Origin of the sequence: Aureimonas phyllosphaerae, from assembly GCF_047943035.1 — a bacterium.
Lineage (GTDB): Bacteria > Pseudomonadota > Alphaproteobacteria > Rhizobiales > Rhizobiaceae > Aureimonas > Aureimonas phyllosphaerae.
On sequence record NZ_CP181348.1, the window covers coordinates 111,255 to 225,196 of the forward strand.

At 68.2% G+C, this 113,942-nt stretch carries 100 protein-coding genes, 1 tRNA gene and 2 pseudogenes (2 of these 103 cut by a window edge); 63 read left to right on the forward strand and 40 right to left on the reverse strand.

From position 1 onward, the window contains the following. The 3 genes in view from yidC to rpmH are tightly spaced (at most 41 nt apart) and all read right to left on the reverse strand, a layout consistent with a single transcriptional unit that may run on beyond the window. Positions 1-1,361, reverse strand: the 5' portion of a protein-coding gene (gene yidC / locus ACLNGM_RS00530) for a membrane protein insertase YidC (protein ID WP_416356739.1). Its footprint begins 445 nt before the window's first position; 1,361 of the gene's 1,806 nt are visible here — the first part of the coding sequence; it begins with the start codon at positions 1,359-1,361; the stop codon falls past the left edge of the window. A 6-nt stretch (positions 1,362-1,367) separates the two neighbouring features. Beyond that, the gene (gene rnpA, locus ACLNGM_RS00535; protein ID WP_416358526.1) at positions 1,368-1,718 is read right to left on the reverse strand and encodes a ribonuclease P protein component; all 351 of its coding nucleotides are present in this window, start codon (positions 1,716-1,718) and stop codon (positions 1,368-1,370) included. Positions 1,719-1,759: 41 nt separating this feature from the next. Continuing rightward, positions 1,760-1,894, reverse strand: a complete 135-nt coding sequence (gene rpmH / locus ACLNGM_RS00540) for a 50S ribosomal protein L34 (protein WP_026501365.1) — start codon at positions 1,892-1,894, stop codon at positions 1,760-1,762. Positions 1,895-2,212: 318 nt separating this feature from the next. Here rpmH and ACLNGM_RS00545 point away from each other — a divergent pair, with 318 nt between their 5' ends. The 4 genes from ACLNGM_RS00545 (at position 2,213) to ACLNGM_RS00560 (ending at position 6,512) form a co-directional block, all read left to right on the forward strand. Next, positions 2,213-3,673 carry an ATP-binding protein gene (locus ACLNGM_RS00545; protein WP_416356740.1) on the forward strand — a complete coding sequence of 487 codons (1,461 nt, stop codon included), beginning with the start codon at positions 2,213-2,215 and terminating at the stop codon, positions 3,671-3,673. 134 nt (positions 3,674-3,807) lie between these two features. Next, positions 3,808-3,884 (forward strand) — tRNA-Arg (locus ACLNGM_RS00550). A 182-nt stretch (positions 3,885-4,066) separates the two neighbouring features. Further along, a protein-coding gene (locus ACLNGM_RS00555) for an IS3 family transposase (protein ID WP_416356741.1) occupies positions 4,067-5,166 on the forward strand; the annotation gives its coding sequence in 2 pieces (ribosomal slippage) (positions 4,067-4,328 and positions 4,328-5,166; 1,101 coding nt in all). Between the two features lie 677 nt (positions 5,167-5,843). Further along, positions 5,844-6,512: a permease gene (locus ACLNGM_RS00560; protein ID WP_416356742.1), complete on the forward strand. Its 669-nt coding sequence runs from the start codon at positions 5,844-5,846 to the stop codon at positions 6,510-6,512. 21 nt (positions 6,513-6,533) lie between these two features. On the opposite strand, the gene ACLNGM_RS00565 is transcribed toward ACLNGM_RS00560, so the two are convergent. From ACLNGM_RS00565 to ACLNGM_RS00575, 3 genes are all read right to left on the reverse strand, one after another. Beyond that, positions 6,534-7,160, reverse strand: a complete 627-nt coding sequence (locus tag ACLNGM_RS00565; RefSeq protein WP_416356743.1) for a CPBP family intramembrane glutamic endopeptidase — start codon at positions 7,158-7,160, stop codon at positions 6,534-6,536. Between the two features lie 139 nt (positions 7,161-7,299). Then, on the reverse strand, positions 7,300-8,952 hold the full coding sequence (locus ACLNGM_RS00570) for a Na/Pi cotransporter family protein (protein ID WP_416356744.1): 1,653 nt from the start codon (positions 8,950-8,952) through the stop codon (positions 7,300-7,302). 391 nt (positions 8,953-9,343) lie between these two features. After that, positions 9,344-10,402, reverse strand: coding sequence for a LacI family DNA-binding transcriptional regulator (locus tag ACLNGM_RS00575; protein WP_416356745.1), 1,059 nt, complete (start codon positions 10,400-10,402; stop codon positions 9,344-9,346). Between the two features lie 108 nt (positions 10,403-10,510). Between ACLNGM_RS00575 and ACLNGM_RS00580 the strand changes: the two genes are divergently transcribed. The 6 genes from ACLNGM_RS00580 to ACLNGM_RS00605 all read left to right on the forward strand — a co-directional run bounded on the left by ACLNGM_RS00580 (position 10,511) and on the right by ACLNGM_RS00605 (position 16,817). After that, entirely contained in the window at positions 10,511-11,536 is a 1,026-nt protein-coding gene (locus ACLNGM_RS00580) for an ABC transporter substrate-binding protein (RefSeq protein ID WP_416356746.1), read from the forward strand. A 62-nt stretch (positions 11,537-11,598) separates the two neighbouring features. Continuing rightward, entirely contained in the window at positions 11,599-13,839 is a 2,241-nt protein-coding gene (locus ACLNGM_RS00585) for an ABC transporter permease (RefSeq protein ID WP_416356747.1), read from the forward strand. Further along, entirely contained in the window at positions 13,836-14,903 is a 1,068-nt protein-coding gene (locus tag ACLNGM_RS00590; RefSeq protein WP_416356748.1) for an ABC transporter ATP-binding protein, read from the forward strand. The genes ACLNGM_RS00585 and ACLNGM_RS00590 overlap by 4 nt, the downstream gene beginning before the upstream one ends. An 8-nt stretch (positions 14,904-14,911) precedes the next feature. Continuing rightward, on the forward strand, positions 14,912-15,727 hold the full coding sequence (locus ACLNGM_RS00595; RefSeq protein WP_416356749.1) for an inositol monophosphatase family protein: 816 nt from the start codon (positions 14,912-14,914) through the stop codon (positions 15,725-15,727). Between the two features lie 28 nt (positions 15,728-15,755). Beyond that, positions 15,756-16,328 carry a histidine phosphatase family protein gene (locus ACLNGM_RS00600; RefSeq protein WP_090966623.1) on the forward strand — a complete coding sequence of 191 codons (573 nt, stop codon included), beginning with the start codon at positions 15,756-15,758 and terminating at the stop codon, positions 16,326-16,328. Between the two features lie 9 nt (positions 16,329-16,337). Further along, positions 16,338-16,817 carry an NUDIX hydrolase gene (locus ACLNGM_RS00605; RefSeq protein WP_416356750.1) on the forward strand — a complete coding sequence of 160 codons (480 nt, stop codon included), beginning with the start codon at positions 16,338-16,340 and terminating at the stop codon, positions 16,815-16,817. 484 nt (positions 16,818-17,301) lie between these two features. Here ACLNGM_RS00605 and ACLNGM_RS00610 read toward each other — a convergent pair whose 3' ends face one another. Continuing rightward, positions 17,302-17,550 (reverse strand): hypothetical protein, encoded by a 249-nt coding sequence (locus ACLNGM_RS00610; protein ID WP_416356751.1) that lies wholly within the window; start codon positions 17,548-17,550, stop codon positions 17,302-17,304. Between the two features lie 280 nt (positions 17,551-17,830). Between ACLNGM_RS00610 and ACLNGM_RS00615 the strand changes: the two genes are divergently transcribed. From ACLNGM_RS00615 to ACLNGM_RS00710, 20 genes are all read left to right on the forward strand, one after another. After that, positions 17,831-19,357, forward strand: a complete 1,527-nt coding sequence (locus ACLNGM_RS00615) for an FAD-dependent oxidoreductase (RefSeq protein ID WP_416356752.1) — start codon at positions 17,831-17,833, stop codon at positions 19,355-19,357. Next, entirely contained in the window at positions 19,354-19,692 is a 339-nt protein-coding gene (locus ACLNGM_RS00620; protein ID WP_416356753.1) for a 4Fe-4S dicluster-binding protein, read from the forward strand. The genes ACLNGM_RS00615 and ACLNGM_RS00620 overlap by 4 nt, the downstream gene beginning before the upstream one ends. A 32-nt stretch (positions 19,693-19,724) precedes the next feature. Further along, the gene (locus tag ACLNGM_RS00625; RefSeq protein WP_416356754.1) at positions 19,725-20,783 is read left to right on the forward strand and encodes an ABC transporter substrate-binding protein; all 1,059 of its coding nucleotides are present in this window, start codon (positions 19,725-19,727) and stop codon (positions 20,781-20,783) included. Positions 20,784-20,793: 10 nt separating this feature from the next. Further along, complete coding sequence (locus tag ACLNGM_RS00630; protein WP_416356755.1) at positions 20,794-21,639, forward strand: ABC transporter permease; 846 nt, start codon at positions 20,794-20,796, stop codon at positions 21,637-21,639. Beyond that, a complete protein-coding gene (locus ACLNGM_RS00635) occupies positions 21,632-22,423 on the forward strand; it encodes an ABC transporter permease (protein ID WP_416356756.1) in 792 nt (263 codons plus the stop codon). Before ACLNGM_RS00630 ends, ACLNGM_RS00635 begins: the two co-directional genes overlap by 8 nt. Further along, positions 22,420-23,169, forward strand: coding sequence for an ABC transporter ATP-binding protein (locus tag ACLNGM_RS00640; RefSeq protein ID WP_416356757.1), 750 nt, complete (start codon positions 22,420-22,422; stop codon positions 23,167-23,169). The genes ACLNGM_RS00635 and ACLNGM_RS00640 overlap by 4 nt, the downstream gene beginning before the upstream one ends. A gap of 299 nt (positions 23,170-23,468) precedes the next feature. After that, a complete protein-coding gene (locus tag ACLNGM_RS00645) occupies positions 23,469-25,109 on the forward strand; it encodes a TIGR04028 family ABC transporter substrate-binding protein (protein ID WP_416356758.1) in 1,641 nt (546 codons plus the stop codon). After that, positions 25,106-26,053 carry an ABC transporter permease gene (locus tag ACLNGM_RS00650; RefSeq protein WP_416356759.1) on the forward strand — a complete coding sequence of 316 codons (948 nt, stop codon included), beginning with the start codon at positions 25,106-25,108 and terminating at the stop codon, positions 26,051-26,053. The genes ACLNGM_RS00645 and ACLNGM_RS00650 overlap by 4 nt, the downstream gene beginning before the upstream one ends. Continuing rightward, positions 26,050-26,913: an ABC transporter permease gene (locus ACLNGM_RS00655; protein ID WP_416356760.1), complete on the forward strand. Its 864-nt coding sequence runs from the start codon at positions 26,050-26,052 to the stop codon at positions 26,911-26,913. Before ACLNGM_RS00650 ends, ACLNGM_RS00655 begins: the two co-directional genes overlap by 4 nt. After that, on the forward strand, positions 26,910-28,520 hold the full coding sequence (locus ACLNGM_RS00660) for a dipeptide ABC transporter ATP-binding protein (RefSeq protein WP_416356761.1): 1,611 nt from the start codon (positions 26,910-26,912) through the stop codon (positions 28,518-28,520). The genes ACLNGM_RS00655 and ACLNGM_RS00660 overlap by 4 nt, the downstream gene beginning before the upstream one ends. Then, on the forward strand, positions 28,517-29,539 hold the full coding sequence (locus tag ACLNGM_RS00665) for a putative FMN-dependent luciferase-like monooxygenase (protein WP_416356762.1): 1,023 nt from the start codon (positions 28,517-28,519) through the stop codon (positions 29,537-29,539). Before ACLNGM_RS00660 ends, ACLNGM_RS00665 begins: the two co-directional genes overlap by 4 nt. 22 nt (positions 29,540-29,561) lie before the next feature. Continuing rightward, positions 29,562-30,161, forward strand: a complete 600-nt coding sequence (locus ACLNGM_RS00670) for a CMD domain protein (RefSeq protein WP_416356763.1) — start codon at positions 29,562-29,564, stop codon at positions 30,159-30,161. Continuing rightward, the gene (locus ACLNGM_RS00675) at positions 30,158-30,793 is read left to right on the forward strand and encodes an alkylhydroperoxidase domain protein (RefSeq protein ID WP_416356764.1); all 636 of its coding nucleotides are present in this window, start codon (positions 30,158-30,160) and stop codon (positions 30,791-30,793) included. Before ACLNGM_RS00670 ends, ACLNGM_RS00675 begins: the two co-directional genes overlap by 4 nt. 176 nt (positions 30,794-30,969) lie before the next feature. Beyond that, positions 30,970-31,557, forward strand: a complete 588-nt coding sequence (locus ACLNGM_RS00680) for a thioredoxin family protein (protein ID WP_416356765.1) — start codon at positions 30,970-30,972, stop codon at positions 31,555-31,557. 26 nt (positions 31,558-31,583) lie between these two features. Further along, complete coding sequence (locus ACLNGM_RS00685) at positions 31,584-33,218, forward strand: FAD-binding protein (protein ID WP_416356766.1); 1,635 nt, start codon at positions 31,584-31,586, stop codon at positions 33,216-33,218. Continuing rightward, positions 33,215-33,544, forward strand: coding sequence for a 4Fe-4S binding protein (locus ACLNGM_RS00690; RefSeq protein WP_416356767.1), 330 nt, complete (start codon positions 33,215-33,217; stop codon positions 33,542-33,544). Before ACLNGM_RS00685 ends, ACLNGM_RS00690 begins: the two co-directional genes overlap by 4 nt. A 19-nt stretch (positions 33,545-33,563) precedes the next feature. Then, positions 33,564-34,400: an ABC transporter ATP-binding protein gene (locus ACLNGM_RS00695; RefSeq protein WP_416356768.1), complete on the forward strand. Its 837-nt coding sequence runs from the start codon at positions 33,564-33,566 to the stop codon at positions 34,398-34,400. Positions 34,401-34,414: 14 nt separating this feature from the next. Then, a complete protein-coding gene (locus tag ACLNGM_RS00700) occupies positions 34,415-35,269 on the forward strand; it encodes an ABC transporter permease (protein ID WP_416356769.1) in 855 nt (284 codons plus the stop codon). Positions 35,270-35,370: 101 nt separating this feature from the next. Further along, complete coding sequence (locus ACLNGM_RS00705; RefSeq protein ID WP_416356770.1) at positions 35,371-36,399, forward strand: aliphatic sulfonate ABC transporter substrate-binding protein; 1,029 nt, start codon at positions 35,371-35,373, stop codon at positions 36,397-36,399. An 86-nt stretch (positions 36,400-36,485) separates the two neighbouring features. Beyond that, on the forward strand, positions 36,486-37,937 hold the full coding sequence (locus tag ACLNGM_RS00710) for an MFS transporter (protein ID WP_416356771.1): 1,452 nt from the start codon (positions 36,486-36,488) through the stop codon (positions 37,935-37,937). Positions 37,938-37,958: 21 nt separating this feature from the next. Here the strand turns inward: ACLNGM_RS00710 and ACLNGM_RS00715 are convergent, their stop codons facing one another. Beyond that, on the reverse strand, positions 37,959-39,299 hold the full coding sequence (locus ACLNGM_RS00715; protein WP_416356772.1) for an LLM class flavin-dependent oxidoreductase: 1,341 nt from the start codon (positions 39,297-39,299) through the stop codon (positions 37,959-37,961). A 352-nt stretch (positions 39,300-39,651) separates the two neighbouring features. Between ACLNGM_RS00715 and ACLNGM_RS00720 the strand changes: the two genes are divergently transcribed. From ACLNGM_RS00720 to ACLNGM_RS00730, 3 genes are read left to right on the forward strand one after another with little or no spacing between them, the layout of a single operon-like run. Further along, positions 39,652-40,620 (forward strand): aliphatic sulfonate ABC transporter substrate-binding protein, encoded by a 969-nt coding sequence (locus ACLNGM_RS00720; RefSeq protein ID WP_416356773.1) that lies wholly within the window; start codon positions 39,652-39,654, stop codon positions 40,618-40,620. A gap of 11 nt (positions 40,621-40,631) precedes the next feature. Further along, positions 40,632-41,468 carry an ABC transporter permease gene (locus ACLNGM_RS00725; RefSeq protein ID WP_416356774.1) on the forward strand — a complete coding sequence of 279 codons (837 nt, stop codon included), beginning with the start codon at positions 40,632-40,634 and terminating at the stop codon, positions 41,466-41,468. Beyond that, complete coding sequence (locus tag ACLNGM_RS00730) at positions 41,458-42,222, forward strand: ABC transporter ATP-binding protein (protein WP_416356775.1); 765 nt, start codon at positions 41,458-41,460, stop codon at positions 42,220-42,222. Before ACLNGM_RS00725 ends, ACLNGM_RS00730 begins: the two co-directional genes overlap by 11 nt. 92 nt (positions 42,223-42,314) lie before the next feature. Here ACLNGM_RS00730 and ACLNGM_RS00735 read toward each other — a convergent pair whose 3' ends face one another. Next, positions 42,315-42,587, reverse strand: coding sequence for a hypothetical protein (locus ACLNGM_RS00735; RefSeq protein WP_416356776.1), 273 nt, complete (start codon positions 42,585-42,587; stop codon positions 42,315-42,317). 88 nt (positions 42,588-42,675) lie between these two features. On the opposite strand from ACLNGM_RS00735, the gene ACLNGM_RS00740 reads away from it, so the two are divergent. Further along, positions 42,676-43,347, forward strand: a complete 672-nt coding sequence (locus ACLNGM_RS00740) for a LysE family translocator (RefSeq protein ID WP_416356777.1) — start codon at positions 42,676-42,678, stop codon at positions 43,345-43,347. Positions 43,348-43,817: 470 nt separating this feature from the next. Here ACLNGM_RS00740 and ACLNGM_RS00745 read toward each other — a convergent pair whose 3' ends face one another. From ACLNGM_RS00745 to tauA, 3 genes are all read right to left on the reverse strand, one after another. Then, the gene (locus ACLNGM_RS00745; protein ID WP_416356778.1) at positions 43,818-44,675 is read right to left on the reverse strand and encodes an ABC transporter permease subunit; all 858 of its coding nucleotides are present in this window, start codon (positions 44,673-44,675) and stop codon (positions 43,818-43,820) included. Further along, positions 44,672-45,460 carry a taurine ABC transporter ATP-binding protein gene (locus ACLNGM_RS00750; protein WP_294645641.1) on the reverse strand — a complete coding sequence of 263 codons (789 nt, stop codon included), beginning with the start codon at positions 45,458-45,460 and terminating at the stop codon, positions 44,672-44,674. The genes ACLNGM_RS00745 and ACLNGM_RS00750 overlap by 4 nt, the downstream gene beginning before the upstream one ends. Positions 45,461-45,540: 80 nt before the next feature. Continuing rightward, positions 45,541-46,512: a taurine ABC transporter substrate-binding protein gene (tauA, locus tag ACLNGM_RS00755; protein WP_416358527.1), complete on the reverse strand. Its 972-nt coding sequence runs from the start codon at positions 46,510-46,512 to the stop codon at positions 45,541-45,543. A 306-nt stretch (positions 46,513-46,818) separates the two neighbouring features. Here tauA and ssuD (ACLNGM_RS00760) point away from each other — a divergent pair, with 306 nt between their 5' ends. Further along, positions 46,819-47,988, forward strand: coding sequence for an FMNH2-dependent alkanesulfonate monooxygenase (gene ssuD, locus ACLNGM_RS00760; protein WP_416356779.1), 1,170 nt, complete (start codon positions 46,819-46,821; stop codon positions 47,986-47,988). A gap of 18 nt (positions 47,989-48,006) precedes the next feature. Here the strand turns inward: ssuD (ACLNGM_RS00760) and epsC are convergent, their stop codons facing one another. Together epsC and ACLNGM_RS00770 are read right to left on the reverse strand one after the other, a co-directional pair. Next, the gene (epsC, locus tag ACLNGM_RS00765; protein ID WP_416356780.1) at positions 48,007-48,873 is read right to left on the reverse strand and encodes a serine O-acetyltransferase EpsC; all 867 of its coding nucleotides are present in this window, start codon (positions 48,871-48,873) and stop codon (positions 48,007-48,009) included. Between the two features lie 37 nt (positions 48,874-48,910). After that, entirely contained in the window at positions 48,911-49,969 is a 1,059-nt protein-coding gene (locus ACLNGM_RS00770; protein WP_416356781.1) for an LLM class flavin-dependent oxidoreductase, read from the reverse strand. Positions 49,970-50,380: 411 nt separating this feature from the next. On the opposite strand from ACLNGM_RS00770, the gene ACLNGM_RS00775 reads away from it, so the two are divergent. From ACLNGM_RS00775 to ACLNGM_RS00785, 3 genes are read left to right on the forward strand one after another with little or no spacing between them, the layout of a single operon-like run. Beyond that, positions 50,381-51,202, forward strand: a complete 822-nt coding sequence (locus ACLNGM_RS00775; RefSeq protein ID WP_416356782.1) for an ABC transporter ATP-binding protein — start codon at positions 50,381-50,383, stop codon at positions 51,200-51,202. Further along, on the forward strand, positions 51,195-52,013 hold the full coding sequence (locus ACLNGM_RS00780; RefSeq protein WP_416356783.1) for an ABC transporter permease: 819 nt from the start codon (positions 51,195-51,197) through the stop codon (positions 52,011-52,013). The genes ACLNGM_RS00775 and ACLNGM_RS00780 overlap by 8 nt, the downstream gene beginning before the upstream one ends. A gap of 57 nt (positions 52,014-52,070) precedes the next feature. Beyond that, entirely contained in the window at positions 52,071-53,108 is a 1,038-nt protein-coding gene (locus ACLNGM_RS00785) for an ABC transporter substrate-binding protein (protein ID WP_416356784.1), read from the forward strand. 394 nt (positions 53,109-53,502) lie between these two features. Here ACLNGM_RS00785 and ACLNGM_RS00790 read toward each other — a convergent pair whose 3' ends face one another. From ACLNGM_RS00790 to ACLNGM_RS00820, 7 genes and pseudogenes are all read right to left on the reverse strand, one after another. Further along, positions 53,503-54,933: an FAD/NAD(P)-binding protein gene (locus tag ACLNGM_RS00790; RefSeq protein WP_416356785.1), complete on the reverse strand. Its 1,431-nt coding sequence runs from the start codon at positions 54,931-54,933 to the stop codon at positions 53,503-53,505. Beyond that, on the reverse strand, positions 54,930-56,102 hold the full coding sequence (ssuD, locus tag ACLNGM_RS00795) for an FMNH2-dependent alkanesulfonate monooxygenase (RefSeq protein WP_416356786.1): 1,173 nt from the start codon (positions 56,100-56,102) through the stop codon (positions 54,930-54,932). Before ssuD (ACLNGM_RS00795) ends, ACLNGM_RS00790 begins: the two co-directional genes overlap by 4 nt. Positions 56,103-56,136: 34 nt before the next feature. Next, a complete protein-coding gene (locus ACLNGM_RS00800) occupies positions 56,137-56,682 on the reverse strand; it encodes a flavin reductase family protein (protein ID WP_416356787.1) in 546 nt (181 codons plus the stop codon). After that, positions 56,682-58,094 carry an LLM class flavin-dependent oxidoreductase gene (locus ACLNGM_RS00805; protein ID WP_416356788.1) on the reverse strand — a complete coding sequence of 471 codons (1,413 nt, stop codon included), beginning with the start codon at positions 58,092-58,094 and terminating at the stop codon, positions 56,682-56,684. The genes ACLNGM_RS00800 and ACLNGM_RS00805 overlap by 1 nt, the downstream gene beginning before the upstream one ends. 154 nt (positions 58,095-58,248) lie before the next feature. Beyond that, positions 58,249-58,902: a methionine ABC transporter permease gene (locus tag ACLNGM_RS00810; protein WP_416356789.1), complete on the reverse strand. Its 654-nt coding sequence runs from the start codon at positions 58,900-58,902 to the stop codon at positions 58,249-58,251. Further along, positions 58,895-60,025: a methionine ABC transporter ATP-binding protein gene (locus tag ACLNGM_RS00815; RefSeq protein WP_416356790.1), complete on the reverse strand. Its 1,131-nt coding sequence runs from the start codon at positions 60,023-60,025 to the stop codon at positions 58,895-58,897. The genes ACLNGM_RS00810 and ACLNGM_RS00815 overlap by 8 nt, the downstream gene beginning before the upstream one ends. 48 nt (positions 60,026-60,073) lie before the next feature. Further along, a pseudogene (locus ACLNGM_RS00820) lies at positions 60,074-60,877 on the reverse strand (MetQ/NlpA family ABC transporter substrate-binding protein). 498 nt (positions 60,878-61,375) lie between these two features. On the opposite strand from ACLNGM_RS00820, the gene msuE reads away from it, so the two are divergent. The 10 genes from msuE (at position 61,376) to ACLNGM_RS00870 (ending at position 70,265) form a co-directional block, all read left to right on the forward strand. Further along, positions 61,376-61,954, forward strand: a complete 579-nt coding sequence (gene msuE, locus ACLNGM_RS00825; protein WP_416356791.1) for an FMN reductase — start codon at positions 61,376-61,378, stop codon at positions 61,952-61,954. 28 nt (positions 61,955-61,982) lie between these two features. Then, on the forward strand, positions 61,983-63,089 hold the full coding sequence (gene sfnG, locus ACLNGM_RS00830) for a dimethylsulfone monooxygenase SfnG (protein WP_416356792.1): 1,107 nt from the start codon (positions 61,983-61,985) through the stop codon (positions 63,087-63,089). 56 nt (positions 63,090-63,145) lie between these two features. Next, the gene (locus tag ACLNGM_RS00835; RefSeq protein WP_416356793.1) at positions 63,146-64,021 is read left to right on the forward strand and encodes an ABC transporter ATP-binding protein; all 876 of its coding nucleotides are present in this window, start codon (positions 63,146-63,148) and stop codon (positions 64,019-64,021) included. Further along, positions 64,021-64,920 carry a branched-chain amino acid ABC transporter permease gene (locus ACLNGM_RS00840; protein ID WP_416356794.1) on the forward strand — a complete coding sequence of 300 codons (900 nt, stop codon included), beginning with the start codon at positions 64,021-64,023 and terminating at the stop codon, positions 64,918-64,920. Before ACLNGM_RS00835 ends, ACLNGM_RS00840 begins: the two co-directional genes overlap by 1 nt. Before the next feature lie 2 nt (positions 64,921-64,922). Beyond that, positions 64,923-65,972 (forward strand): branched-chain amino acid ABC transporter permease, encoded by a 1,050-nt coding sequence (locus tag ACLNGM_RS00845; protein WP_416356795.1) that lies wholly within the window; start codon positions 64,923-64,925, stop codon positions 65,970-65,972. A 72-nt stretch (positions 65,973-66,044) separates the two neighbouring features. Then, positions 66,045-67,412 (forward strand): ABC transporter substrate-binding protein, encoded by a 1,368-nt coding sequence (locus ACLNGM_RS00850; protein ID WP_416356796.1) that lies wholly within the window; start codon positions 66,045-66,047, stop codon positions 67,410-67,412. A gap of 66 nt (positions 67,413-67,478) precedes the next feature. Next, positions 67,479-68,261, forward strand: coding sequence for an ABC transporter ATP-binding protein (locus ACLNGM_RS00855; protein ID WP_416356797.1), 783 nt, complete (start codon positions 67,479-67,481; stop codon positions 68,259-68,261). A gap of 24 nt (positions 68,262-68,285) precedes the next feature. Then, positions 68,286-69,533: an SfnB family sulfur acquisition oxidoreductase gene (locus ACLNGM_RS00860; RefSeq protein WP_416356798.1), complete on the forward strand. Its 1,248-nt coding sequence runs from the start codon at positions 68,286-68,288 to the stop codon at positions 69,531-69,533. Positions 69,534-69,559: 26 nt separating this feature from the next. Beyond that, positions 69,560-69,769, forward strand: a complete 210-nt coding sequence (locus tag ACLNGM_RS00865) for a dodecin (protein ID WP_055888766.1) — start codon at positions 69,560-69,562, stop codon at positions 69,767-69,769. A 43-nt stretch (positions 69,770-69,812) separates the two neighbouring features. Next, positions 69,813-70,265: a 6,7-dimethyl-8-ribityllumazine synthase gene (locus ACLNGM_RS00870; RefSeq protein ID WP_090965365.1), complete on the forward strand. Its 453-nt coding sequence runs from the start codon at positions 69,813-69,815 to the stop codon at positions 70,263-70,265. Positions 70,266-70,273: 8 nt separating this feature from the next. Here the strand turns inward: ACLNGM_RS00870 and ACLNGM_RS00875 are convergent, their stop codons facing one another. Genes ACLNGM_RS00875 through ACLNGM_RS00885 form a run of 3 tightly spaced genes read right to left on the reverse strand, consistent with a single transcriptional unit; the run spans position 70,274 to position 75,575 of the window. Beyond that, positions 70,274-73,396 (reverse strand): efflux RND transporter permease subunit, encoded by a 3,123-nt coding sequence (locus ACLNGM_RS00875; RefSeq protein ID WP_416356799.1) that lies wholly within the window; start codon positions 73,394-73,396, stop codon positions 70,274-70,276. Continuing rightward, on the reverse strand, positions 73,393-74,472 hold the full coding sequence (locus tag ACLNGM_RS00880; RefSeq protein ID WP_416356800.1) for an efflux RND transporter periplasmic adaptor subunit: 1,080 nt from the start codon (positions 74,470-74,472) through the stop codon (positions 73,393-73,395). Before ACLNGM_RS00880 ends, ACLNGM_RS00875 begins: the two co-directional genes overlap by 4 nt. Then, positions 74,469-75,575 (reverse strand): efflux RND transporter periplasmic adaptor subunit, encoded by a 1,107-nt coding sequence (locus ACLNGM_RS00885; protein ID WP_416356801.1) that lies wholly within the window; start codon positions 75,573-75,575, stop codon positions 74,469-74,471. The genes ACLNGM_RS00880 and ACLNGM_RS00885 overlap by 4 nt, the downstream gene beginning before the upstream one ends. A 356-nt stretch (positions 75,576-75,931) precedes the next feature. On the opposite strand from ACLNGM_RS00885, the gene ACLNGM_RS00890 reads away from it, so the two are divergent. Then, positions 75,932-76,633, forward strand: coding sequence for a TetR/AcrR family transcriptional regulator (locus ACLNGM_RS00890; protein ID WP_416356802.1), 702 nt, complete (start codon positions 75,932-75,934; stop codon positions 76,631-76,633). A gap of 57 nt (positions 76,634-76,690) precedes the next feature. On the opposite strand, the gene ACLNGM_RS00895 is transcribed toward ACLNGM_RS00890, so the two are convergent. Further along, positions 76,691-76,891 (reverse strand): hypothetical protein, encoded by a 201-nt coding sequence (locus tag ACLNGM_RS00895; protein ID WP_416356803.1) that lies wholly within the window; start codon positions 76,889-76,891, stop codon positions 76,691-76,693. Positions 76,892-77,135: 244 nt separating this feature from the next. Between ACLNGM_RS00895 and ACLNGM_RS00900 the strand changes: the two genes are divergently transcribed. Together ACLNGM_RS00900 and ACLNGM_RS00905 are read left to right on the forward strand one after the other, a co-directional pair. Further along, complete coding sequence (locus tag ACLNGM_RS00900) at positions 77,136-79,121, forward strand: methyl-accepting chemotaxis protein (protein WP_416356804.1); 1,986 nt, start codon at positions 77,136-77,138, stop codon at positions 79,119-79,121. 516 nt (positions 79,122-79,637) lie between these two features. Then, complete coding sequence (locus ACLNGM_RS00905; protein WP_416356805.1) at positions 79,638-81,104, forward strand: calcium-binding protein; 1,467 nt, start codon at positions 79,638-79,640, stop codon at positions 81,102-81,104. Positions 81,105-81,296: 192 nt separating this feature from the next. Here the strand turns inward: ACLNGM_RS00905 and ACLNGM_RS00910 are convergent, their stop codons facing one another. From ACLNGM_RS00910 to ACLNGM_RS00960, 11 genes are all read right to left on the reverse strand, one after another. Continuing rightward, positions 81,297-83,537: a methyl-accepting chemotaxis protein gene (locus ACLNGM_RS00910; protein WP_416356806.1), complete on the reverse strand. Its 2,241-nt coding sequence runs from the start codon at positions 83,535-83,537 to the stop codon at positions 81,297-81,299. A gap of 288 nt (positions 83,538-83,825) precedes the next feature. Then, positions 83,826-84,899 (reverse strand): ABC transporter ATP-binding protein, encoded by a 1,074-nt coding sequence (locus tag ACLNGM_RS00915; RefSeq protein WP_090965725.1) that lies wholly within the window; start codon positions 84,897-84,899, stop codon positions 83,826-83,828. Next, positions 84,886-85,665, reverse strand: a complete 780-nt coding sequence (locus tag ACLNGM_RS00920; protein WP_244546072.1) for an ABC transporter permease — start codon at positions 85,663-85,665, stop codon at positions 84,886-84,888. The genes ACLNGM_RS00915 and ACLNGM_RS00920 overlap by 14 nt, the downstream gene beginning before the upstream one ends. Before the next feature lie 13 nt (positions 85,666-85,678). Beyond that, complete coding sequence (locus ACLNGM_RS00925; protein ID WP_416358528.1) at positions 85,679-86,515, reverse strand: ABC transporter permease; 837 nt, start codon at positions 86,513-86,515, stop codon at positions 85,679-85,681. A gap of 79 nt (positions 86,516-86,594) precedes the next feature. Further along, the gene (locus ACLNGM_RS00930) at positions 86,595-87,635 is read right to left on the reverse strand and encodes an ABC transporter substrate-binding protein (protein WP_416358529.1); all 1,041 of its coding nucleotides are present in this window, start codon (positions 87,633-87,635) and stop codon (positions 86,595-86,597) included. 165 nt (positions 87,636-87,800) lie between these two features. Further along, a complete protein-coding gene (locus ACLNGM_RS00935; protein WP_416356807.1) occupies positions 87,801-89,114 on the reverse strand; it encodes an MFS transporter in 1,314 nt (437 codons plus the stop codon). Between the two features lie 171 nt (positions 89,115-89,285). After that, positions 89,286-90,314 carry a leucyl aminopeptidase gene (locus ACLNGM_RS00940; RefSeq protein WP_416356808.1) on the reverse strand — a complete coding sequence of 343 codons (1,029 nt, stop codon included), beginning with the start codon at positions 90,312-90,314 and terminating at the stop codon, positions 89,286-89,288. A 34-nt stretch (positions 90,315-90,348) separates the two neighbouring features. Beyond that, positions 90,349-91,008, reverse strand: coding sequence for an N-carbamoylsarcosine amidohydrolase (locus ACLNGM_RS00945; RefSeq protein WP_416356809.1), 660 nt, complete (start codon positions 91,006-91,008; stop codon positions 90,349-90,351). Positions 91,009-91,019: 11 nt separating this feature from the next. Then, entirely contained in the window at positions 91,020-91,775 is a 756-nt protein-coding gene (locus ACLNGM_RS00950) for an Asp/Glu racemase (RefSeq protein WP_090965717.1), read from the reverse strand. A gap of 3 nt (positions 91,776-91,778) precedes the next feature. Next, positions 91,779-92,594 (reverse strand): alpha/beta fold hydrolase, encoded by an 816-nt coding sequence (locus tag ACLNGM_RS00955; protein ID WP_416356810.1) that lies wholly within the window; start codon positions 92,592-92,594, stop codon positions 91,779-91,781. Continuing rightward, complete coding sequence (locus ACLNGM_RS00960; protein WP_416356811.1) at positions 92,591-93,745, reverse strand: FAD-dependent monooxygenase; 1,155 nt, start codon at positions 93,743-93,745, stop codon at positions 92,591-92,593. Before ACLNGM_RS00960 ends, ACLNGM_RS00955 begins: the two co-directional genes overlap by 4 nt. 369 nt (positions 93,746-94,114) lie before the next feature. On the opposite strand from ACLNGM_RS00960, the gene ACLNGM_RS00965 reads away from it, so the two are divergent. From ACLNGM_RS00965 to ACLNGM_RS00985, 5 genes are read left to right on the forward strand one after another with little or no spacing between them, the layout of a single operon-like run. Then, positions 94,115-94,585, forward strand: a complete 471-nt coding sequence (locus ACLNGM_RS00965; RefSeq protein ID WP_090965711.1) for a MarR family winged helix-turn-helix transcriptional regulator — start codon at positions 94,115-94,117, stop codon at positions 94,583-94,585. A 34-nt stretch (positions 94,586-94,619) separates the two neighbouring features. Continuing rightward, on the forward strand, positions 94,620-95,111 hold the full coding sequence (locus ACLNGM_RS00970) for a (2Fe-2S)-binding protein (protein WP_416356812.1): 492 nt from the start codon (positions 94,620-94,622) through the stop codon (positions 95,109-95,111). Further along, positions 95,108-98,599 (forward strand): molybdopterin cofactor-binding domain-containing protein, encoded by a 3,492-nt coding sequence (locus ACLNGM_RS00975; protein ID WP_416356813.1) that lies wholly within the window; start codon positions 95,108-95,110, stop codon positions 98,597-98,599. The genes ACLNGM_RS00970 and ACLNGM_RS00975 overlap by 4 nt, the downstream gene beginning before the upstream one ends. A 24-nt stretch (positions 98,600-98,623) precedes the next feature. Further along, positions 98,624-100,855: an amylo-alpha-1,6-glucosidase gene (locus ACLNGM_RS00980; protein ID WP_416356814.1), complete on the forward strand. Its 2,232-nt coding sequence runs from the start codon at positions 98,624-98,626 to the stop codon at positions 100,853-100,855. Further along, positions 100,852-103,515, forward strand: a complete 2,664-nt coding sequence (locus ACLNGM_RS00985) for a hypothetical protein (protein WP_416356815.1) — start codon at positions 100,852-100,854, stop codon at positions 103,513-103,515. The genes ACLNGM_RS00980 and ACLNGM_RS00985 overlap by 4 nt, the downstream gene beginning before the upstream one ends. Before the next feature lie 42 nt (positions 103,516-103,557). Here the strand turns inward: ACLNGM_RS00985 and ACLNGM_RS00990 are convergent, their stop codons facing one another. After that, positions 103,558-103,956 carry an ester cyclase gene (locus tag ACLNGM_RS00990; protein WP_416356816.1) on the reverse strand — a complete coding sequence of 133 codons (399 nt, stop codon included), beginning with the start codon at positions 103,954-103,956 and terminating at the stop codon, positions 103,558-103,560. A 184-nt stretch (positions 103,957-104,140) separates the two neighbouring features. Here ACLNGM_RS00990 and ACLNGM_RS00995 point away from each other — a divergent pair, with 184 nt between their 5' ends. Together ACLNGM_RS00995 and ACLNGM_RS01000 are read left to right on the forward strand one after the other, a co-directional pair. After that, a complete protein-coding gene (locus ACLNGM_RS00995) occupies positions 104,141-105,007 on the forward strand; it encodes an AraC family ligand binding domain-containing protein (RefSeq protein WP_416356817.1) in 867 nt (288 codons plus the stop codon). 101 nt (positions 105,008-105,108) lie between these two features. Beyond that, complete coding sequence (locus ACLNGM_RS01000; RefSeq protein WP_416356818.1) at positions 105,109-105,984, forward strand: DMT family transporter; 876 nt, start codon at positions 105,109-105,111, stop codon at positions 105,982-105,984. Positions 105,985-106,013: 29 nt separating this feature from the next. Here ACLNGM_RS01000 and ACLNGM_RS01005 read toward each other — a convergent pair whose 3' ends face one another. From ACLNGM_RS01005 to ACLNGM_RS01015, 3 genes and pseudogenes are all read right to left on the reverse strand, one after another. Continuing rightward, on the reverse strand, positions 106,014-106,727 hold the full coding sequence (locus tag ACLNGM_RS01005) for an SDR family oxidoreductase (protein ID WP_416356819.1): 714 nt from the start codon (positions 106,725-106,727) through the stop codon (positions 106,014-106,016). Positions 106,728-106,846: 119 nt separating this feature from the next. Then, a pseudogene (locus ACLNGM_RS01010) lies at positions 106,847-107,050 on the reverse strand (amidase); the annotation flags it as partial. A gap of 242 nt (positions 107,051-107,292) precedes the next feature. Beyond that, complete coding sequence (locus ACLNGM_RS01015; RefSeq protein WP_416356820.1) at positions 107,293-107,967, reverse strand: GntR family transcriptional regulator; 675 nt, start codon at positions 107,965-107,967, stop codon at positions 107,293-107,295. A 92-nt stretch (positions 107,968-108,059) separates the two neighbouring features. Between ACLNGM_RS01015 and ACLNGM_RS01020 the strand changes: the two genes are divergently transcribed. The 5 genes from ACLNGM_RS01020 to ACLNGM_RS01040 all read left to right on the forward strand — a co-directional run. Then, a complete protein-coding gene (locus ACLNGM_RS01020; protein ID WP_416356821.1) occupies positions 108,060-108,710 on the forward strand; it encodes a GntR family transcriptional regulator in 651 nt (216 codons plus the stop codon). Between the two features lie 103 nt (positions 108,711-108,813). After that, positions 108,814-109,641, forward strand: coding sequence for an ABC transporter substrate-binding protein (locus ACLNGM_RS01025; protein WP_416356822.1), 828 nt, complete (start codon positions 108,814-108,816; stop codon positions 109,639-109,641). A gap of 52 nt (positions 109,642-109,693) precedes the next feature. Then, positions 109,694-110,386 (forward strand): amino acid ABC transporter permease, encoded by a 693-nt coding sequence (locus ACLNGM_RS01030; RefSeq protein WP_416356823.1) that lies wholly within the window; start codon positions 109,694-109,696, stop codon positions 110,384-110,386. A gap of 26 nt (positions 110,387-110,412) precedes the next feature. Then, on the forward strand, positions 110,413-111,309 hold the full coding sequence (gene dapA, locus ACLNGM_RS01035) for a 4-hydroxy-tetrahydrodipicolinate synthase (protein ID WP_416356824.1): 897 nt from the start codon (positions 110,413-110,415) through the stop codon (positions 111,307-111,309). Position 111,310: 1 nt separating this feature from the next. Then, on the forward strand, positions 111,311-113,942 hold the 5' portion of the coding sequence (locus tag ACLNGM_RS01040) for an FAD-dependent oxidoreductase (protein WP_416356825.1). 278 nt of this gene lie beyond the right edge of the window; only the first 2,632 of its 2,910 coding nucleotides appear in the window; the start codon lies at positions 111,311-111,313; its stop codon lies off the right edge, out of view.

Sequence of the window (113,942 nt, forward strand, 5' to 3'; positions counted from 1 at the left end):
ACCGGCCAGCAGCCCGCCGCCGGGTTGATCTTCTCCTCCTTGTAGATCCGCATCATCTCCTGCTGCTGCTTCACCCGGTCGTCGGCGAATTTCTCGCGGAGCTCCGTGATCTTCGGCTGCACGGCCTTCATGCGCGCCATCGAGCGGTAGGACTTCGAGGCGAGCGGGAAGAACAGGATCTTGAGCGACACGGTGACCAGGATGATCGCGATGCCGAAATTGCCCGTGAAGCGGTAGAGCCAGTCGATGTAGTGGAACATCGGCTCGGTGATGAAATAGAACCAGCCCCAGTCGATCAGCTGCCCGAAATGGGCGATGCCGAGATTCTCCTCGTAGCCGTTGATCGTGTCGACGACCTTGGCGCCGGCAAAGGCGCGCGTCGTGGTGTCGAGCGTCGAGCCCGGCTGGATCGTGATCGGGTCGGCAAGATAGTCCGACTGGTAGAAGGCGCGCCCGTCCGCCGAATAGCGGAAGTTCGGCTGGAACGTGCCGATGCCGGCGGCGGGCACGAGCGCCGTCGCCCAGTACTTGTCGGTGATGCCGATCCAGCCGACCGGGGTCTTGGCCGGCGAGACGCGGCCGTCCTCCTCGATGTTCTTGTAGGTGACCTCCTGGAGGCCGTCCTCGCCGAGATGGCCGATGAGGCCCTCGAAGATCACGAAGGCGGCGGCATGCTCGGGCTTGGAGAAGCGCACCGACCGCCCGTAGGGCGAGAGGGTCACCGCGGCGGCGCCGTCGTTGCGCACGCTGTCCTCGACCGTGAACATGGACTGCGCGTCGACCGAGATGCGGCGCGTGAAGGTCACGCCAGCCTCGTTGGACGCCGTCAGCGTGACGGGCGTCTGCGGCGTCAGGGTCTGGCTGCCCTCGGCCTGCCACAGCGTGCCGGGACCCGGCAGCGCGCCGGCGCCCTGCCCGGAGTAGCCGAACTCCATGAAATAGGCGTTGGAGCCGATCGTCTCGGGCGACAGGAGCACGATCGTCGGCGAGCTGTCGTCGACCGTCTCGTGGTAGTTCTTGAGGCGGAGGTCGTCGAGCCGCGCGCCCTGGAGATTGATCGAGCCCGACAGCGATGGCGTGTCGATGGCGATGCGCGGGGAGGCGGCGAGCGCGGCCTCTCGGGTCTGGCCGTCCACGGCCGGCGTCTGCGTCGTCGGCACGACGCTCTCGCGCCCGGCGGGCGACACCGCCCCTTCCTGGGGCGTGCCTGCGGGCGTGGTCGGCGTCTGGAGGGTCGCCTGGGCGCTTTGCGTTGCGAGCCGCTCGGCTTCCATGCGCGGGTTGATGACGAGGAACTGCCACCCGACCAGAACGGCGATCGACAACGCCATGGCGATCAGGAAATTGCGGCTGTTTTCCATGGAAGGTCAGATCCCCGGAGGAGGCGTTGCGGGCGCCGGCCTGTGCGCCTGCACCTTGGCGACGCGCCTCGATAGCTCGCCCGTGAGCGTCTCGAACGGCAGGGTGAGAAGCTCGCGGCGGGCGACGATCACATAGTCGAAGCCGGCGGCCATGTCAGCCCCGCACACGGTGCGGATGGCCTCACGAAGACGTCGGCGGATGCGGTTGCGCTCCACCGCGTTTCCGACCTTACGCGTCACGGTGAGGCCGTAGCGGGCCGCGCCGCCATCGGCACGGTCCAGCGCCTCGATCAAAAAGAAAGGGCCGTTCAAGCGACGGCCCCGTCTCGCGGCCAGAAACTCGGCGCGCGTCGTCAGTCTGGAGATCGCGGGTCCGCTGGAGCCGGAAGGCCTCGGCGTCAAGCCGACAGGCGCTTGCGACCGCGCGCGCGGCGGGCCGCGATGACCTTGCGGCCGCCGGTGGTGGCCATGCGGGCGCGGAAGCCGTGGCGGCGCTTGCGGACGAGCTTGGAGGGCTGGTAGGTGCGCTTCATGGTCGTATCCCGCAGTGGACCTGCGGACCTCTTGATCTTCTATGGGTTCAAATCGAACGTCGAACGCACGAAAGATCCGCATGGGCAAGCCCCATCCGACCCGGCATCCGTCTGTGGGCGCGCTTATAAGGAGGAAGCGGGGAACAAGTCAATCGCCCCCGCCCCGATCGAGGCGGCCACGGGCCATTCCGTTAGCCATCCGGGCGCTCGAATGCGTCTCCATGCCCTTTCGGGATGACCCGGGCGCGCCGATCCCCTAGGCTTGGCTCACGTTTCCCTTATCTGCGACGCCAGCCCGCAGAGGGCGTCGGAACCTTGATGACACCAGCTCCCAACGAAGCGAAGCCGAGGGAGGACACGCGTCCCCGCTTTACGAGGCGCCTGTCGACCCGGCTGTTCGCCCTGACGGTGGTCGCCGTGATGGGGGCCGAGGTGCTGGTTTTCGTGCCCTCGATCGCACGCTTCCGGCTCGACTGGCTGCAGTCCAAGCTCGAGACCGTCTCGGTCGCCACCCTGATGGCGGACTTTGCCGAGGGCGGGCTTCTCCTGTCGCCCGATCAGGAGAGCGAGCTTCTCCATGCGCTCGATGCGCGCCTGATCGCCATCCGTCGTCCCGGCTCGACGCAGCTTCTCGCCCGCGTGCCCGACCTCGCCGGCGTCGACGAGCAGGTGGACCTTTCGAAGGAAAGCCGCGTCGATTCGGTGCTCGCCGCGTTCGACACGCTCCTCAGCCACCGCCCGCGCACGATCCGCCTCGTCGGCCCGATCGGCGACGGCACGATGAGCGGCGAGATCGTCTTCGACGAGGTACCGCTGCGCCGCGCGATGCTCGTCAACTCGCGCAACATCCTCCTCCTGTCGCTCGGGATCGCAAGCTTCGCCGGGCTCCTCGTCTTCGGCGCGATCAGCCTATTCCTCCTCCGCCCGATCCGCGCCCTGACGCGCGCGCTGGTGCGCTTTGGCGCCGATCCGGAGGATCCGTCGTTGATTCTCAAGCCGAGCGGGCGCAGCGACGAGCTCGGCATCGCCGAGCGGGAGCTGGCCGGGATGCAGGGCGTTCTGGCCGACACGCTGCGCCAGCAGCGGCGCCTCGCCGACCTCGGCCTCGCCGTCTCCAAGATCAACCACGACCTGCGCAACATTCTCGCCTCGGCGCAGCTGATCTCAGACCGCCTCGCCGACGTGCCGGACGCACAGGTCCAGCGCTTCACCCCGGTCCTCATTCGCAGCCTCGACCGCGCGCTGCACTACACGCAGTCGGTGCTCGCCTACGGCCGAGCGGCCGAGAGCCGACCGGTGCGCCGGCTGACGCTCCTTCACCGTCTCGTGGAGGACGTGTTCGAGACCCAGCTGGTGACGCCGGAACAGGGCATCGAACTCGTCAACGGCGTGGATCCCGCGCTGGAAGCCGACCTCGACCCGGAACAGTTCTTCCGTGCCCTCTCCAACCTCGTGCGCAATTCGGTCCAGGCGCTCGAGGGCGAGACCGGCGAGGCGATCGTACGCCGCATCGCGGTGCGCACCGAGGCGCCCGGCGGGGGGCTCCTGCGCCTCGTCATCGAGGATACGGGACCTGGCCTCGGCCCCGCCGCGCGCGACCATCTCTTCCAGGCCTTCCGCGGCTCGACGCGTGCGGGCGGCACGGGCCTTGGCCTGGCGATCGTCGCCGAGATCGTGAAGGCGCACGGCGGCCAGATCCGCCTGACCGCCTCCGCGGCGCCCGGTGCCCGCTTCGAGATCGACCTCCCCGCCGCCCTCCCCGTCTCGCCCGGCGCCTGATCCTCCAGGCTCCACGCCCTTCGAACGGGTATCGAAAACATTCATCGCGCCCCGGCCACGGAATCGCTTGCAATCCCTCCGGGACTTGGCTAGTTACCCCTCACGAACGGCCGAGGCCTAGCCCGACGTTCCAGGCGCCCGTAGCTCAGCTGGATAGAGCACCAGACTACGAATCTGGGGGTCAGAGGTTCGAATCCTTTCGGGCGCGCCATTTCGCTTTCACCGCATAAAACACCCGCTAAAGCCTTGAACGGTAAGGCCAGATCATCGGTTCTAAAGCCCTCGCCGCGACGGTAACGAAGCTTATTCGCGGTGACGTGCCTCCTGAAAAACGGACCGTTTTGAGCTGGAATTTTCCACTTATGATCCCGTGAGCGGGACGAGGAGAATTCCATGAAGAAGTCGAAGTTCACCGAGGCGCAGGTCGCGTTCGTCCTGAAGCAGGCTGACGAGGGAACGGCGATTGCGGAGGTCTGCCGGAAGGCCGGGATCTCGGAGGCGACGTTCTACAACTGGCGCAAGCGGTACGGCGGGATGATGCCGTCCGAGGTGAGGAAGCTGCGCCAGATCGAGGAGGAGAACGCCAAGCTGAAGCGGCTCGTCGCGGACCTGTCTCTGGACAAGGCCATGCTGCAGGCTGTGCTTTCAAAAAAGCTCTGAGGCCTGCTCGCCGACGCCAGTTGGTGGACGAGGTTCGAGCGTCCTGGAAGGTGTCGATCAGACGGGCCTGCTCGGCCCTGAAGGTCGGGCGCTCGCTCTACACCTACAAGTCCCGGCGCGGCGATCAGGCCGATCTGAAGACCCGAATCCAAGAGATCACGCGGACGCGGGTGCGATATGGGTACCGTCGTGTCCACGTGCTGCTACGACGGGAAGGATGGGCCGTGAACCCGAAGCGGATCTACCGTCTTTACAAGGAGATGGACCTGCAGCTTCGGAACAAGGTGCCGAAGCGGCGCGTGAAGGCCAAGCTGCGGGACGACCGGACGGTGGCGACCCATGTGAACCAGACATGGGCGATGGACTTCGTTCACGACCAGCTCGCAACGGGCCGCAAGCTGCGCATCCTGACGGTCGTCGACACCTTCTCGCGGTTCTCACCGGCGATCGATCCGCGCTTCAGCTACCGTGGCGAGGATGTGGTCCGGGCGCTGGAGCGCATCTGTGGCGAGGTTGGCTACCCCAAGGCCATCCGGGTCGACCAGGGATCGGAGTTCATCTCGCGAGACCTCGATCTCTGGGCGTATCAGAAAGACGTCGTTCTCGACTTCTCGCGGCCCGGCAAGCCGACCGACAACGCGTTCATCGAAAGCTTCAACGGGAAGTTCCGAGCTGAGTGCCTGAACACCCACTGGTTCATGAGCCTTGACGACGCGAAGGCCAAGATGGAGGCTTGGCGTAGAGACTACAACGAAGTCCGCCCTCACAGCTCGATCGGCCACAAGACCCCGATCGAGATGATGAAACGCTCGGAAGGCAGCCCGCCCGCCTGAGCAATCACCCCCGGAAATACTCCAGCCGGGCGGTCCAAAAACAGGGGGCACGTCAAGATCACGACAGGACTCTCGCTCCCGCTGGATGAAAAACGGGGGTCACGTCAATCCGTCCGTCGCGGCTGGCCTTGCGAAGGGCGACCTGACGCTTCACGGCTGGTTCTTCGATATCGCCAAAGGCTCAGTCGAGGTATACGACAGCAAGGCGGGTCAGTTCGTGCCGATGTCGGAGTCCGATCCCTTGCCGGTGGCCGTGTCGGGGCGGGATCGATCGCATGCCGCACCTGCGAGGATCCCAAACTAGGGAAGCGATAATCGGCGTCGGATTCGAAAAGAGTGAGGGCAGCGGCTCTCCCGGCGTGTCGGGTGCGATAGCTGAAGTCTTCGACGCCGAACCGCCGTCCTGAACGCTGTAACTCTGCGATCGCTTGAACAGGATCGCTGCGGTAGCGTCGGCTTGTGCCTATACGCGTCGCGAAGCTGCCCGACTAGTTCCACCCGATCGCGCCAATCGGCGGCTTGGAAGCGGACGACCCAAAGCGATCGGGCGGCTATCAACTTAACGTCGCCCTTCGCGCAGGGGGCAACGTGTCCGAAGAGCAGACATAGCCAGCATGAGTTCCGGATCGTAGGGTTGTGGCAAGGAGCTTCCTCCCGGCGCCGACGGAGACCCACGCATGGACCTCATGAACCTCCTGAAGTCCGTCGAGGAGTTGCTCTACGAACTCGTCTCCTGGCTCCTGTTCTACCCCCTGACGCTCTGGAAATGCATCCGTCATCCGATCCGCATGATGGCCTATGCCGAAGCCGAACTCGGCTCCGACGCCAAGGTCCGCTACTCCGCCGCCATCAGCCCGCCGATCTTCCTGTTCCTGACCCTGCTCATCGCTCACCTTATTGACCTGCGGTTCGGCCTGCCGATGCGCGAACTGACGGGCGCCATGGCCGATCCACGCAACCTCCTTCTGTTCCGGGCGGCGCTCTTCAGCCTGTTCCCGCTGATGATGGCGGTGCAAGGGATCCGCAGGCTCGGGCAGCCGCTCACCCGCGAGACGTTGCGCCCCGCCTTCTTTAGCCAGTGCTACGCGGCGGCGCCCTTCGCCCTGGCGTTCGATCTCGCGATGACCAGCGCGCGCTACGCCAATCCTACGGCCTGGACCGTCTCGAGTGTTCTGTTCGGTGGGGGGCTCGTCTGGTACGTCGCCGTAGAGACACAGTGGTTCGTGCTGCATGCGGGCGTCGGCCTAGTCGAGGCACTGGCTCGTGTGATCGCCACAATCTTCGTCGGCGCCGTGCTCTTCGTCCTCATCGCGCTGGTCATGGCGTCCTTCATCGCGCCCGCCTGACGCAGGTCACCGCTCGCCGGATCAGGTGCCGGTCGGCAGGTGACTTCCAGCATATCCGACGGCGAAGATCGACCAGTCGTTGAGGATATGCGCTCCGGACAAGACCCACAGGCTCCCGGTGCGCAGGTAGGCTGCGGTCAGCACCAGCCGTGCCGTGCCGATGACGGCGAAGCACTGGACCACGTTCCAGTCGTAGGTCGGAAGATGCATGGCCGAGAAGAGGAGCGTCGAGACCGCGATACCCATCGCAAGGCCACCGCGCCGGCCGATGCACATCCTCGCCGTGCAGAACCATGTGACAGCCAGAAGCGGCAGGACCGTCACGACCTCTTCCCCAACCAGTTGGATGGAGGTCCGCACGAGAAAGATACTAACGGCAAGGGCGTTGGCGTTCGCTAGAACGTCGCCGACACGGTTCGGCTCCAGCGGCGCGAACGGTCGCATGGCCAAGGCCACCGCCAACGAGGCCATCAGGGTGGCGATGCCGAACAGGAGGGATAGGCCGAACGCTCGAACTCCGTATCCGCGGAGCAGGCGCCCGACCTTGCCACCGGACACGACATGAAGCGTGACGAGCGGGATCGCTGTGAAGGCCAGTGCCCAGACGACGGAGAGGATGCCGTCGAAGACGCGTGGCGGTGCCAGCAAAAGGACCGCGAAGCCGACAGCGACAGAAACGAGCAGGAGGACCCAGCCGCTTGTTGATTCACACGAATTGGAAAGCGGACGCTCGGATTGATCGGCCTAGCGATCCTCAGCAACACTACGACGCGCACCCTACGGTTTCTCATGCCCTCGGCTGAAGGCGGCTGGAGCGCAGATCCCCGGATAGCTCGAGCAGGCCGTACGCGGTCGCAGCGATGTGGGATTCGATGCGCTTGAGGTCTCGCGTGATGTCGAGTTGCATCGAGCTCGCGTCGATCCGCTCGCGTCGGCCCCCACGCATATGAATGACATGCCGCTGTGTGGTGGCTCTTTCGAGTTCGCGAAACCCCTCCTTCTCAACCACCAGCCGGTGCGCCGCCTCCACATCCCCGGACATAAAGACGGCAACTGCGAGCTGGAGGTGATCAAGGAGGCGCGTATGCATGTCGTCGATCTGCCGTCTGGCATCCTCTGGTAACTCGATGCCGGATCGAATCCGTTTGGCGGCATTGTCCATCAAGCTGCGATCGATGATGTCGCCGATGTGCTCAAGGTTGATGGCCAAGGCCAGCGTATCAGATAAGCGGCGCGCGTCGGCGTCGCCGAGCGGCTCCCGACCGATGAGGCCGAGATAGTTCTGGATCGCGGCGAACAGCCTATCGAGGATGTCGTCCATTTTTCGCGTTGCGGCGATCTTCTCGTGGTCGTCCTCGTGGAATGCCTGCTGGGAGGCCCGCAGCATTCGATCGATGACGTCGGCCATGCGCAAGGTCTCACGCCCAGCATTGGCGAGCGCGACCGATGGGATGGACACGGCAGCTTCGTCGAGATAGCGCGGCGTGCCGGGATCTCTTGCCGCGGCCCGAGCAGGGAAGAGGTTCTTGAGCCGATGCGCCATTTGCGGCAGAGGGGCGATGAAGATGAGCCCCATACCCACGTTGAAGGCGACGTGGAAGTTCGCTGCGGCGCGCGCCGGCGAAGCATCGAGCGACAGCATGGCCTCGCTCAGTGGTCCGAGGAACGGCAGGGCAAGAGCACAACCGACGAGGCGGTTGATCAGATTGCCGAAGGGCAGCTGCATTCGTACGGGATCGCCGCCGAGGCTGGAGATCAGCGGATTGAAGGCGCTGCCGAGATTGGCACCGAGGACCATTGTGAGCGCTGCCTCGGGAGCAATCACCCCTGTGCCTGCGAGCGACATGATGAACAGCATCGCGGCGACGCTTGAGTGAGCAGCCCAAGCCAGTCCCGCGGCCAAAAGCATGGTCAGCAGCGGGTCGGCTGTGACGGACCGAAGAAGGTCACTGAGCGCTTGTGATTGCTCCAGAGGTTCCATGGTGGCGATGAGCAGATGAAGCGCAAGGAGGATCAGACCGAGGCCGATCAATGCCGAGCCGGCGTCGCGCACCGCCGAGGTGCGGCCGGAGCGGTAAGCGAGGCAGCCAGCCAGAAACAGCGCCGGGAAGATTCCGGTGATATCGAAAGAGACAAGCTGGACGATCAGCGTCGTGCCGATGTTGGCGCCGAGCATCACGGCCAGTCCAGGCATCAGGTCCACGACGCCGCCCGCGGTGAATGCGGTGACCATCATCGCCGTGGCCGTGCTGCTTTGAAGAAGAGCGGTCACGCCGATCCCGGTCAGCAACGCACGGCCTCGGTTTTGCAGACCGATGTGCAGGACCCGGGTCAGCCGACTGCCGAGTGCGCGCCGCACCCCGGTCGTCACCATGTGAATGCCGTAGAGGAGAAGGCCGATCTGGCCGGAAAGGCTGATCAGGATCTGCGTGGCGGACATGCGACACTCCTGCCTGGATCGGATGCTTCCCGGACCCAGACTGCACGAAGAAGCCTGCGCCTGACTGTCATAAAGCGCAAGCCGTGCGCTTTTAGCTGGCTTGCTTCAAGGAATTGCAGCTCGGTTCCTGTTGCGATTGTCAGCAGCGCGTTTGCGGACACGTAGCGTTCAGGTATAGCCCCTCCGGATCAGGCCTTCTCAAGCTCGTCGGTTCGATATTGTCCGCTTCCGCTTTGAGCATCCAGGTTTAGCGAACGACTTGCTTCGGCCCCATGCGCTGATACAGCGGACGTTCAAGTGCGATACAGCAGCGATTGACATAAGTTCTCCCTTTGCAGGCGCCGGCGTATTGACCCGAGGATCCCGCTGCTAGGCCGGAGAGAGAGATCGGTTACACGGCCCTTGCGACCGACGACCGCCACACGAGCGGTGCCTCGAACACGCGATCCGCCGGCTCCTCGACCAACCTGTCCGCGACGATCCGTACGGTCCAGTCGGTAATGTCGACCACGGGTTGCGCGAAGGTCGTGAGATCGTAGGACGCCCACCCAGCCTGCTCGATATCGTCGAACCCGATGACCCCAACCTCGTCCGGGACGCGGCGACGGAAGCGGTGGCGGACGGCGTCCATCACGCCGCAGGCCAAAAGGTCGGTGACGGCAAAGACGGCATCAGGCGGCTCATCGGATGAGAACAGCGCCGTCCCCCCTTGCAGCCCGCTCTCGTACGCCGTCGCGCCGCCTTCCCACACCGTAACATCTGCCCCAGCTTCCATGGCGACGGCGATGAAGCACTCTCGTCGGGCGAGAAGGCTCGGGGTTCCGATCCCCGAGGTGACGAGGGCAAGGCGCTTATAACCGGCGCGAAGGAAGAGGGTCGCGGCCGTTCGGGCAGCGCGGGCGTTATCGACCGCGAGATTGACGGTGCCGGGCAGGTGATCGTTCCGGTTGAGAAGCACGAGGCGCTGACCGCTGTCGAGGCAGCTTTGGGCGATCGAGCGATAGGGTGTGCCGGACAGCACGACGGTCGCGTCGGCACGGTAGTTCAGGGTCTGGCGCAGCGCCCCCTCGACATTGCCGGAAGTCCTGCCCGCGTTCAGAACCATCACGACCTTGCCCGCCTCCTGAAGCGATCGCGACAGGTTTTCGAGCAGTCGCGACAGGTATGGCGTCTGGATGTCGGCAACGATAAGGCAGACGATCCCCGTCTGTTGGCGCATGAGCCCGCGTGCCAGATGGTTCACATGGTAGCCTAGTTCGGCCGCGGCAGCCTCGACCTTGGCGCGCGTGTCCGGAGAGATGCTGGCCCCTGGCGTGAACGCGCGGGATACGGCGGACCGCGAAACGCCGGCAAGGCGCGCGACCTCCTGGGCGCTGGCGAAAGCGGGCCCCGTCCCCGGACTGCGCGTCGTCTTGCTCAGAACCCCGATCTCCCTTGCATGGCCGTGCATCGGTTTGATGCATCACATTGGCACCACGATGCCCGGTTGACAATCGACGGTGTCCGGTTGAGCTTGCACAGCAGTGCAACGCTCATCACGATGCTGGGAGGCTCGATCATGCGCACCAAACTTCTCGTCACGACCATCCTGTTTGGCGCCATGGCTGCGGTCCTGCCTGCCCGCGCGGCGGGTACGCTCAACCTTGTTTGCGCCGCCGACGTCAAATGGTGCGAGCTGATGGAACGGGAGTTCGAAGCCAGCCACGACATCGACGTGAACATGGTCCGCATGAGCTCCGGCGAGGCGTACGCACGCCTGCGGGCCGAGGCCCGCAACCCGAAGACCGACGTCTGGTGGGCCGGCACGGGCGATCCGCACCTGCAGGCGGCCGACGACAACCTGACGCTGGAATACAAGTCGCCGATGCTGGACCAGTTGCAGCCTTGGGCGCAACGCCAGGCCGAAGTGTCCGGCTACAAGACGGTGGGCGTCTATTCCGGTGCGCTCGGTTGGGGCTACAACACGCAGATCCTGGAAAAGAAGGGTCTGGCTACGCCGGCCTGCTGGAAGGACCTGACGGACGCTAAGTACAAGGGCGAGATCCAGATCGCCAATCCCAACTCCTCGGGCACGGCCTACACCGCCCTCGCCACGCTGGTGCAACTGATGGGCGAGGACGAGGCCTTCGCCTATCAGAAGGCGCTGAACGCCAACGTCACCCAGTACACGAAGTCGGGTTCGGCCCCAGTGAAGGCGGCGGCGCGCGGCGAGACCGGCATCGGCATCGTCTTCATGCACGACGCCGTCGCCGTGACCAAGCAGGGCTTTCCCGTGAAGACCGTGGCGCCCTGCGAGGGCACCGGGTTCGAGGTCGGCTCGATGTCGATCGTCAAGGGTGCCAAGAACCTCGAGAACGCCAAGGTCTTCTACGACTGGGCGCTGTCGCCCGAGGTCCAGTCGAAGGCCGTTGAGGCCGACAGCTTCCAGCTGCCGTCGAACAAGGGCGCGACCGTGCCGCCCGAGGCGCCCAATCTCGATGACATCAAGCTCATCGACTACGACTTCGCCAAGTACGGCAACGCCGAGACGCGCAAGGCGCTGCTCGAGCGCTGGGACCGCGAGATCGGTGCCGCCGCCAACTGATCCGGCATCGGCGGGCGCCGCCTCGACGCCCGCCGTCCTCCAGTCCTCGGGAGATCCAGCCGATGGATTCGCGCGCGCGCCGGCTCGACGGTGCCTTGGCCCTTGCTTTCGTCGCCTTTGCCCTTCTACCCTGGTACGGCATTGAAGGCGGCCTCTGGTCGCTCGGGTGGCTCGGTGCATGGCCCCTCTCCCCGGACGCCGCTCCGGGCCTCCTGCAGATCGGCCTGCGCTCGGCGCTCTGGCTCCTGCCGCTCGCTGCGCTCGTCGCCGCGGCCATCGCCCTTCGCTTCGTGCCCTCCGGCGAGCGGCGCGGGCGCTGGCTGTCGGCCGTCGGCGGCATCGGCCTCGCCTTTCTCGTCTCGGAAGGTCTGGCGATCGGCTACGGCGGCTGGAACTGGAGCGGCTGGGAGAGCCTCTTCGGTGCGCTGGACGACGGCCAGCCGCCGTTCGGCCTCGGCGCCTTCGCGCTGGCGCTCGCCTTCCTCCTCTTTCTCTCGTTCGGCCTTGCCGAGCGCGGGCGCCTGCGCGGCGACGCCTTCGTGCTGTCGGCCATCGCGCTCGTCGTCGCGCTCGTCACCGCCTTCGTGCTCTATCCGCTGGCGAGCCTCTTCGCGGGCGCCTTCCAGGCGATCGACGGCTCGTTCGACGCGACGAGCTTCCTCGCCAACATCCAGGACCCGTCGATCTGGTCGCTTGCCTGCCTAACGGGCACCGGCAGTTGCGGCCTCGCCTGGCGCACGGTGACGCTCGCGATCTGCACGGGCCTCGGCACGACGATCCTCGGACTCGCCTTCGCGCTCGTCGCCACGCGCACGGCCTTTCCCTTCAAGCGCCTGCTGCGCCTCCTGACGATCCTGCCCATCATCACGCCACCCTTCGTCATCGGTCTCGCCCTCATCCTCCTGTTCGGGCGCTCGGGTGTCGTCACGCAGGGGATCCTGACCCTGACGGGCCTTGACGGCGGCCGCTGGCTCTACGGCCTGCCCGGCATCTGGATCGCGCAGATGCTGAGCTTCACGCCGATCGCCTTCATGGTGCTGATCGGCGTGATGGACGGCATCAGCCCGGCGATGGAGGAAGCGGCGCAGACCATGCGGGCGAACCGCTGGCGGACATTCTGGACCGTCACCTTTCCCTTGATGCGCCCCGGCCTCGCCAACGCCTTCCTCGTCGGCTTCATCGAGAGCATGGCCGATTTCGGTAATCCGCTGGTGCTCGGCGGCAGCCATGGCGTTTTGTCGACCGAGATCTTCTTTGCCGTGGTCGGCGCGCAGAACGACCCTGCCCGCGCGGCCGTGCTCGCGCTCGTCCTTCTCGGCTTCACCCTGTCGGCCTTCTTTCTTCAGCGCCTATGGCTTCGCGGGCGCAGCTACACGACCGTGACCGGCAAGGGGGATTCGGGACGCCACGCGCCGCTCGATCGCAGGTTGCGCGCCGTGGTGGTGACCGTCGTATTGGTCTGGGTGCTCTTCACGCTGACCGTCTATGCGATGATCATCGCCGGCAGCTTCGTGCGCACGCTCGGTCTCGACAACACGCTGACGCTCGACCACTACGCCAAGGCTTTTTCGGTCTCGGCTGGGGACGCCGGCCTTCTGTGGACCGGTGTCGCCTGGGATTCGTTCTGGACCACGATGGAGATCGCCCTCATCGCCGCGCCCCTCACAGCGCTGGTCGGCCTCCTTTCGGCCTATCTCCTGGTTCGGCAGCACTTTGCCGGCCGGGAGGCGCTGGAGTTCGTGCTGATGCTCTCCTTCGCCATTCCCGGAACGGTGATCGGCGTATCCTACGTCCTCGCCTTCAACCTGCCGCCGATTGAAATGACGGGCACCGCGCTGATCCTCGTGATCTGCTTCGTCTTCCGCAACATGCCGGTGGGCGTGCGCGGCGGCATCGCGGCCATGAGCCAGCTCGACCGCAGCCTCGACGAGGCCTCACTGACGCTCGGCGCCAATTCGTTCACGACGCTGCGGCGGGTCGTGCTGCCGCTGCTCAAGCCCGCCATCGTCGCGGCGCTCGTCTACTCGTTCGTGCGCTCAATCACCTCGATCAGCGCCGTCATCTTCCTCGTCAGCGCCCAGTACAACATGGCGACCTCATACATCGTCGGCCTCACCGAGAACGGCGAGTACGGCGTCGCCATCGCCTATTCCACCGTGCTGATCGTCGTCATGATCTGCGTGATCGCGCTGTTCCAACTTGCGGTGGGCAAGCGCACGCTGCGGCGCGAGACCCGCAACGCCGCACCGGCCGCCGCCGCACCGACGACCGCCGCCACGCTTTCGCAGGAGACGCCCGCATGACCCAAGCCCCTGTGCAAAAAGGGTCCGTCCGCTTCGACGCCGTCGAGAAGCGCTTCGGATCGGTGGTCGCCATCCGCTCGCTGAGCTTCGACATCGAGCCAAGCACGCTGGTCACGCTGCTCGGCCCCTCCGGCTGCGGAAAGACCACGACACTGCGCATGCTGGCGGGCCTCGAGCAGCCGACGGCGGGGCGCATCCTGATCGGCGGGCGCGACGTCACCAACCTGCCCGCCAACGAGCGCGACGTCTCGATGGTGTTCCAGTCCTACGCCCTCTTCCCGCACATGACCGTCGGCGAGAACGTCGCCTACGGCCTGCGCTCGGGCGGCAGCTCCAAGCGCGAGGCGATGGAACGGGGAAAGGACGGCCTGGCCCTCGTCGGCCTCGAAGGCTTTGCCGAGCGCCTGCCGAGCGAACTGTCCGGCGGCCAGCAGCAGCGCGTGGCGGTGGCCCGCGCGCTCGTTCTCGAACCCCAGGTCCTGCTTCTCGACGAGCCGCTGTCCAATCTCGACGCGCGGCTGCGCCGCCACGTGCGCACCGAGATCCGGGAGCTTCAGCAACGCCTCGGCTTCACAGCCGTCTACGTGACGCACGACCAGGAGGAGGCGCTGGCGGTCTCCGACCGCATCGTCGTCATGCAGGCCGGCGAGATCGCGCAGGCGGGCACGCCGCGCGAGCTTTACGAGACACCGGCCTCCTCCTTCATCGCCGATTTCATCGGCGAGGCGAACGTCGTTCCTTGCGAGGTCGCAAGGCGCGCGGACGGCGGGCTGGAAGCCAGGCTCGGCGGCCTGCGCCATCCGATCCGGATGCCGACGGCGCGTGAAGGCGCCGCCAAGCTCGCGATCCGCCCCAATGCCATCACGCTGGGCGAGCCCGGCCCCGATCGCCTGGACGGGCGCGTCACGAGCGCCGCCTATCTCGGCGACCACATCGAATACGAGGTCGAGACGGCACACGGCCGCCTCTTCGTCGTCGACTCCGCCATCGAGAACGTGCGCCCCGTTGCCAGCGATATCGGCATCGGCCTGCACGAGCGCGGCGTCGCCCTGATCCCTGCCTGAGAGAAACCATGTCCGACACGATCGAACACTCCGACACCACTGTCGCTGATCGCCAGATGTTGGCCGAAGCCATCGCCCGAGAGGGCGGGCGTATCGCCCTCGCCTATTTCCGCGATCGTTCCCGCTTGACGATCGACCAGAAGACGAGCGGGCAGGACGTCGTCTCCATCGCCGACAAGGAGGTGGAGACGCTCCTGCGCGAGCGGATCGCGGCAAGCTTTCCCGATGACGGCCTGCTGGGCGAGGAGTACGGCTTGCAAGAGGGCACCTCCGGCTTCCGATGGGTGATGGACCCGATCGACGGCACCAGCCCCTTTGTGTTCGGCATCCCCGCCTGGTGCGTCTCGATCGCGATCATGCGGGGCGATGCGATCGTGGCCGGCGTCATCTACGCGCCGACCACCGACGAGCTCTATTCCGCGCGTCGCGGCGGCGGCGCGACGCTCAACGGGCAGCCCATCCATGTTTCGAGCGAGGCGACGCTCCAGTCCGGCGTCCTCGGCCTCGGCGCCAATCACCGTATTCCCAGCCGGGTCGTCTCCGGCGTCGTCCAGCAACTTCTCGACGAAGGCGGCATGTTCATCCGCAACGGATCCGGCGCGCTGATGATGGCCTATGTGGCCGCGGGCCGTCTGGCGGCCTATTGGGAGCCACACATGAATGCCTGGGACTGCTACGCAGGCTACGTGCTGATCAAGGAAGCTGGCGGCTGGATCGTGGATCCGTCAGGGTGGAGCAGCATGAGCGCGGGCGGAGCGGTGATCGTGGGTTCGCCTGGCACGAAAGCGGACCTCCTGCGGATCGTCGGAGCGAACGCCGCCTGAACGGTCGTCCCATCGCTGAGCCTTCGCCATGGCATCGCTGCTGTTTGTCACCCATCCTGAAGTCGTCGTCGATCCGGCGGTGCCGATCGAACGCTGGCAGTTGAGCCATAAGGGCATCGAGCGGATACGAGCGTTCTCGCGTTCGTCAGTGTGCGCCGACGTTCGCACGGTGTGGGCCAGCGGCGAGACGAAGGCGATCGAAGCGGCTGGTATCTTGGCCGGGGCTCTGGGTCTCGGCATCCAGGTCTCGAAAGATCTCGGCGAGAACGACCGGAGCGCGACCGGCTTTCTCCCGCCGGCTGAGTTCGAAGCGGTCGCCGACGCCTTCTTCGCGAATCCGAACACCAGCATCCATGGTTGGGAGCGGGCGATCGATGCGCAGACGCGCGTCCGGCAGGCGGTGCTTCGAATCCTGGCCCAGCATGGAGAAGGTGACGTGGCAGTGGTTTCCCATGGAGCCGTCGGCACGCTGCTGTTCTGCGCGCTTTCGGGCCATGCCATATCGAGAACCTTCGATCAGCCCTCCCAGGGACATTGGTGGAAGGCCGTCCTGCCGAGCCTTCGGCCGACGAGCGGCTGGGCTCCGATCGCACCCCGCTGAAGCTTGAGGATGGCTTCGATCGCTATCGAGTCCGACCGCCGCGCCTATCAGGTCGCGGCCATGCCCATTCGTATGAACGAAGAGCGCCGCGCGGAAATTTGCCTGGTGACGTCGCGGAGTACGGGACGCTGGATCATTCCAAAGGGATGGCCCATGAAGGGGCTGCCCGACCCGGAGGCCGCGAGGATCGAGGCGAAGGAGGAAGCCGGGGTCGTCGGGATCGCCTTCCCTGACGACGTAGGTTCCTACACGTACTGGCGTCGAACCCGCATCGACTTCCGGCTCACTCGGGTGGATGTCTATGCGCTAAAGGTAAAGCGGCAGAAGAAGCGTTGGAAGGAGCGGGATCAGCGCACGGTCAGATGGGTGTCCTTGCTCGAAGCAGCTGATTTGGTCCTCGAGCCGGAACTCAGCACGCTTATGCTGAACCTTCCGGCGAATGTGACGGCTTGCGATTTCCTGGGAATCAAGGCGAGCATCAAGTTCTGACTACCGGTGTCGGAGCGGTCGTTCTGCAATGTCTGCTTTGCGAGGACTGCTTCTCGAAAGCGGACAGGCAGGAAACCACCCGGTCGCGCCGGTCGGCGCCAAGGAACTGGACCCCGAAAGCCGACGATCCGCTACCGACCCTACTACGTCATTGGAGCCGTATCTTTGATCCCTCAAAAGCGGACATGTTACTCGCCGCAGATTCCTACCGTGGCGCCGTCTTGACGCGCGAACCACATCCGCAGCACGCCGACGACGCAGGAGAATGCAATACTGAGGGAACTGGCGGAGCTATAGCCGACCGCTCTTGCAACTTTTTGACGTTCCAGCCCCGCATCATGTTCCGGGCTATGTCCATTCGCATTCGCCAGCAGATCGATGGTAAGGGCACGAAGGAGGCCCGGCGGGGCAGCATTATGAGACGATGCTCCAGCTACCGCTCCAAAACCATCCCCCAGACCGGCCTCTCGTCCTGCGCCTCGCTTCAGACGAGCTTCACTAAGGTGACGATGCGCTTCAGGTCACGGATGTGGATGAGGTCGGGGAGGAACGACAGGAGGATCCCTGCATTCTTTGGATCGAACGCAGAGCCGCCGCTCAGCATGCACACGCTCGCCGGTCCGTCGGGATCGCCGTGCCTCGTCTCGTCGTCCAGCTTGGAGACGACGAACTGAATTCCGGGAGCCCCACTGTCGAGGCTCACATGGCGAAGGCGCGTGAGGGTTGCGCGCAAACGAATTCGGTCTCGCCGAATTTGACGGGTGCCCGCCCACAGACGGAAAGAAGCCCCAAACTAGTCGCTCTGTTGAAAGACTGGGAAAGCATTTGCAAGAAAGGGTCGCAACCAAAGAATTGAAAGACACGTCAACGACATATGCCTGTCGCTCCGTCAATTCGGGCTTCCTCACCTGAACTAGAAATCCCTTCCCCTCCGATGGAGCAAAACAGGAACCGCATTCCTCGCCGCTTTGTCTATCGAAGAAATAGACTGTTGGTATTCGAGGGGAAATGCCGTGGCGGATCAGGTCGACGTTCTGGTGATAGGTGGTGGACCGGCGGGGTGCTGGGCCGCATTGACGGCGCTCGAGGCGGGCGCCTCGGTAATGCTGGTGGAGAAGGGTTACGTCGGCACTGGCGGAGCGACCGCCTCGGGCAACACAACCATCATTCACACCGCACGCGGCACCGCTGAGCGCCGCATGTCCGTCGAGCAGCGCGTACGACTTGGACAGGGGCTTGCGGACGCCGAGTTCATCGAACGGGTCCTTGACCGCACGAAGGAGAACCTCGACCGGCTGGCCGGCTGGGGTTACCCCTTTCCGTCCTACGAGGACGGCCGACCCTATCGCGGCATGTTGCGGGGCGTAGACTACCTGCGCTTCATGCGCCAACGCCTGATCAAGGGCGGTGCCGGTCTTCGTGACCAGAGTCCAGCCGACGGGCTTCTCGTTTCCGACGGTGTCGTTTCCGGAGCGACGGGCTACGACCGTCGGACGGGCGAGCGCTGGAAGGTCCGGGCAGGCGCTGTCGTGATCGCGACGGGGGGGTGTGCCTTCCTCAGCGGGGCGCTCGGCACGAACAACCTGACGGGCGACGGCTACCTGATCGGGGCGGAGGTCGGGGCGCACCTCTCAGGCATGGAGTTCTCCTCCCAGTACGGGATTTCGCCGGTCAACTCCGGCGTGACCAAGGGCGTCGTCTACTTCTGGGCGACCTTCTCCGACGCGTCAGGCCGTCAGCTCGATGTCGCCGGCAACCGCCATGGCATCGCGCGGCATCTGTTGGACGGTCCGGTCTACGCCATCCTGGACAAGGCCTCGCCGCGCCTGCGGGAGGGCTTCCGGAAGGGCCAGCCCAACATCTTCGTGCCGTTCGACCGCATGGGCATCGACCCGTTCACCCAGCGCTTCGAGGTCACGATGCGCCACGAGGGCACGGTGCGCGGCACCGGCGGGCTGCTGGCCGGGGACTGCGGGCAAACGACCGTTCCGGGCCTCTATGCGGTCGGAGACGCGAGCTCGCGCGAGCGCATGTCTGGCGCGGTGAGCGGCGGCGGCGGTCCGAACTCCAGCTTTGCCATGGCAACGGGTTCCTGGGCCGGTGAGGCAGCCTCGGCGTTCGCCTCCGGACTCGGCCTCCGGAAGCATTCCCGGGCTGCTGCGCCGGCCCACGACGGCGACAGGGCCGCGAACGGGGACGCCACGCATGTGATCGCAGCGGTCAAGGACCGGATGCAGCCGCTCGAGCGAGGCTTCTTCCGCGACGAAGCAAGCCTGACGCAGAGCGCCGCGACCTTCGAGGCGCTCTGGCGCGACCGTTCCTGGCGGGCCGACGGACGTGCCCGGGAAGCCGAGGCCCTCTTGGCGACAGCCCGTTGGGCGACGGCGGCCGCGCTCGCCCGGAGGGAAAGCCGCGGGCTCCAGCGTCGGACTGACTTTCCCGACGCTGACGCGCGTGGCCCCCGCAGCCTCCGCGCCGGCGGCATCGAGGCCGCCTGGGTATCTGAAACGCCGGAGACAGAACGGAGGCTGGCGTCATGATCGAGCTCGTCAGCCAGGACCGCTGCATCCAGTGCGACATCTGCGTCGCCGCCTGCCCCGACAACGTCTTCGACGCGGTGCCGGACGCCCCGCCCGTGATCGCCCGGCAGGACGACTGCCAGACCTGCTTCCTTTGCGAGCTCTACTGCCCGGCCGACGCCCTCTACGTCTCGCCGCTGACCTACGAGCGTGATGAGGTCTCCGAGGCCGATCTGGCCGCGCGCGGAGTGCTTGGCAGCTTCCGCCGAGAGATGGGTTGGAAGAACGCCAAGCCCCGCGGCACGCGCGACGACCTCAGCTATCGCATCTTCGAAGCCGGCACGATCGTGCCGTGACCCCGCTTCCCTTGTTCCGAAGGATTGAATCCATGCGCCGCATCCTCTCGAGTTTCGTGCTCGCAGCCCTTCTCTCGACCTCCCTCCACGCGGTTGCCTCCGCCGAGGACCTGCCGCAGGTGATCCGCCTCGGCGATGTTGGCTTCGGTTTCGGCACGCCCTTCGGCGTCGGGCTCCAGACGATCGCCGACGCCAAGGGGTTCGTCGCGGACGAGTTCAAGGGCACGCCCGTCAAGCTCGAATGGACCTACTTCACCGGGACCGGGCCGGCGATCAATGAGGCGCTGTCGAACGGCCAACTCGACTTCGCCTCCTATGGCGCGGTGCCCAACATCATCGGTAAGGCCCGCGGCCTGCCGACCCGGATCCTCGCCTCCTACGGCGGCACGACGATCTTCGGCGTCTCGCGTCCGGACCTTGACATCAAGGGCGTCGCCGACCTCAAAGGGCGCAAGGTCGCCATCCAGAAGGCGACGATCATCCACTGGGGGCTGATTTCCGCGTTGAAAGCGGAAGGACTGTCCGAAAAGGACGTGACGATCGTCGATCTGAAGAACGCCGACCAGCTCGCCGCGTTGAGCGCCGGCAGCGTCGATGCCGCCTTCGGCGCGGATTTCCTCCTGCCTCTCGAGGCCAAGGGCTTGGCCAAGGTCTTCTACAAGTCCTCCGACCAGGGCGCGTCCGGCGACGGCTTCGGGGCCTTCCTTGGCACGCAGGACTTCATCGACACATACCCGGAAGCGACCCAGAAGGTCGTCAACGGCCTCGTGCGGGCGGCCGAATGGCTCGGGCACGAGGAGAACCGCGAGGAAGCCTTTCAGATCTGGAGCCGGGCGGGAACGCCGGTCGAGATCATTCGCAAGGCCAACGAGGGGACGGCGCTGCGTGCCAAGTACGATCCGCGCCTCGACGACCTGTTCCGGGCTCGCTACCGGAGCGGTATCGCCTTCGATCGCGAGCAGAAGCTGATCCGTGCGGACGTCGACCTCGACGCATGGGTGGAGTCCCGTTTCCTCGACGCGTCGCTTGCCTCGCTCGATCTCCAGGGCACCTGGCCCGAGCGTGCGGCACCCGCCGCCCTTCAGAACTGAGCCGCCGGGCATGACCCTCCAGATCGAGGCGGCGCCCGGCGTTCGCCGTCGCGAGCCAGGTCGGGCCGGGCTGTGGCGGGCGGCAGGGCTGCTGCCGGTCCCGGCCATCCACTGGGCGCTGACGCTCCTCGGTCCGCTGGCGATCCTCGGGCTCTGGCAGGGGGCGTTCGACCTCGGGCTCATGTCGGCGCAGGTCCTGCCGCCCCCCTCCATGGTGTGGGCAACCCTCGTCGACCTCGCGCGGACGGGCGACCTGTCCGCCAACCTCGCGCTTTCGGCACGTCGCATTCTCTTCGGGCTGGCGATCGGGGCGCCGCTGGGTCTTGCCTTCGGCTTGGCGCTCGCCCGCTCGCGGACACTCGAGGACTATGTCGGACCGACGTTCCGGGCCCTCGCCGCCGTCCCCTCGCTCGGCTGGATCCCGCTTCTGATCCTTGTCCTTGGCATCGAGGAATCCTTGAAGATCGTGATCCTCGCCAAGGCCTGCTTCGTCCCGATCGCGATCGCCGCCATCGAGGGTGGGCGAGCCGTCCCGCACGAGCTTTCGGAGGCGGCCGACGTCATGCGCCTCCGGCCGATGACGCGGTTCCGCCGCCTGACCCTCCCGGCGGCCATGCCGTTCCTGTTCCGCGGACTGCGTCTGTCCGTTGGACAAGCCTTCGTCTCGCTCGTCGTGGTTGAGATGCTCGCCGGCACGGACGGCATCGGCTACCTCATGGTGTGGGGGCGGACCCTGTTCCAGCTCGACCTCGTGATCGCGGGGATGATCGTGGTCGGCGTGACGGGTTTCATCCTCGAACTCCTCCTGCGCCGCACGGAGCGGGGGGTCGCGCGCAGGTATGGTGCCGATGTCTGACATCCTGAGCCCCTCCACCGGCCGAACCTCGCTTCGACGCCTGCGGGGCGCCGCCGTTCCGGCCGCGTTCCTGCTCGCATGGGCAGGTCTGGCGGCGTCCGGCGCCCTCTCTGGCCCGTTGGCAGTCTCGCCTTTCGAGGTCGCGGCGGCCCCGTTCACCGATTCTGACGGTCGACAAGTCTGGCTGGGTCTTGCGGAAAGCCTCGTGCGGGTGGCGATCGGTGGGCTGCTGGGCGGGTTGCTGGGGTTCGCCGTCGGGGCCGCCTGCGGTCTCTCCCGTCTTGCGGAACGCTCGCTCTCGCCCTCGCTTCATGCGTCGCGACAGGTCGCGCTCTTCGCCTGGATCCCGCTCCTGACCGCCTGGTTCGGCAACGGCGAGGCGACCAAGATCGCGTTCACGAGCCTCTCCTGTTTCTTCCCGATCTTCCTCGCGACCGAGCGTGGCATGCACGACGTGGGTCCCCGTCTCGCGGAGGTTGGACAAACTCTCGCGCTGCGCCGTCGGACGCGCTTCCTCAAGCTTGTCCTGCCGTCGGCCCTTCCCTCCATCCGCCTCGGCGTCGAGGTGGCTCTGATCTCGGCCTGGATCGGCACGGTCGGGGCTGAGTACGCGATCGGCAACGGGCGCGGCGTCGGCAGCTTCCTTGCCAGCGCGCGCGACCAGTTCCGCATGGATCTCGTCGCCGTAGGCGTGATCATTCTAGCCGGGGTGGGCGTCGCGCTTCATGCGTTGTCACGCGCCACCTTCGGTTACCTGTTCCCTTGGCTGAAGAACCGCCCATGAACTCGCTTGAACTGCGCGGCGTCGCGAAGGACTACAGCGTGGACGGCGTGCCCGTTCCGGTGCTGCGCGGCGTCGACCTCACCGTCGGAGCGGGCGAGATCGTCGCGATCCTCGGTGCGTCGGGGTGTGGCAAGTCCACCCTCCTGCGGCTGATCGCGGGCCTCGACCGCGACTATGCAGGAAGCGTGCGAGCGGAGGGTCGCGAGGTGACCGGACCGGACACCGACCGCGGCCTCGTGTTCCAAGACCATCGACTGTTTCCCTGGCTCACGGCCGCCGAGAACGTGGATCTCGCTCTCGACAGCCTCTGTCTGGACGCTGCGGCGCGGCAAGAGCGGGTTCGGCACCACCTCGATCTCGTCGGCCTCTCGGACTTCGCGCGGGCCTATCCGCGACAGCTCTCGGGCGGCATGGCGCAGCGAGCGGCGATCGCTCGCGCGCTCGTAACCGAGCCGCGCATCATCCTGATGGACGAGCCGTTCGGAGCGCTCGATTCCTTCCTGCGCATGCGCCTCCAGGAGGAGCTGCTCCGCATCTGGGAGCGCCGCGGCGTCTCGATCGTCATCGTCACGCATGACATCGAAGAGGCCCTGTTCCTGGCAGACCGGGTCGTCGTCATGGATGCGCGGCCCGGACGGGTCGTCGAGACGCTGAGCGTCGACGAGTTCCGCCCGCGCGATCGCAACGGCTCCGGTCTGGTCGAACTGAAGCGCTACCTGCTGTCGCTCCTCGCCGCGAAGCACTGAGGCCGCCCGTCGCCCCTGCGGCATACGAAGTCGAAACGCCCGTGCCCTTGGGGGAAGCGCCCACTTGAAGAGCGTGTTCGGATACGGAACGCGGGCCCACCGAGCGCGATCGGTCACAAACGGCATGGCGACCCGCGCCACCCGAACCAAGGGCCGGAAACGGGAAAACTCTTTCCGCCTCACGGTCGCAAGACAGCACAACTTCCCTTCTCATTCTATAAAATCAGTAGACATTATCATCGAGCCGGCCAGCGGTGAGCGCGGCCTTGCGACACGTTCCGATCCGAAGGAGTTCCATCATGATTCGAAGCCACCTCCCCGTCTTGACCCGCCGCGGCTTCGGCATGATGGCGATGGCCCTCGCACTGGGCTCGTCGACAGCCTTCGCGCAAGGCGCGCCGAAGGCCGGGGGCATGCTCGTTTATCTCGAGCAGCAGCCCCACACGGTGCTCTACCCGCCAGCCGGCGGCTTTTACCCAAACGGCGGCATCCTCAACCAGATCACCGACAAGCTGACCTACCAGAACCCGCAGACGCTGGAGATCGAACCCTGGATCGCGGAACGGTGGGAGATAAACGCCGACTCGACTGAGTACACGTTCCATCTGCGGCCGGGCGTGACCTTCTCCGACGGTACGCCGCTCGACGCCGCCGCGGTGGCTCTGAACTTCGACACGTTCGGCCTCGGCAACAAGGAGCGCAACTTCCCGGTCTCGGAGGTCGTCAACAACTACGAGCGCTCCGAGGTGCTCGATCCGCTGACCGTTCGCTTCCACTTCAAGGCGCCGAGCCCGGGCTTCCTCCAAGGCACGTCCGTGATCGGCTCCGGCCTCGTCGCGCCGGAAACGCTGAAGCGCAACTTCGCCGAGCTCGGCGACGCGCGGCTGATCGTCGGCTCCGGGCCCTTCGTCGTGGAGAGCGAGACGCTTGGCACCGAACTGAACCTGAAGGCTCGCGAGGACTACAACTGGGGGCCTGCCAAGCTCGCGCACCAGGGCCGCCCCTATCTCGACGGCATCCGCTACGTGATCGTGCCCGAGGACGGCGTGCGCATCGGCGCCCTCACTTCCGGCCAGGGCGACGTCGTGCGCCAGATCCAGGCCTATGATGAGGACGGACTAACCTCGCAGGGGTTCACCATCGCCGCGCCGTCAACACGCGGCGTCAACAATTCCATCGTCTTCCGGCCCGACAACCCGCTCGTGGCCGACGTGAAGGTTCGCCAAGCACTCCTGCACGGCACCGACACCAAGGCCATCGTCCAGACGCTGTTTTCCAAGAACTACCCCGTCGCGACGTCGGTGATCGCGTCGAGCGCGCTCGGCTATGTCGACCTTTCCGACAGGCTCGGCTTCGACGCAGCAAGGGCGGGCAGCCTCCTCGACGAGGCCGGCTGGACGGTCGGCCCGTCGGGCTTGCGCGAGAAGGACGGGGAGCGGCTGGAACTGACCGCCTACGAATCCTTGCCGCAGCCGCAGAACAAGGCAGCGCTCCAGCTCGTCGCCCAGCAATGGGCCACGCTCGGCGTCAAGCTGAACGTTTTGGGTGGCGACGCGGGCTCGGCGGTCGCCGACAATCTCGACCCGGCCAAGACCCCCGTCTCGCCCGCGATGGTCGGGCGCGCCGACCCGGATGTGCTGAAGAGCCAGTACTATCCCAAGAACCGCAACGTCCTCCTCCAGACGGGCGGCGTCAGCGACAAGGTGAAGAGCTTCCGCGACGACAAGTTGAATGGCCTGCTCGAAGGGATCACCGCCGAGACCGATCCGGAAAAGCGCCTCGCGCTTGCCGAGGACGTCCAGCGCTACGTCGTGGACCAAGCCTATGCCATCCCGATCTTCGAGGAGCCGCAGGTCTACGGTGCGGCGCCGTACGTGAAGGGCCTCGCCTTCGAGGCCGTCGGCCGGCCGAGCTTCTACAGCGTCTGGCTCGACAAATGAGGGGCCGGCTCGTCCTCGGCCGCCTGGCACAGGCGGGCTTCGTCCTTTGGGCGGCCTTCACGGTCTCCTTCGTGCTCCTCCAGCTTATGCCGGGCGATGCGGTGCTGATCCGCTTCGTCGGCGGCGACATGGGGCTGAGCCCGGAGGCGGTCGCCAACATCCGCGCCTTCTATGGCGCGGACGATCCGGTCTGGACCCAATACCTCAACACGCTCGTCGGCTTCCTCCAGGGCGACTTCGGCTTCTCGATCGCGTCGGGCGCCTCGGTTGCGGGCGAGATCGCGGCCAACCTGCCCGCGACGCTCTGGCTCTCTGGCCTCGCCTTCGCCGCTGCGGTGGTGCTGGCGCTCGGCGTCACGCTCCTCGCGACGCTGACGCCCTTCCACTTCCTACGGGAGGCCTTTGCCGCACTACCCGGGCTTCTCGTATCGATCCCGGTCTTCTGGCTCGGTATCGTGCTCGTCCAGATCGTATCGTTCCGGCTCGGGCTCGTGTCGGTGATCGCGCCGGGGCCCTGGGAACGACTGATCCTGCCCGTCGCGGCGATCGCGGTTCCCATATCCGCGCCCATCGCACAGGTGCTCCTGCGCAATCTCGACGCCCTGTCGACACAGGGATTCGTGGCGGTCGCACGCGCCAAGGGCGCGACGCGGCCACAGGTTCTCCTGCGCCACACGCTGCGCAACGCGCTCCTTCCGGTGCTGACGATCGCCGGTCTCCTGTTCGGCGAGCTCCTGGCGGGCGCGGTCGTGACGGAGACCGTGTTCGGTCTCAACGGCATTGGGCGCCTCGCCGAGCGGTCGGTCCGCAATCAGGACGCCGCCGTGCTTCAGGCCATCGTCGTGATCGCGGCGCTCGGCTTCGTCCTCGTCAACTTGCTGGTGGACCTTCTCTATCCGCTCGTCGACCCCCGCCTGCGCCGCCCGCCCGAGGCGGCGGCATGAGCACCGTGTCCTCGCTCGCGCCGCTCGGGCAAACGGAGCAGCGGTCCCGTCGGCTCCGTTTCCCTCGCCGGCTCCCTGTAGCCCTCGCGCTTTCGGTCGTCGTTCTGATCCTCGCCGTGCTCTTCGCGCTCGCCCCCTCACTCGTCAGCGGCCACAGCGCGGTGACGGGCATCGCGGGCGCGCAGCTCAAGGCTCCCTCAGCCGCGCACTGGTTCGGGACCGACGAGCTCGGCCGCGACGTCTTCGCCCGGATCGTCCACGGCGCGCGCTACTCGCTGTCGGGCGCGGCGATCGCGGTCGGCGTCGGCCTCACCCTCGGCACGCTGATCGGGCTCCTCGCCGGCGCGGTCAGTGGACGGACGGACAGCGCCCTCATGCGGCTCGTCGACGTGATGCTGGCGATCCCGACCCTCCTCCTGTCGCTGGCGCTCATCATCATCCTCGGCTTCGGACACGTGCAGGTGGCCATCGCCGTCGGCATCACGTCGGTGGCGAGCTTCGCGCGCCTCGTGCGCTCCGAGGTGATGACCGTGCGGCGGTCGGACTACGTGGAGGCCGCCTTCGGCTCGGGCGGAACCTTCGCTGCCGTGCTCTGGCGCCACGTCCTGCCGAACTCGATGACCACGGTCCTCGCCTATGCCGCGCTCCAGCTCGGCTGGGCGATCCTCCAGATCTCCGCGCTCGGTTTCCTCGGCTACGGCGCGCCGCCGCCGACCCCCGAATGGGGCCTGATGATCGCGGAGGGGCGCAACTACATGGCCCGCGCCTGGTGGCTCACCGTCTTCCCGGGCCTTGCCACCATCGTCGTCGTGCTCGCCGCCAACCGCGTCGGCCGGGCCCTTTCGGGAGGCAGCCGATGAACGCGCCCCTTCTCCGGGTCGAAGGCCTGCGCGTCGCCTATGATGGGCGGACGGTCGTCGGGGGCATCGACCTCACGGTCCGGCCGGGCGAAGTCGTGGCGCTGGTCGGCGAGTCCGGCTCCGGCAAAACGACGACCGCGCAATCGATCATCGGTCTCCTGCCCGGCAACGGGCGGGTCGAGGCCGGCCGCATCCTGATCGGCGGCGAGGACGTCTCGGGCTGGTCGGACCGCCGTCTTTCGGCCCTTCGCGGCTGGGTGGTCAGCCTGATTCCCCAGGACCCCGGCTCCTCGCTCGACCCCGTGCAGACGATCGGCACGCAGCTTGGGGAGGTCTTCCGCCTCCACGGGCACCGCGACCGCCGTGCGATCCGTGCGGAAAGCCTCGCCCTTCTGGAACGGGTCGGCCTGCCCGATCCCGAGCTGCGGATCGGACAGTATCCGCACGAACTCTCCGGCGGCATGAAGCAGCGCGTGCTGATCGCGATCGCGCTCGCGCTCAAACCCCGACTCGTCATCGCCGACGAGCCGACCTCGGCCCTCGACGTGACGGTCCAGCGCCGCATCCTCGACCTGATCGACGCTCTGCGCCGCGAACACGGGACCGCCGTTCTCCTGGTGACGCACGACCTCGCCGTCGCCGCCAACAGGGCCGACCGCATCGTCGTGATGCGTAGCGGGCGGATCGTTGAGGAAGGCGAAGCGGGCGAGCTCCTCGCGGCCCCGTGTGAGAGCTACACCCAGCGTCTCCTCGCCGACGCGCCGGCCTTCGCCGCGCCGACGCGCCGCACTACCGCCCCGTTGGACGCACCGCCGATCATCTCGGTCGAGGGGCTGGCCCAGGACTTTCCCACCGGGCGGGGACTGTTCCGCGCCGTCGACGGCATCGGCTTCCACGTCGCGCCCGGCACGACCCATGCGCTCGTGGGCGAGTCCGGCTCGGGCAAGACTACGACCGGGCGCGCCGTGCTGGGCCTCCTGCGCCCGACCGCCGGCCGCATCACGGTTGGCGGCCGAGACGTCGCCGCGCTGAAGGGGGCGGACCTGCGCGCTTTCCGCCGCACGATCCAGCTCGTCTACCAGAACCCCTTCGCCTCGCTCGATCCGCGCCAAAGCGTGCGCGAGATCGTCGAGGAGCCGCTCCTCAACTTTGAACCGGTCGCGCGCGAGGAGCGCCGCCGCCGCGTGGACGCCATGCTCGAGCGCGTCCATCTGCCCGCAGACTCTGCGGCGCGGCGCCCCGCGGCCCTGTCCGGCGGCCAGCGCCAGCGCGTGGCGATCGCGCGCGCCCTGATCCTCCAGCCGCGCATTCTTGTGCTCGACGAGGCGGTGTCGGCGCTCGACGTCACCGTCCAGGCGCAGATCCTGCGGCTTCTAGACGAACTCCAGCGCGATCTCGGGCTCACCTACCTCTTCATCTCGCACGACCTCGCCGTCGTCCGGGCCATCGCCGACACTGTCAGCGTGCTCAAGGCGGGACGCGTCGTCGAGGCGGGCCGCGTCGAGGAGGTGTTCCAGCGCCCGACAGCCGTCTACACGCGCGAGCTGATCGACGCCATTCCCGGACGCGGCCGCCCCGTCCGACGCCACGAGGCCTCCCCCGCATGACCAAACGCATCGGCTTTTTCACCCGCATCCTCGACGACGCCGAGCCGGCCGATCGCTACCGGCTGGCCCGCGAGCAGATTGTTCATGCCGAGCGCCTCGGCTTCGACACGGCCTGGATCGCCCAGCATCACTTCAACCGCGACGAGGGCGGGCAGCCCTCGCCCTTCGTCTTCCTCGCCAACGTCGCCGCCGTCACCACCCGCATCCGCCTCGGCACTGGCATCGTGACACTGCCGCTGGACGAGCCCGTCCGCGTCGCCGAGGACGCCGCCGTGCTCGACGCCCTGTCGGGCGGCCGGCTAGAACTCGGCCTGGGCTCGGGCGGAACCGCCTCCTCCTTCGCTGCCTTCGACCTCGACAGCGCGGAGCGCCGGCTCATCTTCGGCCGCAAGGTCGAGACGCTGCGCCGGGCCCTGCGCGGCGAGACGCTGGGCGGCGACAACCGCCTCTACCCATCGGCCGGTGACCTCGACCGGCGCGTCTGGCAGGCAACCTTCTCGGTGCCGGGCGGGGCGCGCGCGGGCGAGGCCGGCGACGGGCTACTCCTGTCGCGCACGCAGCCGCGCCCGGAAGGGCAGCCGGATCTGCCGCTCGCGGAGCTTCAGCTTCCCATCGTCGAAGCCTATCACGCCGCGCTCCCCGCCGGCGCCGCGCCGCGTATCCTCGCCTCGCGCAGCGTCTTCGTCGCCGACCGGCGCGACGACGCCCGGCGTCTCGCAGAGACCGGCCTGCGACGCGTCGCCGCCCACTTCGCGGCGCAGGGACATGTCCTTCTCGGCGACAGCCTGGACGATCTCCTGCGAACCTTCGACAGCCATGTCGGAACGCCCGACGAGGTGGCCGAGAGCCTGTCGCGCGACGGCACGCTCGAGCATGCGACCGAGGTCTCGGTGCAGGTCCATTCGATCGACCCGCCGCACGCCTTCATCCTGCGCTCGATCGAACTCTTCGCGACCGAGGTCGCCCCCGCCCTCGGCTGGCGCACCTCTCCCCGCCCGGCGCTCGCCCGCGCCGTCTGATACTCGACCTTAGGAGACGTCCATGAGCGAACCAACCCGCGACATCATCGACGCTTTGGCCGGCATCCGCGCCGGCTCGGCCCTCGATGCCGTGCGCGCCAAGCGATCCACCGCCCGCGACAACGCGCAGCGCGCCTACGAGCTTCTGCTCCATCCTACGGCGCCCGGAGACGTCGACCTCGACGAGCGCCGCGCCGTCGCCGCCTTCGTGGCGCTCCTCCACCGGGACGAGGCGATCGCGCGCCATTACGTCGATCTTCTCGACGGGCAGGACATGAGATGCGCGGTCGAGGCGGAGGCGCGGGAGGCGGCTGTCGAGGGGCCCTACGGCAGCTACCCGCCGGGGCCGCTCAGCGGCGAGGACACGGTGGGGCCGCTCTACCGTGTCGGCGAAGAGGCCCACGCCCAGCTCGGCGCCCGTCTCGCCGCGGCTCTGGAGCACGCCCACCTCCTCGTCTTCCACCCGCGCGACACCAAGAGCGAGGCGCTCGGCCGGCTCGTGGCCGCCGGCTGGAGCGCGGACGGGATCGTCACCCTGTCGCAGCTCGTCTCCTTCCTCGCCTTCCAGATCCGCGCGGCGATCGGCCTGCGCGCGCTTGCCCAAGCCGGAGAAGCCGCATGAACGCGCCCGTCGCCGCCCCCGGGACCTCTGTCCTCCTCAGCCACCCGGACAACCGCGAGCCCGACCGCTTCACGCAGGACGAGCTGAACTGGCTGCCGGCCCTCACCCCTCTCGCCATAGAAGAGTTGACCGATCGGCACTACGAGGGTCTGACCGAGAAGAGCCGCGCCCAGTCGCCCTACTTCCGGCTTCTCGCCCGCGACCCAGAGGTGCTGGGTGCCCGAACCCGCACCGACAAGGACATCTTCTACAACGCGGAGGGAGGCCTGCCCCGCGCCGAGCGGGAACTCGCAGCGACCGCCGTCTCGCGCGTCAACGGCTGCATCTTCTGCGCCTCCGTCCACGCCCGCTTCGCCACCCGTCATTCCGGCCGCGGCGAGGACATCGACCGACTGTTGAAGGACGGCGTGTCCGCTGATCTCGGGTCCCGCTGGAATGCCGTCACGGCGGCGGCCGAGCGCCTGACGCGTACGCCGACGGCTTTCGGAGCGGACGATGTACGAAACCTGCGGGAGAACGGACTGCGGGACGACGAGGTCGCCGATCTCGTCTTCGCGAGCGCCTTCTTCAACTGGGCCAATCGGCTGATGCTTTCGCTCGGCGAGCCCGAGGGAAAGGGCGAGGCCGACTAGAGGTCACCGGGCTCGGGACGGCGCTCCGGTCCGATCGCCTTCCGCATCGGGTTCCGCACACAGCAAAGCACTTGAAACGAACAATCTACTACCGCCCGCATCCGAGCAATTTTTTGTCTACTAAAACTGTGTACTGAATGCTCAACTCTTCGCATTCCCGATGCGTGGAGGCTCGCATGCCCAAGACCGAATCGAACACCGTCGCCCTCGGCACCAAGGCGCCGGACTTCTCGCTGCCCGGCCCCGGCGTGCACGAGGTGGCGCTGTCCGACTTCGCCGACAGCCCGGCGCTTCTCGTGGCCTTCATCTCGAACCGCTGTCCGTTCGTCGTGCTCCTGCGCGAAGAGCTCGCGGCCTTTGCCCGCGACTACGCCGACAGGGGCCTCGCCGTGATCGCCATCAACTCCAACGACGCCACGGCACACCCCGAGGAGACGCTGGAGCGGATCGAGGCCGAGGTGCGCGAGCAGGGCTACGGCTTCCCCTATCTCAAGGACGCCTCCCAGGAAGTGGCCAAGGCCTACGACGCCGCCTGCACGCCGGACTTCTTCCTCTTCGACGCCGAGCGCCGGCTCGCTTATCACGGCCAGTTCGACGACGCGCGCCCCGGGAACGGCAAGCCAGTGACGGGCGCGGACCTGCGCGCGGCCGTGGACGCCGTCCTCGCCGGCCAGGCCCCCGACGCGGCGCAGACGCCTTCGATCGGCTGCAACATCAAGTGGACCGAGGGCAACGCGCCCGCCGCCGTGTCCGCAGCGGCCTGACCTTCGAAGAACAAAAGGCGCGACGCATGGCTTCCAGCCGTAAGGACCGATCACTGCCGGAGGGCGAGCGCCTCGCCTGCGACGTCCTCGTCGTGGGCGGCGGTCCCGCCGCAGCTTGGGCGGCCCTCTCGGCGGCCGAGGCCGGCGCGAGCGTCGTGCTGGCGGACAAGGGCTATTTCGGGACCAGCGGCGCGACCGCGCCTTCCAACACGGGCACGTGGTGCGTGCCGCCCGGAGATGGGCGGCAGGCCGCCGTCGATGCGCGCTGGAAGCGAACGGCGGGGCTCGGTGACCGGCGCTGGATGCTGCGCTGCGTCGACCAGAGCTTCGAGAACCTGACGCGTCTTCGCGAATGGGGCTACCCGTTCCCGAGCGACGACGGCGGCAATCTCTACGTCGCCAACCTGCGCGGGCCGGACTACATGCGCTTCATGCGCGGCCAGGTGGCCAAGCGCGGCGTGCGCATCCTCGACCATCACCCGATCCTCGAACTTCTCGGCGACGGCCATGCGGTGGCGGGAGCTGCCGGCCTGTCTCGCCGCACCGGGGCGAGTTTCGAGGTGCGGGCGGGCGCGGTGGTCCTTGCAAGCGGCGGCTGCGCCTATTTCGAACGCATCCTCGGCGGCACGGGCCTGACCGGCGACGGCCACCTCTTCGCAGCCGAAGCGGGCGCCAACCTCTCGGGGCTCGAGTTCACGGGCAAATACACACTTGCCCCGCGAGGCTCCTCCCTCAACAAGGGGCTCCCCTTCCGCTGGGCGAGCTTCTACCGACCCGACGGCACCCCGTTGATGGGACCCGACGGCGAACCTGTCACCAACGGCATCGGCGCCGCCGAGCGTCTGATCGCGGAAGCCCTCAGGAAAGGCGACGTCCTCGCGCGTCTCGACCTTGCCGACGACACGATCCAGGACGCGCTGCGGCGTGGCCAGCCCAATTGCTTCACGCCCTACGAGCGGATGGGCATCGACCCGTTCCACGACCTGTTCCCGGTGGAACTGAAGTTCGAGGGCACGGTGCGCGGCACCGGTGGCATCCGCATCGCTTCGTCGGACTGCTCGGTCGGCCTTCCCGGCCTCTTCGTGGCGGGTGATGCTGCGAGCCGCGAGAACGTCACCGGCGGCGTGTCGGGCGGTGGCGCAGTCAACGCCTCCTGGGCCATGGCCAGCGGGTGGTGGGCGGGGCGGGGCGCGAGCCTTGCCGCGCGGCGGACCGCAGCGCAGGCCGAGCGTCGCCTCGTGCCGCTCGGCGGCGCCGGGCTTCGGCCGACTGGCGAGGCACGTCTGGTTGATCTCGATCGCGCGGCCACGCTCGTTCGCGCCGAGATCGCCCCTCTCGGCCGCAACTATCAGCGCGACGCCGCGGCGCTCGCTCTGGGTCGTCGGAATGTCGAAGCCGTCTGGGGCGAGATCGCCGCCCATCTGCGGGCCGACGGCACGGCGCGCCTTGCCGCCCGCGAACTCGCCTCCGTCACGGCCGTCACCCGCTGGACGCTGGCGGCAGCCGAACTTCGCACCGAAAGCCGCGGTGCCCATCGCCGAAGCGACCATCCCGAGACCGACCCCGCAATGGCGCGTCGGATCGTCGTCAGCGGGCTCGGCGAGGTCCGGGCCGAATGGGACGCGAGCGCCGAAACCCTTCTGGAAGGAGCCGCGTCGTGATCGAAGTCGTGTCCGAGGACCGCTGCATCCGCTGCGGCATCTGCGAGCGCATCTGCCCCGCCTTCGTCTTCGACCGGGACGCGTCGGGCCTGCCGGTCATCGCCCGGCAGGACGACTGTCAGACCTGCTACCTCTGCGAGATCTACTGCCCGACCGACGCGCTGTTCGTCGCCGAGCGCGCCGACGGTCCGACCAGCATCACGGCAGCCGAGGTCGAGGACCGCGGCCTCTTCGGTGTCTATGCCCGTGCGCTCGGCTGGAGCCGTGGGCGCGCCGGTGGCGCCGACCAGGACCCCACCCATCGCCTGCGCGCGGCGCAGAACTGACCCTTCGAAGGAACATCCCATGGACCGCATCGACGTCAGCGACCTGCGCAAGACATTCCAGCTCAAGCCCGGGCAGAGCGTGACCGTCGACGGACGTCGGAGCGACCGCGTCGACGTCCTCGGCGGCGTCGACCTCGCGATCCGCAAGGGCGAGTTCATCACGCTGGTCGGCCCGTCGGGCAGTGGCAAGTCGGTGCTGCTCGACGTGATAGCCGGACTCACCGAGGCGTCCTCCGGCGTCGCACGGATCGACGGCAAGCCCGTCACGCGGCCGCATGCGGGGACCGCCTACGTCTTCCAGCAGTACGCACTCTTCCCTTGGCGCACCGCGATCGAGAACATCGAATACGCCATGGAGGTGCGGGGCGTCTGCCGCCGTGAGCGTCAGGACCGGGCGCGCGGGCTCCTCGACCTGTTCGGTCTCGGCGGGTTCGGGGACCGTTATCCCGCCCAGCTTTCGGGCGGCATGCAGCAGCGCGTGGCGATCGCCCGGGCGCTCGCCAACGATCCGGAAGTGCTCCTGATGGACGAGCCCTTCGCCGCCCTCGACGCCCAGACGCGCGACATCCTCCAGACCGAACTCCTGCGCATCTGGGAGACGATCAAGACCACCGTCGTGTTCGTCACCCATTCCATCGACGAGGCGATTTTCCTGGCCGACCGGATCGTGGTCATGACCGCACGACCGGCGCGCGTGAAGGAGATCATCGACATCGACCTGCCGCGCCCGCGCGACATCGAGCTGCGCAACGGCGACGACTTCAACCGCTACCGCGCCCGCGTCTGGGAGGCGTTGCGCGACGAGGTGCGCAAGGCGCAAGGGGACTGGTCCCTCGCCGCGCGGCTCGCGCACTGAAAGGACCCGAGCCCATGACCCTCGTCTCGCCTAAGCCCGTCTTTGCGCCTTTCGTGGGCACGCGCCTGCGCTTTGCGCCCGTCACCTCCCGCCTGCGCCGCGCTGCGACGAGCGTGGGCCTCGGCCTGCCCGCGCTCCTCGCCTTCGCGCTCCTGTGGGAGGCCGCGCCGCGCCTTAGCTGGATCAACGCGCTGTTCTTCCCGCCGCTGAGCCAGGTCCTCGCCGCGCTCTGGGACATGATCGCGAGCGGCACCATCGCCGAGCACATCGGGATCAGCCTCCAGCGCGCCGCGCTCGGCTTCCTGCTGGCGGTGGTCGTGGCCGTGCCGCTCGGCCTCGTCATGGGCCGCTACACCCTGTTAGAGCGGATGAGCGACTTCCTGGTCCAGACGCTTCGCAACACCTCGCAGTTCGCATTGATGCCCGTGTTCATCCTGGTGCTGGGGATCGGCGAGGCGTCGAAGATCGCCATCACCTTCTACGCCGCAGTCTTCTTCCTTCTCGTCAACACGATCGTCGGCGTAAAGTCGGTGGATCCGCTGCTCCTGAAGGCCGCGCGCTCCATGGGCACGTCCGACTGGGACCTCTTCAAGAAGGTGATCCTGCCGTCGGCCGTACCCTCCATCGTCGCTGGCGCGCGGCTTGGCGTGAAGACCTCGCTCTTCTCGGTGATCGCCGCAGAGATGCTGGCGGCCCAGTCCGGCATAGGGTTCCTGATCCAGCACTCCTCGTTGATGCTGGAGACCGACCGGATGTATGCCGGCATCCTGACGCTCACCGTCACCGGCCTCGTCCTGAACTACCTCCTCGTCGCTCTCGAAGCGCGCGCCACGCGCTGGAAGGCCAGCGAGGGCGTCGGCCCGGCGTAACACCGCCCCTCGATCTCCAACCACCACCCGCATGACCGTCCTGGCCACAAGAGCCTCGACGGAACGACCCCACGCGCTCTTCTTCAACAAGGACCCCTTCCATGCCCCTCGCTTCCCTGCCCCGCCGCGCAATCCTTCGGCTCGCCGCCCTGTCCCTCGCGCTGGGTGTCGTCGCCGGCGCCCCCGCCCTGGCGCAGTCGCCCAAGCCCGAGGTTATCCGCATCGGCTCGACCGCGCCCGGCCACCTCAAGTTCATTCTGTTCCGCAACCAGAAGCTCCTAGAAAAGGAATTCGAGAAGGACGGCATCAAGGTCGAGCTCACCACGTTCGACGGTGGTTCGGCGGCCTCCGTCGCTCTCGGCTCCGGCGCGATCGACCTCACCTACATCGGCAACAACCCGTCGCTGCGCCTCGGTGCGAGCGGCGCCGACGTGAAACTGATCGGCCTGTCGAGTTGGGTGCCCTCCAACGAGACCCTTGTCGTCGTTCGGCCGGATTCGCCGGTGAAGACGCTTGCCGACCTCAAGGGCAAGCGCGTCGCCTATCTGTCGGGCACCGTTCGCCATTCGACCTTCGCCAAGGCGCTCGAGGCCGAAGGCGTGTCGATCGACGACGTCGAAAGCCTCAACATCGGCATCGAGAACTCGGGGCCCGCTCTCGCGCGCGGCGACGTGGACGCGATCGTCGAGAGCACCGGTCCGGCACAGAAGCTTGTGGATGCCGGCCAGGCGCGTGTCCTCTTCGACGCCGGCGTGTCCGGCAAGCCGGAATGGGCGGTGCCGCACCTCATCAGCGTCAACGGCGACTTCGCCCGGACCTATCCCCAGATCGTCGAGCGCATCCTCAAGGTGGACATCGAGACCGCCCGCTGGGCCGACGCCCATCCGGACGAGACGATCGCCATCTTCGTCGAGGAAACGGGTAACAGCGAGAAGGCCGTGCGCTCGTCCTATTCGGAAGGCAAGTTCTACCAGAACCCCGAGATCATGCCGCGGGCGATCGAGGCGCTGAAGGGCGAGGAGCGCTTCATGGCCGAGGCCGGGCTTCTGAAGGGCAAGGTAAACTACGACACCTGGGTCGATCGGAGCTTCTACGACGCCGCGGCCGCGCAGGCCACCGCCAGCAACTGATCGGGTTTCGCCTTTCGTCGGGAGGGATTCGGGCGCACGGTGTCCGCGTCCCTCCCTCTTCGCATGACCACGGATTTCCTCAATTCATGACCGCCGCCATGCCGGGCGCTTCCGCCCTTCATCGCCCCCAGCTGATGGCCGGCATCGTGGCGGTGTCCTTCTTCATGCAGGCGCTCGACGGCACGATCATCGCCACGTCGCTGCCGGCCATGGCGGCCGACTTCCGGACCGACGTCGTGAGCCTCAATGTCGGCTTCACGGCCTACCTCCTCGCCATGGCGGTGTGCATTCCGCCCGCCGGCTGGCTCGCCGATCGCCTCGGCGCCCGAAACGTGTTCCTCGGCGCCATCGTCCTCTTCACCCTCGCCTCGCTCGCCTGCGCCGTGGCCGACGGCCTCTGGAGCTTCGTTCTCGCCCGTGTCGCGCAAGGGATCGGCGGCGCCTTGATGACGCCCGTCGGACGCCAGATCATCCTGCGCAACACGCCTAAGGCAGAACTCGTCCACGCGATCGCGCTGATCACCTGGCCGGCGCTGATCGCCCCGGTGGTCGGCCCCGTTCTCGGCGGCTGGATCACGACGCATGCTGGCTGGCGCTGGAACTTCCTCCTGAACCTGCCGATCGGCGCGGTCGGCGTCGCGCTCACGCTCCTGTTCCTTCCCGCCGGCGAGCGCGAGACACCGCGTCCCTTCGACGGACTGGGCTTTCTCCGGACCGCTGGCGCACTGGCGCTGGCGCTCGTCGGGCTCGAGATGCTGTCCCAGGACGGGGGCTGGCCGGCCGCCGGACTCGTCGCCGCGGGCCTCGCCCTCGGCGCGCTCGGCGTGCGCCACCTGCGCCGCGCGCGTCACCCGCTGGTTGATCTCCGGGTCCTGTCCGCACAGACCTTCGCCATCGCCTCGCTCGCGACGGGAACAATGGCTCGCATGGTCATCAACTCGACCCCTTTCCTGCTTCCGCTACTCTTCCAGGTCGGCATGGGCCTCGGCGCGGTCGAGACCGGATCGCTCATGCTGGTCTACTTCCTCGGCAACCTCGCAATGAAGGCGGCGACCACGCGCACGCTGCGCCGGCTCGGCTTCCGCACGCTCCTCGTCGCCAACGGCGTCGTCGCCTCGCTGGCGGTAACGAGCTTCGCGCTGGTGGATTCGTCGACGCCGCGCCCGCTCCTGCTCGCTCTCCTGTTCGTCGCAGGGCTCACGCGCTCCATGCAGTTCACCGCGCTCAACACGATCACCTTCGCCGACATCGAGCCGACGATGCGCGGCGCAGCGACGACCTTCTCGTCCATGACCCAGCAGCTTTCGGTGCTGCTCGCCGTGGCGATAGCCGCCCTGATGATCCGCTTCAGCGTCTTCATCGAAACCGGCACGCCGGACGCCGTGGCCCGGCTGCCGGACTTTCAGACGGCGCTCGCCGTCATGGGCGGGATCGGCGTCCTCACCTCGCTCCGCTTCCTAGCCCTGCCCCGCGATGCCGGCAGCGAAGTGTCCGGCGCGAGGTTGGCTCTCGCACCGAAACCGGAACGCGCCATCTGACTGCCGGCCGGCGGGGCCGCTTCAATTCGACGAGAGTTGAAAGAAGCGGTTGGCGGGACGCGACAAGCCGAGGTTCTCGCGCAGAGTCCGCCCCTCGTACTCGGTTCGGAAGAGGCCGCGGCGCTGGAGCTCGGGCACGACCTTGTCGACGAAGTCGTCGAGCCCTTCCGGCAGATAGGGGAACATCACGTTGAACCCGTCGCAGCCCTCGCTCACCAGCCACTCCTCCATCGCGTCGGCGATGGTCTTCGGCGTGCCGACGAAGGAAAGGCCCGCATAGCCCGCGAAGCGCCGGGCGAGCTGACGCACGGTCAGGTTCTCGGCCCGTGCGATCGCGATAGCCCGGGCCTGCCCGCTCTTCGAGGCGTTGGTGTCCGGGATGTCGGGAAGCAGCGCGTCGGGATCGAAGCGCCGCGCGTCGTGGCCGAGCGCGATGGAGAGGGAATCGATCGCGTTCTGCTCGTGGACGAGGCTGTCGAGGAGGTCGCGCTTCTCCCGTGCCTCGGCGTCGCTCGCCCCGACGACGACGAAGGCGCCGGGTAGGATCTTGAGGTGATCGGGATCGCGCCCGATCCGGGCCATGCGCCCCTTCACGTCGGCATAGAGTGCACGCCCGTCCGCGAGGCCGTTCGGCGCGGCGAAAACGACCTCGGCGGTCTCGGCGGCGAGCTGCCGGCCGGGCTCGGAGGCACCGGCCTGCACGATCACCGGCCAGCCCTGGACGGGCCGGGCGATGTTGAGCGGCCCGCGCACCCGGAAGAACTCCCCCTCGTGGGCCAGGACGTGCATGCGTTCCGAGTCGAGATAGGTGCCGCTCGCCGCATCGCGCGGGAAGGCGTCGTCGGCGAAACTGTCCCAAAGGCCGGTCACGACGTCGAAGAACTCACGCGCACGGCGATAGCGCTGGGCGTGGTCGAGATGCTCGTCGAGGCCGAAGTTCAGGGCGGCGTCGGGGTTCGAGGTGGTGACGATATTCCAGCCAGCCCGTCCCTCGCTGATGTGGTCGAGCGAGGCGAACCGGCGCGCGACGTGAAAGGGCTCGTCGAAGCTGGTCGACCCGGTGGCGACCAGCCCGATCCGGCTCGTGATGGCGGCCAGCGCCGAGAGCAGCGTGAAGGGCTCGAACGAGGTAACCGTATGGCTGCGCCGCAGCGCCTCGGTGCCCATGTTGAGGACGGCGAGATGGTCGGCCATGAAGAAGGCGTCGAAGCGCCCCGCCTCGAGCTTCTTGGCGAGATAGGACAGACGCGGGAACGAGAAGTTCGCGTCGCGCCAAGCACCCGGATAGCGCCAGGCGCCCGCGTGGATGCTGACGGGCCGCATGAAGGCGCCGAGCCTCAGCCGCTTGCGTGCCTCTGTCATCGAGGTGTTCTCCTTGGCGTCGTCGTAGTTTGTGCGTGGCGTCGGGCCGGGCGCCAGGTCGGGGCGGCCGGTGTAACGAATAGAACCTCGACTGGAAACACCGCAGAGACCGCTCGGCTTTGCCAGCATCGATCGTTCTGTCCGGCAGGTACGTGCCCGGCGCTGAAAGGCAAGGAAGCTTGTCTGCCCGACGCGGGCGATTGGACCCGTCAAGCGATCAGCATTTTCCAAGAAAAGTCTAGTGATTGAATAGATATTTCTGTCGGGTCGTCCTTTCGCCCGATAGGTTCATTTCCGATCCGCCGCAGCGCCCATCCCTCGGCGGCGACCTCCCGCCTCCGGAGCCGTCCTCATGAATCGAACCGCCTTTCGCCTGTCGGGCTTCGTTGCCGGGGCCTTCGTCCTTCTCTCGGGTTCGGCAAGCGCCGCCGAACTGTCGCAGATCACCGTGGACTGGGCGACGTACAACCCGGTCTCGATCCTCCTGAAGAACGAAGGGCTCCTGGAGAAGGAGTTCGAAAAAGACGGCATCACGGTCAACTGGGTGCAGTCGGCCGGCTCCAACAAGGCATTGGAGTTCCTGAACGCCCGCTCGATCGACTTCGGGGCCTCCGCCGGCGGCGCCGCGCTCGTGGCGCGGATCAACGGCAATCCGATCCGCTCGGTCGGCGTGTATTCGCTCGCCGAATGGACGGCACTGGTCGTGCCGGAGGGCAGTCCCATCAAGAGGGTCGAGGACCTCAAGGGCAAGCGTATCGCGGTGACGCGCGGCACCGATCCGCACATCTTCCTCGAACGTGCGCTCGCCGACGCGGGCCTCACGGACAAGGACGTGACACTCGTCCTTCTCCAGCATGCCGACGGCAAACAGGCGCTCCTGCGCGGCGACGTCGACGCTTGGGCGGGCCTTGACCCGCTGATGGCCTCGGCCGAACTGGAGAACAAGGCGGTGCTTCTCTTTCGCAAGCCCGAATACAACAGCGGCGGCGTCATCAGCGTGCCCGAAGCGTTCGCGGAAGAGCATCCGGACATCGTCCGCCGCGTGCTCGCCACCTATGAGACGGCGCGCAAGGACGCCCTCGCCCGCCAGGACGCGCTGAAGGACGCGCTCGTTGCGGCCACGAAGCTGCCGCCGGAGGTGATCGAGCGCCAGCTCGAACGCACGCGACTCACCACTACGCAGATCGAGCCGGCCGAACGCGAGGCGATCGTCGAGGCGGGTCTTGCCCTCCAGAAGGCCGGGCTCGTCGCCGCCGAAGTCGATGTCGCAGCCGTCACGGATGAGCTGATCGACGAAAGCTTCGTGCCGCCGAGCCAGTGAGCGTCCGCGACATGAGCTCGACCGTCCGCCTCGCTGCGCGTCCCGACGATTCGACTTCCGTACAGAGGCCGGCGGTCGGCAGTCGGCGCTTCGCGCTTCCCCTCGGCTGGATCCTGCCCGTCGCCCTGGCGCTCGCGTGGGAACTGGCGGTCCGGGTCGGCTGGTCGAACGGCCGGCTGATGCCGCCTCCCTCGCGCATCGCCGAGACACTCTGGGCGCTGGCCGCGAGCGGCGAGTTGGCCGCCCATGTCGTCGCCACTTCGGTGCGAGTCGCCTGGGGCTTTGCGGCAGGGGCGACGGTCGGCATTCTCGCCGGCGCCCTCACCGGCGCCGTGCCGCTCGCCCGCCGCCTCCTCGATCCGACGATCCAGGCGCTGCGGGCCATCCCGTCGATCGCTTGGGTGCCGCTCTTCATCCTTTGGTTCGGCATCTTCGAAACGTCCAAGATCGTCCTGATCTCCGCCGGCGTGTTCTTTCCCGTGTATCTCGGCGTCGCCAGCGCGGTGCTGTCGGTCGATCGGCGGATCGTGGAAGTCGGCCGCGCCTTTCGCCTGTCGCGGCCGGCTTTGGTGCGCCGCGTCCTCCTGCCCGCCATCCTGCCGCAGACCGTGACAGCGCTACGTACGGGCCTTGGCCTCGGCTGGATGTTCGTGGTCGCGGCGGAGTTCATGGGCGCCTCGGAAGGGCTCGGCTATCTCCTCGTCGATGGCCAGCAGCTTGGCAAGGCCGACCAGATCGTCGGCGCGATCCTCGTCTTCGCCGCGCTCGGCAAGCTCAGCGACGCCGGCCTTGCCGCGGCATCCGAACCCTTCCTGCGCTGGCAGGACCGCCACCAGGATGGAATCTGACGCCATGCTCGCCGCCGCTGACCTCACCCGCACCTATCGAAACGGCACGACGGCGCTGAGGCATGTGTCGGCCGAGTTCCAGCCGGGCAGCATCACCGCGATCGTCGGCGGCTCGGGCTGCGGGAAGTCGACCCTCCTTCGCCTTCTGGGCGGCCTCGACCTTCCGGACGGCGGCGAGGTCTTGTTCGACGGTAAGCCAGTCCTCGCGCCCCATCCGGGCATCGGCATCGTGTTCCAAGAGCCGCGGCTGATGCCGTGGCTGACCAACACGGCCAACGTCGAGTTCGGACTGTCGGGCCTGCCGCGCGCTCTGCGCCGCGAGCGCACGGCAGCGGCACTCGCCCGCCTCCGGATCGACGGGGTGGGCGAGCGGTGGCCGAAGGAATTGTCCGGCGGGCAGGCTCAGCGTGTCGCGATCGCCCGCGCGCTTGTCGCCGAGCCCACGGTGCTCCTTCTCGACGAGCCCTTCTCCGCCCTCGACAGCTTCACGCGTTCCAGCCTGCACGAGCATCTCTTGGACTTGTGGCGGCAAACCGGACTGACCTTGGTTCTGGTCACGCACGACCTAGACGAAGCGCTGACGCTCGCCGACCGGATCCTTGTCATGAAGCCGGGTCCAGGCGAGATCGCGGCCCGCTTCGACGTTGATCTGGAACACCCTCGCCATCGTGGTACGCCTTCGTTCGAGGACCTCCGCCGGCAGATCGCCGACGTCATCCTCGTTTCCGCGATGCCAAAGCGCCTAGTATCCTGACAATGCTCGCGACATGCGACTGAGCAGTGGCCGCGGATGCCCCAACCACGAAGGTGAAAACACCGGCGATAGGCCGGGACCGAACTGTCAGCTCATCTTCCGTTGATATACCGAGCGCGCAGCATGTTCTCCTCGAACGCTCGTCCCATCGCGTTGATCGTTCCCGGCGAGTACACGTGTCCCGACGGCGTCCAGATCCAGGGCGACAGACCGAGCGCCGCCTTGTCCGCCTGCATGGCGATCGCAAAGCGGATAGCTTCGCCGAGCGACGGCCAACGATCCGCCGCCTTGCCGGACCATTGCTCGTTCGTCGGCCGTTGTTCCGCATCGCTCCAGACAAGCGTGACGTCGTCGTTGATCTGCATGGCTGTCCCCGCTTGCCGGTCGGACACATCTCGATGTCTGACAGGCAGGCATATCTAACGCGGGCATCTCGGGAAGGTTCACGGCCGCGTGAAGTCAGCCTTCCTTAGTAATTGCAACGGCTTAGCTGTCATGCAACCCAATCCGTCCCGCAGCATTCCGGCTTCGATCCCGAACCCGGAAGGTCCCATGCCGCTCGACACATTCGCGCCGTTCGTCCTGGCCTCGATGGCGCTCCTGCTGACGCCCGGCCCGACGAACACCATTCTCGCCGCCAGCAGTGCCGCCATGGGACTGCGCAGGGCCTGGATGCTTCCGTTGGCGGAAGCTGCCGGCTACGTCATTGCGATCTTCATGTTCGTTCGCGCGTCCGAACTCCTTGCGGACATTCCGATCGCCCTGCCGGCGCTGAAGGGGGTCGCGGCCGCGTGGCTGCTCTATTCCGCCTACAAGCTCTGGACGCAGCCGGTCGAACATCGGGTGCCCGCGGTCGGCGAGGCCATCAAACGGGTGTTCCTGACGACGCTCCTGAACCCGAAAGCCATGCTGGTCGGAACGATCATCATCCCGACAGCGCTCCCCAGGCAGGCCATGAGCGGCGTCCTGCTCTTCCCCTGCCTGTCGATCGCGGCCGGTGCGCTCTGGATGACGATCGGATCGGCGGTTCCCAGCCGTCTACGCCCTTTCGCCTACAAGGGCGCCGCCTGCATTATCGGCGTCTTCTCATTCGCGGCTGCCAGCAGCGCGGCTCACCTGATCTGAGGGCACCGAGCCGCCTCTCCGATGACTGGAGGCTGTCCCGTTCCCTCCGAAGTCCCTGCCCTGCCGCAGCCGACAAAAAAGCCTCCGCATCGCGTCAGCCGCTGCTTGCGGTCGACGCGAAGACCCGCTCGAGACACCACGCCACTCGAGCGGGTCGCCCTGTCCTAGCTATACGGGTGTCGTTCATGGAACGGTGCAGCACATCGTCGCTGTCGACGACAGAGCCGATGCCGCATGGGTGTTTCCCGGCCCACACAGCATCGCACGGGTCCAACAGGTGCGCGCGTCCCAATCAGGCAGATCCGCCCGATTGATGATTGGTGGCGCCGATCCGGCGGCGCCTGTATGCGGGGAGAAAGACGGCACCGCCGCCCAGTCCCGGTCGGAGCAGGCTGCAACGTCACCTCGCATCCCGACGCGACAGCAATCCTTCGGGTTTGCCCGCCGAACGACCGCGGGCCATTTACTGTTCAGCTCTTGCCACGCCAGGGCACCAGTTTCGTTTCAGCGAAACGCATGAGAAGCGTGAACCCGAAGGCGAGAGCCGCGATGATTCCGATCCCGACGAATACCACGTCGGTCGCGAGGAACTGGGCCGCCGACATGATCATGAAGCCGATGCCGCGGGTCGATGCGATCAGTTCGGCGGCCACAAGCGTGCTCCAGCCGACCCCGAGCGCGATGCGGATACCCGTGAGGATCTCGGGAAGGGCGGACGGCAGCACGACGTCGAGGAACAGTTGCCGGCGGCTGGCGCCGAGCGTCAGGGCCCCGTTGACACGCTCGATCGGCAACGCGCGCACGCCTGCCTGCGCCGACAGACAGATCGGGGCGAACATCGCGAGCACGAGGAGCGCGATCTTCGACGTCTCGCCGATCCCCAGCCAGATGATCATCAACGGCAGATAGGCGAGCGGCGGGAGCGGCCAGTAGAATTCGATCGGCACGTCGAACACGCCCTTGGCCCACCGGTTCAGTCCCATCAGGAGACCAAGCGGTACGCCGATCGACGTGGCGATCAGGGCCGCAGACACGATGCGCGTCAGGCTGGCCGACACGTGATCCCAGAGCGAGGCGCCGGCATAGCCATCCCGAGCGATGAGCACGAGCTGCGCCCAGACCTCGTCAGGGCGGGGAAGGAAGAGCGGTGAAACGAGTTCGAGAGTGGAGACGAGCCACCAGGCGGCGATGATGGCAGCGGCGGTCGCAAGACTGATCGCGCGCGTTGGACGCCCCTCGGCCCCGAACCCATGCATCCGCACGAGCTTCGGTGCGTCGGTCACATCCTTGTCCGACAGCGGGACATGGGCCCGAACGACGTCGCTCATGCTGCAATCCCTTGGATGTCCGAGCGATGGATGATAGCGCGCAGTTCCTCGCCGAGCGCAGCGAATTCCGGACGCGCCTTGGCCGAGTATGCCGTTCCCTGCGCGGCGAATTCGTCCACGAACTCGAGCGGCATGCGGGCGACGATCCGGCCCGGTCGCGGAGACATCACGATCACCTCGCGGCCGAGAAGGAGCGCCTCGTCGATCGAATGCGTAATGAGGAAGATGCGTTTGCCCGTGCGGTGCCAGACACTGACGAGGAGATCCTGCATCGTCTCCCGCGTCATGGAGTCCAGCGCGCCAAAGGGCTCGTCCATGAGGAGGATCTCAGGATCGGTTGCCAGCGCCCTTGCGATACCAGCTCGCTGGCGCATGCCGCCCGAGAGTTCGTAAGGATAGGCTTGGGCGAAGTCCTGAAGTCCGACAAGAGCGAGAAGATCCGCGGCCCGCTCCCGGCGCTCCGCTCGGGCAACCCTTGCGAACTTCAGGCCGAGCGCGACGTTGTCGAGCACGGTCTTCCAGGGCAGGAGCGTATCCTTCTGGAACACGACGCCTCGGTCAGCCCCGGGTCCGACGATCGGCCGGCCGTTCAAGGTGATCGAACCGCTCGATACGGGCAGGAAGCCCGCGATGGCGTTGAGGAGCGTTGACTTACCGCAGCCGGACGCTCCGAGCGCCACGACGAAGCCGTGGTCGGGAATGTCGAGGGACACCCGGTCGAGGGCATGGACCGCCCGTCCGTCTCGACCGGCGAAATGAATACTGACGCGGTCGACCTTCAGCATCGAGGGGTTCCTATCGAGGTGCGGAGAATGGGCAGGCCGACCGGGGGAGGAAACGGCGCGGCCTGCCCGGCCAACCGTCGTCAGTTCGTCAGCGCGACGGCGGCAGGCGTGACGAAGTCCGCATAGGAGTCGAGGACCCGGGACACCTTCCCCTGCTCTTTCAGGAACGTCGCCGTATCCTTCAGGATCTTCGCGGCGCCAGCGTCCTCACCGCCACCCAGCCACTTCGAGGAAGCCTGCTCCTCCGGGGTCAGAAGCGTGAGGTTCTTAAGGGCCGCTGCCTGCTGCTCGGCGGTGCCGCCGAGGAATTTGGCGAGCGTCTTGGCATTCTCGCTGTCAGGTCCCCAGGCAGCCGGATCCTGGCGGAACGAGGCATAGGTCTTGTCCACCACCCCGGCATAGGCCTTCAGGAACTCCGGGTTGGCCTTGGCGAACTCGCCGGCGGCAACCCAGGCCGAGAACGTCGGGGCCCCGCCTTCTGCGACCTCGCGCGAGGTAACGAGAACCTTGCCCCCCTTCTTCAATTCGGTCAGCGCCGGATCCCAGACGAACCCGCCGTCGATGTCTCCGCGATTGTAGGCTGCCACGATCTCAGGCTGCGGGATCGCGAAGACCTGGACGTCCTTCTCGCTCAAGCCCTGCGACTTGATGAGGGCCAGCAACTGGTAGTGATCCGTGGAGACCGGTGCTGCCGCGAGCTTCTTGCCCTTGAGGTCCTTCACGCTCTCGATGCCGGACCCGTTGCGCACGACCAGCGCCTCATCCGTCCCGGAGATCGAGGCGAGCTGGAACGCCTTCACGTCGAGCCCGCGGGACGTCGCCGCCGCGAACGGGCTCGATCCGACGTAGCCGACCTGAACGTCGCCGGATGCGATCGCGGCGAAGATGTCGGCTCCGGAATTGAACTTGCGGAAGTCGATCTCGTACCCAGTCGCCTTCTGGAACTCTCCGTTGGCGATGGCGACGGACGACGGAAGGGCATCCGTCTGATACCCGACGGTCACCTTCTTGTCGGCGGCACCGGCGCCAGTCGCCAGAATGATCGCGGCCATCCCCACGAAGGTCGCCAGCGACGTCCTCACTTTGCTCATTCTCTTCCCCTCGCGACCCGAGCGGCCTTCCGGGCCGCGTCCGTTGTTGAACACGCCATCAGCATCGTTCACGAGGGTTTGTTCGCCTAGGTATAATTCACCGAATTAGTAGATTTTGGAGAAACGAAAGTTCCGACGATCCGGTCTTGCCGTGGAGGTTCATCCAAGCGCCCGGTCGGGTTCCGGTCTAGTTTCCCATCGTCTCCCGGAATTCGAAAATCGGGATAATCGACAGGCCGGGTTTCGGCGTCGCAGGGAGTTGTCAGGATGGCTGCCGGAACCCTTCCCCTCGAGTTCTTCTGGTTTCTGCCGACATCCGGCGACGGTCGCTATCTGGGTTCCGATGTCGGGAACCGGCAGCCAGACAACGCCTACATGCGCGAGATCGCGGTCGCCTGCGACCGACTCGGCTTCGATGGCGTGCTGCTGCCGACCGGGCAGTTCTGCGAGGATTCGTGGATCACCGCAGCGTCGGTCGCGCCCTTCACGGAACGACTGAAGTATCTCGTTGCGGTCCGGCCGGGCGTCGCGACGCCGGCGCACTACGCACGGCAGGCTGCTGCCCTCGATCGGCTGACCAACGGACGTCTTCTTCTGAACGTCGTTGTCGGGGGCGAAGCCAAGGAACTCGCAGTCGACGGCGTCGATCTTCCCCATGACGAGCGCTACCGGCAGGCCGCCGACTTCCTGACGATCTGGCGCGGGCTGATGGCGGGCGACACCGTCGACTTTCAGGGTGACCATCTCTGGGCAAAAGGAGGTCGCAACGCGTTCCCGCCGGTCCAGACGCCCCATCCTCCCCTCTACATCGGCGGCTCCTCCGACGCCGGCATCGAACTCGCGACAGATCATGTCGAAGTCTACCTGACCTGGGGCGAGCCCCCGGCCCAGGTTGCGGAAAAGCTCGAGCGCGTCCGCGCGAGAGCGAAAGCGAAGGGGCGTTCGGTGCGTTTCGGCATCCGGCTTCACCTCATCGTCCGGGAGACGGAAGCCGAGGCCTGGGCCGAGGCGGATCGACTGATCTCCCACGTTACCGACGAAGCGATCGCGCAAGCTCAGGCACGCCTGGACCGCGACAGCGACAGCGTCGGCCAGCAAAGGATGTCCGCCCTCCATGGCGGACGTCGGGACGGGCTCGAAGTGTCCCCGAACCTCTGGGCAGGCGTTGGCCTCGTGCGCAAGGGTGCCGGGACCGCGCTCGTCGGCGACCCTGCAACGGTCGCAGAGCGGATTCGCGAGTACCAGGCACTCGGCATCGAGACGATCATCGCCTCCGGATACCCGCACCTCGAGGAGGCCTACCGTGTTGCCGAACTCCTCTTCCCGTTCCTCGGACGGATCACCGGCAACCGGGGACGCATCGATCCCGCAACGCAAGGCGAGCGGGCAGGATTCGCTTCGGAGTCGGGGATAGGATCCGCGCGACCGCCATCGTAAAGGTCGCCGCGTCCCCGCTTACAGCCCGACGTCGAACACCATCTGATCCATCGAGCGAGACGGCTCGGCGCAGCCGGCATGACCGACGATGCGCGCGGGAACGCCGACCACCGTGCGGTTGGACGGCACGGACTGCGTGACGACCGAGCCGGCACCGATGCGGGTACAGTGGCCGATGGTGACCGGCCCCAGGATCTTGGCTCCTGCCCCGATCAGAACGCCATGTCCGATGCGAGGATGGCGCCGGCCGTCGATCTCCTGCCCTTCCAGCGAGCCGAGGACGACGCCCTGAAGCATCGACACGTTGTCGCCGACCTCGGCCGTCGCCCCTATGAAGACGCCCGTTGCGTGATCCACGAACAACCCGTCCCCCAGCGGCACGCACGGGTGGATCTCGACCTGAAACATCTCGGTCGCGCGGTCCGCGATGTGCAGCGCGAGGTCGCGTCGGTCGCCATGCCAGAGTCGGTGCACGATGCGGTGCGTCTGCACCGCATGGAACCCCTTGAAGTAGAGCACCGCATCCAGCGCCACCTCACTGGCCGGATCCCGGTCGATCAGCGCCGCGAGGTCGAGGCGCAGCGAGCGGCGTAGCGCGGCGTCCTCTTGGTAGGCTTCCAGAAAGACGCTGCGCAGGAAGTCCGCCGGCAGGATCCCGCCGATGCGGGTGGAAAGGCGCTGGGCCATCGCCTCCTCGAGCGAATGTTGGGCGAGGATCGTCGCGACCACCATCGGCGCGAGCGTCGGCTCGCGCGCAAGCATGCTTTCGGCCTCGCGCCGCAGCCGCGCCCACCACATGTCGGTCGGGGCCGGCGGAGTGTCCGGTGCGATCGTGTCCGGTAGAACTGGTGAGAAGGCGCCCGGAACCTGCGGCATCTGCGTCATGGCTTCCTCCCGGATGATCGGATGATGGATGGCGAGGCTAATCGCGCAGCAGCGGCAGCAGCGCCTGCCCTTGCCGCTCGATCTCGCGCAGATACGGCGTGTCGGACAGGATGAAGGTCGTGATGCCGAGGTCGCGGTAGCGCTTCAGAGAGGCGGCGACTTCCTCGGCCGAGCCAACGAGCCAGGTCGTGCCGGCCCCGCCACCACCAAAGCGACCGGGGGCCGTGTAGAGGTTGGTGTCGAGAACGTCGCCCCGCGCCTGAAGATCAAGGAGCCGCTGCTGTCCCACCGCGACCTCGCCCTTGTGATCGTGCCACCCGACGCCCGCCGTCTCGGCCATCCGAGCGACCTTGGCCTCGGCATCGCGCCAGGCTTCCGTGCTCGTCTCGCGCACAAGGGTCGTGATCCGCAGGCCGAAGCGCAGCGGCGCATGCTCGCGCCCAACCTCACCCGAGAGCTGCTTCAGGCGCGCGATGCGCTCGGCAACGTCGGCGAGCGGTTCGCCCCAGAAGAGCTGCACGTCGGCTTCCGCCGCGGCGACGCGCTCTGCGGCGTCCGAAGCGCCGCCGAAGTAGAGGGTCGGATGCGGACGCTCAGGAAGGCTGGCGGGACGAGGCCGCAGGGTCGATCCGGAGAGCTGGTAATGCTTCCCGTCGTAGCGAACGTCGTCGTCGGTCCAGAGCCTGCGCAGGATCTGCATGAACTCGCGCGTGCGCTCGTAGCGCCCCGCCTTGTCGAAGGCGCCGTCGCCATAGGCGGCGGGGTCGTCGATGCCCGACACGATGTTCACCCGGACCCGACCGCCGGTGAGGTCGTCCAGCGTGGCCAGGGCGGATGCCGCCAGCGCCGGCTGCCAATAGCCCGGCCGGATCGCGATCAACGGCTCGAAGCTCGTGGTTCGGGCAGTAAGCGCGGCGGCCACCGTGAACGTATCGGGCCGCCCCCAACCTGCGCCGAGCAGTGCGCCCTGCCAGCCATGACGCTCGATGGCTTCCGCCTGCGCGACCAGCGTATCGAGGCTGTTGTGGCCGGGCTCGGCCGTATCGCCGCGATGTCCGGCAACGGACTGGTTGGGGATGTACCAGAGATAGTCCATTCGTGCCCTTTCGGCATGCCGGCTGCGATGCTTCCGAACCTGACGCGCGACCGATGGCCCGGACGATCCCAGAAAGGATCGAGGCATCCCAGGCCTCATTGCCCCTACTCGCGGCGGGTCAGTCACTGCGGCCCGGTCCCGCGACCGTTACGTGCGTCAATTCGAAAGCTCAGCCCCCTTTCATCCGCTGGATGATAGCCCGTCGGCATGGAAGAAACCCAGGTCAGAATTGCCTACCATACTGATAGAATGAGTAGGCTTTTCCTCGCGGCGCCTGTTCTCAGCTCGTAGTCTCCTCCTGTCGCATAAGCGGCGCCGACCGATCCCGATGGAGACGCCCCTGATGCCGCCTGCAAAGATCGAACGTCCGACACGACCTGTCGTTTCGAAGACCGTCGGATCCGCTCGTTGATGCTGGCGCGTCCCGAGACTGTCGACGTCGGGGTGGCCTTCGAGGCGCGAGGGCTGACGATCGACTTTCCTGCACAGGGGGGCACCGTCCGCGCCGTCGACGACGTGAGCTTCTCGGCGGCGGAGGGCGATCGTCTTGTTCTTCTCGGGCGCTCGGGCTGCGGCAAGTCGTCGATCCTGAAGTCTGTCGCAGGCTTCATCCAGCCCGTTGCCGGAGACATCCGGGTGAAGGGGCGCCGGGTGTCGGGTCCCGGACCCGACAGGATCGTGGTCTTCCAGGAGTTCGACCAGCTTCTTCCCTGGAAGACGGTGCGCGAGAACGTCGCCTTCCCCTTGCGCGTCTCGGCGCGGGCGGGCGGAAAGGTCCCGAAGGCCGAAGCCCGGGAACTTGCGGCCGAAGCCCTGCGCAAGGTCGGCCTGGAGCGGGTGATCGATGCCTACCCCCATACCCTGTCCGGCGGCATGAAGCAGCGCGCGGCCATCGCGCGGGCCCTCGTCACGAATGCCGACGTCCTCCTGATGGACGAACCCTTCGCAGCACTCGACGCGCTCACCCGGCGGCAGTTGCAGAAGGATCTCCTCGCCCTTGCCGAGGCGGAGCGCTTCACCCTCCTGTTCGTGACCCATTCGATCGAGGAGGCGATCCTCATCGGGACGAAGCTGCATCTCCTGTCCCCTCACCCCGGCCGGACGATCGCCTCGTTCGACACGTCCGAGTTCGGCCTCGGCAACAGCGGCGGGGCCCGGTTCGAGAGCGTCGTGCGGGAGGTAAACCATCTCCTCTTCGGCGCGACGCCCGAGCGGAGCCCGGTCCATGTCTGATGCGATCGCAACGACGACCCTGCCGCGACCGCGCCTGTCGAACGGATCCGCCAGCTTCCTGCGCAAGCTCGCGGTCCTGGCGCTCCTCGCCGCGCTCTGGCAGGCGGCGGCGCTGTGGACCGCCAAGCCGATGCTTCTTCCGAGCTTCACCGACACGATGCGGGCCCTTGTTGCCGGCATTCTCGAGGACGGGCTCCTCGCCTCGTCCTGGCGGTCGCTCACCGTGCTCATGAAGGGCTATGCGATCGCCGTCGCGATTTCGCTTGTTCTCGTCTCGCTGGCGGTCGCCAACGGCTTCGCCCGTGAGGCGTTGCGGACGCTCATCTCCATGTTCAACCCCCTGCCCGCCATAGCGATCCTGCCCCTCGCGATGCTGTGGTTCGGCCTCGGCGAGGCGAGCCTCGTCTTCGTGCTCGTCCATTCCGTTCTCTGGCCCTTCTCGCTCGCGACGCTCGGCGGCTTCGACGGCGTTCCGGAAACGCAGCGCCTCGTCGGGCGGAACTACGGCCTCAAGGGTCCCGCCTATGTCGCGCTCATTCTCGTTCCTGCCGCGCTTCCGTCCGTCATCTACGGGCTGAAGATCGGGTGGGCCTTCGCTTGGCGGACCCTGATCGCCGCGGAACTCGTGTTCGGCGTCTCGGCGGGACAGGGCGGCCTCGGCTGGTACATCTTCCGCAACCGCAACGAGCTCTTCACGGACAAGGTCTTCGCCGGACTGGTGCTGGTGATCGTCATCGGCCTCCTCGTCGAGGGCGTCGTGTTCCGTCTTCTGGAGTCTCTTACTGTCCGCCGCTGGGGCATGCAGCGCTGACGCGGCCTCCTCTCCCGACGCACTTCCTCATCTCCCATCAGCAGAAAGCCTTCTCCCATGAGTTCGCGTCCCGACCGCATCCCCACCCGTCGCAAGCTTCTCCTCGCGGCAACGGCCTCTGCGGCGCTGCTGACGGGTCTTCCCTCGGCAGCGCTGGCGGAGGGCAAGATTCGCATCGCCCAGCAGTTCGGCATCGCCTACCTGATCCTCGACGTCGTCCGGGACCAGAAGCTGATCGAAAAGCATGGCCGGGAAGCCGGGATCGACATCGAGGTCGAATGGGCGAGCATCTCCGGCGCGACGGCCATGAACGAAGCGCTCCTGTCCGGCTCGCTCGACATCGTATCGGCCGGCGTTCCGCCGGCGCTCACGATGTGGGACCGCACCAAGGGCAGCGGCCAAGAGGTGAAGCTCGTCTCGTCGCTGGGCTCGCTGCCGAACTACCTCATCACCAACAACCCGGCGGTGAAGACGCTGGCCGACTTCGGACCGAACGACCGCATCGCCGTCCCGGCCGCGGGCGTCGGCTTCCAGTCGCGCACGCTGCAGATCGAGACCGCCCGGCAGTTCGGCGCGGAGAACTTCAAGAAGTTCGACGACATCTCGGTGAGCCTGCCCCATCCGGACGCGACGGCCGCCCTGGTCGCGGGCGGCACTGAGATCAACTCGCACTTCTCCTCGGCGCCCTTCTATTACCAGGCGCTCGCCGCCAACCCCGCGGTCCACAAGGTACTGAGCTCCTACGACATCCTCGGAGGGCCGGCGACGTTCAACGTCCTCTATGCCACCGCGCCTTTCCACGACGAGAACCCGAAGACCTACAAGGCGCTCTACGCGGCCCTCGGCGAGGCTGCCGGCTGGATCGCCGCCAACAAGGACGCCGCCGCTGAGACCTTCATTCGCCAGCAGAACTCCAAGCTCTCGCCCGAACTGGTGCTGGAGATCCTCGACGATCCCGAAAACGACTTCACCATCACCCCGGAGAAGACCGAGGTCTACGCGCGTGAGCTGCACAAGCTGGGCGTCCTCAAGAACGAGGCGGCGTCGTGGAAGGACTTCTTCTTCGAGGAAGCCGCGGCCGGAAGCGGCAGTTAGACGCGAGCTCCAGCGCGGGTCGCATCGCGGCGGGGGGCGTCGATCGATAGGATTGGCCGATCCCCACCATGGAAGCGGAGGGACCGGCCCCGACCGTCGATACCGCGGTTCTCGACATGAGCGACAAAGTGAACTTCAGGGTGGAACGGCCTTTGGCGTGGACGCCCTGAGGGTCCGGCCGCGCGGCTTGCCCGTCGCAGCCTCACGCCACCGGTGCGTTTTCACGCCGTGATTCGACACGGGGTGGTCTGAAGGATGTTCGATCGTGCCGCCTCGCCGCAGCCGGCATCCCTTTTGCCAACGGTCCGGACCACGAAGACCGAAGAGGTCGCAGCGAGCGTCGATCGGCAAGCGTCGCCCCGGCCCTCGCCGAAGCGGCGGTCGTCACCCGTCGCTACGGCCCGCTTCGAGAGCGGGCACCGGACATGCGCGGACGGTCAGCCGCTTCGCAGGCTTCCAGCTGTTGGCCAAGGATATGGGCGACGAGTTCGGCATGGGCCGTGACCTGCGGCAGTCCCATCAACTCGCCGAACGTGCCGCGAGCCAGCGGTCCGGCAATGAAGAGACCGGGCACGACGGAGCCGTCCCGGCGCAGGGCACGGTGCTCGGCGTCGACATGCAGGCCGAGACCCACACGGTCGAGATCGATGAGACCCGCCTCGAAAAGCGAGCGAACCGGCTCTCGCTCCACGACGGCGCGATGGGCCGGGCCGGTCGTGTTGACGACGATGTCGAAGTCCCGGCTCTCGATCGCCCGTCCGCCGCGCGGTCGATAGGCTACGGTGAGCCCCGCGTGCCCCGGCTGCGAGGAGACGAGCGAGGCTGCGACGAGGCGGAGCCGCCCCTCCCCTTGCGCGCGGTCGAGGACCGCGGCCACCTGCGGCGCGATCCGGAAACGGTGGACGTCCCAGAAGCTGCGCAGCCGACGCACGAGCTGGCGTCGTTCCTGCTCGGGAAGAGCGCTCCAGATCGTCGGCCCTCCCGTCCGCAGGGCGTCGAGCACCGCGTGCCAGCTGATGCCCATCGCGGCCGCCTCATCGATGGCGTGGCGGGTGTTGCGCGTCAGTTCACGAACCGTGCGGGCCGGCGCCGACGTGAAGTCCCCGAACGGCTCGACCGCCGACGGGGCGTGGCCGCGCGAGCGCAAGCCGTTGCGCGACAGCATGAGGATCGGGCCGCGATGCCCGCGCCGGTCGAGCGAGGCGACCATGTCGGCGGCCGTCAGCCCGCTGCCGACGACGAGGACGCGCGCATCCCGTGACACCGCATCCAGCACGCCGGGCTCGCCGGGATCGACGACGAAGCGCGGATCGCCGGACAGGGCGCGCAGCGCCGCCGGCACCGCCGGCGGCGGATGCGTCGTCGCCACGACGAGGAGATCGGCATGGAGCACCCCGTCCGCCAGAGCGACATCGAACGTCCCGCCGGGACGGCGCGCGATCGCCTCGGCCGCCGTGCGGCGGTGGACGATCCGGCCGCTCGCGACGAAGGGCGCGAGGGCATCGGCGACGTAGCGCCCGAAGAGGCCCCGCTGCGGAAAGGCTTGGCCCGACGCGCTCACGGCGTCCGGATCGTCCGCGATGGCGCCGGTCGCCCGGAGCCAGCGCGCGAAGGCGTCCGGGTCCTGCGTGTCGAGGCTCATCCGGTCGGCGGGCACATTGATGCGATGGGCGGGATCGCGCGTCGAATAGGCGAGCCCCGCCCCCAGCATCTCGCGCGGTTCGACGACGACGATCTGCGCCCGCCGCCCCGCCGGGGACCGCGCGAGATGGTAGGCGACGGCCGCGCCGGTGAAGCCGCCGCCGATGATGGCGAGCGTCGTCACGACTGGCTGGCGATCCGCGTCGGACGGCTGTCGCCGGCGATCGTCTCGCCGAAGGGGCCGGTGTTGACCCCCGCCGAGCGCGCGCGCAGCGGATGACTGAGGGGCAGCCGCGGCAGGACGAGTTCGCCGAAACGGTAGGCTTCCTCGAGATGCGGGTAGCCCGACAGGATGAAGCTGTCGATGCCGAGGCGGCGGTACTCGTCGATCCGCTCCGCCACCGTGTCGGGGTCTCCGACCAGCGCGGTGCCCGCGCCGCCACGCACGAGGCCGACGCCCGCCCACAGGTTCGGGCTGACCTCCAGCTTGTCGCGCCGGCCGCCGTGGAGGCGGCTCATGCGAGCCTGTCCGACCGAGTCCATCCGCGAGAAGACCTCCTGCGCCTGCGCGATGGTCGCGTCGTCGAGACGGCTGATCAGGTCGTCGGCCGCTTCCCAGGCCTTGGTCGTCGTCTCGCGGACGATCACGTGGAGGCGGATGCCGAAGGAGACCTCGCGCCCCTTCTTCTCCGCCAGCGCGCGCACGGTCTCGATCTTCTCGGCGACGAGCGCCGGGGGCTCGCCCCAGGTCAGATACTTGTCGATCTGTTCGGCCGCGACGTCGTTGGCGGCTTCCGACGAGCCGCCGAAATAAAGCGGCGGATAGGGCGTCTGGACCGGCGGAAAGAGCAGCCGGCCGTCGGAGATGCGGAAGTGCTTGCCCTCGTACTCGACCGTCTCGCCAGCGAGCACGCGCTTGTAGATGTCGAGGAACTCGCGCGTCACCTCGTAGCGCTCGGCATGGCTGAGGAAGATGCCGTCGCCGCCGTTCTCCTTGGGATCGCCGCCGGTCACGACATTGATCAGGAGCCGGCCGTTGGAGATCCGGTCGAGGGTCGCCGTCATGCGCGCGGCGAGCGTCGGGGACTGGAGGCCGGGACGCACGGCCACCAGGAAGCGCAGCCGCTCCGTCAGCGGCGCGAGCGCCGAGGCGATCACCCAGGAATCCTCGCAGGATCGGCCGGTCGGCAGCAGCGCGCCGTAATAGCCGAGCTGATCGGCGCCCTGCGCGATCTGCTTGAGATACGGGAGATCGACCGCCCGGCCACCCTCGCTGGTGCCGAGATAGCGGCTGTCGCCGTGCGTCGGCAGGAACCAGAGGACGTTGATGGCGTCGGGAATGGAAAGGGGCATGGGCTCGGGACCTCCTCGATCGATGCGCCGGGCGTCAGACGGCCGCGCGATAGGCGCCGTAGCGGCCGTGGCTGTAGACGAGCGGATCGCCTGCCCCGAGGCGTACGGCCCTGACCGCGCCGAAGACCAGCGCGTGGCTATGATGCTCGATGATCCGCTCGACCTCGCAGTCGACCACGGCGAGCGCCCCTTCGAGAAGGCTCGCGCCGGTCTCGAGGATGGTCCAGTCGGCACCGAGATAGCGGTCGGCGCCCTTGGCGCCGCCACGTCCGGCGAAGCGGTCGGCGACGCCCTCCTGGTGTGCCGCCAAGAGGTTGACGCCGTAGTGGCCGAAGCGACGGACCACCGGAAGCGTCGAGGACGAGAGGTTGAGCGAGACCAGCATGGTTTCCGGCTCCATCGACAGGGAATGGGCCGAGGTGACGGTGGCGCCCGTCCGATCCGCGCCGGTGCCTGCGGTGACGACGCAGACACCGCCGACGAGGTGGCGCATCGCATCCTTGAGGCCGGGCGCGGCCGGGGGCGCGGCCAGCTTGCCGGCGTGGGAATGGCTGCGGATGAAGGGAGCGGTGATGGACATCACGAGACCTTGAGCGACAGATGGGAGGCAGGCGCGGCGGCAGACGCCGTGCGCGCAGACAGATGGGCGGACGCGCCGGCATGGCGCGGGGCCAGGCGATCGCCCTCGCCCAAAAGGCGGCGGCGCAGCGTGCCTTCGGCGTAGGCGGTCTTGTAGCGGCCCCTCGCCTGCAGGGCGGGAACCACGAAGCGGGTGACATCGTGCCAACATTCCGGCACGACGGTTCGGGTCAGGTTGAACCCGTCGATCTCGCCCTCGTCCACCCAGCGCGCCATTTCGGCCGCCACCGTGTCGCCGGAACCGACGAGGAGCGGATAACGGCCACCGAGCTTCAGTCCGTCGAGGAGCTGGCGCTTCGACAGGCCCTTGCGGCGTGCCGCGGCGGTAGTCGACTGGATGGCGTTGGTCGGGCCGTAGGCGATCTCGTCGTCGGGGCCGTAGCGCGAGAAGTCGATGCCGCTACCGGCCGCAAAATGCGCAAGACCCGCCTCCGGGCTGGCATGGGCGACATAGTCGAGAAGTCGCTCCTCGGCCTCGGCGTCCGTCGCGCCGGTAACGACGCTGAGACCCACGAAGATGCGGATGTCGTCGGCTCGGCGCCCGGCCGCGACGACGGCCGCACGAAGCTCGCGCGCGGTGCGGCGCGCGGCCTCCGGGTCGGAAGCCGAGATGAACACGCATTCAGCATGGCGCGCGGCAAAACGCTGCCCCCGGCCCGAGGTGCCGGCCTGAAACAGGACGGGCGTTCGCTGCGGCGAGGGTTCCGACAGGTGATAACCCCGCCCCTTGTAGTAGGGGCCGTCATGCCGGATCTCGTGGATCGCGGCGGGGTCGGCGAAGACGCGCGCGTCCTTGTCGCGGCGCACGGCGTCCTCGTCCCAGCTCGTTTCCCAGAGCTTGTAGAGGAAGTCGAGATAGTCGTCCGCCCGATCGTAGCGCTCGTCGTGCTCGGCCATGGCATCGCGCCCGACGGCTCGGGCTGCGCTGTCGAGATAGCCGGTGACGATATTCCAGCCGATCCGCCCGTCCGTCAGGTGATCGAGCGTCGAGAAGCGGCGCGCGAAGGTGTAGGGGTGTTCGACCGCCGTGTTGACGGTGACGCCGAAGCCGAGATGCTCGGTCACGGCGGCCATCGCAGGCACCAGCAGCGTCGGGTCGTTCACCGGCAACTGGATCGCTTCGCGCGCCGTCAGGTCGATCGAGCCGCCGTAGACGTCGTAGACGCCGACGATATCGGCGATGAACACGGCGTCGAAGAGACCGGCCTCCAGCGTGCGGGCGAGTTCGGTCCAGTAGCCGATCGTCGTGTAGTCCTGCGACCGGTCGCGCGGATGCGTCCACAGGCCGTGGTTGATGTGGCCGACGCAGTTCATCGTGAACGCGTTCAGAAAGATATCTTTGCGGGCCGTCATGCCGTGTGCTCCTCGGGTCGCGCCGCGGCGCGAGAAGCAACGGTGCGCAGGGAAGGTATGGTCGCGGGCGCTCTTCCGCCACGTCGAGAGGCCGGGAAGAGGGTCGCCGCGACAGGCACGAGCGGGTGGAAGCGGTTCATCGCCGCGTTCCCGGTCAGCGAGCGCGCAGGCGGCGGACGGCGAAATCGCCCGCAAATTGCACCACCGAGACCAGCGCCACCAGGATGACGATGACGACCAGCATCAACGTCGTGTCGAAGCGCTGGTAGCCGTAGCGGATCGCCAGATCCCCGAGCCCTCCGGCCCCCACCGCCCCGGCCATGGCCGAGGCGCCGATCATGGTGACGAGCGTCACCGTGAAGCCGCCGACAAGGCCCGGCAGCGCTTCGGGCAGGAGGACGTGACGGATGATGTGCCGCCGCCGGCATCCCATCGCCTGCGCCGCTTCGATCAGGCCGCCGTTCACCTCGCGCAGCGAGACTTCCGCGATGCGCGCGAAGAAGGGCGTCGCCGAGATCGACAGCGGGACGATCGCCGCCCAGACGCCGATCGTGGTGCCGGTCAGAAACCGCGTGAGCGGCAGGAGCGCGACGAGAAGTACGATGAAGGGCGTCGCGCGGAAGCCGTTGACGATCGCCGACAGGACGCGGTGCGCCACGGGCGCCGCTACGATGCCGCCCGGCGACGAGAGGACGAGGAAGAGCGCCAGCGGAACGCCGGCCAGAAGCGCGATCCCCGCCGAGATGCCGACCATCGAGAGCGTGTCGAGGAACGCCTGCTGGAGGCGCGCGATCATCGCGTCAGACATAGCCGAGAACCTTCGCCTGCGTGTTCGGAATGGCGTCCAGATCGAGCCGTCCGGCGCCGAGCCTGACGGCCAGGAGGAGGCGCCCCTGCGTGTGGCCGCCGATCCGCTCGAGTGCCGCGTCGACGAGGCGAAGGCTGCCGGGGAAGCGCGCGGCGAGGAGCGCCAGATCGGGCTCCGCCGCGCCGAGATAGCGAAGTTCGACCAGCGCCTCGTCGCCGTCCGTACCGCGCGGCTCGGGCGTCAGGCGTGCCGCGAGATCATCCGGCAGGCTGCGCGTCAGCGGTGCGAGCAGCGCCTTCGTCGCCGGATGGGCGGGCCGACCGAAGACCTGCCAGACCGGCCCGGTCTCGGCGACCTCGCCGCGATCGAGCACCAGCACGCGGTCGCAGATTTCGCGGATCACGCTCATCTCGTGCGTGATCAGGATGATCGTGAGCCCGAGCTTGCGGTTGATGTCTTTCAGGAGCGACAGGATCTGAAGCGTCGTCTCGGGATCGAGCGCCGACGTCGCCTCGTCGCAGAGAAGGATCTCGGGGCCGGACACCAGCGCCCGCGCGATGCCGACGCGCTGCTTCTGGCCGCCCGACAGGCGCGAGGGATAGACGCTCTCCTTCCCCTTGAGGCCGACCAGCGCCAGCACCTCGGCGACGCGCCGGTCGATCTGGGCACGTGGGGCGCCGGCGACGCGCAGCGGCAGGGCGACGTTCTCGCGCACGGTCTTGGCCGATAGGAGGTTGAAGTGCTGGAACACCATGCCGACCCGGCGCCGGAAGGCGACCAGCGCGTCGGCGCCGAGCGCGGCGACGTCCTCGCCGTCGACGAGGACGCGGCCTTCGGTCGGCGTCTCCAGCCGGTTCACCAGCCGCAGGAGGCTCGACTTGCCCGCGCCCGACCGGCCGATGATGCCGAACACCGAGCCCTCGGGCACCTCGACGTCGATGCCGCCGAGCGCCCTGACGTCGCCGGACGCGGGGCGATAGGTCTTGCCGACGCCCTCGAAACGCACCGAACCGGCGCGACGGCCTGCGAGCGGGCGCTCCGCCGTCCTCGACGCCTCGCGCGCGAACGAGGGAAGCGAGGCGGCAAAGCCCGATCGGGCGAGCGGAAGGGCGAGTTCGGACATGACAGTACCTTCGGATCGGAACCGGGACATGGGCGACGGGCCAAGCCCTCAGTTCTCCCAGGCGATCGTGTAGAGCTTCGGATCGTTGGCGAACGCCGTGCCGATCGCCTCGCGCACCTTGGGCGAGGTCTGGAAGATCTCGACGAACCTCGCGATGTTCGGGTCCGCGGCGCGGTCCTTGGCGACCACGAAGCGGATGGCGAACTGGCGATCGTCGATGCCGGAATAGATGAGGCCGCTCGCCGGATCGAAGGCCTTGGCCGCGACGATGAAGTGCGGATAGCCGAGCGCGAGGTCGACGTCGCCGGTGACGCGCACGAGTTGCGGCCCCTAGACTTCGGTGAAGCTGAGGTTCTTCGGGTTCTCGACGATGTCGTCGAGCGTGCCCTTGAAGCCGACGCCGTCCTTCAGCTTGATGAGGCCCGCTTTTTCCAGAAGCAGCAGGCCGCGCCCCTGGTTCACCGGATCGTTGGCGATGGCGACCGTTCCGTTCTCGGGGATCTCGTCGAAGCTTTTATGCTTCAGCGAATAGAGCCCGATATTGGCGAGCGTGCCGGTGCCCACCTCGGCACACTCGTAGCCGCGCTCGGCCACGGCGTTGTCGAGGAAGGGCTTGTGCTGGAAGTAGTTGACGTCGATGTCGCCGGCCGCGAGCGCGATGTTGGGTGTCGTCCAGTCCGAGAACTCGACCACCTCGACGTCGAGCCCCTCGGCCTTCGCCTCCTCGGCGGCCGCCGCGACGGAATCGGCATAGGCGCCAGGCGTGACGCCGACCTTCAGGGCGTCGGCATGAGCCAGGGAGGACAGCCCGAGGACGGCGGTGGCGATGCTGGCGAGAAGAAGCGTCTTCATAGGTTCCGGGCTCGAGCTTGCGGTGGGTGGCATCAGCCCGCGCTGTGCTGACGGCGTCGAACCTGCCATCAGGATAAGCCTTCAATATCTACCGACAAAGTATATTATTCTGTTTGCGTTCGACGGGACGGATTCCTTTTCCGGCGTCCTGAACCTCTCGGCGACGGAGGGATGCAGCACGCCCTGAGCGCCGCAGCAGGGCCTTGGATGGATCGCCGCGGGCGGCCGGGCGCGGCCGGCTTCGACCTGGTCCACTGGCTGCACGAGCATATGGAAACCGCGCCTATACGCGCGAACTCGACGCCTATGGCTTCGTCGGCGGGCAAGATCGGTGCGCCCCTCGATCCGCAACATCGACCGGCTTGCCTTGTGCTCCCGTTCATCCGATCGGCCGCCCGAAATTTGCGTTCCGGCCATCGAAATGAATAAAATCTACCTGTTAAGTAGATATTAGCCGCGTAAGCTTTCAGGCATCCAGCGACCTGAAGGGTTCCGCTCATGACCGTCCGCATTCTCGGCATTTCCGGCAGCGTCCGCCGCCCATCGCGCACCACAACGCTGGTGGCGCAACTGACCAATCGCATCGCCCATGCGCTCGGCGGAACGGGCGAGGTGATCGAACTCGTCGACGCCGCGCCCCACCTCCTCTCGGCCTTGGAGCGCGATGCGCTTGGCGAGACCGGCCGCGACCTGATCCGCCGGATCGAGACCGCCGATGCGCTGGTCGTCGGCACGCCGGTCTATAGGGCCTCCTACACCGGCGCCCTCAAGCACCTCTTCGATCTCGTCGATCACCGAGCCCTCTCCGGCCGGCCCGTCGTGCTCGCGGCGACCGGAGGCAGCACGCTGCATGGCCTCGTGACCGAGCACCAGCTTCGCCCGCTCCTCTCCTTCTTCGGCGCGATGACGCTGCCGACGACGCTCTACGCCACCGAGGCCGACTTCGAGAGCTTCGCGCTCACCGACCCCGCCATCGCCGCCCGCGTCGAGCGCGCCGCGCGCGAGGCCGCTCAGCTGATCGCGGCGCGGCGCCGCGCCCCGACCGCCGTCCCCGCCCCGATCGCCATCGGCGGTTGATCCAACCGTTCCGCCAGGGAGAACCGACATGAGCCATTCCGACGACAACCAGCCCACGAAGTTCGCCTACTGGGTACCCAACGTGTCCGGCGGTCTCGTGATCTCGAACATCGAGCAGCGCACGAGCCACGATCCGCAATACAACGTCGAGCTGGCGCAGGTCGCCGAGGCGGCGGGCTTCGACTACGCCCTCAGCCAGATCCGCTTCACGGCCGGCTACGGCGCCGACGAGCAGCACGAGAGCGTCTCGTTCAGCCACCACCTCCTGGCGAACACCACGCGCCTCAAGGTCATCGCGGCCATCCTTCCCGGCCCATGGAACCCGGCGTTGGCGGCCAAGCAGCTCTCGACCATCAACATCCTGACCGGCGGGCGCGTTGCCGTAAACATCGTGTCCGGCTGGTTCCGCGGCGAGTTCCACGCGATCGGCGAGCACTGGCTTGATCACGACGAGCGCTATCGCCGGTCGGAGGAGTTCATCCGCTCGCTGCGCGGCGTGTGGAACGAGGACGCCTTCTCCTTCCGCGGCGACTTCTACCGCTTCAACGACTACGCGCTGAAGCCCAAACCCGTCGATCCGCAGCCGGAAATCTTCCAGGGCGGCTCATCGCGTGCCGCGCGCGACATGGCCGCTCGCGTGTCGGACTGGTACTTCACCAACGGCAACACGCCGGAAGGGCTCGCCGCGCAGGTTCAGGACATCCGGGCCAAGGCCGCCGAGAACGGCCGTTCGGTGAAGGTCGGCATCAACGCCTTCGCGATCGTGCGCGATACGGAGGAAGAAGCGCTGGCGGTGCGCGACGAGATCGTCGCCAAGGCGAACCCGGAGGCCGTCAACGCCTTCGGCCACGAGGTGAAGAACGCCGGCAAGGCGTCTCCCGAGGGCGAGGGCAACTGGGCGAAGTCCACCTTCGCCGACCTCGTCCAGTACAATGACGGCTTCCGCTCCAACCTGATCGGCACGCCGCTCCAGGTCGCCGAGCGCATCGTCGCCCTCAAGCGGGCGGGGGCCGACCTGATCCTTCTCGGCTTCCTCCACTTCAAGGAAGAGGTCGAGTATTTCGGCCGCACGGTGATCCCGCTCGTGCGCGAGCTGGAAGCCGCGGGCGAGGCCCGGGCCATCGCGGCCGAATAGCCCCGCATCGGCCGCCGGACGGACGGCCGACCCCTCCCATCGTCAGGACCACCGAGATGACGGCTTTCCTTCTGGATGTCGCGCAGGGCTTTGCTGCGCCGTCCGACCAGTCCGACGTGCGGGCCGAACCGCAGGCCGCACTCCTCGAGCGCGGCGGTGCGGCGCTCGCCCTGTCCGGCGTTTCGCTGTCCTTCGGCGGCGTCAGCGCGCTGTCCGGCATCGACCTCGCCGTGCGCCCCGGCGAAATCCGCGCGATCATCGGCCCGAACGGCGCCGGCAAGAGTTCGCTGGTCAACGTCCTCAGCGGCCTCTACCGGCCCGACCGTGGCGAGATCGGGATCGGTGATGAGAGGTTCGCCCGCGTCAGGCCGAGCCGGCTGGCGCATCTTGGGCTCGCGCGGACCTTCCAGAACCTCGCCCTGTTCCGCGGCCTTTCGGTGCGTGAGAACGTCGCTACCGGCCTTGCCCACCGCCGACGCGCCACCTGGCTCGGCAACGTCCTCGGGACGCCCGGCGCGCGCCGCGACGCGCGCGCCGTGGCCTGGGCGGTGGACGAGGTGCTGGCGGAGCTGCGGCTCGGCGCGATCGCCGATCGGCCGGCCGGCGCCCTGCCCTACGGCCTCCAGAAGCGGGTCGAGCTCGCTCGCGCGCTCGTAGCGCGGCCGAGGGTGCTGATCCTCGACGAGCCGATGGCCGGCATGACCGCGACGGAAAAGGCCGAGATGGCCGCCGACATCCGCGCGGCCCACGCCCGCCTCGGCTGCACGATCGTCCTTATCGAGCACGACGTCGGCATCGTCATGAGCCTGTCCGATCGCGTCGCCGTCCTCGACTACGGGCGCAAGATCGCCGACGGCACGCCCGCTGCCGTCTCGACCGATCCCGCGGTCATCGACGCCTATCTCGGCACCGTCCACGCGGAGGCCGCGTGATGACCGACGGTTTCGACTGGCTGTTCTTCACGGAAGTGCTCGTTGGCGGGCTCCTGTCCGGCGTCATGTACGCCCTCGTCGCGATCGGCTTCGTCCTGATCTACAAGACGTCTGGCGTCCTGAACTTCGCGCAAGGGGCGATGCTCCTCTTCTCGGCGCTGACCTTCGTCAGCCTCGTGGAGCGCGGCGTGCCCTTCGCCCTCTCGCTCGTCGCCACGCTTCTCGTGATGGCGCTCCTCGGGCTCGCGATCGAGCGCGCGGTCCTGCGCCCGCTCACCAATCGGCCGCCGATCACGCTGTTCATGGCGACGCTCGGCCTGTCCTACATGATCGAGGGCGCCGCGCAGCTTCTCTGGGGCACGCAGGTCCATGCCCTCGACCTCGGGATCGAGGACCTGCCGTTCGACGTCGGCGGCGTCTTCGTCTCCCAGTTCGACCTCTTCGCCGCCGCGACCGCCGCGACGCTGGTCGCCGCCCTCATCGCCTTCTTCCGCTGGACGCGGATCGGGATCGGCTTCCGGGCCGTGGCCGACGACACCTATGCCGCGCTCGCGGTCGGACTGAAGCTGCCGGTGATCTGGGCGAGCGTGTGGACGGCGGCGGGCGTTGTCGCCCTCGTCGCAGGGCTTCTCTGGGGCGCGCGTCTCGGCGTCCAGTTCTCGCTGTCGCTGGTGGTGCTGAAGGCCCTGCCCGTCCTCGTCCTCGGCGGCTTCGACTCGATCCTCGGCGCCATCGTCGGCGGCCTCCTGATCGGCGCCGGCGAGAAGCTCGCGGAGGTCTATCTCGGCGAATATTTCGGCGGCGGCATCGAAAGCTGGTTCGCCTATGTCGTCGCCCTCGCCTTCCTTCTGGTTCGTCCCGGCGGCCTGTTCGGCAAGCCGGTGGTGGAGAGGTATTGACCATGTCCACCATCGCTCCAGCTGGCATCGCGATCGGCCAGCCCGCGGTCCAACCCCGCCTGCAGGTCCCCCTCCTTCCGCTCGCCTCGCTCGTCGTCGCCTACGGCGTCCTGCCGTTCGTCGGCACCGACTACCTCTTCGACGCCCTCCTCACCCCGTTCCTGGCGCTTAGCCTCGCCGCGCTCGGGCTCAACCTCCTGACCGGATATGCCGGACAGCTCTCGCTCGGCTCGGCGGCCTTCATGGCGGTCGGCGCGTTCGCCGCGTTCAACTTCGACCTCCGGGTTCCCGGCCTGCCCATCCTCGCCTCGATTGCGCTTGGCGGCCTTTCGGCCTCGGCCGTCGGCCTCGTCTTCGGGCTGCCGAGCCTTCGCCTGCGCGGTTTCTATCTCGCGGTCTCGACGCTGGCCGCGCAGTTCTTCGTCGCCTGGGCGCTGACGAAATTCGGCTGGTTCTCCAACGGCAGCGCCTCCGGCGTCATCGACGCGCCGGTGCTGCGGGTCGCCGGATACACCTTCGCCTCGCCCGTCGAGCGCTACCTCTTCGCCCTGACGGTCGTCGCCGGGCTTGCGGCGTTGGCGTGGCGGCTGGTGAACTCGGCCACCGGGAGCGATTTCATCGCCGTGCGCGACGACGAGACGGCGGCCCGCATCATCGGCGTGCCGGTGCTGCGCACCAAGCTCCTCGCCTTCGCCCTGTCGTCCTTCGTGATCGGCGTCGCCGGCGCGCTCTGGGCCTTCGCCTACCTGCGCACCGTGGAGCCGCACGGCTTCAACCTCGATCGCTCGTTCCAGATCCTCTTCATCGTCATCATCGGCGGGCTTGCGACCCTTCGCGGCGCCTTTCTGGGGGCGGCGCTCATCGTCGTCTTCCCGCTTCTCCTGTCGCGCGCCGGCCAGTTCCTCTTCGGCGGCGTCTTCGACAGCGGCGCGCTGGAGATGACGCAGCGGATGATCCTCGGGGCCCTGATCATCGCCTTCCTGATCCTCGAGCCGAACGGCCTCGCCGCCCTTCTCGACCGCCTGACGCGGCGCCTTCGCTCCGCGGCCTGACGCCCCACCGACAACCCGAACAACAACGGAGCCGGAGCGGCGTCGCTTCGGACCACAGTTGGAGTCTGCCCCATGACAAGCCTCAAGCGCCTGCGCACCGCCGCCCTCGCCACCGCGCTCGCCCTCACCGCCCTCGGCATCGCCGCCCCCGGTTCGGCGCGCGCCGACGAGCAGTACTTCCCGCTCCAGAGCTATCGCGTCGGCCCCTATGCCGCCGGCGGCACCGGCTTCTTCGGCGGCTTCATCGACTACCTCAACCTCATCAACACCCGCGACGGCGGCGTGAACGGCGTCAAGCTCACCTGGTCGGAGGGCGAGACGCAGTACGAGGTGGAGAAGGGCGTCGAGGTCTACGAGCGCCTGAAGAACGAGCCGAACATCGCCGCCTGGAACCCGCTTTCGGTCGGCATCGCCTATGCGATGATCGACCGGATCACGCAGGACAAGGTGCCGCTCGTCACCATCAACCACGGTCGCACCGATAGCACCGACGGCCGCGTCTTCCCCTACGTGTTCCCGCTTCTCCTCAACCCCTACAGCGAGACGTCGGGCATCGTGAACTACATCGCCTCCAAGGAGGGCGGGCTCGACAAGCTGAAGGGCAAGAAGATCGCCGTCCTCTACCACGGCTCGCCCTACGGCAAGGAGACCATCCCGATCTACGAGCTGCTCGCCGAGAAGTATGGCTTCACGCTGACCCAGATCGAGGTGCCCCACCCCGGCAACGAGCAGCAGGCGCAGTGGCTGATGATCCGGCGCGCCAAGCCCGACTATGTCGTCCTGCGCGGCTGGGGCGTGATGAACCCGGTGGCGCTGAAGACCGCGCAGAAGACCGGCTTCCCCGTCGACCACATCGTCGGCAACGTCTGGTCGAACTCGGAGGAGGACGTAAAGCCGGCGGGCGACGCCGCCAAGGGCTACACCGCGATCACGACGCAAGCCTCGGGCAACAGCTACCCCGTGGTGCAGGAGATCGTGCGCACGCTCTACGACAAGGGCGAAGGCAACCTCGCCGACAAGGAGCGCATCGGCTCGGTCTACCACAACCTCGGCATCGTCAACGGCATCCTCAACGTCGAGGCCATCCGCATCGCTCAAGCGAAGTTCGGCCAGCGCACGCTGACGGGCGACGAGGTACGCTGGGGCTTCGAGCACCTGCAGCTCGACCCCGCCCGCGTCGAGGCGCTGGGCGCCAAGGACCTCTTCCACTCGATCAACGTCACCTGGGACAACCACGAGGGCGACGGCTACGTGACCTTCCAGCAATGGGACGGCGCCAGGTGGAACGTCGTCTCCGACTGGATCGCGCCGGACTGGGCACTGCTTCGCCCGATCATCGAGACGTCCGCCGAAGCCTATGCCGCCGAGAAGGGCATCACCCTGCGCACCGCAGCCGACGCCGAGACCGTGGCGAGCGGCAAGCAGGCGGCCGCGCAGTAGCGCGGCGAAGGGAGCCGCGTCCCCTTCGCGGCTCCCGCCCCTTTTTCCGAACCACCGGAGGCTCGCATGTCCGCTGCCGCACCGCCGATCCTCGCGCTCGACGCGGTCCACGCCGTCTACGACGCGTCGATCCTCGCCCTCTCCGGCGTGTCGCTCGCCGTCGGACACGGCGAGATCGTCGCGATCCTCGGCTCGAACGGAGCCGGCAAGTCGACCATCCTGAAGGCGGTCTCGCGCCTCCTCAAGGCCGAGCGCGGGCGGCTGACGGAGGGGCGCGTCCTCTTCGAAGGCGAGGACACCGCGTCGCTTTCGCCAGGCGATCTCGTGCGACGCGGCCTCGTGCCGGTGCTCGAGGGGCGCCATTGCTTCAAGTCGCTCACCGTCGAGGAGAACCTCGTGACCGGCGCGATCGGCCGCGGGTCCTCGCGAACCGAGGCGTCCAAGGATCTCGCCCGCGTCTACGCGACCTTCCCGCGCCTTGCCGAGAAGCGCCGGCTCGCCGCCGGGCTCGTGTCGGGCGGCGAGCAGCAGATGGTGGCGATCGGCCGCGCCCTGATGGGCCGCCCCCGCCTACTCGTCCTCGACGAGCCGTCGATGGGGCTGGCGCCCAAGGTCGTCGAGACGATCTTCGACGCGCTCGCCGAGCTCAACCGCCGCGACGGACTGTCGATCCTCGTCGCGGAACAGAACTCGGCGGTCGCGCTGCGCCACGCCGACCGCGCGGTCGTCATCGAGCACGGCGCATCCGTCTTGGCCGGTTTCGCCGCCGAGCTTCGCGCCCGCGACGACATCCGCGCCTTCTACCTCGGCCTCGGGTCTGCCGCCCCGGCCACCGCACCCCATCCCTGATATTTTAAGACAAGGAGCCCTCCCATGACGATCGCCGGACAGAAGATCGAAGCCGCCGGGTCCGCCGTTCCGGGCGTGCCGCGCCCGACCGCGCCCGCCCACATCATCCGGGACGACGCGGATGCCATCGCTGCCGCCCACGCGATCGCCGAGCGCATCCGCCCCGGCGCCGCCCGGCGGGACGCCGAGCGCATCTGGCCGGTCGAGGAGCTCGACGCCTATTCGCAGTCCGGCCTCTGGTCGATCAACGTGCCAAAGGCCTTCGGCGGCCCCGAGGTCTCCTACGCGACGCTCGCCAAGGTGATCGAGATCGTCTCGGCCGCCGATCCGTCGATCGGCCAGATCACGCAGAACCATCTCGGCGTCGTGGCCGCGATCCGCACCGTCTCGGACGAAGCGCAGAAGGCGCTTCTCTTCGCCGAGGTGCTGAAGGGCGTGCGCTTCGGCAACGCCTTCTCCGAGTTCGGCTCCAAGCGCGCGGCCGACTTCGAGACGCGCTTCGTCGACGCAGGCGACCATGTCGTCGTGACGGGGCGCAAGTTCTATTCGAGCGGCGCCCTCCTCGCCCACCTCGTGCCGATCGTCGCGCTCGATGAGGAGGGCCGCGCCTGGTACGCCATCGCCGATCGGAACGCCGAAGGTCTCACCGTGATCGACGACTGGTCCGCCTTCGGCCAGCGCACCACCTTGTCGGGCACCGTCATCCTCGACGGGGTGAAGGTGCCTAAGACCCATCTCGTGCCGGGCTACAAGGGCTACGAGGTGCCGACGGCCGACGGCGCGATCTTCCAGATCATCCAGGTCGCCGTCGACACCGGCATCGCGCGTGCCGCGATCGAGGACACGATCGACTTCGTGCGCACGAAGTCGCGCGCCTGGGTCGATTCCGGACTGGAGCGCGCCTCCGACGATCCCTACACGATCCAGGCCGTCGGCTCGCTGACCGTGCGCCTCCACGCCGCGCAGGCGCTGCAGGACCTGGCCGGCCACGCGGTGGACCGCGCGGTCGCGGACCCGACCGCCGAGAGTGTCGCGGCCGCCCAAGTCGCGACGGCCGAGGCCAAGATCCTGTCGACCGAGATCGCGATCGAGGCGACCAACAAGTTGTTCGAGCTCGCCGGCACGCGCTCGACGCTCGCCGAGCACGGCCTCGACCGCCACTGGCGCAACGCCCGCACCCACACGTTGCATGATCCCGTGCGCTGGAAATACGCGATCGTCGGCCAATACGCCCTCAACGGCGTCAACCCGCCCCTCCACGCCTGGAGCTGATTGTCTCCCCTTCGAAGGATTGTCCCATGTCGGAACACAGCTATAAGCTCGTCGAAGTGGTCGGCTCCTCGCCGGTCTCGATCGAGGATGCGATCTCGAACGCGATCGGCGACGCCTCCCGGTCGCTGCGGCACATCCGCTGGTTCGAGGTCGTCGAAACCCGCGGCCATGTCGAGGACGGAAAGGTCGCCCATTATCAGGTGACGCTGAAGATCGGTTTCACCCTCGAGAGCTGACGGCGCCAAGGCCCGCCGTCACAGCCATCCAACGGAGCGTTCCATGCCCGAATCCCGCTTCGCCTTCGTCAAGGCGCAGTGGCACGCCGACATCGTCGACCGTGCGCTTCTCGGCTTCACCGAGATCATCCCGTCCACCCGGGTCGACGTCTTCGACGTTCCCGGCGCCTTCGAACTGCCGCTGATGGCGCGCGATCTCGCCGCGACCGGCCGCTACGACGCGGTGGCGGCCGCCGCGCTCGTGGTCGATGGCGGCATCTACCGCCACGACTTCGTGGCGCAGGCGGTGGTCGACGGGTTGATGCGCGCGGGGCTCGACACCGGCGTGCCGGTGCTGTCGGTCTCGCTGACGCCGCATCACTACCAGGAAACCGACCACCATCGCGGCATCTTCCGGGAGCACTTCGTCGAGAAGGGGCGCGAGGCCGCCCGAGCGGCCTTGGCGATCGTGGCCCAGCGCCGGCGCCTGGCCCCTCTCCCCGTAGCTGCCGCCTAGCTGCCCGCTCAGCCCGGCGCCGGCGCGGCGTGTCCGCCTTCGGCTCCGGGCGACCGATCCTTCGACGTCTCGCCATGTCCGTCCGGGTGCCCCGTCTCGCTCGGTTTGATGCGGAACCAGGCGACGTAGAGCGCAGGAAGAAACAGGAGCGTCAGGACGGTTCCGACGATGATGCCGCCCATCATGGCAAAGGCCATCGGCCCCCAGAAGATCTCGCGCGAAATCGGGATCAGGGCGAGCGAGGCGGCGGCGGCCGTCAGCAGGATGGGCCGCATGCGGTGCTCCGTGGCATCGAGCACTGCGTCCCAGCGGCCCCACCCCTCGCGGATATGGTCCTCGATCTGCACGATGAGGATCACCGAGTTGCGGATCAGGATACCGATCAGCGCGAGCACGCCGAGGATGGCGACGAAGCCGAGCGGCGCGCCCGAGGGAACCAGCGCCGCGACGACGCCGATGAGGCCGAGCGGGGCGACGGCGACGACCATGAAGAGCCGCTGGAAGCTCTGCAGCTGGAACATGAGGATGGTCGTCATCGTCAGGAGCATCAGCGGCAGGACGCCTGCGATCGGCCCTTGCCCCTTGGCGCTTTCCTCGACCGCGCCGCCGACGGCGATCGAGTAGGACGCCGGAAGCTTGGCGCGCAGCGCCTCGATCTGCGGCGCCAGTTCCTGGTCGATCGTGGCAGGCTGCACGTCCGAGATCACGGTCGCCTTGACGGTGATCGTCGGCACGCGGTCGCGCCGCCAGATGAAGGGCTGTTCCATCTCGTAGTCGAAGGTGGCGACGGCGGCGAGCGGAATGACACGGCCGTCCTGTGTGTTGAGCTGGAGATTGCGCAGCGTCTCGATCGAGTTGCGCTCCTCGTCGCTCGCCCGGCTGACGACGTTGACGAGATAGATCGCATCGCGGATCTGGGTGGCCGTGGTGCCGCCGACGACGTTGCCGAGCGCCGAGGCGATCTCCTGTGAGGAAATGCCGAGCTGGCGGGCCTTGTCCTGCAGGACGTTCACCTTGACCACGCGTGCGGGCTCGTTCCAGTCCATCGTCACGCGGCCCATGTTGGGATTGCCGCTGACGATGCCGGCCACCTCCTGTGCCCGTTCGCGGACCGCCTCGAGATCCGGACCGCTGACGCGGTACTGGATCGGCCGCCCGACGGGAGGGCCGAGGTCCATCGTATGGACGAAGACGTCGGTTCCCACGAACTCGCGCTCGCCGATGTCGCGGAGCTTGGCGATCACGCGGTCTCGCGCCTCGACGTCGGGCGTCATGATGACGATCTGGCCGTAGTTCGGGCTCGACGGCTGCACGTCGAAGGACAGGACGAAGCGCACCGCCCCCTGGCCGACATAGGACGACCAGTAGGTGACGTCCGGATCGTCCCGCAGGTTAGCCTCGAAGCGGTCCATCTGCGCGCGCGTCTCGTGGATCGAGGTGTTCTGCGAGGCCGTCCAGTCGACGATCACCTCCGGTCGGTCCGAGGTCGGGAAGAACTGCTGCTGGACGAAGCCCATGCCGAAGATCGAGCCGGCGAAGAGCGCGACCGTGACGAGGATCGTCAGCCATTTGAAGCGCACGCAGAACCGAAGAAGCCCGGCGAAGACCCGCCCGAGCCAGCCCCGCTTCTCGGAATGCTTCTTCATCGACTTGGGCATGAACGTCACGCCGAGGACCGGCATGAAGAAGACGGCGACGATCCACGACACGATGAGCGACACCGCGATCACGACGAAGAGCGTGAAGGTGAACTCGCCGGCGGCGCTGCTGTTGAGCCCGACGGGCATGAAGCTCGCGACCGTGACGAGCGTTCCCGTCAGCATGGGAAAGGCCGTCGAGGTGTAGATGTAGGTCGCCGCCTTGTGGAGGTCGTCCCCCACCTCCAGCCGTGCCACCATCATCTCGATGGCGATCATCGCGTCGTCGACGAGGAGGCCCAGCGCGATGATGAGGGCGCCGAGCGAAATGCGCTGGAGCGAAATGCCCGCATACTCCATGACCATGAAGGTGATGGCGAGGGTCAGGGGAATCGCCAGGGTGACGATGAAGCCGGCGCGCAGGCCGAGGCTGACGAAGGACACGGCCAGAACGATCACGATCGCTTCGGCGAGGGCGGTCGTGAAGCCGCCGACCGCCTCCTCCACGACGTGGGGCTGGTCGGAGACCAGATGCAGCCCGACGCCGATCGGAAGCTCGGCCTCGACGGCCCGCATCTCGGTCGACAGCGCCTCCCCGAACTCGAGGAGGTTCGCCCCCGCCTTCATGCCGATCGCCAGCCCGAGGGCCGGTTCGCCCTTGTAGCGGAACAGCGCCTGCGGCGGGTCCTCGTAGGTGCGCACGATCCTTGCGACGTCGGACAGGCGAAAGAAGCGGTCGTTGATCCAGAGATTGACGTTGCGCAGGCTGTCTTCCGAGGCGAACTGGCCGTTGACGCGCACCGTGATGCGCTCGCCGTCGGCATCGATCGTTCCGGATGGCACCACCGCATTCTGCGCGGCCAGCGCATCGATGATGGTCTGCTGGCTGAGGCCGAGGGACGCGATCTCGCGAACCGAGAACTCGAGATAGATCACCTCGTCCTGCGCGCCGATCAGGTTGACCTTCCCGACATTCGGCACGCCAAGGATCTTGGCGCGGGCCGCTTCGGCATAGTCCCGCAGCTGGCGCGGGGAGACCCCGTCCGCGGTGAGGGCGTAGATGTTGCCGTAGACGTCGCCGAAGTCGTCGTTGAAGAAGGGACCCTGGACGCCCGAGGGCATCTCGGGCTGGATGTCGCGAATGAGGTTGCGCGCCCGCACCCATTGCTGCGGCACGTCCTCGGCCTGCGTCGTGTCGAGCAGGTAAAGGTAGACGGTGGTCGAGCCCGGCGACGTCAGGCTCTTGGTGTAGTCGATCTGCGGAAGCTCCTCGAGCTTCTTCTCGATCCGCTCGGTGACCTGATTGACCGTGTCCTCGAGACTGGCGCCGGGCCAGTTCGCCTGGATGATCATCGTCTTGATGGTGAAGTTGGGATCCTCTTCCCGGCCGAGGTTGAGGTAGGAGAGAGCGCCCGCCACCGCGAAGACGATCATGAAGTACCAGGCGAGCGAGCGATGCTGCAGGGCCCATTCCGACAGGTTGAAACCCTTCAACGCACGAGCTCCTGTTCGATCTTCACCGCCTGGCCCTCCTCGAGGGAGTTCACGCCGGCCGTGACGACGCGCATGCCCGCATCGAGGCCGGACGTGACGCGGATATCGCCGCCGTCGGTCGCCTCGAACGTGACCGGCCGGCGGGAGACCTTCGGCTCCGCCTTGTCGACGACCCAGACGAAGGCTCCGTCGCCGGCCTTCAGAAGGGCCGTCTCCGGCAGCCGCATCTCCCCCTCGCTCCCGCTGTCGAGCCTTGCATCGACCGTCGTACCCACGCGAAACGACGGCGGCGGATCGAGAAGGGTGATCAGGACGCGCCGCGTGCGGGTGGCCGAATCCGACCGCGGTGCGATCTCGCGGACCTTTCCGGCCGCTTCTTGGCGTGGATCGATCTGGAGGGAGACCCGGAACGGCTGGCCCACGCCAAGCGAGCCGACATATTCGTCGGGGACATCGACGGCCGCCTCGCGGACATCGGCCTGAGCCACCGTGATCGCGGCCTGGCCGACTTCCACGACCTGGCCGACCTCGATCGCGACGCTGGTGACGATCCCATCGGTTTCGGACAGGAGGCGGGTGTAGCCGAGTTCCTGCTTCGCCTTGTCGAGGGCGGAGCGGCGACTGCTGACAGCGGCCTCGGCGCTCGCCAGCTGCTGGTTCGCACTGTCGAGCTGCGCCTGCGGACTGGCGTTCAGCTGCACCAGCGCGACCTGCCGGTCCCGGGTCTTGCGGGCGTTCTCCGCCTGCGCCTCGGCCGCGGCGAGTTCGCCCTGCAGTGAGCGGACAGACAGGGCCTGCGCCTGCGGATCGAGCGAGGCGAGGAGCTCCCCCGCCTCGACGGTGTCGCCGACGTCGACGTCGCGGCTGACGACACGTCCGGCGATGCGGAATGCGAGGTCGCGCGAATAGCGCGGCTCGACGGAACCGGCGAATGTCGGCTCGGCCCGCGCCGACCGTTCCACGACGATCGAAAGAACGGGGCGCACGGGAGGAGCGGCCGGCTGTTCCTCGCCTTCGCTGCAGGCGGAAAGCGCGGCGACCGCCAGCGCAAGGGCGAGATGTCGGAGCCGGATCATGCGGAAGCGTCCTGCGCCACGTCGACGACCTGGCCTTCGCGCAGAAGCTGGGACCCGGCCGTCACGACCCGCTCCCCCGGCTTCAGGCCCGCTTTGACGAGAATGTAGCCCGTCCGGTAGCTGTCGACCTCGATGGAGCGCAGCGAGACCGCGCGCGTCGTCTCGTCGACGACCCACACGGCCGGCCCCCTGGCGTCAGCCGTCAGCGCCCTCCACGACAGCATCGCAAGATCCTGCCGGCGTCCCTGCCCGACCCCGACGACGGCCGCACCCAGCCCCATCTGCGGCGGCGGGTTCAGAAGCGTCAGGCGCACGCGAACCGTTCCGGTCCGATCGTCGAATGTCGGCGAGATCTCACGGACCCGCGCCTTCGCCTCGACGGCGGGATCGCTCACCAGCCGCACCGTCAGTTCGGTCGACGGCGAAGGCTCGTCCAAGAGAAGCGCCTCGTAGACGTCGAACACGGCCTCGCGCTCGCCGTCGTGTGCCAGGGTGAAGACGGGCTGGGCCGCCGCGGCGACCTGACCGGTTTCGGTGCGCCGCTCGGTGATGATGCCGTCGGCATCCGCCCTCAGCTCCGTGAAGGTCAGCTGCTCGCGCGCATTGCCCAGCGAGGCGCGCGCGCTGTTCAGGCTGCCTTCCGCGTTGCGAAGGTCCTCGCGCGCGTTCTCGAAACTGCTTCGCGTGGTGGACCCGCTCTCGAGGAGCTGCTGCTGGCGCTGGAAGGTGGTGCGGGCCTGATCGAACGTCGCCTCCGCCGAGGCGACACTGGCCTGCGCCGCATCGACGTCCGCCTGCTGCTGGGCCGGATCGAGGCGGGCCAAGAGATCGCCGGCGCGCACGCGGTCGCTGACATCGACGAAGCGCTCGACGACGCGGCCGTTGATCTGGAACGACAGCTGGCTTTCGACGCGTGCCGCGACCGACCCCGTCAGCGACAGATCCGCCGCGGTCGGCTCGAAACGGACGACCTCGGTCGCGACCCGCTCCGGCTTCTGTTCCGGTGCGGGTGCCTTGTCACCACAGGCTGTCAGCGCACCGAGCACCACCGCCCCGAGCATCGCCCGGCGCAGTCGATAGCCCGTGATCAAACGTAGCGGCATGCCCATCCGCATCGGCCCCCAAGACATGACGATGCCCCCACGGGGCGAGATGGGGCCAGCGACGCTCGTTCCGCTCGACCCCGACCCACCACGGCCAGCCCCCATTGAGCGCGGTCATATGCTACGTCTCCGTTCCTTTTCAATGGAGCGGGGTGACAGGCGAGACGACAGACCATGCGCCATCTCGCGGCAACTTGTTCCTCCGTTTCGTCCTTCAGCCAACAGGATTGATACGCGACCGTTCGATAAACTGCCCTAAGTCGGCTAGACCCGTTCCGAATCCCGCCCCCCGCGCCTTCGTCGCGCATCCGCCGTGACAGGGCCCACCCGCCTTCCAGCATCCACGACGCGTCCCGATGCCGCACAGCAAGCAACCGGCAGATGCCGACCGAACCCCGCCACCGCCGATGAAGGTCGGATCGAGGACGCGCGGACGGCCCTCACCGCAGGAAGCCCAGCAGCTGACCGAACTGATCCTGTCGATCGCGCGCCGCCTCTTCATCGAGAAGGGCTTCGAGGAGACCAGCATCGACGAGATCTGCGCCATCGGCAAAATGTCGAAGAAGACGTTCTACGCCCGCTTCGGGGAGAAACAGGATCTCTTCCGCGCGGTCGTCGGCGTTCTCGTCAACGAAATCATCCTCGACGCCCGCTCGAAGGTCGGAAGGCGCCCCGACGAGAATCTCCACGGTTACCTGACACGCGTCGCGCTGGATCTCCTGTCCTACGCCATCCGCGCGGATGTGGTCGCGCTGGACCGCCTGATGATCGCGGCAACGCCGAAGTTTCCCGGCCTTATCAAGACCTACGAGGGCGCGCGTCGATCGGCCGCCGATCTCATCGTGCCCTTTATCGCCGAAGCGCAAGCGCGGGGCGAGATCCGGGAGGCCGATCCGCACAAGGTCGCCGAGCACTTCCTCGGCTTCACCGTCATGGAACGCATGAGGACCGCAAGCTTCGGCGTCGAGCCAAACCATGTCACCGACGAGGACGTGGCCACGACGGCGGAACGCGTCGACGTCTTCCTGAACGGATACCTCCGCCGGATGCCCATTTAGCCGCAACGTCCAGCGCTGGCCGAAGGACAAGACGCACCTCACAGACGGCGAAGCCGCTCAGCCGACGTCGGGCCCCGGCGCTGCGCGGGTCTCCGCCCTCTCCTCTCGTCCCAGGATGCCGGTCGCGGCCGCGGTCGCCAGCGTCAGCCGGACCGCAAGGGCGATGACGGCCAAGACCGCCTGATCGAAGGCGGCGAAGGATGCCGCGCGCAGCGCTTCGGCTGCCGCGTCCAGCGGGCGAGCGGACGCAGGGCTCAACTTCGACAAGTCGGAGGATCGAGGCGCCCGCCTCGCCTTTCTCGCCACCGAAGGCGTCCAGACGCACCTGCCGTGCAACGTCCAAGATGATCGCGCGACAGTTTCTCTCGGGTGCCGCCCCGCTGCCTCTCCGGCAAACGTCCGATCTACCGCGCAACACCTCGGGCGCACTTGTCAGTTAGCTAAAGTCTTAAGTTTATCGTGCGACGATTGGAATGATCTTCCACACGTCTCGGGGATGGCGATGCTAAGGACCGTTCGGCAGAAGCTCTTGGCGATCAGCGTTGCGGTGCTATTCCTCATCGTCGGGGGCATGGGTCTGGGGCTCTGGTCGACGGGTCGGCTCGGCGCCGCGCTCGACGCGTCGGATACGGCCGGCGATATCATGCAGAACCATATGCAGGCCGACATGATGCACGACGCCTTGCGCGCCGACGTCCTGTCCGCGATCGTCGGGCAGACAGGCGAGTACAAGATCGACCTGGCGAAGGTGCGCGCGGAGACCGCGGAACACGTGGCCGACTTTCAAGCAGCCATCGAACGCAACCGCCAACTTGCCACCGCAGCTGAAATCCGCGGCGTCCTCGACGCCCTGACCGCACCGTTGCAGGACTACAGCGCGGCGGCCAGCACGATCATCGACCGTATCGGGCGCGGCGAAACGGTCGCGCAGCCCGTTCTCGACGACTTCGTGCACCGGTTCGACGTGCTCGCCGAACGCATGGAAGCCGCCTCCAACGCGATCGACGGGATGGTCGTTCGAGAGAACCAGAAGGCCGACGGCATCCAGTCGCTCAGCCAGCGCATCTTTCTGGCGCTGATGGGCGTCGGGCTCCTGTTCTCGGCGGGCCTCGCCGCCTTTGTCGCGTTCGCCGTCTCCCGCCCGATCCGCGTCCTGTCCAGCAACATGCGCGCTCTTGCCGGCGGAGATCTGGACGTGCGCCTTCATGGCGCGGACCGTCGCGACGAGGTCGGCGAGATCGTGCGCGCCGTGCGCGACTTCCAGACCTTCCTCACCGCCAGGGCGAGCAGCGAGGCGGAAGCGGCAAGCGAGCGACAGAGCCGCAAGCGCGAGAGCCTCCAGCGCCAGCATGCCCTCGACAACGCGAAGGCCGACGATCTTCGCGCCTTCGTGCATGCGGTGGAGGCGGGCTTTGCGCGCCTGTCGGCGGGCGACCTGACGGTGCGCATGGGCGAGGCCGTGGCGCCCGAGTTCGAGCCGATCCGCGCCCAGTTCAACCAGTCGGTCGCACAGCTCGAAGCCACCATCGGCGACGTCGTCCAGGCGGTCGGCGCGATGCGCTCAGGCCTGTCGGAGATAACGGTCGCAGCCGGCGATCTCTCCCAGCGCACCGAGCAGCAGGCGGCCAGCCTCGAGGAGACGGTGGCAGCGCTCGGAGAGGTGACGCGCGGCGTCGGCGAGACGGCGGCCCGCGCCGATTCCGCCCGCCAGTCGGCGTCCACCGCCTGCCGCGAGGCCGAGCGGGGCGGCGAGATCGTCGGCCGCGCGGTGGCGGCGATGGCCGAGATCGAACAGTCCTCGGCGCGCATCGGCAACATCATCGGCGTCATCGACGAGATCGCCTTCCAGACCAACCTTCTGGCGCTGAACGCGGGCGTGGAAGCCGCGCGGGCCGGCGAGGCGGGGCGTGGCTTTGCGGTGGTGGCGCAGGAGGTGCGAGGTCTTGCCCAGCGCTCGGCGGAGGCGGCAAAGGAGATCAAGGCGCTGATCGAGGCGTCCGGCCATCAGGTGGGCTCGGGGGTGGAACTCGTCTCGGCGTCGGGCCGCTCCTTGGAAGCGATTGTGGCCCAGGTCGGGGGTGTCGCGCAGTCGATCGCGGAGATGGCGGATGCGGCACGCGAGCAGGCGGTGAGCCTGCGCGAGGTGTCGGTGGCGGCGGACCAGATGGACAAGGTCACGCAGCAGAACGCGGCGATGGTGGAGGAGACGACGGCGGCGGCGCAGGCGCTGTCGGGCGAGACGGAAGCGCTGGCGGGGCTGGTGTCGGGGTTTGCGACCGGCCGGGGGCAGCGTGCGATGGCAGCACCCGCACGCACCGCCGCCGGCCATGCCGGCCATGCCGTATCATCCCGGCGCATGGCGGCCGCCGCGCCGATGCGCCCAGTCCCGCCCGCCCCGGCTCGTCCGGTCGCGCAGATGCGCACAGTGGGTCATGGCGGCGCGGCTCCGAAGGCCGCGGCCATCGAGGACGGCTGGGAGGAGTTCTGAGCGCTCCCGCCATCAGCTGGGACGTCACGACCCGGAACGGGTCTCGATGAGGGTGCGCCCGCTTTGCTGCGGCGGAGCCTCCTGCAAGGGAGCACTCCCTTGGGCCCAGCATCGGTGGTCAACCCGGCGATATGGCCGAAAGCAATCGTTTCGCGCGGAGACGGAAGGCGGATCACACCGGCAGGCTGCGAGGCGATCGCAAGACATACTCCTTGTCCGTTCCGTTTTCACCATACGGCACCCGCATCCAACTGAGTGGTGCAAGTTCAGAAACGGCCGACGACAGGGGCGCAAGACCGAATGTCCTTCGGTCTCCTCCTCCCGGTCGCGACATTTACTCAGGACATTGGTTGCGTCCCGACGGCAAGCGGCTGCGATCGGCCGGTTCGCCGCGGTAACCAACCCCTTCGATATTTCCGGTTTGTTAATCATGACCGTCTGTCACGCGGATGCCTCGGCCGATAGCGTCCCGGACAGAACGACGCCGAGCCTGCGCGTCGCGGGAGACAACCTGACATGGCCGCCACGCTCACCCGCTCCTTGAGCTTCGATCCCGCATCTTCGACGCTCAACGTCAAGGCGACGGCCTATGTCTCGCCGTATACCGATCCGGTGACGCATGTTCCAGCGAAGAGCTTCTACTACAATGCGTCGCTCGATCAGACGGTCGTCCAGAGCGGCCTTTCGGGCGGCACGGCGACCATCGCCTTCTCGAAGGGTCTCGGTCAGGGCCTCCACTCCCTCGACATCTTCGCTGGCAACGCGACGAGCGGTGAACGCGTCTCCTTCGGCGCCGACATCACGGTCGCGACGGCCGCGTCCAGCGGGCAGACGATCTTCGGCGAGGACGACACGATCGGCTCGACGCGGGTGGACTACGCCTATGGCAGCCAGCACGGCGATGCCTTCTTCATGGGCCAGAACGACGATACGGTCTTTGGCTACGGCGGCAACGACTACATCGACGGCGGCACGGGTGCCGACAGCCTGGTCGGCGGTCTGGGCGACGACGTCTACCTCGTCGACAACGCGGGCGACGCGACGGTCGAACTCGCGGGCGAAGGACGCGACACCGTTCTGTCGACGATCAGTTGGACACTGTCCAAGAACGTCGAAGACCTTCGGCTGGGCGGTGATACCCCTTTGTCCGGCACCGGCAATGAGCTCGACAACCTGATCGTCGGAAACGACGGGACCAACGTTCTCACCGGCCATGCCGGGAACGATACGCTGGAAGGCGGCGGGGGCCACGACACCCTTCTCGGAGGCGCCGGCAACGACACCCTCGACGGGGGCGCCGGGGCCGATCGCATGGAAGGCGGCGCCGGCAACGACACCTACATCGTCGACATGGTGAAAGGCATCTACACGCCGATCGGCGATACGGTCGTGGAAGCGGCCAGCGCTGGTATCGATCGGGTCTACGCGAACGTGACCTTCCAGCTCGGCGCCAACGTCGAGCACCTCCACCTCACCGGCCAAGGTAACATCAACGGCTTCGGCAATGCCCTGGCGAACGAGATATCCGGGAACGACCGCGACAATTTCCTGTTCGGCGCCGAGGGAGCCGATACGCTGCGGGGCGGCGCGGGGCAGGATACGCTCGACGGCGGCGCCGGCAACGACCGGTTGAACGGCGGCGCCGGCCAGGATCGGCTTGTGGGCGGAGCCGGCAGCGACGCCTTCGAGTTCCAGTCGGTGACGGATTCCCCCTATGGCGCCGGCAATGCCGACCAGATCGACGACTTCGTGAAGGGCTCCGACCGGATCGACGTGTCCGCGATCGATGCGAACGAGGTGCTGGCCGGCAACCAGGCGTTCCGCATGGATACGGACGGGATCCTCGCCGTCGGCGAGATCGGTCAGTTGAAGGTCGGCGGGATGACGATCCTGACCATCAACACGGCAGGCGACGCCACCCCTGAAATGATGATCATGGTGCAGGGCCAGCATACGTTTACGTCGGGCGACTTCTGGCTCTGACGAGCCCCCTGCCCTTCCGTACCGCGGCGGGCAGGATCGAACAGATCCCGCCCGTCGATCCGTGCCTGTGGCAAGGCGGCGGCCGCCGGCCGCAGGAATGTCCAGCATCAACGCGACAGGCCCGCCGCGGCGGACCGGGCGGGCCTGTCGATCATCGTCTTCGCGGCAGGACGCCGGCGAAGCTGCGCCTCGTCAGAACTCTTGCCAGTTGTCCTGAAGCGCGGCGAGGGCTGCGTTACCTTGCGCGACCGGCTTCATCTGGACGACGGGACGGGCCGCCGGGGCGGCACGCTTGGCGACGTTCGCGGTCCGCTGTGTCGCGCGCTCGCTCTGGCGGGCATGGTTGGCGGTCGCCGCCGTCCTGAACTCGGCAATCAGGCGCGCAAGCTCGTCCGTCTCGTTCGCCAGCGTCTGCGCGGCCGCCGTCGCCTGCTCGACCATCGCCGCGTTCTGCTGCGTGACCTTGTCCATCTGGTCGGCCGCCGTCGACACCTCACGCAAGGACACCGCCTGCTCCTGCGCCCGGCGCGCGATCTCCGAGACGACGCGGCTGACGTCGCCGACCTCGCCGATGATCTCGGCAAGGCTCTTGCCCGAGGCCGAGACGAGCTCAACGCCCGAGGCCACCTGCTCACCCGACGCCTGAATGAGGTCCTTGATCTCTTTGGCCGCCTCCGCCGAGCGCTGCGCGAGCCCGCGCACCTCCTGCGCGACCACCGCAAAGCCCCGACCCGCCTCGCCGGCACGCGCGGCCTCGACGCCCGCGTTGAGCGCCAGAAGATTGGTCTGGAAGGCGATCTCGTCGATCACCGAGATGATGTTGCCGATCTTCTGGGACGACTGCTCGATCGTGTGCATCGCCTCGACGGCGCGACCGACGATCTGGCCGCCTCGCTCGGCGTTGCGCTGCGCACTCTCGGCACTCGTCTTCGCCTTGTCCGCATCGCGCGCCGTCTCGTTCACCGCACGCGTCACCTCACCGAGCGCCGCGACGGTTTCTTCCAGGCTCGCCGCCTGCTGCTCGGTGCGCTGGGCAAGGTCGTTGGAGGCGACGTTGATCTCCGTCAGCCCTGTGCGGATCGAGCCGATCGAGCCGACGACGGCGCCGATCGTGTGCTCGAGCTTCCCGACCGATGTGTTGAACTGGTCGCGAATGGGTTCGTAGACCGGCGCCACCGGCCGGTCCATGCGCGCGGTCAGGTCGCCCACGGCCAGCCGCGAGAAGCCGGTCTCGATGTCGGCGACGAAACTCGTCAGTTCCTCGGCCTTGGCGCGATCGGCCCGCGCCTGCCGCTCCGCCTCGTCTCGCCGGCGCTCACGCTGGACGGCCGCCTGCTCCTCGAGCTGCACTTTCTCGATCGACGCCTGCTTGAACACTTCGACCGCATGCGCCATCGCGCCGATTTCGTCGGACCGCGACTGGCCCTCGACCGATGCGGACAGATCGCCGGCCGCAAGCGTGCCCATCGTGCCCGTCAGCCTTTGGATCGCGACGCCCAGGCGGCGTGCGAAGATCATGAAGCCGATGAGGGCAAGGGCCGAGATCGCGACGGTGCAGGCCAGCATCGTCCACATCGCCGACCTGGCGGCCTGGACGACCGGCGTGACGTTCGTCGCCAACTCAAGGACGCCGATCTTCTGGCCGGAGAAGTCGTTGAGCGCCATTCCCGTGACGGCGTACGAGACATCGCCGGCTTCGACGACATGCTCCGGCGCGTTGCCCTCGAGGACGGCGCCGAGGTCGTCTGCCGAAAGCAGGCCGCCGTTCGACAGCGTCGAGGCCTGCATCTTGAGCTGCCCATCGCTCAGGACCTGAACCGTCAGGGCGCCGTCGACGGCTTTTGCGAGATGAGCGAAGTAGTCTTCCGTCAGCATGGTCCCGACGTCGACGACGCCGACGACGGAGCTGCCGCGCCGGACCGGCGCGCTCGCAAAGACACTGACGGCGGTACGGCCCGGCTCGATGCCGGCGGTCAGCTTGCCCTCGCGCAGCGCCGTCTCGACGGTGCGGCGACGGCCCTTCATCTGGTCGCCGAACTTGTCCGGCGTGTGGATGCGGGCGACGACCGTCGTGGACGGATCGACGAATGTCATGAGCTGCAGGGAGCCGCTCGCGATGATGTCGGGCAGGCTCGCGGCGTAGCGGGCGACGATCTGATCGCGCTGACCGGTCTGGATGAGGTCTGCCGTTTCCGGCTCTCCGGCGACGGCGAGGGCCAGGGCGGAGGCTGCGCGTTTCTGTGCATCGATATCGGCCAGTACGAAGCCGAGATCGTTCCGCAGTTCCGCCCGGATCGCCTCCTGGTTCATCTGCGTCTGGCGATACCAACCGAGCCCGCCGATGGCAGCACTGGCAAAGAGGACGGCCGCGAACCCGCAGGCAGTGATCGAAACCCAAAGCGGCCGCTTCACCCCGGCCCTGTGCGTGGACATGTCATCCTCCCGGCGCATCTCCGGACGAACGCCAACCCGGCGTCGCGGACAGCCCGCGAGATGCAAAGGACGATAGACTTATGATATCCGGCTGAAGCGGTTGTTAAGTTCGCCGCACTTACGAGCCTGCCTCATCATTTTGCAAACGCGATCGATCGGTTCCCGCCCACCGCGCCCGGCACGCTGTTTCCCCGGCGCCCGTCGCGCCCCCGATGGGGAAAGCTGCGCCGCTCGGCCTGCGGGCTACGCGGAACCGGCGAGTTCGGACTGGAGCCGCCTGCCGAGCCCTCAGCCCGCGAGCGGCACCGTGTGGTCGGCGGACCAGGAAAGGGTCACCGGCTCCCCAGGGCTTCGCAGGCGAGCGTCGCGGTTCTGGGCGAATATCTTCAGGCGGAGGCCGCCCGCTGCCTCCGCTTCGTAGGTGATCGCCGTTCCCGAATAGATCGAGGCCAGGATCACCGCCGACAGCTGGTTTGCCGGGGGCTGCGTGCCATGGCCGCCGTCGCCCGACGCGTCCCGGATCTCGATCTTCTCGGGACGCACGGCCAGCGTCACGGAATGGCCCGCAGGCGGCAGCGCGATGGCGCTGGCGATCCGCTGCCCGTGCGCCGAGACGGTCCCTTCCGCCTCGACGGTGCCCTGCAGGAAGTTCGTGTCGCCGAGGAATTCCGCGGCGAAGCGATTGGCGGGACGCTCATAGACTTCGGTCGGCTCGCCGATCTGGACGATGCGGCCGCGATCGAGGATCGCCACCTTGTCCGACAGGGTCAGCGCCTCTTCCTGGTCGTGGGTCACGAAGATGGTTGTCAGCCCGCTCTCGCGCTGGATGCGCACGAGTTCGACCTGCATCTCCTGGCGCAGCCGTCGGTCGAGCGCCGAAAGCGGCTCGTCGAGAAGGAGGACGCTCGGGCGCGTGACGATGGCGCGGGCGAGCGCCACGCGCTGCTGCTGGCCGCCCGAGAGCTGCTTGGGCTTGCGGGTCCCGAACCCGGGCAGGCGGACCATCTCGAGGGCGCGCTCGACCTCGCGCCGGGCCGCCTCGCCTTTGATGCCACGTCGCGCCAGACCGAAGGCGACGTTGTCGGCGACGCTCATGTGCGGGAACAGGGCGTAGGACTGGAACACCATGCCGATGTTGCGGTCCCAGACGGGAACGCTCGTCACGTCACGGCCGCCGATCGTCACCGTCCCCCGGTCGGGGATGACGAAGCCTGCAATGATGCGCAGCAGTGTCGTCTTGCCGGAGCCCGAGGGGCCGAGGAGGCTGGTGAAGGAGCCTTGCGGGAAATGGGTGGAGATGTCCGACAGGACGTCCACCTTCCCGTAGCTCTTCGCCACTGCGGATACGTCAACGGCGGTCACGGGGGGCTCCTGGTCTGGCGAAGAGGGAGAAGAGGAGGAAGAGCACCATCGAGCCGCCGAGAAGGATCGTGCAGATCGCGTTGATCTCGGGCGTGAAGCCCTTGCGGATGGCCGAGTAGATTTCGACCGGCAGGGTCGAGAAGCCGGGCGTCGCGAGGAAGTAGGAGACTACGAACTGGTCGAGCGAAACGGCGAAGGCGAAGAGCGCCGCGCCGACGATGCTGGGCAGGAGCAGCGGCAGCGTCACGCGGAAGAAGGCGGACACCGGCCGCGAGCCGAGGCTCATGGCCGCTTCCTCCAGATCGGTGCGGATCGTCGTCAGGCCCGTGCCGACGACGAGGACGACATAGGGGATGGCCAGCGCCACATGGCCGATGAGGATCGCGTGGAACCCGCGCCCGATGCCGGTCCAGAAGAAGAAGACGAGCATGGCCGTGCCGGTGATCAGCCAGGGAATCGCGATCGGCGGCAGGAGAGCCAGGCGCAGCAGCGTCTTGCCTCGGAACTCGCGCCGCGACAGCGCGACGGCCGCGAGCGTGCCGAGGCCGGTCGCGATGGCCGACGTGATCAACGCGATGAAGACGCTGTTCCAGCTGGAGCGCAGGAGCTTGGCGTTCTCGCCGAGCGCCGCGTACCAGTGGGTCGTGAAGCGGAAGGGCAGCGCGTAGAGCGGCGACTCGTTGAAGCCCATCGCCACCAGCACCGCGATCGGCAGGTAGAGGAAGACGAGGATCACGACGAGATAGGTGCGGGCGGCGAGTTTCACGGGGGCCCCCTCCTCAGACGGCCGCGTTGCGGCGCAGGACGCCGGAGAAGGTGGCGAAGACAGCCAGCACCACGGCCAGGATGGTGAAGGACAGGGCGGCGCCGAGCGGCCAGTTGAAGGCCGCCGTGAACTGCTCCTCGATCACCGTGCCGAGCGTGACGCCGCGCGTTCCCCCGAGGATGCGCGGCTCCATGAAGGCGCCGATGACCGGCACGAAGATCAGGATCGCGCCCGAGATGAGGCCGGGGGCGGCCAGCGGCACCAGGATCTTGAAGAGGATGGTCCACCAGCGGGCCCCGAGGCTCGCCGCCGCCTCCAGGATCGCGTCGTCGATCGCAAGGAGCGCGACGTAGCAGGTCAGCACCATGTAGGGCAGGTAGCCGTGGACGAGGCCGAGCACGATCGCCGGGAGCGAATACAGGAAGCCGGCCGAGGGGGCGTTGGCGAAGACGGTGCGGATCGCGGTGTCGAGGAAGCCGCCCTCGCGGATCACCATGGTCCAGGAGAAGACGCGCACGAGCCCGTTGGTCCAGAACGGCAGAATGACGAGGATCAGGAGCGTCTCGCGGGCCCGCCCGGCCGTCGCGCGCACGAGCGCGAGGGCCGCGAGGAAGCCGAGGACGGCGCAGATCGCGGTCGTCCAGAGCCCGATCAGGAGCGATGTCCAGGCGACGCCGACGAGATAGGGCTGGTCAATGAAGGCGCGGTAGTTCTTCAGCGTGAAGAACACCTCCTTCTTGCCCATCGGCGTCCCGCTGAGAAAGCTGAAGACCAGCATGGCGCCGAGCGGCAGGAGAACGGCGAGGGTCAGCCAGGCGTAGGTCGGCAGGAGCATGGCGACCGTCGCCATCCAGGGCGGCAGCCGCCCGGCGCCCCCTCCGGCCGCGACGGGGTCGCGGCCGGAGTTGATGTCGGAACCGATGGCGGCCTCAGCCGGCATAGGAGGCCTTCACTTCCTGCCAGAGGTTGCTGAAGGCCTCGCGGCGCTCGTCGGGCTGCGGCGCCATGATCGTCATCGCGTCGAGGTACTTCGGGTCGTGGACCTTGCGGTTGAGGTCGTCTGCGGGAAGCTTGTCCATCGCGGCCGTGTTGGCGGAGGCCGGCGCGCCGACCTTGGTCGCCCAGTCGAAGTAGAAGGCGGGGTCGATCATGTAGTTGATGAAGGCGAGCGCGTTGTCCTTGTTCTCGCTCGTCGTCGGGATCGCCAGCGTGTCGAGCCAGCCGACCGCCCCTTCCTTCGGGACCACGAATTCCACGGGCAGCTTGAAGTTGCGCTTGGAGCGGACCGAGGCGCCGGACCAGTAGACGGAGAGGTCGAACTCGCCGGCCGAGAAGGCCTTGTTCCACTGGTCCTCGCTGGTCCAGATCGTCTTCACGTTGGGCTTCAGGGCCTTCAGCCAGTCGCCGACGCTCTTCAGGTCCTTCGGGTCGTTCATGTCCTGGCCGGTCATGAAGGCGCCGATGGCGACCGCCGTGACGGCGTCGTCGAAGAGACCGACCTTCCCGGCATAGGCGGGATCGGCGAGAGCGCCATAGCTGTCGGGCCGCGGCTTGCCGTCGCGCACGGCGAGCGCGTTCATGCCCCAGACCCAGGGAACGCCGTAGTGCTCGCCGTCGAGCGTGAAGTTCGGATGGTCGGCGAGCTTTGCCGGCACGCCGGCGGCGTTCGAAACCTTGGAAAGGTCGATGACGTCGAGGAGGTCCTCGGCGGTCGCCTGCTGGGTGCGGGCGCTGTTGACGACGACGACGTCGTAGGCGCCCGGGTTGGTCCGCAGCTTCGTCAGCATCTCGGATTCGGCATTGTAGTAGTCGTGGACCACCTCGATGCCGGTCTTCTCCTTGAAGGCCTCGACGGCCCACTTCTCGTCGGTGCCGTAGCCCTGCCAGTTGAGGACGGTCACGGTTCCGGCCGCCCTTGCGGGGCGGAGGCCCGCGCCCAGCCCCGAGATCGCCAGGGTGCCGGCGCCCATGATGGTTAGGAAATCGCGTCTGTTAGGCTGCATGTCGGTCGCTCCGGTTGGATGCGGGGAAAGGTTCATGCGTCGGCGATGGGCACTCTATTCAGGGACGGGGTCCTCTACTTCGACATCCGGTGTCGCGGTGGCCGCTTCGCCGGAATCGATCGTCTGGAGACGTTATTCCAGCACCATGTTGCGGCTTTCCACATCGATGAGCGAGATGGACACGGCCGCGATCACCAGCAGCGTCGATATGCTGAAGAGCGCCATGGTGAAGTTGGAGGCCATCAGCGGCGCGATGATGGAGGGGGCGAGAAGGCCGCCCACCCGTGCCATGGCGCCGGCCAGGCCCATGCCGCTCGCCCGCAGGCTCGTCGGATAGATCTCCGGCGTGAAGGCGTAGAGACCGCCCCAGGTGCCGAGCAGCGAGAAGCTGAGGAGCAGCGTCGCACCGACGACGAGCGCCGGAGTCGAGCCGAAGCTGTAGAGCAGGCACCCGACGGCACTCAGCATGAGGAAGCCGATGAGCGTCGGCTTGCGACCCCACTTCTCGACGCCGTAGGCCGCGAGGAAGAATCCCGGCAACTGCACCAGGGCGACGATCACGAGGAACATCTGCCCGCGCATGAAACCGAAGCCCTCCGAGGCTAGGCGAACCGGCAGATACACGAAGATGCCGTAGTAGGAGATCGATACCAGGGTCCAGGCGATCAGGAGCACGACGGTGCGCCGGCGCAGGACACTGTCGAAGAGCGCGGCGATCGACTTCTTCTCCATCGTCTCCGGGCGCAGGTCGCCGATCGTCCGGGTCGAGCCGTTCGTCTTCGCCATGCGCTCCAGAACGCGCTTGGCCTCGTCCGAGCGGCCCACCTTGTTGAGGTAGAGCGGCGATTCCGGCACGAACAACCGCAAGGCGATGCCGATGACGGCTGGCACCCCGGTGCAGAAGAAGATGGTGCGCCACGCCTCGCCGCCTTGCGATCCCGCATAGAGGGCGACGATCGCCAGCACGATCGTGCCGACCGCCCAGAAGGATTCCAGGAGGACGAGCCAGCGGCCGCGGCGATGCGAGGGCAGGAACTCGGCCATCATCGTGTAGTCCACGGGCAGGGTGCCGCCGACCCCGATCCCGGTCAGGAAGCGCAGCGCGAGCAGCCAGCCGAAATCGGGGGCGAAGGCGCTCGCGATGCCGAACGCGGCGTCGATCAGGACCGTGATCATCAGGCAGTTCCGCCGACCGATCCGGTCGGCCAGGCGACCGAACACGAAGGCGCCGATCAGCATGCCGACGAAGAACAGGGTGCCCGTCTGGAGGGCTTGGGGCACGGTGATGCCGAAGCTTGCCGCAATGGACGGCGCCGTGAAGCCGATGGCCAGGACCTGCATGGCGTCGGCGGCCCAGACGAGGCCGAAGATGACGAAGAGTCGACGCTGGAAGGCCCCCACGCCGGCGGCCTGGATGCCCTGTTCCACGGATATGGTCTGCGCCATGGCTTTATCCCCTGCGATTGCGGTTCATCTGTAAGGCATGCGCGACGATGTGCCGAAGCCGGGATGCGGCGGCCGAGCGTCGTCGCCTCCGCCCGCTCGGGAGCGGACGGGCAACCCCTTCTGTGTTCGACCTGCGAAGAGCGCCCCTCCCTGCGCCCTCCTCCGTTCGCGTCAGGCCGTGCGGCGCAGTTCCTTCACCACGATGTCGCCGTCGACGACGATGGCCTCGTCGTCGAGGAAGAGGGAGCAGCCGCGCATCGGGATGTCGAGATGGCAGACCGTGTCGTTGGGGCCGCCGAGCTCGTTGTTCGGGCCGGTCGAGAACATGACGTTGCCCCAGAAGGAGCGCGGCTCCATGCCCATGCCGCCGGGGAATTCGCCCGGCACCAGTCCGTGCCACTTGGCGTTGGGGTTCATGCCCCAGCCGACATGGCTCATGCCCATGCCGCGCGGGTCGTTGAAGCCGTCCATGTAGGATTTGACGAGCTCGGCCTCGAGGCCGCCGCGGATGTCGCGCACCCAGCCCTTCTCGATCGTGTAGGTGATCGGCTCGCGCACATAGACGTTCTGCGGCAGGAGGATGTCGCCCGGCGCCACGACGATCTGACCGTCCACACCGTCGTCGTCGCCGCCGGTGAAGACGAAGCCGGACGGCCAGTGGTCCCAGCGGCCGGGCTCGTCGGTGCAGGCGTATTCGGTGATCGTCGGATAGGTGTTGAGCTTGTAGGTGACGTCCGTGCCGTGCCGGGAGGTGATGCGCATCACCTTGGCCTTGGCGAGGATCTCGCCCGCGATCTCCACCTTCTCGCGCAGCTCCTTCGTCGGCAGCATCCGGGCCAGAAGCTCCGGCGGCTCGACCGCCGTCAGGATGCGCGTCCCGGCCGCCTGGATGGCGAACTGCTCGGGGCTGAAGAGCAGGAACACGCAGTCGATCAGCATGTCGCAGTTCTTCAGCGCCTCGACCGCGTCGGGCAGCGCGGCAAGGCCGGTGACGCCGACGTTCCAGCCGCCGGTCGGCAGCGGCGCCGGCAGGCGCATGTGGTACATCCGCGCCCCGAGCCGCTGGCCGGCGGCCATGAAGGCGTCGGCATAGTCGAGCCGGTCGGCGCCCTGCGTCAGGACCACGAGCTTCTCGCCCTCGTGGACGCCGGACATCTTCAGCTGATGCAGGCAGATTTCGGTGAAGCTCGCGTGATCCATGTCCGGTCTCCTGATGCCTGAAGGGTCTGAGGTCTCAAACGGATGGGGAGCCGGCGCGCGCCGCCTGAATGCGCGCGAGCGCCTCCAGCGCCTCGTCCAGCGTGACGACGTCGCCGTACTTGGCGTCGATGTCGAAGAGGTTCGCCTCGTGCGGGGCCTCGTGCCGGTCGCCGACGCAGTCGCGGACGACGATCGTGCGGAACCCGTGCTGGACGGCGTCGACGGCGCTGGCGCGGATGCAGCCCGACGTCGAGCAGCCGGCGAGGACCACCGTGTCGATCCCCTGCGCATGCAGCATGGGGGCGAGGCTGGTGCCGAAGAAGGCGCTGGCATACTGCTTGGTGAAGACCGGCTCGCCCGCGACCGGCTCGACGCCGTCGCAGAACTCGGCCAGCGGATTGCCGGCCACCATCGCCGCCATGACGGGCGACTTCCTGACCCACACCCCGCCATCGGCGCAGCCGGGGGCGTGATAGAGGATGTTGGTGTGGATCACCGGAACGCCGTGCCGGCGCGCGGCGGCCAGAAGGCGCGGCGTCTCGGCCACCGCCCTGACGACGCCGGGGGCATAGAGCGGCGCCCCGGCCTCCGTGTAGGCCTTCATGAAGTCGATCACGAGGAGCGCGGGCGCCCGGCCGAAGCCGATGCGGTTTCCCCAGACGCCCCTGTAGTTCTCGGAAGCCGCCGGATCCATCGCGCCGCTCCTCAGTAGGCGCCGGAGAGGAGCGCGCCGGCGCCCGGCACGATGCGCTCGAGGCCCAGCTCGTCGAGCATCCGGTAGGTGGTGGCGACCGCCGCCGACAATGTCGGCTTGCCCGTCAGCGCCTCGACCCTTGCGATGCTCGGCAGCGAGGGCATCTGCACGCAGGCCGACAGGACCACCGCATCGACGCCCGACGTGTCGAGCCCGGCGACGATCCCCGGCAGGTTGGCAGGGTCGTGCGCCGCCACTTTCAGATTGTCCGAGATCTCCAGCGCCTCGTGGGTGACGACCTCGATGCCCTCGGCCTCGATATAGTCGATCACGAGCTTCGTCAGCGGCTTCATGTAAGGGGCGACCAGCGCGATGCGCCGCGCCTTCAGGACATCCAACGCCTCGACCAGGGCGCCGGCGCTGGTGACGACCGGGGCCGGCGCGCCGTTCTCGGCGGTGACCTTCGACAGGCGGGCCTGGCTCTCGCGGTGGTAACCGTGGCCCATCGCCATGATGGCGACGAGGCAGGCATAGCCGAGGACGTCGACCCGCGCGTCGGACAGCTCCAGCGCGCAGCGGTCGGACTGGGCGTCCATCGCGGCGAGCTCGTCCCTGGTGACGTGCTTCATGCGCATGCGCGCCGAATGAAAGGTGAAGCGCTCGGGCCGGATCAGCTGGCGCGCGGCCAGCATGGCGGGGATCTCGGTCTCCATCGTGATGTTGGAGCTCGGTACGATCTGGCCGATGCGGAAGGTTCGGGTGCTCATGGATCAGGCCCGCGCGAGAGAGGTGCCGAGAAGCGTGTCGAGGGCGCGAAGGAAGCCTTCGAGGTCGTCCCAGGGGATCATGTGGCCGGCGTCGGGCACGCGCGCCGTGCGGATCGCGGGATTGAGCCTTGCGATCTCGGCCTCGTCCTCCGCCTCGATCACGCCGCCGCGCCCCGCGATCATCAGGACCGCAGGCACCGGCAGGGCCGGCAGGTCCCGGTGGATGTCGTCGGTGTGGAAGCCCTCGAAGGCGGTGACGATCGCCGGCTCGTAGCAGGTGTGCAGCCATTCGGCGCGCAGCGCGAGTTGCTCGGGCGTCCAGGTCGGGCAGAAGGCGCGCATCGCCTCGGCATCCATTCCCTCGACGGCCTGGCGGATGGAATCGACGTACCAGGGCAGCTTGGACGGGTACGCGCGCCGATCCGGCCCCGACACGGGCGGGTCCACCAGCACGAGACGCTTCATGCCGGCGGCGTTGCGGCTCGCCGCGCGGATCGCGATCCGGGCCCCCATCGAATGCCCGAGCACCGTCGCGTCCGCAAAGCCCAGAGCGGCGATCAGCGCCGACAGGTCGTCCGCCATGGCGTCGAGCCCGTAGTCGAGACCCGGCCCCGTGGAGGACAGGCCCCGCCCGCGCACGTCCACGACATAGGTGTCGAACCCTTCGGCCAGGCGTTCGGCGACGAAGCCCCAGGTGATGGCGGGACTGGTGATGCCGGGCACGAGGACCAGCGGCTCACCCGAACCGCGATAGCGCAGGATGTGCTGGCGGATGCCGTTGGCGCGGATGTTGAAGCCTTCGGGGGCGATGGGGCTCATGCCGCCACCCCGCTTTCGCTGCGCAGCGGCACGTCGAAGATGTCGTAGCCGAAGACCCAGGCCGGATCCTCCTGCGTGCGCAGCCACGTGTTGGCGTTGGACACGGCCTGCACGCGGGAGGCGCGCTCGCGCCGGTTCGCCTCGTAGAGACGGAAGGCGGTGGCGTGATCGGAGAGGCCCGTCTCGGACAGGCAGCGGGCCAGCATCGCCCCGTCCTCGATCGCCATGGCCGCCCCTTGCGCCATGTGCGGCTTCATCGGATGGCAGGCGTCGCCGAGCAGCACCAGCCGCCCGCGGCTCCACAGCGGCAGCGGGTTCCGGTTGAGGAGAGGCCACTTGGTGACCTCGGTGGTCGCCTCGATCAGCGCCTGGACGACCGGGTGATAGCCGACGAAGGCCTCGCGCATCTCCTCGCGGCTCGAGGGCGCGAAGGCACCGTCGAAGTCCCAGGCGGGATGCGGCACGCCGGTCACGTAGTAGTATTCGTGCCCGTCGGCCGTCGTGTCGTAGACCATCATGTGGCGGTCGTGCGTCCACCATTTCACGCAGGCCTCGAAGTCGAGGCCCGTCCTGCGCAGGGCATCCTTGTCGAGAAGCGCGCGATGGCCGACCCAGCCGCTGTAGTTCGGCTTCTCGTCGCCCAGCAGCGTCTCGCGGATGCGCGAGTTGATGCCGTCCGCCCCCACCACGATGTCGGCGCGGGCGCGCGAGCCGTCCGCAAAGGCGAGGTCGACGCCCGAGCCGTCCTCCTCAATCGATGCGAGGCGCTTGTCGAAATGGAGCGTGCCGGGCTGAAGGGCCGAGACCTGGAGCGCGTGAAGGTCGCCGCGATGCACGGTGAGATAGGGCGCGCCATAGGTCCTGAGGGCATGCTCGCCGAGCGGGATGCGCGAGAGGTACTCGCCGGTCTCGCCGTCGCGCGAGAACCAGAAGTCCGGCTTGGACGCGATGGCGACCAGTGCGTCCTCGATGCCGATGCGCCGGAAGATCTTGAGGACGTTCGGGCCCATGTGGATGCCGGCGCCGACGCGCGAGAAGGCAGGGGCCTGCTCGTAGACGTCGACCTTGAAGCCCGCCTTCTGCAACAGGGCGGCAGCGGCGACACCGCCGAGTCCGGCGCCCACGACGGCGATGCGGGATCCTGGCTGCATGGTTGCGTCACTCCGTTCGAGGCCGTCATGCAAGACGACCGGACACCCCATTTATTGAGTGTATACGCTACAAATGCAAGAGGAAATTTTATGCTGCGACTGCATAAATCGTCATCGCATCGCACAATCGCGGCGCATATCAAGCATTCTATACTCGATTGACAGTATTGCGCTTTGCCGCAATCATAGCGCTTACGCTCTAAATAGTCGATCCCATGTTCGCTACTCACAGCCCGATGCCCCGATCCCCGATGCCGGCCACTCCCTCCTGTCCGCACGTCCTTGCGGTTCCCTCGCGGGAGCGGCATGAGGGAGCCGCCGGCCATGCTCCGATGGGCTCCCCGGTGCTCGGACGATCGAAGGACGGACATGCAGGACGCACATCACGAGCCGGCCGCACAGGACGCCGCGCCCTACGACTTCACCCAGCAGGTCGGATATCTTCTGCGCCGGGCCTACCAGCGCCATCTCGCGATCTTCCAGGCCGAAAGCGCCGACGGCCAGCTCACGGCCGTCCAGTTCTCGACGCTCTGCGCCCTTCGCGACAACGGCGCGCTGTCGCAGGGCGAGCTCGTGCGGCACACGGGTATCGACCAGGCCACGATCCGCGGCATCGTGGATCGCCTGCGGGGCCGGAGCCTCGTCGCCCTGTCGAAGGATCCGGAAGACGGCCGCAAGGTCATCACCGGGATCACCCCGGCCGGGCTCGCCCTCCTCGACGAGATGGTGCCCCGCGCCAGGAGGATCACCGAGCTGACGATGGAGCGTCTCAACCCCGCAGAACGCATGGCCCTGATCCACACGCTTCGCATCCTCGCCGACGTGGACGCGGCCCCCTGACAGATGGGCCGGCCTCGGCCAGCGGGCCTGCCCGATGAGCCCGGCAGCCCGGCCCTTCCAGCTGATCGTTAACGGCGAGAGCGTCCGCGTCACCGCGGCGCCCGACACGCCCCTCCTCTACATCCTGCGCAACGACCTCGCCCTCAATGGCCCGAAATACGGCTGCGGCCTCGGCGAATGCGGCGCCTGCGCGGTGCTGGTCGGCGACCGTGCCGTGCGGTCCTGCACCCTGCCCCTCGCCGACCTCAACGAGCGCGCCGTCACCACGCTGGAGGGTCTCGGGACGGCGGCCGCGCCCCATCCGGTCCAGGCCGCCTTCATCGCCGCCCAGGCCGCCCAGTGCGGCTACTGCCTGAACGGCATGATCATCGCGACCGTCGCGCTCCTGCGGCGCGAACCGAGCCCGAGCGAGGGGGCGATCCGCCAGGCGCTGCGCCATCACCTGTGCCGCTGCGGCACGCACATGGAGATCCTGGCGGCCGTTCGCGCCGCGGCCCGATCGACCAGCGCGGAGACCGCATCATGACGTCGACGAAGAGGGATGCGCCGAAGGGCCTTTCGGTGGTGCGCCCGGGCGCACGGGCGGACGGCGCGGACGAATTGTTCCTCGTGATCGCGGAGGACGGGCGCGTGACGGCCTATAACGGGCATGTGGATCTGGGCACCGGCATCCGCACCGCCCTGGCCCAGATCGTCGCCGACGAGCTCGATGTGGCCTTTGCCGACGTCACCATGGTGCTGGGATCGACGGCGACCGGCCCGAACCAGGGCGCGACGATCGCCAGCGAGACGATCCAGGTGACGGCCGAGCCCCTGCGCGCCGCGGCGGCCACTGCCCGCGCCCACCTCCTCGTGCGCGCCGCCATCCGCCTCGGCCACCCCGTCGAGGACCTGTCCGTCGAGGACGGGATCGTCGGCACGCGCGACCCCGGCAACGCCTACGTCTCCTATGCCGACCTCCTCGCCGGGGACGGCGTGCGGCTTCCGATCGACCCGGCCGCCCCGCTCAAGCCGGTCGAGGACTACCGCATCGTCGGAACCGCGCAGCCGCGCACCGACATTCCCGCCAAGGCGACCGGCACCTTCGCCTATGTCCACGACGTGCGCGTGCCCGACATGCTGCACGGCCGCGTCGTGCGCCCGCCCTATCTCGGCTTCGACAGCGGCCCGCATATCGGCGCCAGCCTCATCCACGCCGACGAAGCGTCGGTCTCCGCGCTTCCCGGCTTCGTCGCGCTGGTCGTCGTCGGCGACTTCGTCGGCGTCGTCGCCGAGCGCGAGGAGCAGGCGATCGAGGCGATGCGCCGGCTCAAGGTGCGCTGGCGCGCGGCGCCCGAGATCGCCGATCTCGGCCGGCCCGAGGCGGCGCTGCGCGACCAGCCCTCAACGGCCCGGCGCCTTGCCGACCGGGGCGACGTGGAGCGCGCCCTCGAGGCCGAAGCGACGCTGGAGCGGACCTATGTCTGGCCCTACCAGATGCACGCCTCGATCGGCCCGTCCTGCGCCGTGGCCGACTGGATCGGCGATGGCCTGACCGTCTGGTCCGGCACGCAGAACCCCTTTCCCCTGCGCGCCGACCTCGCCCGCCTTCTCGAGATGGCCGAGGACCGGATCACCGTGGAGCGGCTGGAGGCGGCCGGCTGCTACGGCCGCAACTGCGCCGACGACGTGACAGCGGACGCCGCGCTCCTGTCGCGCGCGGTCGGGCGCCCCGTCCGGGTCCAGCTGACGCGCGAGCAGGAGCACGCCTGGGAGCCGAAGGGCGCCGCGCAGGTCGTGGACGTGCGCGGCGGGCTGGACCTCGAAGGCGGCCTCGCCCTCTACGACTTCGAGACGCGCTACCCCTCGAACCTCGCCCCGACGCTGCCGCTCATCCTGACCGGCAAGGTCCCGCCGGTGGCGGACACGCTGCAGATGGGCGATCGCACCGCGATCCCACCCTACACCTTCCCGAACCTGCGCGTGACCGTCCACGACATGCCGCCGATCGCGCGTGCGTCGTGGTTCCGGGGCGTGTCGGCGATGCCCAACACCTTCGCGCACGAATCCTTCATCGACGAGCTGGCGACCGCCGCAAAGGTGGATCCCGTCGAGTACCGCTTACGCTACCTCACCGATCCACGCGCGATCGACCTCGTGCGCGCCACGGCCGAGCGCGCGAACTGGGTGCCCCATACCGAGCCCTTCACGCACGGGAGCGAGGGCGACATCCTCTACGGCCGGGGCTTCGCCTATGCCGTCTATGTCCACGGCAAGTTCCCCGGCACCGCAGCGGCCTGGGCGGCCTGGGCGGCGGACGTGGCGGTCAACCGCGCGACCGGCGAGATCGCCGTGACCCGCGTCGTCTGCGGCCAGGACACCGGGCAGGTGGTCAATCCGGACGGCGTCCGCCACCAGATCCACGGCAACGTCATCCAGTCGACCAGCCGGGTCCTCAAGGAGGAGGTTCGCTTCTCGCGAACGGGCGTCGCCGCGTTCGAATGGGGCGCCTATCCCATCCTCCAGTTTCCCGACGTGCCGGACATCGACGTCCTGATGGTGCCGCGCCCCGACGAGCCGCCGCTCGGCGCCGGCGAGTCCGCCTCCGTGCCGAGCGCGGCGGCGATCTGCAACGCCGTGTTCGATGCGACGGGCGTGCGCTTCCGCGAATTGCCTCTGACGCCAGAGCGCGTCCGCGCCGCGCTCAATCCCCTGCCGCCGCCCGATACGGCCTCAGTCAGGGCACGTCGGCGCTGGACCTGGCCGATCGCGGGCGCGCTCTTCGGCTCGATCGCGGCCGGCGCCGCGATCCTTCCCTTCCCCGGCGCCATCGCCCCGGTCCCGAAGCCCGGCCCCGACGTGTTCTCGGCGGCGACGATCGAGCGCGGGCGCCAGGCGGCCGCCGTCGGCGCCTGCAACGTCTGCCATGCGGGGACCGGCGGCGAGGCCTTTGCCGGGGGACGCGCGCTGGAGACGCCATTTGGAACGGTCTATGCCACCAACATCACCCCGGACGAGACGACCGGCATCGGCGGCTGGAGCTATCCGGCCTTCGAGCGGGCGATGCGGCAGGGCGTCTCGCGCGACGGCCATCACCTTTATCCCGCCCATCCCTATACGTCCTTCGCCAAGGCGAGCGAGGCGGACCTCCAGGCGCTCTACGCCTATCTCATGGTCCAGGAGCCCGTCGCCTCGACGGCTCCGCCGACCGCGTTGCGCGCGCCCTTCAACATCCGGCCGCTGATGGCCGGGTGGAACGCGCTGTTCCACTCCGCGGCGGGCGCACCGACGGATGCGGCCCGGGGTGCCGAATGGAATCGCGGCGCCGAGCTCGTGGAAGGGCTCGGCCACTGCAGCGCCTGCCACAGCCCGCGCAATGCGCTGGGCGGCGAGGTCGGCGGTAAGGCGCATCTGGCCGGCGGCGAGGCCGACGGCTGGCACGCGCCCTCGTTGCGCGGCGGCGAGGCGCCCGTCGCCTGGACGCGCGAAGCGCTCTACGATTACCTGCGCGACGGCCGATCGGCCGAGCACGGCAGCGCCGCGGGTCCGATGGCCCATGTGGTCGCCTCGCTGGCCGATCTGCCCGACGCCGACATCCAGGCGATGGCGACCTATCTCTCGTGGCTGGGCGGACCGCCGACGCGTTCAAGCGAGGCCCAGGCGCAGGTGAAGCAAGCGATCGAGGCGAGCGAGGCCGCCGCCGTCGCGGCCGCGGTCGCGGAGCCCGCCGGCGCGCGCATCTTCGAGGGCGCGTGCGCCACCTGCCATGCGCCGGGCGAGCCCGCCGCGCCGCTCGCCCTCAACGTCAATCTCCATGCGGCGGGGCCCGGAAACGCCATCCGGGCGGTCCTGTCGGGCGTGCCCGCCCATCGGGGGCTGGCGGCCGAACCGATGCCGGGCTTCGGCGCGGCGCTCGACGACCGTGCGATCGCCGACCTGATGGCCTATCTTCGCGCACGCTTCGCGCCCGACAAGCCGGCCTGGACGGATGTGCCCGGCGTGGTGGGCGCGGCGCGCGCTGCGCCCCATTCCTGATCGAACGCGTTCGGATCGCCCCCAATGTTTCTCGACAAGTCCGTCCCCCTCGACAGCGCCTGGAACACATGGTCCGAGCGCCCCGGCGAGTTCACCTTCCTGCCGCTCGGCGTGCGCATCGCGCCCGTCCTCTATTCCTCCAAGGCGGGCCATGCGACTGCGATCCGCGCGCCCGACGAGATCCAATTCGGAGCGCACGGTCTGCGCGGCGAGACGGTCGCCTACGAGACGCACTTTGCCGACACCCGCGTCGCCTTCCGCACCCACAAGCCCGATCCGTTCGTCCTGCGCGGCCGCTTCGAGACGCTGGAGGCCGGCGAATGGGGCCTGCGCTACTGGGTCACGTTCGGCATCTCGGCCGAGGACGGCAGCACGGTGCACTACGACCCGCGCACGGGCGTCGCGGTGGTGGAGGTGGATTTCCGCTTCGTCGCCTTCGCCGCCGACGACATCCCGGCGCTCGCAACCGGCCACGAGTCCTTCGCGGCGCTGGTCGAGGATTTCGACCAGAACGGCTACTTCGACAAATCGACGCGCGCCGACGCCGCCCCGCTGATGGCGCTCCGCTTCAATCTCGAGATGACCCCGCGCCTGGCGTTCGCTGCCGCGGTCGCCGACACGCGCGATCTGGCCGTCGCCAGGGCACGTGCGGCGCTCGCCGGCGAGGTCGCGGATGCCCCGACGCTCCACATCGGCCGCCATGCCGGTGCGCTCGACGCCGTGCGCGACGTGATCGGCTGGAACACCGTCTACGATCGGCTGAACCGGCGTCCCACCACGACCGCCAGCCGGATCTGGGGGCTGGGCGATGCGGTCTGGTACAACGACCAGTGCTTCGCCGCGCTGATGGCCGGACTGCTCGATCCGGCGCTCGCGCGGCGCAACTTCGACGTGGCGATGGGAAGCGCGACGCCGCAGGGCAACATCGCCTGCCTCGTCAACCCGAAGGACGCCTGGGTCGATCGCACGCAGGCGCCCCACGGCGCCTTCGTCGCCTGGATGATCTTCCAGCGCACGGGCGACCGCGCGTTCCTGTCCGATGTCTTCGACGCGCTGGCGCGCAACCAGCTCTGGTGGCGTGCGAACCGCGATCCGGATGGTCGCGGCCTCGTGTCCTGCGGCACGTCGGACGTCGGCGACGCGATGTATCGCGGCACGGCCTTCGGTGCGCGCAACGAAACCGGCATGGACAATTCGCCGACGCACGACGAGGCGCGCTACGTTCCGGCGACCCGCACCCTCTCGACGCTCGACGTCGGCCTCAACTCGGCGCTGGCGCTCGACGCCGAGATGCTGGCGCTGATCGCCGCCGAGATCGGCCGGCGAGATGAGGCCGAACAATTCGCATCGCTCGCCGACGAGACGCGCGAACTGATTCGCCGGGAGCTCTGGGACGAGGCGCGCGGCCTCTTCGCCAACCGCCAGCGCGACGGCGGCTTCGTGCGCAGCGTCTCGCCGACGAGCTTCTTCCCGCTCCTGTGCGGAGCCGCCGACGACGCGCAGGTCCGGCGGCTTCTGACCCATCTCGACGATCCCGCCATGTTCGGCGGCCGCTACCCGCTGCCCAACGTCTCGCGCGACGACCCCGCCTATGCCGAGCAGATCTACTGGCGCGGCCGCATCTGGCCCAACGTCAACTGGCTCGTCTGGCAGGGCCTGCGGCGCTACCGGCTCGACGCGCAGGCCTCGAGCCTCGTCGCGCGCAGTTTCGCGATGTTCGAGGAATCCTGGGCGTCGCACCGCTGGTGCGGCGAGAACTACGACGGCGATACGGGCCGGATCGACGAACGCCCCGGCAACGACCCGTTCTACACCTGGGGCGCCATGCTGCCGCTGATGGCCGTCGGCGACATCATGGACATCGGTCCGTGGGGCGGGTGGGAGCTCGTCAACGACGGGCAGCCCGTGCGCCTCGGTCCGATCATGAGCCCGGCGGGCCCCGTGACCGTCGCGGTCGAGGACGGGCAGATGCGGCTTCTGGGGACCGATGGACGAGCGATCTTCGAGACCTCCTATCGCGGACGCCTGCGCAGGATCAGGGTGGACCCGTTCCTCGTCTCGGTGACCTTCGCCGAGGGGGGCGATGCGTTCGCGTTCCGGTTGGGCCCCGAGGCGTCCCGCCGGCTGGTCGCCGTGCGCCTTCACGGAGTGGCGACGACGACGCGGCTCGAGGATGGCCACCACGTCGCCGATCTCGGGGGGGTCGAGGCCGGCGCCCGGCTCGACTGGCATCTGGCCCCGGCGGATCCCGCGTGACGGGACCGCAGCCGGACTGGTTCGAGAACCCGGCGACGCGTTTTCGGACGGCCGCCTTCTGGTTCTGGCACCGCATCCCGACCGACGACGAGATCGCGGCACAGCTCCGCGACATGCGGGACAAGGGCATCGGCTGCGTGATGATCCAGGCCCGGCCGGCGCTCGATCTCTCCGCCTACCTGTCGCCCGCCTATCTCGCGGCCTTCCGCAGGGCATGCGCGACGGCAAAGGATCTTGGGATCGCGGTCACGATCTACGATGAATACGGCTGGATGTCCGGCCACGGCGGCGGTCGGACCGTGGACGGCGCGGACCATCTGCGCGAGCGCCACATGTTCTGGGCGACGGCGCCGGTCGGATCGGCGCTCGCCATCAGCGCGATCGGGTCGCCGTTCCTCGACTTCCTCGGCGATGTCGGCCGCACCTGGATCTACGAAGGCGCCTCCGCGGTCTGGGGCGACTGGCGGGCGATCGCCGCCGTCGCCCACCCGCCCGTCATTCGCGACGAGGCGGACCTCTGCTTCCTCGGGCACGCGTTCGAGGTCCGGCCGGACGGAAACGACGGGTGCCGCATCGAATGGCCCGCCCATGCCGACCTTCCGGCCGACTGGCAGGTGACGGTCTTCGTGTCGGCCCGATGCCTGACGTCGAGGCTCGTCAACTATCTCCTACCCGAAACGGCCGAGCGCTTCGCCGAGGTCGTCTACGCGCCCCTCCTGGAAGCGGCCGCGGGCGCTGCGGACGGCTTCTTCTTCGACCATCCCTATGCCGGTTTCCACACCTGGAAGGAGCACGAGGGCGCCATCGGCAACAGCCTCCTGTGCGACGGCCGCCCGGCGACCGCCGACGAGATCGCCGCGCTCCTGTCGCTTGTTCATGACGTCGGGCCGCGGACGGGTGCGTTGCGGGCGGGTTTCCTCCGCGCCTATGCCGAGCGCCTGCACGAGGCCTTCTTCGGCACCCTCGCACGCTGGACGCGCGAGCGCGGCGTCGGCTTCACCGGGCACGAACTCCTCACCCATGTCGGCGGCTGGGCGCTGCACGGCGGGCTTACAGGCATCGACCCGCGCGTCATGCCCGGCGTCGATCATTTCGGCGTCGACGCCTTCCGAACCGAGACGGCCGTGGACGCCGCCGACTTCGTGCCGCAGCTCGCGGCGAAGTTCGGCGACAGCGTCGCGCGCGCCAACGGGCGCCGGCGCTGCACGATCGAGCAGTATGCCACCGGGCGGGAAGCCGGCAGACCGACGCTGGCGGGCCAGTGGGACCTGACCCCGCAGCGGTTCCGCGTGCAGGCGATCCGGCACGTTCTTCTGGGGGCCCGCCGCATCCTTCTCCATGCCGTCAACGTGACCGACGGCTTCGATCGCGACGAGCGACTCCTTGCCAACCCGCGCTGGGACTTTCCTCCGGCCTACAACTTCCTGCCGTGGTGGGACGATTGCGGCCCGATCTTCGACGAACTGGCGCGGCTGTCAGCCTTTCTGGAAGACGGCGAGCCCGTGCGGCCTGTCGCGCTCCTCTACCCGCTGGAGACGATCCGGGCCGAAGGGCCGGCGCATGCTTGCGGCCGGCATTTCGGCCTGTGGGCCGAGGCGCTGTCGCAAGCCGGCATCGGCTACGATATCATCGACGAGCGCCAGCTCCCGTCTGCGCTTTCGCCGGATGCGGGCTACGAGGTGCTGGTGCTGCCGGCCGTCAGCGTCCTGGCGGAGGGTCCCGGCGCCGGTAACATCCGCGATTTCACGCGCCGGGGACGGCAGGTCGTCTTCTCCGGCGGCCTGCCGAAGGGGCTGGAGGACGTGGCCGGCATCGGCCCGCCCCTCGCGGCCATGCCCGCGTCGCGCGCAGAGCCCTACTACCTCGCGGGCTCCGAGGCTGCGAGCATCCGGGCGCGAGTCGCCGCGCTGCTGCGCTCCGACCTTGACATGCGCTTCGGGGACGAGGGACCGACCTGGTCCTCGATCGCACGCGTCGGGCCAGACTGGCGGCTGGCAGCCCTCAACGACGCCGATCATCCGAGGCGGCTGGAGCTGACGGGCCTTCCCCCGAGGCCCCAGATCGTGATTCTCCACTCCTCGACCATCGGTGCCGATCGCGTCGAGATCGTCGGGCGAGGCGACGGCACGGCGTCTCTCCTGATTCCGGCCTTCGGCGTCGCCTGCCTCGTCATTTCCGCGGGGAAGACGGCCGGCGAGCGGGAAGCCGGAAGCCGTCCCTCCCGGGTCCCGTCATCCTCCGGCGACGTCATCGACCTCGCGGACGGATGGACGCTCGAACTTCCGGGTCTCGCGCCGGTCCCCATCGCCGTCGACCGAGGCTGGGAGGCTCAGGGCTTCCCGTTCGTCTCGGGAACAGGCCGCTATCGACGGTCGATCGTCGTCCCGGGCGGGCCGGAGGGAACCCGCTGGTTCCTCGAACTCGCCAACGTGGAGGTATCGGGCGAGATCTGGGTCGACTGGGTCTGTCTCGGCCGGCTGCTGCAGAGCCCTGCGCGCTTCCTGCTGCCGGGAAGATCCGGCGACACGCTTTCGCTCGAGATCCGCGTCCGCAACACCGCCGCCAACCGGTATCACGAGGCCATGTCCTTCTCCGCCGAGGAGCCACCGCCCTCGGGGCTGACATCTCCCCCGCGGCTGAGGGCGACGCGAGAACGTTGACCGGGCGGTCCGAGGCGGGCGCACGCCGACGCGTCGGGTCGATCATCGTCGCGCGTCCTCGCTCGCCGCATCGACCTGCGCTTCGATGGCCGCCTTGTCGACGACGGACCAGACCCGGTGGATCTTGCCGCCCCGGAACTCGTAGAAGACGTTCTTGGCGAAGGACACCCTTCGCCCCTCCACCTTCAGGCCGAGGAACGCGCCGCGAGGGTGGCAGTCGAACCGGAGCCGCGCGGCAACGCGGGGCGGCTCGCAGACCAGTGTCTCGATGCGGAACGCGAGGTCGGGGATGTCCGCATGGTCCTTGACCTGCATCTCCCGGTAGCCGGCGAGACCGAGAGCGCGGCCGTTGTGTTCGATGTCGTCGGCCACGAAATCGCCGAGCGACGGCCAATCGCGCGCGTTGAGACAGGCGATGTAACCCTTGTAGAGATCAGGCATCGGGGGATCGACAGGCAATGGAGGTCCTCACGGTTGCGGCCTTCCGACCGTCGATAGCGTGCCGCGAACCTAACGCGGCAGAAGGATGCCGGCGACCCTCCCGTCGGACGACTGGTGCGGGAGGCTGCCGTCGGCGATAAGTGAGCGGCACGGCGAGCACCCGGCGGACAGGCAGGCAGCAGCGATGGACCACGGTTCCCCGCGGGGGCAGCGAACGGAGCGCGTCTCGTTCAACCGGCCGCTCGGTCACGGCGGGCTCGAGACGATGGCGGCCCACTATGTGCGCCAGACCTTCAAGCCCCACGCCCACCCGGAATATCTGATCGGCGTCATCACCGGCGGCGTGCACGCGGTCTGGTGCCGCGGCGAGCAGCATACGGTCCTGCCGGGAACGGTGATGTCGATGCGGCCGGGCGACGTCCACCACGGAAATGCCGCCGTCGAGGCCGGCTGGGTCCAGCGGATGCTCTACATTGACGAGGACACGATGGTGGAGATCATGGGGGACCTCCGCGACAGCCACCGCGCCCCGCTTCCGAACTTCGACGCCTGCGCCCGGCGCGACGACGCGCTGGCGGCGAACCTCGCGCGCATCCACGACAGGGTGCATGCGTCGAGGCTGACCCTGTCTCGCGACGCGGCGCTGGTCGCCCTGGCGGGTCTCGTCGCGCAGATCTCGGAGGGCGGGCCGAATGACGCGCCGGCAAGCGCCACACCCGACGCCCGTGCCCGTCGGCTCGTCGACTATCTTCATGCCCATGTCGAAGCGGATGTCAGCCTCGACGAGCTTGCCTCGCTCGCCGGGCTCCGCCGGCGGCAGACGATCGACCTCTTCCGGCGCCAGACGGGCCTGCCGCCTCATGCCTACCACATCGGCCTGAAGGTGCGCCTCGTGCAGGATCGCCTGCGTGCGGGAGATGCGCCGGCCGCCGCCGGGACCGAAGCGGGCTTTGCCGACCAGAGCCACATGAGCCGCCACTTCACGGCCATCGTCGGGATGACGCCGGCGGCCTATTCGCAAGCGGGTCGGGACCGCACTTTCGTTCTATAGCGCCGCGCCGCGCGCCCCTAATCAGCCGATGCCGACACGGGGTTCGGCGAGCGACGGGGGCCTTCATCATGTCCTGTTCATCCAGCATCGCGGCGCCGCTCATGCCGCGATCGACGCTGGCGGCGGACGCCGCCGTCCTTGCCGTCGCGGTCGTCTGGGGCGCGAGCTATCCGGTGACGAAGGGCGCGCTCGCCTTCGCCCCCGTGCTCGTCCTGATCTTCTACCGGTTCGTCGCCACGGCCTGCGTCATGGCCCTGGCGGCGCGCCGGGAGCTCGCCTCTGCGGGACGCGGCGACATCCTGCGCGGCGCGGTGCTGGGAGCGATCCTCGCGGCGATCTTCATCTTCGAGATCGCGGGCCTCGCCCTCACCAGCGCGACGAATGCCGCGCTGATCATCTCGCTCTGTACGCTGTTCACCCCGTTTCTCGAGCATGGGCTCTCGCGCCGCCTGCCGCTGGGATCCGTCGTCGGCGGCGCCGTGGTCGCCTGCCTCGGCGTCGCCCTTCTGGTCGGAGGTCTGACTGCCTGGACGCCGGGCGACGGGCTCATCTTTCTCGCCGCCTTGTTACGCGCCGTCATGGTCGTGTCGACCAAGCGGCTGATGTCGGGACGGCGGTTCTCGTCGGTCGCGCTGACCGCGGTCCAGGCCGCCACGGTCGCCGCCGTGGCGCTTCTCGCCCTCGCGCTGACGCAGGGCGTCGGGGCGCTGGCGGTCCGGGCCGGCGCGGGCTTCTGGGGCAGCATCGCGTTTCTGTCGCTGTTCTGCACGGTCGCCGCGTTCTATGTCCAGAATGCCGCGGTCCGCCGCACGAGCCCGACGCGGGTCGGCTTCCTGATGGGAACCGAGCCGCTGTTCGGCTTCGCCCTCGCGCACATCCTCCTGCGCGAGCCCGTCACCGGCCCGGCCTCGATCGGCGCGGTCCTGATCGTGGCTGGAACCTTCGCGGGGCTTCTCGGCGATCGAAGGGTCGGCTGAAGGCCGGGATCCCCCCAGCCGCCAGCCGTTCAGGCGATGACGCCGCCGCCGTCCACCCGCACGGTCGAGCCCGTGGCGAACGGCGTCCGCATCAGGAACAGGACCGCGTTGGCGATGTCGTCGGGTTGCCCGACGGCCTTTGCCGGCAGGTTCGCCCTCGCACGCTCGAACGCGGCCTCGCGCGCCTCGTCCGAGAGTTTCGACCACAGCGGCGTGTCGATCATGCCGGGCGAGACCGTGTTGACCCGGATCGGCGACAGTTCCAGGGCCAGACCGCGCGCCAGGCCATCGAGCGCGGCGTTGATCGCGCCTTGCGTCACGGAGGTGGCCGAGGGGCGATCCGCGAGGTAGCCGGTGATGAGGGTCAGCGAGCCGCGCTCGTTGATCCGGGCGGCCCGGGCGATCCGATAGGCGCCCCAGAACTTGCTTTCCATCGCCTGCCGCGCGTCCTCGAGCGGCAGGGTGCGAACCGGGCCGGTCGCCGTCTGCGCGGCCGACACGACTACATGGTCGAAGGCGTCGCGCTCGGCGAAGAAGGCCTCGATCCCGGTCATGTCGCCTGTATCGAGAACCGCTGCCTCGGCATGCGGGCCGAGAGCGGAGCGCGCCGCCTGGAGTTTGGCCTGCGAGCGCGAGGCGATCGTCACCCGAGCCCCCGCCCCGTCGGCCTGCCCGGCGACGGCGAGCCCGATGCCCGAGCTACCGCCCACCACCAGGACACGGCGTCCGTTGAGTTCCGTCATCGCTTGGTTCCTTTCCACCCGTCGATCGGCCCAGGAACGCGCCAGGGCCTCGATCCGGCTCAACTGTCGTGTGGGAGAGGGGGCAGCGCTCATCCGGCTCCTGCCCCCCGTCGTCAGCTTCAAGAGTCGGGAAAGAGATCGCGCACTGGGCTCACGCTCTCCAGAAGCGAGGCGACATGCAGGATCGTCGTTTCCGCCTGCCAGGCGCCGACGACCTGCACGCTGATCGGCAGACCCTCCCGGCTCGTGCCGAACCGCATCGCGAGTCCGGGCAGCCCGGTGACGTGGAGCGGCACGGTCGCGCCCTGGAAATAAGTCGCCTCTCAAACGAAGCGAGCCCAGCGGTCGTCCAGGCATGACACGGCTTCGTCGGGTTGCCCCCGCCCGAAAGGACCTTCGGCGACGTCGCCGCATCCCGACCTTTTCGTCGGCGCGAGCACGCCTGAACGGGGCAGCGTGCCCCCGTCAATTCAAGACCGGATGCTCAGGTTTCTCCGCTCTGCCGGGAAGGACAGAACCGAAGGGCCGGCGGCTCATCGACGAGCCGGTCGGAGCCATCGCTTCCTTATTTCAGCTGGAAGGCCGTCATCGCGAACCCGATGAGGCTGCGGATGTGCTGGGCGACGCTCTCCCGCGTGGCCTCGGCGTCCGAGGCCTGGATCGCCTCGATGATCTGGAGGTGCTCCGAGGAGTCCGGGATCAGCCGCTCCTTGAGCTGGTCGATCTCGAAGAGCCGCGTGGCGGCCCGCAGGTCGCGCAGGACGCGCGCCATGACCGCGTTGCCGCAATGGTCGATGATCATCCCGTGCAGGTGGTCGTCCGAGAACCAGTGCTGATCGGTGTGGTAGGTCTTGGCGTCGAGGAGTTCCAGGATCTCGAGGCGCACGGCGAGCAGCGTGCGGCGGGGGATGTTGTCGAGCGCCAGCACCGCCGCCTCGGGCTCGATCAGGAGCCGCAGCCGCAGGCTCTGGAGATATTCGCCGAGATCGACGCGGCGCACGACGTAGTTGCGCCCCTCGCCCTTGTGGACGAGTCCCTCGCCCTCCAGTCTCTGGAGCGCTTCGCGCATCGGCGTTCGCGATACGCCGAGCGTCGCGGCGAGCTTCGCCTCGACGATCACGTCACCGCCGCGCAGGCGGCGGCTGCGTATCATGTCGGCGACCGAGCGGTAGACGAGATTGGCAAGGTTCGGGCTGCGATCGGCGGCCGCGACCGGTGCGGCCCCTTCCTTTGAACTCATGACTGCCTCGCCCTCGCCCGCACTCGGCCCTCGCCTCTATACGACTGGTATGCCACTCCTCCGCCATGCGGAAGCAAACAGTCGAGCTCCAGATGGCGAAGCCCCCGGCCCCGGCGGAACCCACCAACCTCTCCGAGAAGGCCTATCGGCACATTCTGTCGGACATTCTCGACGCGCGCCTGGCGGCGGGCACGCCCATCCAGGAACGCCGTATCGCCGAGGAGATCGGCGTCTCGCGCTCGCCCCTGCGCGACGCTCTCGGCCGGCTGGCCGGCGAGGGCCTCCTGGTGCGCGGCAACACCGGCATCCTGGCGGTTCGCGCCCTCAGCCTCCAGGACTACCTGCAGACCCTCGAGATGCGCGCGCTCGTCGAGCCCGCCGCCGCGTCGCTCGCGGCCACGGCCGTTGGGGCCGCCGACGTCGCCCGGCTGGAGGCCGAGATGGCGCGGCTGGAGACGACGGACGATCTCCAGGAGACCGACCTTCTCTGGTTTGACGACGATCTCCACGCGCTGATCGCGACCCATTGCGGCAACCCGTTCATGACGCGGTACCTCCAGGACATGCGCCGCTACACCACGCTCTACGAACGCCAGACCAAATGGCGGGCGACGCTGCATGTCGACAACAGCGAGCACCGGGCGATCCTGACCGCGCTGTCGCTTCGCGCGCCCGACCAGACCGCGGACGCGATGCGGCGTCATTTGTCCGGCATCCGCCGACGCATTCTCGAACGCTTCTGACGATCTTCGAGAATCCATCTTGCACGCCTCCAGCATCCGTCGCATAATACTGGTATACCACTAGCATGCGATTTTCCTCCCGATCTTGCCAAGAGGTTTCACCATGCCCACCCGGTTTCCCCTGACGATCGCGCTCGGCGCCCTCCTCCTCGCCACGACGGCACAAGCACAGGACTGCAGGCCCACCGTCGCCGACAGCGAACTCATTCAGCCGGGCAAGCTGGTGATGTCGACGAACCCGACCCTGCCGCCGCTGCAGTTCGTGGATGCGTCGGGCGAGCTGAAGGGCATGCGCGTCGAACTCGGCAAGGAGATCGCGAAGCGCCTGTGCCTCGAGCCCGAATACATCCGCATCGAGTTCTCGGCGATGGTGCCCGGGCTCCAGTCGGGTCGCTGGGACCTCATCAACACCGGCATCTTCTATACGCCCGAACGCGCGGCGATGATGCAGATGATCCCCTACGAGAACCAGGCAATCAGCATCTCGACGGCCAACAATTCCGGCATCGAGGTCAAGTCGCTCGACGATCTCGCCGGCCGCTCGATCGGCGTCGAGATCGGCGGCTTCGAGGAGAAGCAGGCCAAGGCGATCGACGCGCAGCTGCGCGAGAAGGGCCTCGAGGGCGCGACGGTGCGGACCTTCGACAATTTCGCCCTCGCCTATCAGGCGCTGCGCGCCGGCCAGGTCGACGCGATGGTCTCGATCGACGGCGTGGCCGAGGAATACGCCAAGCGCGGCCAGTTCCACCGCGCGCTGCACGGGATCGGCCCGACGCCGGTGGCCCTCGCCATGAAGAGCCGCCCGCTGGCCGACGCGGTGGCGAAGGTGCTCGCGGACATGAAGGCCGACGGCTCCTTCGACAAGCTCTTTGCCGAGTACGGTGTCGAGCCGGTGTCCGGCGCGCTCGCCGTGAAGGGTCCGGCGGGCTGACCGCCAGTCTTTCCACCCCGCCTCGGCGACGATCCGGCGAAGGACCGCACGCATGCTGAACTGGAACTGGTCGGGCTTCTTCGGCTACCTCGTGAACCCGTTCATCCTCCAGGGCGTCTTCACGACGCTCTGGCTGACGGTCGTGGCCATCCTCGCCGGCCTCGTGCTCGGCTTCGGCCTCGCCCTGATGCGCCGCTCGTCGTCGCGCATCCTCTCGGGCTTGGCGGGCGTCTATGTCTGGCTGTTCCGCGGAACGCCGCTGCTCGTCCAGCTCATCGTCATCTACACCGCCCTGCCCGAGCTCGGCATCCGCTTCAACGTCTGGCAGGCCGCGCTGATCGGCCTGTCCCTCAACGAGGCGGCCTATCTGGCCGAGATCATCCGCGCCGGCATCGAGGCGGTGCCGAAGGGACAGGTCCGCGCCGCGCGCGCGCTCGGCATGCGCGAGCCGCAGATCATGCGCTCGATCGTGCTTCCGCAGGCGCTGAAGATCATCGTGCCGCCGCTCGGCAACTCGGTGAACGGTCTCCTCAAGACGACCTCGGTCACTTCGGTGATCTCGATGGAGGAACTCCTGCGCCGCACGCAGGTCCTCATCCAGGAGCGCTTCGAGGTGCTCGAACTCTTCACCGTCGCGGCGATCTACTACCTCCTCCTGACCACGCTCTGGGACCTCGTCCAGCGCCGGATCGAGCGGCGCTTCGGACGCTCCGACCAGCCGCTTGCCGCGAGCGAGCAGCGCTGACCCCGCCTTTCAACGGATCCATCGCCATGCAGAAGACCTTTCGCGGTGTCTACACCGTCATGATCACGCCGTTCGACACAGCCGGACGGCTCGACGTCGAAACGCTCAGAGCCTTCACCGACTGGCAGATCCGGGAAGGCATCCACGGCCTGATCCCGCTGGGCTCCACCGGCGAGTTCCTGTCCCTGTCCGAGGAGGAGCGCGTCGAGGTCGCAAGGACCGTGATCGAGACGGCCGCCGGCCGGGTCCCCGTCCTGATCGGCACGGGCGCCGAGGACACGCGCGAGGCGGTCCGCCTCACGCGGCAGGCCGAGGACCTCGGGGCCGACGGGGTGATGATCATCCCGCCCTTCTACTCGACGCCGACCGACGACGAACTCGTCCATCACTACCGCACGATCGCCGCGGCGACCAAGCTGCCGATCATGGTCTACAACAATCCGGCGACGGCCAACGTGGACCTCAAGCCCGATCTCGTCGCGCGGATCGCCGAGATCGAGGGCTGCGACTACATCAAGGAGTCGACGCTGGAGGTGACGCGCGTGCGCGACATCATCCGCAAGGCCGGCTCCAACATGACGGTCTTCGGCGGCATCCTGGGCTTCGAGTCCTTCGTGGAAGGGGCGGAAGGCTGGGTCGCCGTGGCGTCCAACGTCGCCCCGCGGCAGATGGCGCGCATCTTCGAGCTGGTGAAGGACGAGAACCGCGTTCCCGAGGCGCACAGGCTCTATCTCGAATGGCTGCCGCTGATCGAGGCGGTCGGCGGGCATCTCTATGTCGGCGGGACGAAGGCGCTCCTCGGCCACATGGGCTTTGCGGTCGGCGAACCGCGCCCGCCCCGCCTGCCGCTGCCGGCGGCCGACGACGCCCGCATGAAGGCGCTGGTCGACCACTTCGGCCTCGCCCGGGCGCTCGCCGCCTGACATGCCGATGGCGCCCGCCCCCAGCTCCCGCGTCGGCGCGACGGCGACCATCCGGTTCGATGGCCGCGCTCTCCCGGCCGTGCCGGGCGAGAGCCTTGCGGCGACGCTGATCGCGGCGGGCCTCAAGGCGCAGTCCATCGGCAAGGACGGACGCCCGCGCGGCCACTACTGCGGCATGGGCGTCTGCCACGAGTGCCTCGTGGTGGTGAACGGACGTGCGGGGCAGCGCGCCTGTCTCACCAGGTCGGAGGACGGCCAGGACGTGCGGAGCCATCCCGTGCGGATCGACCTCCTTGATCCTCACCTTGCCGATCTCGCCGGACTGCCGACGCAGATCCTCGAACGGAGCGTCGACGTTCTGGTCGTGGGCGCCGGGCCGGCGGGCCTTGCGGCCGCGGAGGCCGCGGCACGGCACGGGGCGAGCGTGACGGTGCTCGACGAGCGTCCCGGCCCCGGCGGGCAGTTCTACAAGCAGCGCCAGGGCATGGCGGCGCGCGACGGGCAGATGCAGGAGGGCGCGACGCTGATCGAGCGGGTGCGCGGCCTCGGCGTCGCCATCCGCGGCGAGACGCTCGTCTGGGGCGCCGAGCGGGACAAGGACGGCCACCTCGTTCTCGGAACCCTCTGCCGGGGCGAGGCGGCCCGCTGGCGCCCGCGCGTGCTCGTGGTCGCCACCGGCGCCTTCGAGACGCCGCTGGCGCTTCCCGGCTGGACCCTGCCGGGCGTGATGACCACCGGCGGGGCGCAGACGCTGATCCGCTCCTACGGCGTGTCCGCCGGGCAACGCATCCTCGTGGCGGGCAACGGTCCTCTCAACCTGCAGGTGGCCCTGGAGCTTGCCGCCGCGGGGTCGACGGTCGCCGCGGTTCTCGACCGGGCCCCGGCCCCGCACACGCGGCCGCGCGAGGCGGGTCGCCTCGTCATCAGCCACCCGGCGCTCGCGCTTGCCGGCATGCGGCAGATGGCCCGGCTGCGCGCGTCGAGCATCCCCCTCTCCTGGTCCTCGCAACTCGTGCGGGTCGAGGGCGACGGGCGGGTCGAGGCCGCCGTCTACGCGACCCCCGAGGGCGAGCGGCGCGTTGCGGTCGACGCCGTCGTCTTCGGCAACGGCTTTGCCTCCGCCAACGAACTCGCGCGGCTCCTCGGCTGCGCCCACCGCGATCGCGGCGGCCGGCTGGAGGTCGAGCGTGACGAGACCGGCCGGACGTCCCAGCCCGACGTCTTCGTGATCGGCGAGGCCGGCCGCTTCGCCGGCGCCCACGTGGCGCTGGCGCAAGGTCGCCTTGCGGGCCGCGCCGCATCGCGCGAGCTCGGCTCAGACACGGCGATCGAGGCGGACGAGGAGCGGGCCGACCGCCGGCGCCTCGCCCGGCACGAGACGTTCCAGGCTGCGCTCTGGACCCTTTTCGACGCGTCGGACGCTCCGCCGCCATCCGCGGACACGCTGGCCTGCCGATGCGAGGCGGTGAGCTTTGCGGCCGTCTCGCAGGCGCTGGCAGAGGGGCCCCATGGCGACACCGCCAGCCTCAAGCGCATGACCCGCGCCGGCATGGGCCGCTGCCAGGGCCGCTATTGCGGCCCGGTCCTCGCACGGGCCGCCGCGCGCGATCCCGAGGCCCGCGCGGTCGTGCCCAAGCTCGCCGCGCAGATGCCGCTCCGGCCGATCCCCCTGGCCGCGCTCGCGCTGGAGAAGCCGGAATGGGGCGGCCATCGCCGCGCGCTCCTGCCCGACCGGGCGGCTCCCGACGCCGAACCGTTGCCGCCGCTTTCCGTCGGAACGCTGGTGATCGGCGCCGGGATCGCCGGACTGTCCACCGCGCTGTTCCTCGCCCGCGCGGGCGAGGACGTCGCCGTGGTCGAGCGCGGCGTTCCCAATTCCGGCGCCTCGGGCGGCAATGCGGGGAGCCTGCATGCGCAGCTCCTCTCCTTCGACTACGGCGCACGCGCGGAAGCCGGCGGCGGGCCGGCTGCGCGAACCCTCCCGCTGCAGCGGGACTCGATCGACCTGTGGCGCCAGCTGGAACGAGAGCTGGCGGCGGATTTCGAAATCAAGGTCACCGGCGGCCTGATGGTCGCCGAGACCGAGGAGCATCTGCGTTTCCTGGAAGCCAAGACCGCGGTCGAGCGCTCGCGAGGGGTTCGCTGCGACCTGATCGACGCAGCGGAACTCCGCCGCCGCGAGCCCGCCTTGTCGGAGCGCTTCCTCGGCGCCGCGTTCTGCCCGCAGGAGGGCAAGATCAACCCGCTCGTGGCCACCGAAGGCGTCCTGTCGGCGGCCCTTTCGGCCGGCGCACGCCTCCATACGAAGGCCGAGATCCGGGCGATCCGGCGCGAGGGCGACGCCTATGCCGTCGACACCTCGCGCGGCCCGATCCGAGCGCGCCGCGTGGTCAACGCGGCGGGCGCCTTCGCCTCGCGCATCGGCGCGATGCTCGGGCTGGACGTGCCGGTCTTCGGCGCCCCGCTGCAGATGGTCGTGACCGAAGCCGTCGCCCCGCTCGTGTCCTGCCTCGTCGCACATGCCGGCCGCCACCTGACGCTGAAGCAGGCGGCGAACGGCAACATCATCATCGGCGGCGGCTGGACCGCCGGGCTCGATCCGGTGCACCAGCATCCGCGCCCGCTTTTCGACA

Coding starts and splice junctions, on each gene's coding strand:
- rpmH (WP_026501365.1), bottom strand. CDS start 1,894: ATGAAGCGCACCTACCAGCCCTCCAAGCTCGTCCGCAAGCGCCGCCAC.
- ACLNGM_RS00545 (WP_416356740.1), top strand. CDS start 2,213: ATGACACCAGCTCCCAACGAAGCGAAGCCGAGGGAGGACACGCGTCCC.
- ACLNGM_RS00560 (WP_416356742.1), top strand. CDS start 5,844: ATGGACCTCATGAACCTCCTGAAGTCCGTCGAGGAGTTGCTCTACGAA.
- ACLNGM_RS00570 (WP_416356744.1), bottom strand. CDS start 8,952: ATGTCCGCCACGCAGATCCTGATCAGCCTTTCCGGCCAGATCGGCCTT.
- ACLNGM_RS00575 (WP_416356745.1), bottom strand. CDS start 10,402: ATGCACGGCCATGCAAGGGAGATCGGGGTTCTGAGCAAGACGACGCGC.
- ACLNGM_RS00580 (WP_416356746.1), top strand. CDS start 10,511: ATGCGCACCAAACTTCTCGTCACGACCATCCTGTTTGGCGCCATGGCT.
- ACLNGM_RS00585 (WP_416356747.1), top strand. CDS start 11,599: ATGGATTCGCGCGCGCGCCGGCTCGACGGTGCCTTGGCCCTTGCTTTC.
- ACLNGM_RS00590 (WP_416356748.1), top strand. CDS start 13,836: ATGACCCAAGCCCCTGTGCAAAAAGGGTCCGTCCGCTTCGACGCCGTC.
- ACLNGM_RS00595 (WP_416356749.1), top strand. CDS start 14,912: ATGTCCGACACGATCGAACACTCCGACACCACTGTCGCTGATCGCCAG.
- ACLNGM_RS00600 (WP_090966623.1), top strand. CDS start 15,756: ATGGCATCGCTGCTGTTTGTCACCCATCCTGAAGTCGTCGTCGATCCG.
- ACLNGM_RS00605 (WP_416356750.1), top strand. CDS start 16,338: ATGGCTTCGATCGCTATCGAGTCCGACCGCCGCGCCTATCAGGTCGCG.
- ACLNGM_RS00620 (WP_416356753.1), top strand. CDS start 19,354: ATGATCGAGCTCGTCAGCCAGGACCGCTGCATCCAGTGCGACATCTGC.
- ACLNGM_RS00625 (WP_416356754.1), top strand. CDS start 19,725: ATGCGCCGCATCCTCTCGAGTTTCGTGCTCGCAGCCCTTCTCTCGACC.
- ACLNGM_RS00630 (WP_416356755.1), top strand. CDS start 20,794: ATGACCCTCCAGATCGAGGCGGCGCCCGGCGTTCGCCGTCGCGAGCCA.
- ACLNGM_RS00635 (WP_416356756.1), top strand. CDS start 21,632: ATGTCTGACATCCTGAGCCCCTCCACCGGCCGAACCTCGCTTCGACGC.
- ACLNGM_RS00640 (WP_416356757.1), top strand. CDS start 22,420: ATGAACTCGCTTGAACTGCGCGGCGTCGCGAAGGACTACAGCGTGGAC.
- ACLNGM_RS00645 (WP_416356758.1), top strand. CDS start 23,469: ATGATTCGAAGCCACCTCCCCGTCTTGACCCGCCGCGGCTTCGGCATG.
- ACLNGM_RS00650 (WP_416356759.1), top strand. CDS start 25,106: ATGAGGGGCCGGCTCGTCCTCGGCCGCCTGGCACAGGCGGGCTTCGTC.
- ACLNGM_RS00655 (WP_416356760.1), top strand. CDS start 26,050: ATGAGCACCGTGTCCTCGCTCGCGCCGCTCGGGCAAACGGAGCAGCGG.
- ACLNGM_RS00660 (WP_416356761.1), top strand. CDS start 26,910: ATGAACGCGCCCCTTCTCCGGGTCGAAGGCCTGCGCGTCGCCTATGAT.
- ACLNGM_RS00665 (WP_416356762.1), top strand. CDS start 28,517: ATGACCAAACGCATCGGCTTTTTCACCCGCATCCTCGACGACGCCGAG.
- ACLNGM_RS00670 (WP_416356763.1), top strand. CDS start 29,562: ATGAGCGAACCAACCCGCGACATCATCGACGCTTTGGCCGGCATCCGC.
- ACLNGM_RS00675 (WP_416356764.1), top strand. CDS start 30,158: ATGAACGCGCCCGTCGCCGCCCCCGGGACCTCTGTCCTCCTCAGCCAC.
- ACLNGM_RS00680 (WP_416356765.1), top strand. CDS start 30,970: ATGCCCAAGACCGAATCGAACACCGTCGCCCTCGGCACCAAGGCGCCG.
- ACLNGM_RS00685 (WP_416356766.1), top strand. CDS start 31,584: ATGGCTTCCAGCCGTAAGGACCGATCACTGCCGGAGGGCGAGCGCCTC.
- ACLNGM_RS00695 (WP_416356768.1), top strand. CDS start 33,564: ATGGACCGCATCGACGTCAGCGACCTGCGCAAGACATTCCAGCTCAAG.
- ACLNGM_RS00700 (WP_416356769.1), top strand. CDS start 34,415: ATGACCCTCGTCTCGCCTAAGCCCGTCTTTGCGCCTTTCGTGGGCACG.
- ACLNGM_RS00705 (WP_416356770.1), top strand. CDS start 35,371: ATGCCCCTCGCTTCCCTGCCCCGCCGCGCAATCCTTCGGCTCGCCGCC.
- ACLNGM_RS00710 (WP_416356771.1), top strand. CDS start 36,486: ATGACCGCCGCCATGCCGGGCGCTTCCGCCCTTCATCGCCCCCAGCTG.
- ACLNGM_RS00715 (WP_416356772.1), bottom strand. CDS start 39,299: ATGACAGAGGCACGCAAGCGGCTGAGGCTCGGCGCCTTCATGCGGCCC.
- ACLNGM_RS00720 (WP_416356773.1), top strand. CDS start 39,652: ATGAATCGAACCGCCTTTCGCCTGTCGGGCTTCGTTGCCGGGGCCTTC.
- ACLNGM_RS00725 (WP_416356774.1), top strand. CDS start 40,632: ATGAGCTCGACCGTCCGCCTCGCTGCGCGTCCCGACGATTCGACTTCC.
- ACLNGM_RS00730 (WP_416356775.1), top strand. CDS start 41,458: ATGGAATCTGACGCCATGCTCGCCGCCGCTGACCTCACCCGCACCTAT.
- ACLNGM_RS00735 (WP_416356776.1), bottom strand. CDS start 42,587: ATGCAGATCAACGACGACGTCACGCTTGTCTGGAGCGATGCGGAACAA.
- ACLNGM_RS00745 (WP_416356778.1), bottom strand. CDS start 44,675: ATGAGCGACGTCGTTCGGGCCCATGTCCCGCTGTCGGACAAGGATGTG.
- ACLNGM_RS00750 (WP_294645641.1), bottom strand. CDS start 45,460: ATGCTGAAGGTCGACCGCGTCAGTATTCATTTCGCCGGTCGAGACGGA.
- tauA (WP_416358527.1), bottom strand. CDS start 46,512: ATGGCCGCGATCATTCTGGCGACTGGCGCCGGTGCCGCCGACAAGAAG.
- ssuD (WP_416356779.1), top strand. CDS start 46,819: ATGGCTGCCGGAACCCTTCCCCTCGAGTTCTTCTGGTTTCTGCCGACA.
- epsC (WP_416356780.1), bottom strand. CDS start 48,873: ATGACGCAGATGCCGCAGGTTCCGGGCGCCTTCTCACCAGTTCTACCG.
- ACLNGM_RS00770 (WP_416356781.1), bottom strand. CDS start 49,969: ATGGACTATCTCTGGTACATCCCCAACCAGTCCGTTGCCGGACATCGC.
- ACLNGM_RS00775 (WP_416356782.1), top strand. CDS start 50,381: ATGCTGGCGCGTCCCGAGACTGTCGACGTCGGGGTGGCCTTCGAGGCG.
- ACLNGM_RS00780 (WP_416356783.1), top strand. CDS start 51,195: ATGTCTGATGCGATCGCAACGACGACCCTGCCGCGACCGCGCCTGTCG.
- ACLNGM_RS00785 (WP_416356784.1), top strand. CDS start 52,071: ATGAGTTCGCGTCCCGACCGCATCCCCACCCGTCGCAAGCTTCTCCTC.
- ssuD (WP_416356786.1), bottom strand. CDS start 56,102: ATGCCCCTTTCCATTCCCGACGCCATCAACGTCCTCTGGTTCCTGCCG.
- ACLNGM_RS00800 (WP_416356787.1), bottom strand. CDS start 56,682: ATGTCCATCACCGCTCCCTTCATCCGCAGCCATTCCCACGCCGGCAAG.
- ACLNGM_RS00805 (WP_416356788.1), bottom strand. CDS start 58,094: ATGACGGCCCGCAAAGATATCTTTCTGAACGCGTTCACGATGAACTGC.
- ACLNGM_RS00810 (WP_416356789.1), bottom strand. CDS start 58,902: ATGTCTGACGCGATGATCGCGCGCCTCCAGCAGGCGTTCCTCGACACG.
- ACLNGM_RS00815 (WP_416356790.1), bottom strand. CDS start 60,025: ATGTCCGAACTCGCCCTTCCGCTCGCCCGATCGGGCTTTGCCGCCTCG.
- msuE (WP_416356791.1), top strand. CDS start 61,376: ATGACCGTCCGCATTCTCGGCATTTCCGGCAGCGTCCGCCGCCCATCG.
- sfnG (WP_416356792.1), top strand. CDS start 61,983: ATGAGCCATTCCGACGACAACCAGCCCACGAAGTTCGCCTACTGGGTA.
- ACLNGM_RS00835 (WP_416356793.1), top strand. CDS start 63,146: ATGACGGCTTTCCTTCTGGATGTCGCGCAGGGCTTTGCTGCGCCGTCC.
- ACLNGM_RS00840 (WP_416356794.1), top strand. CDS start 64,021: ATGACCGACGGTTTCGACTGGCTGTTCTTCACGGAAGTGCTCGTTGGC.
- ACLNGM_RS00845 (WP_416356795.1), top strand. CDS start 64,923: ATGTCCACCATCGCTCCAGCTGGCATCGCGATCGGCCAGCCCGCGGTC.
- ACLNGM_RS00850 (WP_416356796.1), top strand. CDS start 66,045: ATGACAAGCCTCAAGCGCCTGCGCACCGCCGCCCTCGCCACCGCGCTC.
- ACLNGM_RS00855 (WP_416356797.1), top strand. CDS start 67,479: ATGTCCGCTGCCGCACCGCCGATCCTCGCGCTCGACGCGGTCCACGCC.
- ACLNGM_RS00860 (WP_416356798.1), top strand. CDS start 68,286: ATGACGATCGCCGGACAGAAGATCGAAGCCGCCGGGTCCGCCGTTCCG.
- ACLNGM_RS00865 (WP_055888766.1), top strand. CDS start 69,560: ATGTCGGAACACAGCTATAAGCTCGTCGAAGTGGTCGGCTCCTCGCCG.
- ACLNGM_RS00870 (WP_090965365.1), top strand. CDS start 69,813: ATGCCCGAATCCCGCTTCGCCTTCGTCAAGGCGCAGTGGCACGCCGAC.
- ACLNGM_RS00880 (WP_416356800.1), bottom strand. CDS start 74,472: ATGATCCGGCTCCGACATCTCGCCCTTGCGCTGGCGGTCGCCGCGCTT.
- ACLNGM_RS00885 (WP_416356801.1), bottom strand. CDS start 75,575: ATGCCGCTACGTTTGATCACGGGCTATCGACTGCGCCGGGCGATGCTC.
- ACLNGM_RS00890 (WP_416356802.1), top strand. CDS start 75,932: ATGCCGCACAGCAAGCAACCGGCAGATGCCGACCGAACCCCGCCACCG.
- ACLNGM_RS00900 (WP_416356804.1), top strand. CDS start 77,136: ATGCTAAGGACCGTTCGGCAGAAGCTCTTGGCGATCAGCGTTGCGGTG.
- ACLNGM_RS00905 (WP_416356805.1), top strand. CDS start 79,638: ATGGCCGCCACGCTCACCCGCTCCTTGAGCTTCGATCCCGCATCTTCG.
- ACLNGM_RS00910 (WP_416356806.1), bottom strand. CDS start 83,537: ATGTCCACGCACAGGGCCGGGGTGAAGCGGCCGCTTTGGGTTTCGATC.
- ACLNGM_RS00925 (WP_416358528.1), bottom strand. CDS start 86,515: ATGGCGACGGTCGCCATGCTCCTGCCGACCTACGCCTGGCTGACCCTC.
- ACLNGM_RS00930 (WP_416358529.1), bottom strand. CDS start 87,635: ATGGGCGCCGGCACCCTGGCGATCTCGGGGCTGGGCGCGGGCCTCCGC.
- ACLNGM_RS00935 (WP_416356807.1), bottom strand. CDS start 89,114: ATGGCGCAGACCATATCCGTGGAACAGGGCATCCAGGCCGCCGGCGTG.
- ACLNGM_RS00940 (WP_416356808.1), bottom strand. CDS start 90,314: ATGGATCACGCGAGCTTCACCGAAATCTGCCTGCATCAGCTGAAGATG.
- ACLNGM_RS00945 (WP_416356809.1), bottom strand. CDS start 91,008: ATGGATCCGGCGGCTTCCGAGAACTACAGGGGCGTCTGGGGAAACCGC.
- ACLNGM_RS00950 (WP_090965717.1), bottom strand. CDS start 91,775: ATGAGCACCCGAACCTTCCGCATCGGCCAGATCGTACCGAGCTCCAAC.
- ACLNGM_RS00955 (WP_416356810.1), bottom strand. CDS start 92,594: ATGAGCCCCATCGCCCCCGAAGGCTTCAACATCCGCGCCAACGGCATC.
- ACLNGM_RS00960 (WP_416356811.1), bottom strand. CDS start 93,745: ATGCAGCCAGGATCCCGCATCGCCGTCGTGGGCGCCGGACTCGGCGGT.
- ACLNGM_RS00965 (WP_090965711.1), top strand. CDS start 94,115: ATGCAGGACGCACATCACGAGCCGGCCGCACAGGACGCCGCGCCCTAC.
- ACLNGM_RS00970 (WP_416356812.1), top strand. CDS start 94,620: ATGAGCCCGGCAGCCCGGCCCTTCCAGCTGATCGTTAACGGCGAGAGC.
- ACLNGM_RS00975 (WP_416356813.1), top strand. CDS start 95,108: ATGACGTCGACGAAGAGGGATGCGCCGAAGGGCCTTTCGGTGGTGCGC.
- ACLNGM_RS00980 (WP_416356814.1), top strand. CDS start 98,624: ATGTTTCTCGACAAGTCCGTCCCCCTCGACAGCGCCTGGAACACATGG.
- ACLNGM_RS00990 (WP_416356816.1), bottom strand. CDS start 103,956: ATGCCTGATCTCTACAAGGGTTACATCGCCTGTCTCAACGCGCGCGAT.
- ACLNGM_RS00995 (WP_416356817.1), top strand. CDS start 104,141: ATGGACCACGGTTCCCCGCGGGGGCAGCGAACGGAGCGCGTCTCGTTC.
- ACLNGM_RS01000 (WP_416356818.1), top strand. CDS start 105,109: ATGCCGCGATCGACGCTGGCGGCGGACGCCGCCGTCCTTGCCGTCGCG.
- ACLNGM_RS01005 (WP_416356819.1), bottom strand. CDS start 106,727: ATGACGGAACTCAACGGACGCCGTGTCCTGGTGGTGGGCGGTAGCTCG.
- ACLNGM_RS01015 (WP_416356820.1), bottom strand. CDS start 107,967: ATGAGTTCAAAGGAAGGGGCCGCACCGGTCGCGGCCGCCGATCGCAGC.
- ACLNGM_RS01020 (WP_416356821.1), top strand. CDS start 108,060: ATGGCGAAGCCCCCGGCCCCGGCGGAACCCACCAACCTCTCCGAGAAG.
- ACLNGM_RS01025 (WP_416356822.1), top strand. CDS start 108,814: ATGCCCACCCGGTTTCCCCTGACGATCGCGCTCGGCGCCCTCCTCCTC.
- ACLNGM_RS01030 (WP_416356823.1), top strand. CDS start 109,694: ATGCTGAACTGGAACTGGTCGGGCTTCTTCGGCTACCTCGTGAACCCG.
- dapA (WP_416356824.1), top strand. CDS start 110,413: ATGCAGAAGACCTTTCGCGGTGTCTACACCGTCATGATCACGCCGTTC.